Source organism: Ectothiorhodospira variabilis, assembly GCF_022227625.1.
Classification (GTDB): Bacteria; Pseudomonadota; Gammaproteobacteria; order Ectothiorhodospirales; family Ectothiorhodospiraceae; genus Ectothiorhodospira; species Ectothiorhodospira haloalkaliphila.
The window spans coordinates 169664-285006 of record NZ_JAJNAO010000001.1 but is presented as its reverse complement, the minus strand read 5'-3'; the positions used below and the strand labels follow the sequence as shown (position 1 = coordinate 285006).

Genomic DNA, 115343 nt, shown 5'->3' with positions numbered 1-115343 from the left:
CCTCCGTCCAATACTCTACCTCACTCTCGTCTTCCTGCTGTTTCTCATCTGGCAGGCCTGGCGTGTGGACTACGGTCCTCAGCCCGAGTTCTCCCCCGACCGTTCCGATGCCGCGCATCAGGAGGCAGGCGAGCGCCGTGATGACATGCCCGATGCCCCCGATTCCGAGGCCCGGGATGCCCCCATGGAGGCCGATGCCATCACTGGCATCGAGCGTCAACAGATCCGCGTGGTCACCGACACGCTGGACCTGCTGATCGATACCCGCGGCGGTGATCTGGTACGTGCCGATCTGCCCAGTTATCCGGTGAGCCTTCGGGAGCCCGACAACCCGGTGAGGCTGCTGGATGAGCGCACCCGCGACTATGTGGCCCAATCCGGTCTGATCCATGACCGTGTGCCCAATGTGGAACACGCCGGACGCGCCCCTTCACACCACGCCATCTTCCGCGCCGAGCAGACAGAGTTCCGCATGGAAGACGGGCAGGACGAACTCCGCGTGCCGCTCACCTGGGAAAGCGAAGACGGAATCCGCGTCACCAAAACCTACACCTTCCGCCGCGGCGACTTCCTGGTGGACGTCAGCCACCAGGTGGAGAACATGAGTGACCAGCCCTGGACCGGTCGGCAATACCGTCAGTTGCGCCATGGGCCCACACCCGACCGTGACTCCTGGTTCCTGTACACCTTTACCGGCGCTGCCTACTACGATGGCCGCTATGAAAAGGAACGCTTCGAGGATCTGGCCGAGGACGTTCGCGAGCGCAATATCACCGAGGGCTGGATCGCCGTCATCCAGCACTATTTCCTGAGCACCTGGGTACCCTTCGATGACGAAGTCAACTTGCTCTACACCCGGGAGGTGACCTCCGGAGGTCAGCCTCAGTACATCATCGGCCTGCGTTCCGAACCGGTGACCATCGAACCGGGCGGGCGGGGCGAACTCAATTCCCGGATCTGGATCGGGCCCAAGGCTCAGCAGCCCTTGTCCGAAATCCGGGATGGTCTGGAACTGACCGTGGACTACGGCATCTTCACGGTGCTTTCCGCCCCCTTGTTCTGGCTGCTGCGGGTCATCCATGACTTCGTGGGCAACTGGGGCTGGGCCATCATCATCCTGACCCTGCTCATCAAGTTGGTCTTCTACAAGCTCTCGGCCACCAGCTATCGTTCCATGGCCAAGATGCGTGCCGTGCAACCGAAGATGATGGCGCTCAAGGAGCGTTTCGGGGACGACAAGCAGCGCATGAACCAGGCGCTGATGGAGCTGTACAAGAAGGAGAAGATCAATCCGCTGGGAGGGTGTCTGCCCATCCTGGTGCAGATTCCCGTCTTCATTGCCCTGTACTGGGTGTTGCTGGAAAGCGTCGAGCTACGGCAGGCTCCCTGGATCCTGTGGATTCAGGACCTGTCCGTGCGCGATCCCTACTTTGTGCTGCCGCTGCTCATGGGCGCCAGCATGATCGCCCAGTACAAGCTGAACCCGGCGCCCATGGACCCGGTCCAGCAGAAGATCATGATGGCCCTGCCCATCATCTTCACGGTGTTCTTCGCCTTCTTCCCGGCGGGTCTGGTGTTGTACTGGTTGTCCAACAACCTGCTGTCCATCGCTCAGCAGTACTACATCACCCGGAACATCGAGGCGGCCATGGTCAAGCCCGGTGGCAGCCCGCCCAAGGGTTCCCGTGGCAAGCAGGATGATGATGACAGCGCGGATGATTCGGGCACTGATAGCGCCGATGCCAGCGCCACCAGCCCGGGCCAGGCGGACAGTGAAGCCGCCAGCGAGACCCGTGCCGAGTCGCCTGCAGAACCCGAGGCAAAGGCCGACGATCAAACCGACGAAGCACCGTCGCAGCCACCCAAGGCCCAGACCACGAAATCCGCCCAGAACAAGGGGGGTGCAGGCAAGGGTTCGCGCCGGAAGCGCCCACGGGGTGGTAAATCGCGTAAGTGATCCATGGTGATCGGGGCCGACGCCGATACCATTGCCGCCATCGCCACCCCACCGGGGCGCGGTGGCGTGGGTATCGTGCGCGTCTCCGGCCCCCTGGCGCGCACTGTGGCCCAGGGGTGCCTGGGGCGGGTTCCGGCCCCGCGCAGGGCCCTGCTGACGGACTTTCAGGATGCCTCGGGGCAGGCCATCGACACCGGCCTGGCCCTGTTCTTTGCCGGGCCCCATTCCTATACCGGCGAGGATGTTCTGGAGCTGCAGGGCCATGGGGGGCCCGTCATCATGGACCTGATCCTGGCCGCCTGTGTCGACCGGGGTTGCCGGTTGGCCCGGCCAGGTGAGTTCACCGAGCGTGCCTTTCTCAATGACCGCCTGGACCTGACCCAGGCCGAAGCCGTGGCTGACCTGATCGATGCCGGGTCAGCCGCTGCGGCCCGCAGCGCCCGCCGTTCCCTGGAAGGCGGGTTTTCCCGTTGCGTGGACGAATTGCTTACCGCGTTGACCGAGTTGCGGGTCTACGTGGAGGCGGCCATGGATTTCCCCGACGAGGAACTGGAACTGCTTGAGGACACAGGCATCGGCCAGCGCCTGGACGCGCTGAGCAGCCGCCTGGACACCCTCGTGGAAAGCGCCCGCCAGGGCAATCTGCTCCGTGAAGGCGTCCATCTGGTGATTGCGGGACGTCCCAATGCCGGCAAGTCCAGCCTCCTCAATCGCCTGGTGGACCGGGAAGCCGCCATTGTCACTGCCATACCCGGCACCACCCGGGATGTTCTCAAGGAGCAGGTCAGCCTGGATGGCCTGCCCCTGCACCTGGTGGACACCGCCGGTCTGCGCGAGTCTGATGACCCTGTGGAACAGGAAGGCATCCGCCGGGCCTGGGCCGAAATCGAGAAGGCCGATCTGGTGCTGCTGGTGGTGGATTCCACCCTGGGCGAGGGGGAGGCCGAGGCAGACATCCGCCGTCGCCTGCCCGAGAAACTCCGGGTGATCACCGTTCATAACAAGCTGGATTGCCTGGATGACGTCCCGGTGGACTCCAGCAATAGCCTGTATCTCTCTGCGCGCACCGGCGAGGGCATCAGCACCCTGCGGGAACTGCTCAAGCAGCAGTTGCATTACGATGGCGACCCGGAGGGCCTGTTCACCGCCCGCCGCCGCCATCTGGATGCCCTGGACCGCACCCGCCAGCATATCCTCGAAGCTCGCCAGCACTTCCATGCCACCCAGGCCCCGGAGTTGATGGCCGAAGAACTACGCCTGGCCCAGGACACCCTGGGAGAAATCACCGGCAAGGTGACCTCCGATGACCTGTTGGGGCAAATCTTTTCTTCCTTCTGTATTGGAAAATGAAGTAGCCAAACAGATCCAAATCCCTTAAAAAAAACAATATTTTTTCAAGGGTATTATTCCGAAGCTGGTAGCCAAGCTCGCCAAGAATCCAGAAATCCCCCCGATTGTTGCACCATGTGCTCGCCGTGCCGCATGGCCGGCACGGGTCAGCATTCCGGGTATCTCGCGGAGGGTGAGGCCATGACGCGCCGGGGTCCGTCGTGACCACTGTGCGCATCCAGTCGCGCTGCCCGATTCAAGCGCCCGCCTTCACCCCGGAACGCGGAACCCCCTGTGTGAATCCATTTCGTCGAAGAAATTGGTATTTTTTGCCAAAAATTGGATTTTAAAGCGTTTGACTGCTAGATTTGTCCAGTCATATCACTCACTGCACCTGAGGCACCTCAAATGCTCATCGAGATGACTGTGGCCAATTTTCGGTCATTTCACGAGGAACAAACCTTTACCCTGGCGAAGGGTAAGGGTGGTGAAATGATGGATACCAATACCTTCAGCACGGCAGCTCCCAATAACATCGGCCTATTGCGCTCAGCAGCCATTTACGGGCCGAATGCCAGCGGCAAATCAAATTTGTTCTTGGCCCTCCAAGCAATGAAGCGAGTGGTCCTGGAGTCCGCCATTAATCTGCAACGGGGGGATAAGTTGCCCGTCACACCCTTCCGGTTGACCCCCGAAGCGCGTCAGTCACCCAGTGAATTTGAAGTGACCTTTCTGGTTGACGGTGTACGCTACCAATACGGATTTACAGCCACCACTGACCGCATCCATGAGGAATGGCTGCTGGCCTATCCCAAGGGCCGATCGCAACGATGGTTTGGTCGTGCCTGGAATCCAACTGAGCAGCATTATGATTGGGACTTAGGCAGTAACCTGACAGGTGAAAAGCAGCTTTGGGTAAAATCCACTCGTGATAATTCCTTGTTTTTATCAACGGCTGTTCAGCTCAACAGTGAGCAGTTACGACCTGTTTTTGATTGGTTCCAAAAAACTTTACGCCTGGCCAATGTTGGCGCCTGGGGACCTGGATTCAGTGCATCACTGTGTGAAAGCAGCGATAAAAAAAAGATCATGGACTTTCTTCATGCTGCTGACTTGCATATTGATGACATTTTGGTAGAAACCAAACCATTTGACCTTGATGCATTGCCGGAGGATATGCCGGGATCGCTACGTGACGTCATCGCCGAGGACCTAAAAGGCAAGAAAGTCATTGATATAAAAACTGTCCATAAAGATAGTCAGGGTCATGATGTAACCTTTGACTTTAGCGATGAGTCTGAAGGTACACAAAAGTTGTTTTCATTCGCAGGGCCCTGGATTGACTCGCTTACCAACGGTTACGTACTGTTCATCGACGAACTTCACGACAACCTTCATCCTAGTCTGGTTCAGTTTCTGGTCCAGCTGTTTCACGATAACGAAACGAACAATAATAATGCTCAACTGGTTTTTACCACGCACGAGACATCTATTTTGAATCAGGACGTTTTCCGTCGTGATCAGATCTGGTTTTGCGAAAAGGATAAAAGCCAATCTACCATGCTCTACCCGTTAACCGATTTTAGTCCCCGCAAGGGACGTGAAAATCTGGAGGCGGCTTATCTTTCGGGTCGGTATGGCGCCTTGCCGTTTACTCGGTCACTGAAACAGGTTGGGTGATGGGTACGGATAATCTTTTCCATAAACGCCGGGCCAAAAGTATAAAACGGTTGCAACGACGTGCCGCAAGGCGTGATCCGTATGCCAAAGTGCTTATTGTTTGCGAAGGCGAGAAAACTGAGCCCTACTATTTTCAAGGGCTTAGAAGTCACCATGACTTGAACACTGCCAACGTAGAGGTTTGCGGCGAATGCGGTTCGGACCCAGGTGACGTGCTGCGGTATGCCAAACAACGCTATCGTGAAGAAAAAGACGCAGGCGATGCATTTGATAAGGTCTTTTGTATTTTCGATAAGGACGCTCACGCAAACTATGACGAAGCTCTAAACGCTATCGCCCAGTCACAGCCACGCGAGACCTTCATTGCGGTAAATTCAGTGCCATCCTTCGAGTACTGGTTGCTGTTACATTTTACCTACAGTACCCGACCCTATTCAGCGTTACCAGGTAACAGTGCGGGCAATCAGGTGCTCTCCGAGCTCAAAGCCTATTTGCCAAACTATGAAAAAGGAGCAGACAACATGTTTGCCCTGCTGCTTGGTCAACTGGAATTTGCCAAGAGTAACGCCGCACGCTCTTTACGCGCGGCCAAAGAGCACGGAACCGATAACCCATCTACCCGAGTGCATGAGCTAGTGGAATTTTTGCAGTCCATAAAAGATGGACCATTATAATGCCGAAAGAGGTGGCGATGATTTTGCCTGAATACACCGATTTCGAGTGGTCCTGTCTACGGCACCCCGGACATTCGAGCAACACAAGAGGTATCGCTATCTGCTGCCCTTGCAAAACCATTGCACGCTGTCCGTGCTCCAGCAATTTGATACAGCATCTTTTTTCTGAGCTTTTGTTTCCGATATCGGAAAAGAGGGGGCCATCCTGACCCTGCCCGGACCGGCCCAACCCGTCGACTCGGTGCTGCCGCCGCTGCTCAAGGCGCTGGAGCAGGGCGGCACTGCCGTGCTGCAGGCCCCGCCGGGGGCCGGCAAGACCACACGCGTGCCCCTGGCATTGCTGGGCGTGCCCTGGTGTCGGGGCCGTATTCTCATGCTCCAGCCACGCCGACTTGCTGCGCGGGGGGCTGCCGTCTTCATGGCCTCGCAACTATGCGAGCCGGTGGGGCAGACCGTGGGCTACCAGACCCGCCTGGAACGCAGGCTGGGGCCCGATACCCGCATTCAGGTGATCACCGAGGGGATCCTCACAAGGCGTCTGCAGCAGGATCCCGGCCTGGAGGGCGTGGACCTGGTGATCTTCGATGAATTTCACGAACGCAGCCTGATCTCCGATCTGGGACTGGCCCTGTGCCTGCAGGCCCGGGAGCTGCTGCGGGAGGATCTGCGTCTGCTGGTGATGTCGGCCACACTGGATGCCGAACCCGTGGCCCGCATCATGGGTGATGCGCCGGTCATCACCAGCGAAGGGCGACACCATCCGGTGGAAATCCACCACCTACCGCCCAGTCGATCACCCCGTCCGGACATGGAATCCTTGATGGTGAACACCCTGCACCGGGTGTTGCAGGAGGAAACGGGGAGTGTGCTGGCCTTTCTTCCGGGGCAGCGGGAGATCCAGCGCGTCGCCCAGGGGCTTGAGGCCCGGGATCTGCCCGCCGGGGTAAGGGTGCTGCCCCTGTATGGCCGCCTCCCGGTGGAAGCCCAGCAGCAGGCCGTGGCCCCGGCTTCGCCCGGAGAGCGCAAGGTGGTCCTCACCACCGATGTGGCCGAAACCAGCCTGACCATCGAGGGCGTTCGCGTGGTGGTGGACAGCGGATTGGCCAGAAAACCCCGCTTCGATCCCGCCTCCGGCATGACGCGCCTGGAAACCCAGCGCATCAGCCGGGCTTCTGCCACACAGCGCACCGGCAGGGCAGGGCGCCTGGAACCCGGGGTCAGCCTGCGGCTCTGGACCCAAGGCGACGAACAGGCCATGCCGGCCCAGCGCGTCCCCGAGATCCTTGAGGCGGACCTGGCGCCCCTGGCCCTGGAACTGGCTTGCTGGGGTGCTGACCCCCAGGAACTGGCCTGGCTGGATGCACCCCCCATTGGGGCGCTGGCCCAGGCCCGTTCCCTGTTGCAGGCCCTGGGTGCCCTGGATACATCCCATCGACCCACGGACCACGGCCGCCGCATGGCCACCCTGGGCGTGCATCCCCGCCTGGCCCATCTGCTGTTGTCCGGCCTGCGCCTGGGCCAGCAGACCGCGGCCTGCCAGTTGGCCGCGCTGCTGGAAGAGCCGGACCTGTTGATGGGGCTGGATGGCCCGGCCCAGGTGGATATCCATCTGCGTCTGGAGGCCCTGGAAGGCCGTGAGATCCCCGGACACCGGGTCAACAAGGGCGTACGTCACCGGGTGCGGGAGCAATCCCGGCGCCTGGCGGAGCGTTTGTCACGCACACAGGGCAAGCCGGCCTGCGATACCCAACCCCGTGAGCCCGTGGGATTGCTGCTGGCCATGGCTTATCCGGACCGCATCGGACTTCGCCGCGAGGGCGCCCAGGCCCGCTATCGGCTGAGCGGCGGCCGGGGCGCTGCCCTGCCCGCCCAGGAATCCCTGGGAGGCCAGGAGTGGATCGTGGTTCCCAGCCTGGATGCTGGACAGCGGGAGGCCCGTGTCTTCCTCGCGGCACGGCTTGCCCGGGAGGATCTGGAGCACCACCTGGCAGAGCGTTTCACACTCTGTGAACGGATCACCTGGGATGCCAAGGCTGGCGCGGTCCTGGCACAACGTGAGCGGATGCTGGGCAGCCTGCCAGTGAGCACGACGATCGTGGACCAACCCGATCCCGAAGCCATACGCGCCGCATTGCTGCAGGGGATTCGTCAGGCGGGGCTGGACAGCCTGCCCTGGACGCCTCAGGCAGCATCCCTGTGCCAGCGTGTGGACTTCCTGCATCGCACCCTGGGCGATCCCTGGCCGGATCTTTCCCGGGAGACACTGCTTGAGGAGTTGGGAGCCTGGCTGGGCCCCTGGCTGACCGGCATGAGTCGCTTGTCCCACCTGGCCCGCCTGGATCTGCATGCCATCCTGATGGCCCGTCTGGAATGGCCCTTGCCCCGGGACCTGGACCATCTGGCCCCCACCCACTGGACACTTCCGGGTGGAGCACGGGTGCGTCTGGATTATGGCCAGGGGGAGGTGCCCGTGCTGGCGGCCCGCTTGCAGCTGCTGTTCGGCCTCACCGAAACCCCGCGCCTGGCACGGGGACGGGTGCCGGTGATGGTCCATGTATTGTCACCCGCGCAGCGCCCGGTACAGATCACTCAGGATCTGGCCGGATTCTGGGAACGCACCTATCCCGAGGTGAAGAAGGATCTCAAAGGGCGCTATCCCAAACATGCCTGGCCTGAAGACCCACTCACGGCACCGCCCCGACGACGCTGAACCCGTGCATCCCACTATCCACAGAACCTGTGGATAACTGTGTGGGTAAAATGTCGGGAACTCTCGAAATCCCCCGTGTGGCCGCCCCCCTTGGCCAGTTTGATCAAAATTTGATCAAACACTATAAGTGACTGTTTTTCAGATTTTTTAATCAATCCATGGCCAGTGGATTTGTCAAGACTTGACAAGCGAACACACTCAAGTGGAGCACGAATGACTGTTGCATGCGCCTGGGGAAATCCCGAGTTTCACGCCTGGGCTAACCGGCTCGACACCCTCTCACCGCCTCGCAGAGGTGTTGACTTTCCTCTCGGCATATGGAGTAATTTCGGTCGCTGCGTCGCCCCGCAGGGGCGTGGCAAGGATCGCTTGAACACAGGGGCTTGAAGCCCAGCCAAGGAGTGGCCACATGAACCAGCCCGTCAGCGGGTGCCAGCGCACCCAACCCCGTCGATGCCCATCCGTGCCATCGTCCGGCCTCCGCACCGGGCTCCATGGGAAGATGCCCGCCCGGCAACACGCCTGGCCCTCTCGCTATCGTCCCCCCCTGTGGCCCTGGCTATGCCTGCTCATGCTGCTCACCGGCTGCAGCAGCCCGCAACTACGGGTCGATCTGCACTCCACCGCCAATCTCAATCTCAGTGACGAAGGACAGCCCCTGCCTGTGGTGGTGCGGGTCTATCAGCTCAGTGACCTGAAGGCCTTCGAGGATGCCGATTTTCGCGACCTGTGGCTGCATGACCTGCAGACCCTGGGCGATACCGCGCTCAGTCGCAAGGAGTTGATCCTGAACCCGGCCCAGCAGGCGGATCTGCAACTGCAGCGTCATCCGGAGGCGGTCTACCTGGGGGCTGTAGCCATCTTCCGTGAACCTTCGGACCCCGCCTGGCGTGACGTCACCCCCTTGCCGAAGGGTTACGTCGGCAAACGCATGGATCAGCGTCTCACCGTCAGCTTGCGCGGTAACCAGCTGACCATTCAGGAATAATCCCGAATACTGGCCAGGGAAGGGCAGGTACATGACAGCCATCCGCAAGGTGATCTGGAGCGAGGGCATTCTCCTCGGCCAGCAGCATTTTCAAGCCTGGGACCGTTACCACGAACAGGCATTGATCGAGCGGTTCCGCATCACCCATCCTCGCAGTTGGGGTCTGCATCGACTGCGTCTGGATCCGGACGCCCCCGCCATGGGCATCTGCCGCATCCTCGAGCTGGAAGCCATCTTTCCGGATGGGCGCCTGGTCACGGTAGACCCTTTCGATGATGCACCCCTGGCCTGTGAACTCCCCGATGCCGCGCGAGAGCCGGTCGTCGTTTATCTCCTATTGACCCGCGAGCGCCGAGCCCTGGGCATGACAGGATATGAAGCCGCCGGCCATCGCCGCGGCGCCTGGCAGGTGGACTATGTGGAACTGGCCGATGAGCACGACACCCAGCGTCAGCAGGAAGTGGCCCTGGGCCGACTGAACCTGATCCTGGGCACCGAAACACCCGCGGATCCCGATCTGATACGTCTTCCTGTCACCCGGCTCACCCCACGCATGGGCGGTGGATTTCAGATCGACGACGACTTTGTTCCCCCCCTGCTCAGCATCGAGGCGTCACCCGCACTGCAGCGTTTCACCGGGCAGCTTGCAGAGCGCATTCGACTCCAGTCCCGTGAACTGGCCGGGGAATGCACGGTGTGCAAACCCGCCGACCGTCATCTCGTCCATGCCATGAGTGGCTGTCTGCAGCGCTTTCTGATCCGTCTGGAACACCTGCGAGCCATGGAATCGAGCCATCCCGAAGGGCTTCACCTGGCGCTGGCAGAGACCTGCGCGGAAATCCAGTCCCTGGTACCGCAGGATGACGAAGACCGGACGCTGCCCCTCTATCGACATGAGGATCCAGCCTCGGGCCTGCAGATGCTCCAGGCACACCTTTGGGAGCTGCTGGATCGCTTCCGTGCCCTGCACACGCGCCCTCCCGTCCTGGAGCCGCTTTCCGAGGGTCGATTCCAGGCGCGTGATCTGACGCGCAGCCTTTCCTCGTCGCAACTCTTGTACATCACCGTCAGAACCGAGCGGGAGGATACGGACTGGATCAGGGATTTCCCTCGCCAGGCCAAGGTGGCCAGTGCGGATCAGCTGGATCTGCTGATCCGCACGGCCCTGCCGGGGGTATCCCTCTGTCATCTGCCGCGTCCCCCAGCGGATCTGCCCGTGCCAAGGGGACGGGAGTGTTTTCGACTGGAACCGCAGGGCGAGTCCTGGCAAGCATTGCTGGAGAGCAACAGTCTGGGCATCTTCCTGCCCGCAGGCCTGCGGCATCTGCAACTGGAACTCATGGTGGGGGACCGGGAGGCCACATGAAGAATCCCTATCTTCACTGCGCCGGTCCGCTGCTGTTGACCCTGACGGCCCTGAACGAGCCCGACCAGAATCCATCTGATGCCTCCACCTGGCGCCAAAGGGTCCTGGAAGACATGGAGCAATTCAGCCGGCGTGCCCAGGCAAGAGGCCTTCCGGGACCGGGCGTGCAGGATGCCCGCTATGCCCTGACCGTGCTGGTGGATGAACGCGCCATGGCGCTCACCGATGCCCTGGCTCAGTCCTGGGCCGAAGAACCCCTGCAGGTGACCCTGTTCGGCGAGTATCGCGGTGGTGAGGGTTTTTTCGAGCGTCTCGCCGAGCTACGCCAGCACCCCCGCGACCATGCGGACCTGCTGGAACTGTATCTGTGCTGTCTGCATCTTGGACTGGAGGGGGTCTATCGTCTTCGCGGGCCGGAACGGCTGGAGTCCCTGAAGAGTGATCTGCGCGAACAGGTGCAAAAACTGCAGGAATCGGACGATGACCCAACCACCGCCGCATCCCTGGCCGGGAAGAATACCCGATACCGGTCGCGACCTGTGCCTCTTTCCATCCGCGGCATCAGCCTCACCCTCCTGGGTCTTATCCCGGTACTCGTATTCTTCCAGGGCTGGCAATTGCACACCCTGGACCGGAACCTTAGCGTCACGCTGGACAGCCATGTTGAAGCCATCTCACGCGCCCTGCCGATCCAGTCCGTCAGGCGGGTGCTCCCATGACCCACCTTTTAGCCCGTCTTCGAAGTCCCCTCATGCGCCTGGCCGGGCCGGCAGCAGGGCTTGTGGTGGCCCTTGGACTGGTGGTCCTGTTCTGGTCGGACATTCGAGCGGGCCTGGACCGGGTGCCCCTATGGCTGCTCTGGGCGTTCCTGCTGATCTTGTGTGCCGGTTTGCTGGTGTGGTGGCGTGCGCGCATCCAACGCGACCGCACGCCGATCAACGATCCTGCAAACGGTTCCCGGGATGCTGTTGATGAAGAGTGCCGGGACCTGAATGAAGCGCACAAGGCCATCCATGCGCGTCTGGAATCCACCCCGTCAGCCCGAATCGGCCTTCGCCGCCGACAGGCCGCAGCACCGTGGTATCTGCTCATGGGGCCGAGCAACAGTGGCAAGACCCGACTCCTGAATGGCTATACCCAGGTCGCAGGTCAGGGTTCGCAGGAGACGGCTGCCCGTGCAGCGGTCGAATTCCGGCTCCTGAAAGGTGCCGTATGGGTGGAGCTTCGGGGGAAGGTCATCGAGCAGGCGGATCGTCAGGACCTGTGGCGACACCTGCTGGACCGTTTGCGCCAACACCGATCCCGCCAGCCCCTCAAGGGCCTGATCCTGACCCTGAGCCTGCCGGCGCTGCTGGAGATCGACCCGCCACAACGGGATGCACTGGTGGGCATGTTGCGCCGCCACCTGCAGGAACTGTGTGAAACCCTGGGCCAGCTCCCGCCGGTGCATCTGATGCTCACCCACATGGATCAGATACCCGGGTTCACCTGGCTGGCGCCGGTCCTGGCGGACGAAGATGATCGGGTCTGGAGTTTTGCACTGAACCCTCAGCGGGACACCCTGCCACAGCTGGATGAGGCCTTGGGCGATCTTCTGGAGGACCTGGACCGAAAGCGACTCAGGGCACTGGACCTTGGCCGCGATCCGGTCAGGGGGAGTGAAATCATCGCCTTTCCCCATCGCATGGAGCGGGCCGCCGGATGCCTGCGGGATGCACTCACACGCTTGTGTCGCCCCGAACCCGGACAGGAGATGCCCCCCATACTGACGCTGTACCTGACCGGCACCACGGGGGCCGAAAACCGGACAGCCGAGGATACGGCGAGCCTGACCCTGGAGCGCATCCAGGGCGACCCCGCAACGGCCCAACCGACCCAACGCCAGGCGTTTCGCACCATGGCACTGCAAGGGACCCTGCTCATCCTCACGGCGGCCTTGCTGGTATCGTCCTTGACCCTGCTGCATCCCGCCAAGCGCACCCAGGCGGACCTGATGGGCGCCAGTGCAAGCCTGCTGCAGGCGCTGTCCGACAACGTACAGGACCGGGAGCCCGAGATCCTTGCCAGCCTGGCGGCCATCCATGCCCATGGCCAGCGACTGGAATCGCCCCATGGGCATGCGCCATTGCCTCTGCATCCTCTTCCCTGGTGGCCCCGAAACCAGGCTGTGGCCCTGGATGACAGCGTGGCCCGGGTGATGAACGCCATGGTCCTGCCTGATGCCCTCAACCTGCTGGAGGCGCGCATCCAGGAGCGCGCGCGCCAATGGATATCCCTCGAACCGGCGCAGCGGGAACTCGAACGCCCGCTCCACTATGAGGATCTGAGGCTTTATCTGATGATCCATTTGCCCGACCGTCGGGACGAGCACATCCTCCTGGAAGGACTGACCACACTGATGAGCTCCAGCCTGCCCTCCCATGGCCCGGTCCATCAACCGGATGCCTCGACCCTGGACGCACTCTGGCGTCGCTGGTTCACCCATGGCCTGACACCCGACTCCCCCATGCAATCCGGGCTGGTAGCCAAGGTGCGCAGCCAACTTCAGACGGAGGCCTCACCCCAGGCCGCCTATGCCCGGCTGCAGTCCCGGGCAGCGCGGGACATGGGCAGCGTTGTGCTTGAGGAAATCCTGGGGCGCGATGGGGCACGACTGATTCGGGCGGAGCACACGCTGCCGCGGCTCTACACTGCCAAGGCCTGGCAACAGTTCGCGCTCCCCACCATTGATGAATTGGTGCAGCAGGCCCTGCAGGGGGATTGGGTCACCCAGGACGACACCGACACCCACGCGGGACAACCGATGGACCCGGAACAGGTGGAGGCCCTGACCCATGACCTGCGCCAACGCTATCTGGACGACTACCAGGAGGCATGGCGAGACTTCCTGGCTGGTCTGAGCGTGATGCCCTTTCGCGATCTGTCTGCCGCCGCCGAAGGCCTGGGGCGGCTCGGTGCCGAAACCGGCCCCCTGACCCGCCTGGCCAGCTGGACCCATGACAATCTCACTCTGTCTGAATCACCCATACCTCTCCATGAGGCCCTGGGGACAATTTCCAGGGGCGTTGACACATCCAGCTTCCAACATCCCGTTCTGGCAGGAGGGCAGGATAACCCGGGGCCACTGCTGGCGTTGTTATCTCCGGAGGAGGACGCCCTGGTGAGCACCGCCCTCAGCGACCACCTGGATACCCTGCGGGCCATTGCTTCACATCTGGAATCCCTGATGGCCAGTGCCGATCCTGGCCGAGAGGCCCGGGTAGCCGCCGCCGGGCTCCTCCAGGGGCGGGGTGGTCACATCCCGTTGCAGGCGGCCTGGATGTCGACCTCCTCATTGCTGGCCGATCTCCCGGTTGCGGAACGCCCGATGCTCGAGCCCTTGCTGCGATCCGCGGTGCGCGAGCCCTGGCGAACCCTGGTGTACACAGCGGTCGGGGATCTGGAACGCCAATGGCAGGGACAGGTCATGGGCCCGTGGCGGGACGGTCTGGCGGGCCGTTTCCCCTTCGATCCCCAGGGGCGGGATGCTGCACTGGTGGACGTGGTGGATTTCTTTCACCCCGAGCAGGGCCTGCTCTGGGGTTTCGTTCACGAACATTTGAGCCCCTTCCTGCAGGACACCCGGGGAACGTGGCGACCCCGGACCTGGATCGGCGTGGGACCCACGTTTTCACGGGGCTTCGTCCGGAACATGGCGCAGGCCGACGAGATCACCCGCAGCCTGTTTGCCCATGGCCAGGGAACGGCCCAATTGAGCTTTCACCTCTATCCCATGCCCAGCCCCGGTCTGAGCGAGGTGGTGTTCGAGAGCAATGGCCAGGTGTACCGTTACCGCAACGAGCCCCAGGAATGGCGGCGCTTCGCCTGGCCTGGTGATGCCGGCACACCCGGTGCCCGCGTTCGCGCCGTGGACCATCATGGCCTCGCCACTGGCGAGTACCGCCAGGAGGGCATCTGGGGTCTGTTCCGTTTGCTGCATGAGGCCCATGTAGAGGCCGATGACGGGGAGGGCCATGTTTATACCACCCGCTGGCAACTGCCCCATCAAGGCCAGGGCGACCCGCAGGAGATCCGTTTCCGGATTCGCCCCGATCGACAGCAGAATTTCCTGCGCCAGCAACTCTTCACCGGCTTTGAGCTGACCCGCTCACCCTTCCTTGGGAGTCGTGGATGAAGGCCATATCCCATCAAGCGTCTGCAGCACTGGATGACCCCGACTCCCTGATCCAGCGGGCAACTGCGCCTCTGCCCGAGGGCTCGGGCGTCGAGGATCCTCGCCATCATCCCACCCTGCTGGCCATCAAACAGGCCATGGGGCGTCTTCAGGGGACTGATTTTGACCAGGTCATACAGGATGCCAGCGGTTTCCTGGCCACTCAGGCCAAGGATCTGCGGGTGGCGGGATATCTGTGGCTGACGCTGATCACTCGCGATCAGATCGATGGACTCATCACCGGCACGGCCCTCTACCGAAAGTTGCTGGAATGCCAGGACTCCCCCATCCACCCCATCAAGCCTGCCCAGCGACGTGCTGCCCTGGACTGGCTCAACAGCGAACGCGTCAGGCTCCTGTTGAATCGACTGGGTGCCACCCCGGACACGGACGCGCTGGACCTCATCGAGGTTGACCTCGAGCACATTGAGACGTGTCTGGCCCAGGGGCCCTGGGATGATCCGGAAACGCCCCCCCGCTGGCAGGTGCTACGTCAGTGGCTTCAGGCCCGCCGAAAGGAGACGGTGACGGGCCAAGGCGCAAAGAGTGAGGCATCCGTTGCGCCGCAGGGGTTGGGCCAGAAACCCCAGCCCGAGCCATCACCACCCGCCATCGCAGCACAGGTTCCTGCGGGGATGGTGGATACCGCTGCGGAGGCCTTGCTGTCCACCGCCCGCGACCTGCACGACGCCCTGCACAGGGAAGGCCGCCCCATCGAGGCCCTGGCCTTCGCCCGTGCAGCCCGTTGGGCGCCCCTGACCCTGCCACCCCACGACCAGGGCATCACCCGCATCCCGCCACCACGCCCGGGGGGATGGGCCTGCCTGGATGACGCTCAGGCCCGTGGCGACTGGGCGGGCGTGCTCAAAAGCGGCGGCGCCCTGTTCTTCGAATCGGGGTTCCACCTGGCCCTGGATCTGCAACAGCGGCTGGCCATCGCCGCCGAACATCACCACGCCCATGATCTGGCCCTGGATATTCAATCCCAGGCCCGCGCCCTGATCCAGCGCCTGCCCGGTCTGGAAACCCTGTGCTTCGAGGATGGCCGACCCTTTGCCGATGCCACCACCCTCGCCTGGCTACGGGACGACCCTGCCATGGAATCCAGTCAGACCTTGCTGCCGACCTGCTCCTTATCGCCCGTCGATCACGATGCCCCGGCACCGGATTCCGATGCCCTCAAGGACCTGTCGGTGCCCGATGCCTGGCAGGTCCTGGAGCATTGGCCCATGGCCACCGAAAGACAGCGCCTGATGGTGGCAATTGCCCGCGCCGATCTTTGTCTACGGGCCCGGCGTCCGGATGTGGCGCTTCCGGTCCTGCAGGCTGCCCGGTCGCAACTGGAGACGATCAGGATTGTGGACTGGGAGCCGGCCATGGGCTGGACGCTGCTCACCCGTCTGCGCCAGGTGGCCATCACGCTGCACGGCCGGGGGCTGCCCCAGGAGGCGCTGATACAGGACTGTGAACAGGAGTTGGCGCGTCTGGACCCCAAGGCCGCCATGGAATCTTTCACCCTGCCCGAGGGGTGTGGTCGCAGACCACGCCCCGGGCCTGCATGACAAACCAACACCACAAGGATGAGGACCCTTGCCATGACCCGCAGTTTTCAGAATGAAGTACCCCGCGCACGTGTGAACATCGCCCTGGAGGTCAACCAGGGTGGCGGCCGCCGGAAGGTGGATCTGCCCTTCAAGATGCTGGTGATGGGTGATTTCAGCCACGGGCGTGCCCAGGGCCGCGTGGCAGAGCGCCCGCGCACGGTCGTTCACAGCGGCAATCTGCAGGCGGTGCTCAAGGACATGGCCCCGTCACTGCGCTTTACCGTGCCGGACAGGATCTCATCGCAGGGTCAGGAGATCCCGGTGGATCTGACCTTCGAGCACATGAAGGACTTTTCCCCCGAGGCAGTGGCAGCCCGGGTGCCTTCACTGGCCCGTCTGATGGCCATGCGCAATCTGCTCAAGGAACTCAAATCCAGCCTGCTGGACAACGCCGCATTGCGCCGCGAGCTGGACCGAATCGTTCGAGACGACGAACAACTCAAGACCCTGCAGGGTCAGCTCAAGCGCCTGCTACCCCCGGCCGAGGCTTCATCACAAGACACCACCGAACACTGATCAGCCACTCAAGTCCGCAAACCCATCACCCGGGAAGACTGCAAGGAGATGCAGATGACCGCCACACAGACCGTGGACACCCCAAGTCAGGCAGCACCCTACGCCCGCCTGTGCAATCTGGCCGCCGTCACCCCCCTGGAACAGGGGCTGAATCTGGACCGTTTCAGCGATGCGGGGGAACTGGCCCAGGCCCCCCAGGGAGATCGCCTCACCGCCGCCCTGGGGGTGCTGCTGGACTTTCTGGAACCCCCTGCCACTGGCGGGAGCGCTGCGCGTATCGACAAGACCCTGGTGGATGATTTCATCGCCCGCATTGATGGCCTGATCGGCGAACAACTGGACGAGATCCTGCATCATCCTGAGTTTCAGCGGCTGGAGGCCGCCTGGCGCAGCCTGCAGTTTCTCACCGAACGGGCCGATCCCCGTGCCCACGTGAAGCTGGAACTGCTGGATGTGAGCAAGGAGGATCTTCAGGAGGATTTCGAGGATGCCGCTGACACCACCCAAAGCGGGCTGTACCGTCAGATCTATGTGCAGGAATACGACACCCCCGGCGGCGAGCCGGTCAGTGCGCTGATCTCCGACTACAGCTTCGACAACACCGCTCAGGACATCGGCCTGCTGGGGGAGATTGCCCGGGTGAGCGCCGCCTGCCACTGTCCCTTCATTGGTTCGGTGGGGGCCCGGTTCTTCGGCAAGCACAAGGCCAGCGAACTGCCCCGCATCCAGGACCTGGGGGCGCACATGGACCAGGCGGCCTTCATCCGGTGGAATGCCTTCCGGGACAGTGAGGACGCCCGTTATGTGGGCCTGACCCTGCCCCGGTTCCTGCTGCGCCTGCCTTACGGCCAGGATCACCCGGTGCGCAGCTTCTGCTATCAGGAGAACACCCTGGGGCCGGAACCGGACAAGTACCTTTGGGGTCATGCGGCTTTCGCCTTTGCCGCCAACATGGCCGAGAGCTTCCGGGATCATGGCTGGGCGGTGAACATCCGCGGCCCCGAATCCGGCGGCAAGGTGCCTGGCCTCCCCCTGCACCAGTACGACCTGGGCCAGGGCCTGCAGACCCGCATGCCCACGGAGTTTCTCATCTCCGAGAGCCGGGAACTGGAGTATGCCCGCATGGGCTTCATCCCCCTGAGTTACTACAAGAACCGGGATTTCGCCTGTTTCTTCTCAGCCAATTCCACCCAACGGCCCGGCGAATATCCGTCACCGGAAGCCACGGCCAACAGCCTGGTGAACGCCCGTCTGCCCTATGTGATGCTGGTGTCCCGCATCGCCCATTACCTGAAGATCCTGCAGCGGGAGAACATCGGCGCCAGCAAGTCCCGCCAGGTGCTGGAGGATGAACTCAATCAATGGTTGCAGACCCTGGTCACCCGCATGAAGGACCCGGACCCGGCCCTGGTGGCCAGTCATCCACTACGGGACGGGCGAGTCAGCGTCGAGGAGATTCCGGAAAACCCGGGGCTGTATGCCGTGAATCTGTTCGTGATGCCTCATTTCCAGATCGAGGGGGTGGATGTGCGGCTGTCCCTGGTGGCGCAGATGCCCAAGGACGCCGGGTAAATCACCCACTCCCAGATCCCCGCCCCGGTAAAGGGGCAAGCCCTTGAAGTCCCCAACCATCCATTGCAAGGAGAGCATGACATGGCCGTACCCGCCTACCTGAGCATCCGTGACGACCAGGGCGCCCCCGTGGAGGGGCCCGTGCAGATCACCGGCCGGCGCAACTCGGTGGAGGTGCTGCAACTGGATCACCAGATCCGCATCCCCACGGATTCCGACACCGGTAGCCTGACTGGCACCCGCAAACACGAGCCCCTGCGTTTCGTGAAGACCTTCGATAAGGTCTCCCCCTATCTCTACAAGGCCTGCAGCAACGGCCAGACCCTCTCGGAGGTGGTGATCAGCTGGTTCCGCATCGATGACAGCGGCAGTGAGCGGGAATACTTCCGCCATCGCCTGGAGGACGTGAAGGTGACCTCGGTGAAACCCACGATGCACAACGTCAAGGATCTGGAAAAGGAGCGCTATCCCCACCTGGAGGAGGTCTCCCTGCGCTACGGGCGCATCACCTGGACCTATGTGGACGGCAACATCGAATTCCAGGATTCCTGGGTCGAGGGCCGTTAGGAAACAGGCGCTCCAGAGCCCCTCTTCCTCCATGGAAGAGGGGTGCGGGTGCCACCGGTTCATCAAGGAAGAGAGGCCCCATGGACATCCTTCAATATCTTTGCCCACCGGGTGAGTTCACCCATGCCCGGGACGAGGCATGTTTGCGCGAACGCATGCACCTGGATCGTGCCGCCCGGGAGTTTGCGGAAGATTTCCCGGAACCGGCCCGGCGCCTGGGCCTGGACACACCGGAGAATCCGGGCCCGGGGATGGAAACCCTCCTGCAGGGGGTCGCGCGTATTCACGCCGACATCAGCCGGCGCCTGGATGATGACCTCCCGGAGATTGCCGGGGCATTGCTGGAACAACTGTGGCCCGGCGCCATGAGTGCCTATCCCGCCTGCACCATCCTCGCCTTTCAGCCGCGACTGCGAGGCGGCATGACACAGACGGTGCCAGCCGGAGCCATGGTGGAAAGTGATCCGGTGGGCAACGAATCCACCCGTTGCCGCTTTCGCACCGTTACCGAATTGACCCTCCACCCCCTGGAACTGGTGAGTATCGAAACAGCAGATACGCCCGGCGGCACGCGGGTATCCCTGTGTTTTGAAGTCCATGACCCCCGTGGTGCCTCAATAGTGCTGCCCGAGTACCTGGATCTGTATGCCGCCGATCCGCGTGGCGGCGCAGAACTGGTCCATGCCCTGCGTCACCACACCCGGGCCCTCAGTCTGTGGGTGGAAGGGCAGGGAGAACGTCCCCTGGTCGGGGACCGGGTTGTCGACACTGCCCCCCGCCCCTGGCAGGCCCCCATGACGCCATGGGTGGACGCCTCCCACGCCGGGCTGCACTTGCTGCAGGACTACCTGCATTTTCCCGAGGCCTTTCGCTTCCTGAGGCTGTACACCGGAAGCCGTGAGCGCCTCCCCAGGGAAACCGGGAAATTCACCCTGCACCTGCAACTGGATGTGCATCTGCCCACCTGCATCCCTGTGACCACCCAGAGCCTGCGGCTGCACTGCATCCCGGCCATCAACCTGTTTGAACACACCGCCGAGCCCATCGCCAGGGAACCGGGTCGCTCCCGTTACCCGTTATTACCCGATGCCCGGGCACGGCAATCCATCCATGCCCACCGGGTGGAACAGATCATCGGGATCAATGGTACCAACGCCCAGCGTCGGTCTTACCGCCCAGCCCTGACCCTTGGCATGGCCGAGGACCAACCGCTTTACCAGGTCCTGCCACGGCCCGGGCCCAATGGCCGCTGGCAGACCTGGCTGGACCTGGATCCGGCCGAGGCCGTATTCCCGGAAACCCTGTCATGCCGCTTGTTGGCCCATAACGGGGATCTGCCCCACCGTCACCTGGGTCCCGGCACGACCGTTCACGGGGTGAAGGACATCCCGGATACTCTGAAAGTGACTCATCTCATTCGTCCGACGCCGCATTATCCGCCGTCGGATCGGGCGCGGTGGCGATGGGATCTGGTGTCCCTGGTCTGCCTGCGTCAACAGGGAATGATGTCCACCTCGGCACTGCGGCAGGTGATGCAATTGCTGGATCGCAGTGGCAGTGCGTCACAGCGGCGCCGGCTTGAGGGCCTGGGGGAGCTCACCGTCACCCCCTGCAACCGCATGGTACGCGGGGCCGTGCTCCACGGCCTGGAAGCCCGCCTGCGCGTGAATGAGGACCATTTCGCCGGCGAGGCGGATCGGGTGCTCTTTGCCTCGGTGCTGGAGCGCTTCCTGAACCACTACGCACCACTCAACAGCTTTGTCCGGCTGTACCTGGAGCATCGCCCGGATTCGGGCTTGATGCCGGTGGAATCTCGACCATCCCTTCGTGTTGCTGGTGCCGTGACCGGCCTGGGGGATCTTCCATGAGCCCCGCACGGCGGCCTGCAGGTGCTCCTGACCCACAGGTGAACAAACGCCTGCGACAGGGTGGCCTGTTGGAATGGATGCGTGTTCATCTGCATCGGGAAGAACCCGTGATGGTCTCGCCGGATCCTGGGTTGTCCTTTCCCTCGTCGCCACTGAAGACCCTCCCGGACAGCCAGGGTCGGATCAACCTGTGCGCACCCACTTCGGGTCTGTATGGCGTGGAAGGCCACATGCCCGTCGCCTGGCGCGAGGTGGCCCAGGGCGATAGCCCGGAGGCAAGGACCCTGAGGGGTTTTCTGGATATTCTCGGCCATCGACAGGCCCACCTGAACTACCGTGTGTGGCAGCGCTCACGCCCAACCCTGATCGACGGGCAGGGCAATCATCCTTTGCAAGCCTGCCTGGCAGCCCTGGGAGGCCAGGGCTTTCAGCACAGGGCAACCGTGGGCCCATTCATGGGAGGCATCAGCGGCGAGGTCAGCGCCGATGCCCTTTCGGCGCGGATCGGCCGCTGGCTCCGGCAGTGCTGTCCCGATGTTCATGCTCCCGTGCGGATCACACAGTTCCAGCCGCACTGGGTCAGCCTGTCTCCCGCCACCCACCTGGGAAGGTCACCGGGTAACCGCCTGGGCATGGACACCCATCTGGGCGAGCGGGTGCCAGACCGCAGTGGCCCCATCAATATCGTCATCGGCCCGCTTCCCATGGATCAGGTCCGTACGCTGTCACCCGGCCAGCCCTCGGGTGTGGCCCTGGCGGCCGACGTCCGCAGGGTTCTGGGCCACCGTCATGGTTTTGTGCTGACCCTCGAACACGTATCCCGGCGCTTGCCCCGGCTGGGGTGCCAGGGACCGGTGCTGGGCATGGATACCCTGCCCACATCCGGATTACCTGCCCTGGTCATCGCCCGCAGCTGGCCGGATAGCGCCTTCACGACCCGACCCCCTGGAATACATGCCCATGAACCTCATGACACGGCGGCCTCGTCTTCGGCTTGAGCTGCCCGGCCGGGGCGGCGAACACCTCACGGTGCTGGACTTCAGCAGCCAGGGCTTTGCCCTGTCACGCTCCTACCGCCTGGATGTCCGCTGCCACAGTCACTCCCCTTGGGTGGCCAGCGAAGTCCTGGGGCAGGCCGCCTGTCTGTGCCTTGACCGGGGGACCACCGCACCCCGCATCCATGGCCTGGTCACGGCGCTGGATCAGTCCCCGGGAGCGACCGGCAAGGGGGTGATCCAGCACATCCGCCTGGAATCCCCGCTGGCGCCCCTGGCCCGGACCCGCCAGAACCGGGTCTTCCCTGGCATGGGAGTGCGGGCAGTGGTGGAGGAGGTCTTGCAGGGCCATGGCTGGACACCGGCCCAATGGCGCATGGCCTGTCGGGACGATGACCCGGTGGAGGATCTGATCGTTCAGGTGGAGGAGTCCGACCTGGCCTTCATGACCCGCCTGATGGCCTTTCACGGCCTGTTTTACCGCTTTGAACAATCCCGGCAGGGGGCGACCCTGGTCATCCACGATGATGCGCGTGACCTGCCCGAGGCGCCCGTCAGGCGATTGCCGTATCACGCTCACAGCGGACAGCATGCCCCCGCGGACATCGTCTACCGGCTGGAGCCCCGGTCCCGGTTGATGCCCGCGGCGGTGGACCTCAGGGACCACTGCCCGGACCATCCCCAGGTCGTGCTGCATGCCCGGCAGGCGTGCAAACAGCCCTCGCATGGCATTGAGGAACACTGGGGGGCCGGTTTTGGCACCCCGGGCCAGGGTGAGCAGCTGGCCCGGATGCGAGCCGAGGCCCTGGATACGCAGGGATTCAGCTTCTCGGCCTGGACGGGGCATCGGGGCCTGACCCCGGGGCAACGGATCACCCTGACCGGCCATCCTCATCCCGATTTCAATCAGACCTATACCATCACGGCCCTGCAAATTCGCGGGGAGCAGGCTTCCAGTCTGCCCGAGGGCGCACCCACCCCAGGCCCGGCGTTCAGCACACGGATTGAACTCATCCCATCCACTCAATCCTATCGCCCGCCGCTGAAGCCTCACCGCAGCAGCGCCCGTTTTGTGGCCCGCATCGACGGGCCCGAGGGCGAGTCCGTCCATCTGGATGCCCAGGGACGTTACCGGATCCGGTTTGATTTCGACTCCCGTGAGCATCCACCCGGTCAGGCCAGCCATCCTGTGCGCATGCTCACACCCTATGCGGGTGATGACTTCGGCTTTCACTTTCCCCTGCATGCGGGCACGGAGGTGCTGGTGGCCTTCGAGAACAACGATCCGCACCGCCCCATCATCCTGGGCGCCCTGCCCAATACCGACCACCCCAGTCCCGTGACCGCTCACAACCGCCACCAGAACCTGTTGCGAACCCACGGGGGCAACGAACTGCTCATGGACGATCAGCCCCACGGTCCCCGTGTCAGGCTCAGTACGCGGGACCATGGGTTGCGTCTGCTCATGGATGCCACGCCGGAAGACCCCCACCTGGCCCTGCACGCGGATGATGGCCGCATGCTCTGGCAGGCGGGACAGGCGTTGTCCATTCAGACGGGTGGGGATCAGATTCTGGAGGTAGGCGGGGATCAGCGTGTCAACGTTCAGGGGGCTTCATCCCTGGAGACCCGAGAGGGTTCCTTGCAGTTGTCCTCCGGGGAGGATCTGAGGATTCAGGCAGGAGGTGATGTGCATCTTGAGGCAGCACAGGGGGATCTGGAGCAGCGCAGCCAGGGAGCCATGGATCTGAAGGCGGGACGTGGCATGCGCCTGGAGGTCCGGCAGGGGGATCTGGAGTGCCATGTGGCGAGCGGTCGACTGGCGATGTGGGCCGGCGGGAGAGTCACCCTGCAGAGTCAGTCCGGAGAAATCCATATTGGTCATGCCAATGCCGGGATTCGCCTTACTCCCCGGGGTGAGTTGGTCATCCAGGGGCGGGAGGTCCGTATTGAAGCTGAAACCATCAGGGTGCAGGGGGACGGGATCACCCACAACGGAGGCTGAGGCGATGAATTTTTTTTGTGGCGCCCTTTATTACAAGTTTTTTAATTAACTACCAATAATAATAATAAGGGGGCTGGTCAAAGCGGGAAAACTATGTAAAAAACATTATAAATCATGGCTTTGTATTCATTGAAACCTGTGCAGTACCGTTGGGGCAATTCAAGGATAGGGTGTGCGTGGAATGTGGATAACTCGACGACCCTGATTCATCCACCGCGAGCTCAGGCTTTATCCACAGCTTTGTCCCCGGCCATCCGGACAGAGGGAGGGTGTATGAGTGGCGGTTTTCGTCTACCCTCGGGGAGTGAGTTCACCAAGGCGTTCATGACGCCTTCCCAACACCCCTAAGGAGTCAGGACACATGGCAGAACAGAAAAACCCCTTCGACATGTCGGAGATGATGAAGCTGTTTGATCCGAACCGTTACATGGAACAGATGAATCAGATGCTGAAGCAGTATCAGATGCCGCAGATGGACACGAAGGCACTGATGGAGGCTCAGCGCAAGAACGTGGAGGCCATGGTGGCCGCCAATCGCACCCTCTTCGAGAGCACCGAGGCGCTCATGAAGCGTCAGTCGGAACTGGTGAAGGAAGCCATGGAGGAGGTCAACAAGAACACCGAGAAGCTGTCCAGGTCGGAGGCCGGTGATCTGCCCAGTCACCAGGTGGAACTGATCGGTGCCATGTACGAGCGCATGAGTGCGAACATGCGGGAGATCAGCGAGAGCATGCGCGCCGCCCAGGAGTCTTCCATGCAGAAACTGGATGAGCGCTTCCGGGAGAGCCTGAAGGAGCTCAAGGAGATCTCGGAGAAGAGCAAGTCCTAGTCCGGTCTGATCCCGACAGTCGCACCCTGCTACTGACGAGGTGCGGCTGTCGGCAAGGCATGGATGCCTTGCGGTGCGGTTGTCCGCCCTTGCTACAGTTCCCGGAAAAACTCCACGACCAGCAGGATGCACAGAAGCCACAGCAGCCCGCGCAGCCAGCCCCGGTAGGTGTCCGCGTTCACCCGTTCACGGATCCACATGCCGGCTTGCAGGCCGATCAGGGCGGTGATGGCCAGGGGCAGGGAGAGCCAAAGCAGTTCCAGGCCCAGCAGGCCCAGGGCGGCGAAGGTGAGCGCCTGGGTGCTCTTGCCCAGCAGGAAGCACAGGTTGATGGCCTGCACCAGCACCAGCGGCGCGATCCGCAGTTCCAGGAAATAGATCATCAGCGCCGGGCCGCCCACGTTCACCGTGCCACCCAGTATGCCGCCCACGAAGCCCGCCCCGGCACCGCTGGGTCCCGGGTATCGTCGCATCCAGCTCCAGTTCACCCGTTTGAGCTGGTCGGACACCAGATACAGCACCACCGTGGCGGCCAGCAATAGTCGGAAGGGGTTGGGATCCATGGCTACCAGGATGAGGGTGCCAACGCCCGAGCCCACCAGCATCCATACGGCCACCGGCCAGTAACGGGCCACACTCTCCCGCCAACCGCCGCCGCGCAGCAGGCTCCAGAGATTGACGGCAATATTCGGGGCCAGGGTGAGCAGGATGGCCGTCATCACGTCGGTGAAGAGGGCCAGCACCGGTGTGGCCACCATGGGGAATCCCAGGCCGAAGGCACCGTGCACCAGCCCCGCCACCAGTGTGACGATCAGGGCGATGAGGATCTCTTCCATGCCAAAGCTCATGGCATCATCGGCTCAGCCGTTTTGCTCAAGCGCTTCGGCCACCTCTGATGCTTCCCTGAACTCCTCGGGAATCAGCGTGCGCAGCAGTTCAGGGTCGTGCGGCAGGAAGCGGTTGCGGGCCACCCGGGTGAGCAGCAGCGCCCAGTGGTCCGAAGCCTTGAAGAGACCTCTGAAGAGGGGGCGGGCCTCTTCCAGATAGCCCGCATTGACCATGGCCACCCCGCGCCAGAAAACCAGTTCCGCTTCTTCTGGGGCCAGCTCCTCGGCGCGCATGAAGGCCTTGATGGCCTGATCATATTCACCATGCCGGAGGTGATGCCCGCCCCGGGTGTTGTGGTCATAGGCCTCCCAGAGGGTGACCAGACGTCGTAACTCCTTGACCGGGCTGGTGTGGTCCTCCACCCGCAGGTCCAGCAGCGTATCCTCCGCCGGATCACCGGTGGCCTTGGCGTTCACCACGATCATGGCCGCCGAGCGTCGACCGCGCAGGTCGCCACCGTTGTTCTGTGCCGCCTCCAGGGCTGCCAGCATGCGGTGATGCAACTCCCCGGAAGCCGCTTCGAAGGCGCTGCCCATGGCATCCCAGGTGTCCTTCCTGAGCAGCATGTTGCCCAGACACACATAGCCATCGCCCAGACTGTGGCCCGCCTGGTCAATGCAGAGCTGGCCCGTGTGAGCGGCGGCATTGCCCTCGGTGTCCACCATGGCCGCTTGCCGAAAGTCCATGTGATGATCCCGGGCCAGCAGCCGGCGCAGGGCGTCTCCGGCACTGGAGCCCTCCCGCATCAGACGCAGGCCTTCGCTGCCGTAGATCAATCGTGCAAATGACTGGATGGTGCCGACCCCCACGCCAGCCCTGGCGAAAGGGGCCACGCTGCCCACTGCGAAATGATGGGACTGCACCGCCACCCCCATCCGTCCTGAATCAGGGTCCCGGGCGACGATGGAGTAGGTGGCCACCGGTGGGCCCGGGGGCGGCGTATGGCAGGCGTGTGGCATGGTCGATCCCTGGTGTGGGAGATTCCCTGGAGGTCTCAGCGCAGCAGTCCCAAATTGAAGTGGCTGCTGATAAAGCGCTGAAACTTGGCCACATCCTCGAAGGCGATGCGCAGCTTGCCCTGTTCCATCTGGCTGAGTTCATCGAGCATCACCGTATTGCCGGGAGTCTTACCCTTTTCGATGTCCCGCACCTGGCCGCGCAGGCGCATGAGCACCAGAAAGTCGAAACTCTCTTCGAGATCGCCAGCCTGATCCTTGGCCAGCACCCCTTTGCGCACCAGCATCTGCAGCCGCTGGTGGGTACCACCATCCAGGGCGCCGGCCTCCAGGGCCAGGGCCTTGATACCGTCCGTGAGGGCGAAGATACCGCCCTTCTTGAGGTCCACCTGCCCGCGTCCCGCGCCCTGAGCACCCGTCTTGATCTTGCCGCGCCAGCCCAACGGCGGCTGGAAACGCAGCATGTTCTCAGCCATCCGCATGAGGAATAGCTTGTTCTCGGCCAGTCGCTTGTAGATATGCTGCTTGAGCTGCTTCTCCAGGGACTGATCCCCGTGCAGGGTGCGGATGTCAGTGAACATGCTGGCGTTGGGGATGTTCTCCGGGCTGGGCGTGATGAGCCAGCGGTCCAGCTCCTTGAGCCATTCGGAGCGGCTGCGCCGCCAGGCCTTGTTCTTGGCCATGATGCCGCCGGGGCACGGGGGCACGCCGATGCTGATGAGATGATCGATGAGGGTGTTGGAGAAGGCCTCGATCTCGCGGATCTCGTCCTCGTCCAGGTCATCGGCGTAGAGGATGGCATTGTCCTGGTCGGTGGAGAGGGTTTGTTCGCAGCGTCCCTCGCTCCCCATCACCACGAAAGCGTAGCCGCGGGCCAGGTTGGGAAACTGCTCCTTTTTGACCAGGGTCACCAGGCGCAGCAGGATCTGATCGTTCAGGTTGGCAATCAGTTTGACCATGTCGCGCACCGGTGTGGTGGTGCCGCTCAGGTGCACGACCAGGTCCTGGATGCGGGTGTGCAGGGCGCTGAGATCCTCAATACTGCGCGCCCGTTCGATATCCCTGACCAGTTGATGTGGGGAATGGCTTTGCATGCGCAGAATATCCGTGTCGGTGATGATGCCGTTGAGTGCCCCCTCCGAGTCCACCACCACCAGCCGGTGGATACCCTGGTTGGACATGCGATAGAGCGCTTCATACAGCACATCATGTTCGCCAATCGTGGTCAGCGGGCTATTCATCACGTCCTGAACCAGGAACGATCCGGGTGCCTTGTCCGAGGGCACCACCTTGTTGCGCAGGTCCCGGTCGGTGACGATGCCGATGGGGGCGCCCCCCTCATCGCAGACCACCACGCTGGATATATTCTTATCCCTCATGGTTTTTACCACATCAACGAGGTTTTCGCCTGGCTGGCAGGTCACCACCTGTCGCTGGCAGATTTGATGTACGGGACGGAAATAGGGGACCTCATCATGCATGAGCGCGTCGGATCCTTTTGCAGCTGGCATTGGCAGTGGGTTATTCATTGTGAGCAGGCACACGTTGTACCATGAATCCTCGGACAAGGCCGAAGGTGGTGCATGCGCGACGTCAACGAACTGCTGCAGCGTTATATTCGTACCCAGTCACGGGAGATTGATCCCGACCGGGGAAGGGCTGCGAAAACGCCACCCCTGGTGGCTGTCTCCCGGGATTACGGCGCGGGCGGTGAGCAGGTGGCCCGCCTGCTGGCCGAGCGGTTACAGGTGGAGTTTTTTGACGAGGAACTGCTGGATCGTGTGGCCAAGCACGCCGAGCAGGACCGCAATCTGCTTCGGGAACTGGACGAGAAGGTTTCTGCCTGGAAGAGTACCTGGGTGTATTCCGTGCTCTCCGGCGATGCCTATTTCCTCACCACCTACCGGCGGGCACTGGTGGATGTCCTGTTGGCCATCAGCCCCAAGGGCGGGGTCATCGTGGGCCGGGGCGCGCATATCTTCCTGCGGGATCGGGGGGCCTTTCGGGTTCGCATTGCCGGCTCCCCCAGGCATTGTGCCGTGCGCGTGGCCCTGGATGAGGATCTGCCGGAGGCCGAGGCCCGGGAGAAGGTGGAAACCATCAATCATCAGCGCGAACAGTTTCTCTGGAACATGGTGCAGCGGCGCACCAACGACTTCCACCAATTCGATCTGGTGATCAACACTGACAAGCTTCATGACTGGGATAAGGTGGTCAATTTGATTCTCAATGCCATGGCAGACGCCGGCATCCAGGTGCCGACCCAGCCCACCAGTGGCAGTGGTGCGACCAAGGGCAAGGGCAGGAGACGTGTGTGACCGTTAAAGAGCAATCCGTACCGTTGACGGCGACCATGGATCTGGAGATTGTCAGTGCTGAGGCAGCCTTGTTCAGTGGCTCCGTGCACAAGGTCTGCCTGACGGGCACCGGCGGCGAATTGGGGATTTTCCCCGGCCACTCTGCACTGCTCACGCCCATTGTCCCGGGCGTGGTGCGTTACCTGCCCGAGGGGAAGACCGAGGAGGATCTGCTGTACATCTCCGGTGGCATGCTGGAGATCCAGCCCCATCGGGTGATCGTGCTGGCGGATACTGCCCTGCGCAGCGACGAGATCGACGAGAAGGCGGCCCTGGAGGCCAAGCGTGACGCCGAGGAGATCATGCGCGAGAGCGTGCTGTTCACCGACCGGGATGCCGCCCATGCGGAATTCCTGCGCGCCGTGGCGCAGCTCAAGGTCCTGGATGGAGTGCGGCGGAAGAAGAAGAAAAACGGACGATCAGCACAGGGCACGGAGTGACCTGCTCAGGCTCTTGTCCTCAAAAGCGGTCGCTGAGCTCTGCCCGGTAAAACCACTCATTGCCCGGCAGGGCGTTGGGGTTGGGGAAGACGATGAAACCGTCACAGGGGGCCACCACGGGCTCGCCGGTATGCCGGTGACCGATCTCGTCACCCGCCTGGACCGGGTCAAAGCTTCCCCAGGCTCGCGTGAAACGGTCTTCTGGGTGATCCCGGTCGATCACTTCCACCAGTTGCAGGACTTCCACATCCTGACGGGGCGTGGGGGCGGGGAGATCCAGCAACTGCAGGTGTGCCAGGGTGTTGATGATGGCCTGATAGGCCACCTCAGGTGCGTTCGGGTCGTCGTGCTGTCCGCACTCCAGCGTCACCGCATAGCCCCCATGGGCCCGCATGAATTCGGTGGTGCCGATGCCATAACCGGGGTCGGTGCTCAGCATCTGAGCCCGCAGGCTGGCGTTGGGGTTGCGCAGGCGCCGCGCCACGCCCCGGGCGTAGGTGTCCAGCCAGCCCTCCACCATGCGGCGCACCCCCAGGCAGCGGGCCAGGGCCTGTTCCGCTTCGGCCTGCTGAAAATACTCCAGCTCGGAGTCATTGTTACGCGGGCCCAGCATCACGAAGGGCTCGCCGCCGGTATGGAAGGAGTGCAGGTCCAGCAGCACGTCATGGGCCTGGAGCAACGGCCCCAGGCGGTTGGCGATGCGGTCCTCGAAGTCTTCCGGGGTATCCGTGAGGCGAAAGTTGCGGTTCAGATTGCGTTCGCCGTTGCGCTGTTCCAGTTGCCAGGCCAGGGGGTTGGTGATGGGCACGAAGGTCAGTGTGCCCCGGGCCAGTTCCCTCTTCCCCGCGTCCAGTTCCTGCATCATCCGGTGGATGGCCTGGGTACCACAGGTCTCATTGCCGTGCACGGCCCCGAGGACGATGAGACGAGGGCCGGTCTCCAGACCGTGATAGGTAATGGATTTCAGGGCAGAGGGTTGTTTCATGGCTCGGGCCTCGGAGGCGGGGTGGGATCAATCGGCGATGCCGGGCATGGCCAGCATGTCCAGCGGGGCCAGATCCACGTCCGACTGTTCCAGCAGTGCCGTGATCTGCCCTCGCTGAGTGGACTGGCGATGCAGCAGGTTGAGCAGGCACTCCCCCAGCACCAGCGTGCACTCCCGGGGTTCATGATCCAGGGTAAAGGTGATCTTCTTGTCCAGGTTGGGGTAGGCCAGGCTTTGAACGAAGTTCATGATCTCGCTGTCCGTGCGCATGCGCTCGGCGCGCAGCAGACCGTATTCGGTATAAAGCACCTGATCCGGAGAGCGGTAAACATAGGGCTTGTCCAGCATCCGCCCCAGCCAGATGCGATCCTGAAGCAGCATCTGGTTGAAGATGCCGTGAATCGATCCCTGTGTACCAAACCATTCTGTCTTGCGCACTTCGTCCTGCAGGCCGTCGCAGTGCTCCAGCAGTTGGGCGTGGGCCCAGCGGCTGTAGCGGGCCTGAAGTCGCAGGGAATAGAGGACGTCCATCAGGGCTTTCCGATCAGTCGTCTTCGCATGAGTGGCCGAGCATGGCCAGGCCCTCGGCCAGGTAGTCGGCCCCCATGGGCGTGGCCAGCAGGTAGTCAGCGGTGCGCGGCGTCCAGTTGGACTTGGCCTCTTCCAGCGCCAGATCCCACTCGTCCTCGCTGTAGTCGCCGCGCCCCAGCCACATCAAGGCCACCATGTTGGCCTGAAGCTCGGGCTCCAGTTCCTCCACGGTGTTCTTGAGTTCCAGGTAAACCACGTTGTCGGCGTGTTCTTCCAGGGCCTCTTCAATCCAGTCGTCGGCCTGGTGATCCGGTTCCTCGGGCATCATCACGTCTTCCTGGGCGTGAAACTCCCTGGCGTGACTGATGAACCAGCACACCAGGTTCGGGCTGATCTGCAACATGGGTTTTCCCCTGATGACGTGTTAACCCGGGATGATAACGGATCATGTCGGCTCCCGCATGGGGGCCCATTCCATGGAGCCCGCGCGCGGGTCAGATCTCCCGCACCAGCACCCAGGGGGCGACCACCACCGCCTCGAATCGGGGTTTGCGTGCCTCCCAGTCCTTGGCGTGATCCACATCGGCGCGGGCCAGAAGGCCCTGGGTGAGCAGATCCTGCACGCGAAGTTTGTCGTCCTGCACCAGGTGAATGGCAGCATCCAGCAGGGGGAGCTCTTCGGCCACATGCAGCACCACGCCGCGGGCAAAGTGCGGCTGCAGTTCCGGCCAGGTGATCGGGCCCTTCTCGGGCTCCAGCAACTGGCGAATCTCCTGTGGGGTCCTCGCCTGGACGGTTTGGGGTTGCGTTGGCTGGCTCACGGGGCCTCCACGAAGTCACGGATGGTCTTCTCGTCCTTGGCCCCCATCATCACTTTTTCGATCCGGCCCTCCTGAACACGCATCAGGGTGGGGGTGCCCATGACCTTGAAGCGGCGTGCCACATCCGGTCGCTTGCTCACATCCACCTCGATGATGTCGAAGCGCTCATCCATCAACGGCTTGAGGATCGGCCAGACCTGTTTGCACATGCCGCAGCGGGGGCTGTGAAAGTAGAAGATCAGCCGCGGCTGCGCCTTCTGGGCCTCGCTGAGCAGGTCGGTCATGTCCGGGGCCACCCGCCCCTGCATGCCCTTGGAGCGGTACAGAAAGGCGAATTGTCCCAGCAGGAACAAGGCGATGAGGCTGACGATGATCCAGGCGGTGGAGTCCATGGAGTGGGTCCTGATTCGGGCGTTGAGGGCCAGCGGGTTCAGCCGGCATTCAGCACGACGGGCGCAGAGTGTAGATGCACGGGCCCGCAGTTAGGCTGATGACCGGTCTTGCGGGGATATGGTGCCACAGACCATCCTTCAGAGGAGAGCCGGGGGGTGGTTGATGCGCCTTTCGTCCGCGGACTGGTAAACTCATGGCCATGATCCACTGCATCCCACATTCGCTGCCCGGCAAGGTCATCCCGTTGCTCGGGATGTTGTGCCTTTGCCTGTGCCTGGCGGCCTGGGGTGCGGTCCATGCCGGCACCGGGGTGACCTACCCGGGCGCCGGTGCCGGCCACGCCCTGCAGGTGGCCCAGAATGGCCCCGTCACCCTGGACGAGGCGGTGGCCCAGGTACAGGAGCAGACCGGGGGGCGGGTGCTGTCCGCCGAGACACAGGAGCATGAGGGTCGACAGGTGCATCGCATCCGGGTGCTCATCGAGGATCAGCGGGTGCGACATATCCTGGTGGATGCGGCCACGGGGGAATGGCTCTAGCCCATGCGCGTGGTGGTCATCGAGGATGAACCCTCCCTGCTGGCCCAGCTGCGCCAGCGCCTCGAGGACGAGGGCTGGATGGTGGATACCAGTAGCGATGGCCGCGATGGGCTCTACCGCTTGATGGAATACCCCGCCGATGTGGCGGTGGTGGATCTGGGGCTGCCGGAATTGCCGGGACTGGAAGTGATTCGCCGTGCCCGGGCCCAGGGACGCCGGCTGCCCATCCTCATTCTCACCGCCCGCGGTCAGTGGCAGGAGAAGGTGCAGGGGCTTGAGGCAGGCGCCGATGACTATCTGGTGAAACCCTTTCACATGGAGGAGCTGGTGGCCCGCCTCAAGGCCCTGGCGCGTCGCGCCGTGGGCAGTACCGACGACTGCCTCAGCCTGGGTCCGCTGGTGCTGGATACCCAGGCCCAGAAGGTCTCCATGGAGGGGGATGCCGTGGCCCTCACCACCTTCGAATACCGCCTGCTGGAACACCTGGCCCGACACCCCGGGCAGGTGCTGTCCAAGCAGGCGCTCACCGACTATCTCTATCCCCATGACGAGGATCGGGACAGCAATGTGCTGGAGGTGCTGATCGGGCGCCTGCGGCGCAAGCTGGACCCACAAGGTCGTCATGCGCCCATCGAGACCCTGCGTGGCCGGGGCTACCGCCTGACGCTGCGCCCCGACGGGGACCCATGAACTCCCTCACGCTGCGCGTGGGCCTGATCGCCGCCCTGGTGGTGGCCATCTTCGCCGGACTCACAGCCCTGGCCCTGGAGCGGGCCTTTCGTGACAGCGCCACCCATGCCCTGGAGGAGCGCCTGCAGGCTCAGTTGTTCATGCTCATGGGCACCGTGGAGGTGGATGCCGGGGGCGCCGTGAGCATGCCGGAGCGGTTGCCGGATGCGCGTCTCACCCTACCGGATTCGGGGCTCCAGGCCCATGTCACCGATGCCCGCGGGCGCATCCTCTGGCGTTCCCCCTCAGCGCTGGGCCTGCCCATGGGTGTCGGTATGGAAGATCGATTCCTGGCCCGTATGACCGTGGACTGGGAGACACCCGGCGGACTGGTGCCGTTGACCTTCACCGTGATGGAGGATCGATCGGGGCTGGAAGCGCAGTTGAGCGAGTACCGGCGGAGTCTGTGGGGCTGGCTCGCCGTCCTGGCAGTGCTGTTGCTGGCGGCCCAGTCCCTGGCCCTGTATCTGGGACTGATGCCGTTGCGTCGGGTGGCCCGGGAACTGCGGGCCATGGAGCAGGGCGATCAGGGTCAGATCACCGGCCACTACCCGGCAGAACTCAAGCCCCTCACCGATAACCTCAATACCCTCATACAGCAGGAGCGCGCTCAGCTGGCCCGTTACCGGGACGGGCTGGCCGATCTGGCACATAGCCTCAAGACCCCGCTGGCGGTGTTACGCGGCAGCCTGGAGCAACGGTCCGATACCGACAGCCGGCAGGCACTGGAACAACTGGAGCGAATGGATCGCATCGTGGCCTACCAGTTACAGCGGGCAGCCACCTCGGGGCGCAGCGCCCTGGCCGCACCGCTGGATGTGGCCCCGGTGATGCAGCGCCTGGCGGACACCCTGAACAAGGTCTATCGGGACAAGGGGGTGGCGTTTTCCATGCAGGTGCAGCCAGGCAGCCATTTTCGGGGCAATGAAGGGGATTTGATGGAGGTGCTGGGCAACCTCCTGGATAACGCCTGGAAGTTCTCTCGCCATCGGGTGAGGGCCTGGGCGGAGCACCGGGGGCGGGTGCTCGAGATCCGTGTGGAGGATGATGGCCCGGGCATCCCCGCCGACCGTGTGCCAGCCATTCTGGCGCGTGGGGGTCGGCTGGATGAGGAGGTGCCCGGGCAGGGCATCGGCCTTGCGGTGGTCAGCGAGATCGTGACGGCCTATGGGGGGGATCTGCGGGTTGAGGACTCGGAGTTGGGTGGGGCGGCGCTGGTGATTTGTCTCCCGGGTTGACGGGTCAGGCCCTGCCCACGTTGAGATCGGTGGGGGAGTGGAAGTAGTCACTTTCCCGAGCGTATTGTTCCAGGTCCTTGAGCAGTTGGGCCAGGCGTTCCTCGGCGGTGCTGATGGCGGCGCATTCCTCGCAGAGCGGGTCACCGCAGGGCTGGCGGGTATACAGCCAGTAGTGGACCGCGCCGGCCAGCATGCCGTCGGCGATCTCCCACAGGTCGGCCTGGGGGTCCTTTTCAGTGAGGGTATTGGCCAGTTCCACTGTCTGGCTGGCGGCGCTGTCGAACAGGGTAGGGGCTTCTTTCATGGCGGTGTCCTGTTCCATGTGGGTGGGCAGCCCATGATAACACGCCCTTTTCAACACACCGTGCGGGCCAGGGGAATGTAGAGCTCCCGGGGATCGAGTCCCCCATGCACGCCCACCATGTCGTGGGGCTTCTGTCCCGGGATGCGGTCGTGGATGATCCAGCCAGGGTGCATGATGAGCGCAAAGTCACCGATGCGGGCCTCCAGTTCCGGGTGGGGCACTCCCGGGCCGAACCAGCCTTGTTCCAGTAAATCGCGGCTTGGCAGCACGGTGCAGGCATGACCCAGCTCCGCTTCAACGCGCTGCTGGAACACCTCGTGATAGCCATGGCGCACATAGGCCCAGGCCACGCGGGGCTCGCCACACAGAGGCAGGGCCAGGCAACGGCTGATCTCGGGGTAGGCGCTCAAATCCAGGCGCTGCAGGACGTCCACCATGCCATGATCGGCGGTGACCACCAGCAGGGTATCGGTGCCTGCCAGGCGTCGTGCCAGGCGCGCCAGTGCCTCATCCACGCGGGCCAGCTGGTCCCGCGTCTGGCGTGAGTCCGGTCCATGATGATGGCCCAGCGTGTCCAGTTCCGACCAGTAGGCGTAGACATAGCGGGTCCCGGCACGCCCGCGGATGGCAGTATCCACCCGATTGACCATGTCCTCCAGGCGCTTGAAGGGCAGCAGGCTGGCCTTGCCCAGGTGAAGCTTGTTGTAGGGGGTACGGGCGATCTTTTCCGGGGCCGCCATGGCTGACGGGCCCGGGATGCGATCAAAGAGGGCTCGATGACCCAGCACTCCCCTGAGGTCCAGGTTCAACCTGTCATAGCCGACTCCGCCATGGCGGGGAGTGCCCGGCAGCACAGCCAGTACGGAGCCCAGCTCCCGAAAATGCACATACCAGCCACTCAGCCCATGCTGGGCTGGCGCGTCGCCGGTGAGCACGGTGGTGACACCGGTGGCCGTGGTGGTGGGGAACACGGAGTGAATGGCCCCCCGGCGATGGGTGTTCAGAAAGGGTGCCGGCTGACTCTTGAGGAACTCATCGCCCAGGCCGTCCACCACCACCAGGACCACATGCCGGTGGCCAGATATCTCATCGGGGGGCAGGAGTCGAAGCGGGGGGAGCGACGGGGAGGGCGTACCGCCCAGCCCCGTGATGAGGGACGACATCAGGTTGGCCAGGCTGCCGCCCTGATAATCGGGTGGGTCGGGGAGGGGGTGTCGGGAAGGTTCTGACATTTCCCAATGCTAACTCTCATGCATCACGGTGGCGAGTCACCCCCGATGATGAAAGATGCGCTCCAGGCCCCTCTCTCTTGCGGGGAGAGGGGCTGGGGCCGGGCTTCAGCCATCCAGCTTCGGGTAGTCCACGTAGCCCTCGGGGCCGCCCGAATAGAACGTATCCTTGTCCGCCTCGGCCAGCGGCGCGTTGCGCCGGAACCGCTCGGGCAGGTCCGGGTTGGCAATGAACGGTGTGCCGTAGACGGCCGCATCCGCGCGCCCCGACTGAATGAGCGCTTCCCCGCTCTCCCGGGTGAGGCCGCCGCCCACCAGATAGGCATCGCCACGGAAACGGGGCTTGAGCAGGCCGTGGTAGTCCACATCGGTGCCGAACAGGGCCACGTGCAGGTAGGCCAGCCGGTAATCTCCCAGTTGATCCACCAGGTAGCCATAGGTCTCCTGGGGGTTGTCGTCATGGATGTCGTTAAAGCCCATCTCCGGGGCGATCTTGATGCCGATGTAATCGCCGCTGCGCACGGAGGTCATGGCCTCCAGCAACTCCAGGATGAAGCGGGCCCGGTTTTCGACGCTGCCACCGTAGTCATCGGTACGCTGATTGGTGCTTGAGCACAGGAACTGTTCCGGCAGATAACCGGAGGCCGCATGCAACTCCACACCATCGAAGCCCGCCTGGAAGGCCATGGCGGTGGCAATGCGATAGTCCTCGATGATTTCCTCGATCTCGTCCACTTCAAGCGCCCGGGGCGTGACGTGCGGCTTGAGGCCCTCGGCGGTGTAGGATTGCCCCTCGGGGCGCACCGCCGAGGCGGATACCGGCGTGGCCCCTCCGGGCAGGAACGAAGGGTCGGAAATGCGCCCGGCATGCATCAACTGCAGCACGATGGAGCCGCCAGCGGCGTGGACCGCCTCGGTCACCTTGCCCCAGGCGTCCACCTGTTCCTCGGTGTAGATGCCGGGGGTGCGGATGTAGCCCTTGCCCATGGGGCAGGGCCAGGTGCCCTCACTGATGATCAGCCCCGCCCCGGCGCGCTGGGCGTAGTACTGGGCCATCAACTCCGTGGGCATGCCATCATCATCGGCCCGGGAGCGGGTCATGGGGGCCATGACGATGCGGTTCTTCAGATCCAGGGCGCCAGCATACAGTCGGGAAAACAGATCGATGTCTTTCTTGGGCATGATGCCTTCCTGCCAGGATGGGGTTGATCACTAAGGGATGAAAGCCAGGCCGGAAGTCTAGCAGGATTCGGCGGGGTGGCATGCACCCCGAGGGGCTTGGCTGGAAGCCCTGGCGCCCGTGTGCCTGGGAGGGGGGAAGGGTCTATCATGGGGGTTCACCCATCCACGCAAGGGATTACCATGGCAGGCACTCTCATCCTGGGTACCGGGCTGGCCGGTTACAACGTGGCGCGGGAATTGCGCAAGCACGACACATCCACTCCGCTCACCCTGATCACGCAGGATGACGGCGAATACTACACCAAGCCCATGCTTTCCAATGCCCTGACCCAGGGCAAGACCGCCGAGTCCCTGGTGCAGCAGTCGGCGCAGGACATGGCGCGGGAACTGGACGCGGATATCCGGGCACGCACCACGGTGGCGTCCCTGGACACCCGGGCACGCAAACTGTGCCTGGAATCGGGTGAATCACTGGAGTTTGACAGCCTGGTGCTGGCTGTGGGGGCCAGCCCCATCGAATTCTCCTACGAGGGTGACGGCGCAGGGGACATCATGACCGTGAATTCCCTGGCGGATTACGCCCGTTTCCGGAGGACCCTGGAGGGTGTCGACCGGGTGGCCCTCATTGGTCCGGGATTGATCGGCTGTGAGTTTGCCAACGATATCTCCGGCAGCGGGCGCCAGGTGGAGGTGATCGGGCCGGATGCCTATCCCCTGGGTCGGCTGGTGCCCGAAGCGGCGGGCCGCGCCCTGCAGCGGGGTCTGGAGCAATCGGGCATCACCTTTCACCTGGAGACGGTGGTGACGCGGGTCGATCGTGAGGGTGATGGTTATTGCCTGCACCTGAAGAACGGCGACAGGATTCGGGCGGGAGCCGTGCTCTCTGCCATCGGGCTGCGCCCGCGCACGGCCCTGGCCGAGGCGGCGGGACTGGAGGTGAACCGCGGGATCGTGGTGGATCGTCACCTGACCACCTCCGCGGAGGGGATTCATGCCCTGGGCGATTGTGCCGAGGTGGAGGGGCAGGTTCTGCCCTATGTGATGCCCATCATGCAGGCTGCCCCCGCCCTGGGTCGCACCCTGGCGGGGGAGCCCACGGCGGTGTCCTATCCGGCGATGCCGGTTCGGGTGAAAACACCGAGTCATCCGGTGGTGGTTTCACCGGTCTCGCCGGATGCCCAGGGACAATGGTCCGTGGAAGAGGTCGGGGAGGGGGTCAAGGCCCTGTTCCATGACGAGCGGGGCCAATTGCTGGGATTTGCACTCACCGGTCGGGAAGCCACTCGCGAGCATCAGGCGCTTGCCCGGCAGTTGCCCGCGATTCTGTAAAATATCCACCACACGATCTTTCAGGTATGGGTTTCATGGGTGTGTATGCCAATCGACTGGCCCGGTTGTGGCGCCAGTTCTCTGTGGTGGGCCTGCTGGTGGGCACGCTGTTCTTTGCCTTCTCGCTCACCCCCAGTCTGGTACCCCGTCCCTTTCTGGTTCAGGGGCTGATCTCCGGTTTGTCCTTCACCGCCGGTTATGCGGTGGGCTTCTTTGGCCGGTGGTTGTGGTCCTACGTGGAACTGCCCGTGCCCGGGCCGCGGGTGGACTGGGTCATCAAGATCCTGGCCACGGTGATCTGCTCGGTGGTGGCGGTGACTTTTCTATGGCAGGCGGGGGAGTGGCAGAACGCCCTGCGGGCGCTCATGGAGATGGAAGAGGCCGGCGGCGTGCAGCCGGTGAGTGTGGGCCTGATGACCCTGGTGGTGTTCGTGATCCTGCTCACCCTGGCCCGCCTGTTCAAGCACACCTTCCGCTTCCTGGCGCTGTGGCTGGGGCGCTACATCCCTCAGCATGTTTCCAATGTGGTGGGTGTCCTGGTGGCTGCCGCCCTGTTCTGGTCGGTCATTGATGGCGTGATCTTCTCTCTGGCCCTGCGCGCTGCCGACAACTCCTACCAACAGGTGGATGCCCTGATCGAGGATGAACTGATCCGGCCCACGGATCCCCTCAAGGCGGGCAGCGCGGATTCCTACGTGGACTGGCGCGATCTGGGGCGTCAGGGTCGCAATTTCGTTTCATCCGGGCCCGGAGCCTCGGACCTGAGGGCGTTCTTTGGCGAAAACACCATGGAGCCCATCCGTATCTACGTGGGGCTCAACGCTGCGGAAACGAAAGAGGAACGGGCCGATCTGGCCTTGAGGGAACTCAAGCGGGTCAACGCCTTCGAGCGTTCCGTCCTTCTACTGGTGACACCCACGGGCACCGGCTGGGTGGACCCCGCTGCGCTGAACCCGCTGGAGTATCTGCACCGGGGGGACATCGCCACGGTCACCGCCCAGTATTCCTATCTGCCCAGCGCCCTGTCATTGATGGTGGAGGGCGAGTATGGCGCCGAAATGGCCCGGGCCCTGTTCGAGAAGGTGTATGGGCACTGGTCAAGCCTGCCCGCAGACGAACGCCCGCGGCTCTACCTTCATGGTCTGAGCCTGGGAGCGCTCAATTCGGATCGTTCCTTCGATATTTACGATGTGATCCAGGATCCTTTCCATGGCGCCCTGTGGAGTGGCCCCCCATTTCGCAGCGAGACCTGGCGCAAGGCCACACGGGAGCGTGACCCGGGCACGCCGGCCTGGCTGCCCAGCTTTCGCAATGGGGACGTGGTGCGATTCATGAACCAGCATCAGGGGCTGGATCGCTACGAGGGCGAGTGGGGGGCATTCCGCATCGCCTACCTGCAGCATGCCAGTGACCCCATCACCTTCTTCGATCCGGAGAGCTTCTACCGGGAACCCGAATGGATACGGGAACCCCGCGGACCGGACGTGTCGCCGGATCTGCGCTGGTATCCCATCGTCACCATGCTGCAACTGGCAGCGGACATGGCAGCCGGGTCAACGCCAGCTGGCTTTGGTCACACCTTCGCGGCAAGTGACTACATTGATGCCTGGCGGGTGCTGACCGAACCCGAGGGTTGGAGCGAATCGGATATCGAGCGTCTCCGGGCCCTGTTCAGCGACTAAAAATCGACCCTGGCAGGTCGCCCCGTTGACGTGGCTCAAGCTTTTGGGAGTCTTGCGGGAGAGTTGGGCTTGTCGGTGTATCGGTGCCTTGACATCCCCCTGTGTCCTCGTAGACTTACACCCCAACGCCAGCCCGGTGGCGCAGCCTAAACGGGTTTGGTGAGACAAAGTTTGAGTAGTTGTGGCGAGTGCAATGACCCGGATCTCGCACGAGATCCGGAAAAACCAAGAGGACTAATGAAATGAGCGAATACAAACCGAGCAAGCCGAGCAACCCCAGAGACGACTGGAAGCTGTGGCTGGTGGTGAACCCCGGCACTTGGCTGATCCCCCTGCTGATCACCTTCCTTGCTACGGCGCTGATTGTGCATTCCTTCGTGTTTACCCACGAAGCCTACAATCCGCTGACTTATGATGTGTCTGCGGAAGTTGCTGCTGAAGAAGCTGCTGAGTAAGCGATTACACCGCTCACTCAAGCCATCGACCTAATCAGAGGATCATCATCATGTATGACAACAGCATCTCCGGTCTGACCGAAGAACAGGCCAAGGAATTCCACGAGCAGTTCAAGACCACCTTCACCGTGTTCATGGTGCTGGCTGCTGCTGCTCACTTCCTGGTGTTCCTGTGGAGACCTTGGTTCTAAGGTCTGAATCGCTGTTTCGATGAAGCAGCGGTGCGGGTAGAGGAGTGACTGATTCGCCCATCAATGATCGACTGTGACTTTTGCAGAGGCCAGTTGATCGGCGGCGAATCAGGCTCCTCTACCGTTCCCAGAGGACTTGAAGCCGAGTTTGACTAAATTGCTCGGGTATTGCAACCCCTCTCGGCGAAAAATGACCAACACGCCTCCCCGGCGTGAGTTCTGACCCCCGCCCCCCCTTAAGTATTTACGCAGAATGTACCCGGTGCCCTACTGGCCTGAGTGGAGTCCGACCTGATTGCGTCCGGATGCCTTGGCCTTGTAGAGGGCTTCATCGGCGAGGTTGATGAGTGCCCCAGGGTCTCCCTCATGGAGTTTCGGCCGCGCCGAGGCCACGCCCAGACTCACAGTGAGATGGGTGTGAGTGCTTGAGGCGGCATGTGGAATACCAAGCGCCAGAATGGCTGCCCGAATCCTCTGGGCCACGGTCAACACACCCTCCCTGTTGGTTCCGGGCAGAACACACACAAATTCCTCTCCGCCGTAGCGGGCCACCAGATCCGTGGTGCGCGGCAGGGTATCGCTCAGCGCACGGGCCACCGCCTGCAGGGCATCATCGCCCGCCACATGGCCATAGTGATCGTTGAAGGGCTTGAAGTGATCGATATCCAGCAGGATGAGCCCGATGCAACCGCCCGTGCGACCGGCATGGTTCCACTCCTGCATGAGTACGTCATCGAACTGGCGTCGGTTGGCGATGCCGGTGAGACCGTCGATGCGGGACAAGCGTGCCAGCGTGTCCCGCTGGCGCTTGAGTTCGATATGGTTGCGTACACGTGCCTCGACAATGGCGGGGAGAAAAGGCTTGGTGATGTAGTCCACGGCGCCCAGTTCCAGGCCTTTGCGTTCTTCCTCCTGCTGATCCTTGGCCGTGACAAAGATGACCGGGATGTCCTGGGTGGCTTCCAGCGCGTTCAGGCGCCGACAGACCTCATAACCATCCATGCCCTGCATCTTGATATCCAGCAGAATCAGGCCGGGTCGAAGCGACTCCGCCCGCCTCAGTGCCTGCTCGCCATCGATGGCGACGCTGACCTGATAACGCCGGTCGAGGATGTTATGCAGCAGTTGAAGGTTGATGCGGCTGTCATCCACCACCAGAACCCTGGGTCTTTCATCCAGGCCTGGTTCGTTATTCTGGTTGTCACCCGCCACCTGATCGAGCAAGGGTGCCAGGGCCCGTGAGGCCTGCTCGAATTCAAAGTCCTCCAGAAGCTCGGCCAGCTGTTTCAGCACGGCGGACCCCTCAAGCAACGCCGCATCCTGCAATTGCGCCAAAAGGTCCGATGCCTCCGGGCTGCAGGCCGCCAGCTGCGTGGCCAGGGTGCGCAGACGTTCCACGAGGGATCGCCCCGGGGCTTCTGGGTCACGTGGGGTGTGCTTCAAGCCCTGTTCATCAACGGCCCTGGGAAGCCACTGCGACAACACCTGGTGCATCTGTGCCGGATCGATGGGCTTGGCAATGAAATCATTCATGCCGCTGGCCAGGCACCGTTCCCGGTCCTCGGCCATGCTATGGGCGGTCATGGCGATGATGGGCAGATTATCCAGGGCCTTTTGACTACGGATCCAGCGGGTGGTCTCGTAACCATCCAGCACCGGCATCTGTATGTCCATCAGTATCAGGTCGAAAACCGATTGCGACAGTTGTTTCAGTGCCTGTTCGCCATTGTCTGCCAGGCTCACCGTCAGGCCCATGCGCGTCAACAGCGCCTGAGCCACTTCCTGGTTGAGCAGGGTGTCTTCCACCACCAACACCCGACCGACAAGGCGCTCCCGGACACGGGGGGGCTGGGTTGAACGGGCTGCGGGACAAGCGGCCTTGGGAAGTGTCAGCTCGAACCAGAATTCACTGCCCTTGCCCTGCTGGCTTTGTAGCTGGATCTGCCCGCCCATGAGCCGGGTCAGGTGCTGGGATATGGACAGTCCCAGGCCGGTACCGCCAAAGCGGCGGGTGGTGGAGGCATCGGCCTGGGAGAACGGCTTGAACAGCCGCGCCTGCTGATCCAGCGGTACCCCGATCCCCGAATCATGGACTCCGAAGCGCAGGCGGACGGAGTCCTGGTCATCCTCCAGCAGGTCCACGCAGAGGCGTACGTACCCCTCGGGAGTGAACTTGATCGCGTTGGCCACCAGGTTGGACAGGATCTGGCCCAGGCGCAGAGGGTCACCGATAAGCAGGCGAGGCACGTTCGCCGGGCACACGACCGAGAGTTGCAGGCCCTGGTTCTCGGCCTGTGCGGAAAAGCCGGAGACCACGTTGTCCAGCACCGTGGACAGATCAAACCGGGTTCTCTCCAGTTCCACCCGATTGGCTTCTACCTTGGATAAGTCCAGGATGTCATTGAGCAGGCCCAGCAGATTGTCGGCAGACTTTTGCAACTTGCTCAGGTAATCCCTTTGTTGTTCGGAGAGGCCCGTCTGGGCAAGCAGGTGACCCATGCCCGTGATGGCATTCATGGGGGTGCGGATCTCGTGGCTCATGTTGGCCAGGAAACGACTCTTGGCCAGGGTGGCCGCCTCCGCAGCCTCCTTGGCCTCACGAAGGGTGCGATCTGCCTCTCGGCGGGCGAAGGCACCGGCGAAGATCTGCGCGATCGTCTTGAGCAGACCAATCTCGTTCTCGCTCCAGGTGTAGGAGCGATCCACGATATCCAGGCCGCAGAACCCGGTCAGGATCTCATCGTTGAACAGGGGCAGGGCCAGCAGGGAGCGGATGTCCTGAGACTGCAGGATTTCCCGTTCTCCGGCGGCCTCGTCAGGGATGACGGACACATCCGGCAGATGCAGACAGCGGGCCTGACGCAGTCCGGCAATGAACCAGGGTGATTCCGAGGCCGGGAAGTGGGCCATGTGCCGGATCTGAGGCGTCACGCCTTCGGCACACCACTCGTGTGTGTTAATCAGTACCGCGCCTTCCTCCTTGAACTGGAACACGTAGGCACGACTGGCCTGGAAAAACCGGCCCATGCTGGCCAGGGCCTCATCCACGGCCTCATCCACACCGTCGTGTGTGGCGCTGACGAATCGGGCAGAGATATCCGAGACCATCGCCTCGAATTGCAACTGCCGTCTCAGGTTGGCCTCGGCCTGCTTGCGATCATCGATCCGGTTCCAGGCCGCATGGAGCAGATTCTCACCGTCGTGCTGAATCCAGGTGAGCAATACTTCCATCCAGGTGTCACGACCCGCACGGGTCCGATGCACCCATTCGAAACGGTGTGAGCCACGCGCCATGGCGGTGGCATTCATCTCGAGGGCCTTTTCCAGGGATTGACGTCCGTCCGGCTGGGTGGGAGGGGAAAACAGGCCGGGACTCAGGTTCAGCAAATCCGAGCGGTCGTCGTAGCCCAGCATCTGCACGGCCGCCTGATTGCAATCCACGATCAGGTCATTGGCGATCAGCAGCATGCCATTGGCGCTGTGCTCGAACAGGGCTGGAATGAGTGCCTGATGGAGTTTCACTGAATCCTTGCACCTTTTTCTTTTTTCAGCTGCGGAGTCACCGCAGCGTTCATGTACGAGACTAGTCTCACGGTATCAGTTGCGTTTGATCAAGACGACACAGGGTGCAAGGGGCGGGATCAGTGGCAGGCCGGGCGTCGGATGATTGCCCCTGGCGGTTGGACTCGCTAAGCTTGTTGCCCCGCTTTCGCCCACTGCGGCGCCGTCCGCATACGACTCCATGCCCCATACCTACGACTATATCAAGGATGGCCAGGCCATCTACGCCAAGTCCTTTGCCACCATCCGTTCCGAGGCACGCCTCGATCGGTTCAATACCGAGGAGGCCCGGGTGGTGGTGCGTGTCATCCATGCCTGCGGGATGGTGGACGTGGCTGAGGAGGTGATCTTCTCGTCCCGCGCCGCCCACGCCGGGCGCGAGGCCCTGCTGGCAGGCAAGCCCATTCTGTGTGACAGCCAGATGGTGGCGCATGGGATTACCCGTGCGCGGCTGCCGGCGGATAATCCGATCCTGTGCACCCTGAACGATCCCAAGGTGCCCGAGCTGGCCAGGCAGATTGGCAACACGCGTTCTGCCGCCGCCCTGGATCTTTGGGGTGAGCACATGGACGGGGCCGTGGTGGCCATCGGCAATGCCCCGACGGCGCTGTTTCACTTGCTGGAGCTGATCGACGCGGGTGCGCCGCGCCCGGCCCTGGTGATCGGTATGGCAGTGGGGTTTGTGGGGGCGGCAGAGTCCAAGGACGCCCTGGCGGCCTATCCGGGGCTGGAGTCTGTGATCGTGCGGGGCCGTCTGGGGGGCAGCGCCATGGCCGTGGCTGCGGTGAATGCCCTGGCCAGTGAGAAGGAATGATGCCGACCGGCACCCTGTACGGCATCGGTCTGGGCCCCGGTGACCCGGAGCTGATCACTCTCAAGGCCCTGCGTCTGCTTCAGGCGTCACCGGTGGTGGCGGCCTTCTCCAAGGCCGGGCGCACCGGGAATGCCTGGACCATTGCCGCCCCCCATCTGCGGGAAGATCAGGCCCGTCTGCGCCTGGAGTATCCCTTCACCCTGGAAGTATCGGTGACCGATCCCCGTTATCACCGGGAGATGGGGGTGTTTTACGAGGCGTGCGCGGCGCGATTGGCGGAGCACCTGGAGGCGGGCCGGGATGTGGCGGTAATCTGCGAGGGGGATCCTTTCTTCTATGGCTCGTACATGTACCTCCATGATCGTCTGGTGGAGCGTTTCCCGGTGCAGGTGGTCCCGGGCATCACGGGCATGAGTGCCTGCTGGACGCAGGCCAATACGCCGATCACTCATGGGGATGATGTGCTGACGGTGTTGCCGGGTACGCTCCCTGAAGACACTCTGGTGGAGCGTCTGGCCCATACGGATGCCGCCGTGTTCATGAAGGTGGGCCGTAATCTGCCGCGGGTTCGTTCGGCTCTGGCTCGTGCGGGGATGCTGGAGCGGGCCTTGCTGGTGGAGCGGGGTTCCATGGAGGGGGAGCGGGTGCAGCGGCTGGCGGAGCGCGCCGAGGATGAGCCGGCGCCTTATTTCACCATTGTGCTGGTTCCCGGCAGACAGGGGGTACGATGAGCGGTTGTGTGGATATCATTGGTCTGGGGCCAGGTGCCGAGGATCTGCGCTGTCCTCGGGCTGCCCGGGCTCTGGAGCAGGCCACGGATCTGGTGGGTTATGTGCCTTATGTGGAGCGCGTGGCCGCGGATATGGGGCAGCGGGTCCATGGTTCGGATAATCGCGAGGAGATCATGCGGGCGCGTCTGGCGCTGGAGCTGGCGGAGCAGGGTCGTCGGGTGGCGGTGGTGTCTTCCGGCGATGGTGGTGTCTTCGGTATGGCGGCGGCGGTGTTCGAGGCCATGGATCATGGGGAGCCGCAGTGGCGGGATCTGGATGTGCAGGTGTACCCGGGGGTTTCTGCGGTGCTGGCGGCGGCGGCGCGTCTGGGTGCGCCGTTCGGGAATGATTTTTGTGTGATTTCTCTCTCGGATAATCTGAAGCCGTGGGGGGTGATTCTGAACCGTGTGGAGGCGGCGGCTCAGGTGGGGTTTGCGATGGCCTTTTACAATCCGATTTCGAAGTCCCGACCCTGGCAGTTGGGGGAGGCGCTGGATCGGTTGCGGGTGCATTTGCCGGGGTCGGTGCCGGTGATGTTTGCCCGCGCGGTGAGTCGTCCGGAGGAGCATGTGGCGTTCACCACTTTGGGTGATGCTCGCCCGGAGCAGGCGGATATGCGCACCCTGGTGATCGTGGGCAATGCGGAGACGCGGCTGATCGAGCGTGCCGGGCGTGATCCCTGGGTGTATACGCCGCGGAGTGTGGGTGGGGGCTGACTTGGTCCTCTGCCTGGTTTTTGCTTCGGTGGTGGTTCCCCTCATCGGGGCCGCATTCCTTGCGGCGGGACGCCGTGAATACATCCCTGTAGGCTTGGCCACCGCATCCCTGCGGTGAACACCCGCCTCCAGGAACCCGCCCCCGCTGAGGGGAGTTGGCTGTTGTGGCTTGGTTCGGGGTGCCTGGGTTTTGCTTTGGTGCTGGTTCCCCTCATCGGGGCCGTGTTCCTTGCGGCGGGACGCCGTGAATACATCCCTGTAGGCTTGGCCACCGCATCCCTGCGGTGAACACCCGCCTCCAGGAACCCGCCCCCGCTGAGGGGATTCGGCTATTGTGGCTTCGTTCGGGGTGCCTGGTCTTCCTGCGTGATGCTTTCCGGAAGTCCGTGGGGTCGTTCTTCGCGGCCGGGGGCCGCTCCCACGAGGGTTCCACCTTTGGCTGCAAGCCTCCTGTTCCTGTGGGAGCATGTTTGTGGGAGCGGGCCTTGCCCGCGATTGAGGCGCCCGTGCCTTAGCGCCCTGCGCTGAACTGATGCAGCAATGCCAGTGCTGCCTGCGGAGTCGCTGTCTCGTGGTTGGCCCTGGGCACGGCGGGGCGCTCCACCATGATCACTTCCACGCCACATTGGCGGGCGGCCTGCAGTTTGGCCTGGGTGGCTTCCCCGCCGGAGTTCTTGGTGACCAGGGTGTCGATGTGGTGTTCTCTCAGCAGTGTCAACTCATCTTCCAGCTGGAAGGGGCCGCGTTGGGTGAGGCACAGGCAGTGGGGCGGGCGGGTTTCGGGGAGTTCGACGCTGCGGGTGATGTAGTGGTGTTGGGGGGCCTGGCAGAAGGCGGCCAGTTCCAGTTGGCCGATGGTGAGCAGTACCCGTTTGGGGGTGTCGCCCAGGGCCTGGGCGGCGGCGGCCATGTGGGGCACGCTGCGCCAGTGATCTTCGGGCTCGGGAGTCCATGCAGGGCGGCGCAGGGCCAGGAGTTTGCAACCGGCTTGATCCGCTGCGGCGGCTGCGTTGGCGGAGATCCGGGCTGCGAAGGGGTGGGTGGCGTCGATAATGATGTGGGTGCCTTCGGCGCGAATCCATTCCACCAGGCCGGGTACGCCTCCGAAGCCGCCGGTGCGACAGCGCAGGTCGGGCAGGCGGGGGTTGCTCGTGCGGCCTGCGACGGAGTAGACCGGGTCGTAGCGCGCGTCGTCTTCCAGGGCCCTGGCCAGTTCCATGGCTTCGCCGGTGCCACCGAGAATGAGGAGTTTGAGGGGGTGTCGGGTGTCTTCAGGCATGGGAGGGGGAGGTTTCAGGGGACGGCCGATGATGGCTCATCACCTTACTGGACATGGCCTTGGTGTTCCATGATCAGTGGGGTTGGGGTGAGGGTGGGAGGGGCCGGCAGGGATCCCAATTTATGGCACACTTGCAGGAATCACTTCCCCCACTGCATCGCACATGACGGATTCCCCTCTGACCCAACCTTTCTCATCCCGCCCATGGCTGCACTTGATCGGCCTGGGAGAGGAGGGCATTGATGGTTTGACCCCTGCCGCCCAGGTCCTGGTGCGTTCCGCCGAGCTTGTGGTGGGTGGCCAGCGCCATCTGGAGTTGGCTTCTTCGTTGATTCAGGGCCGGGCGCTGCCCTGGGCATCGCCCCTGTCGGATACGCTGCCTGAGCTCATGGCCCATCGAGGGCGCCCGGTGGTGGTGCTGGCCTCGGGAGATCCCTTTTTCTTTGGTGTGGGCAGCACCTTGCGTCCGCATCTGGAGCCGGGCGAGTGGCGGTGTCTGCCGCATCCTTCCAGTGTGGCGCTGGCAGCGTCCCGGCTGGGTTGGTCGCAGCAGGACTGTGCGGTGATCTCCCTGACGGGGCGGCCCCTGGAGAGCCTGCGTCCGGCTTTGCAGCCGGGCGGCCAGGTGTTCGTGCTCAGTGCCGATGCAAACACGCCAGCCCAGGTGGCTCGGGCGCTGGTGGATTGGGGCTTCGGAGAAAGCATCGTGACCGTGCTGGAGGCCCTGGGCGGTCCTCGAGAGCGCCGGCGATCGTCGGTGGCCCATTGCTTCGATCTGGATGACGTCAATCCGTTGAACCTTCTGGCCATTCAGGTGGTGGCGGGGCCGGAGGCCCGGGTGTTGCCGCGGTCACCGGGTTTGCCCGATGACTGGTTTGAGCACGATGGTCAGATCACCAAGCGTGAGGTGCGGGCCGTGACCCTGTCCAGCCTGCGGCCCAGGGTGGGTGAGATGCTCTGGGATGTGGGGTGTGGCTCGGGGTCGGTGTCCATTGAATGGCTTTTGGCGCATCCTTCCACCCGGGCCATTGCGCTGGAGAGTCATGAGGATCGTGCGGCCCGTGCTGCCCGCAATGCGGCATCGCTGGGGGTGCCTCGCCTGGAGTTGAAGGTGGGGCGGGCTCCGGCCGTGCTGGAGGGTTTGCCGCCGCCGGATGCCGTCTTTCTGGGTGGAGGGGCGCGGGACCCGGAGGTGATCGAGCGTTGCTGGGAGGCATTGCGGCCTGGTGGACGCTTGGTGGCCAATGTGGTGGTGCTGGAGACGGAGCAGGTGATTCAGACTGCCTGGCAGCGCCTGGGCGGCAGTCTCACCCGGCTCTCTGTGGAGCGTCTGGACAAGGTGGGTGGGCTGCATGCCTTCCGGCCGGCCATGTCGGTGGTGCAATGGGTGGTGGACAAGCCGGTTTCGCGTGCCGCCCCCGGCCGCGAAGAGTATGCCTCGTCACCTTGATCCGGGTGTCTTTGTGGGAGCGGGCCTCGCCCGCGAAAGGTGTGCCCGGAGTGTGTGTCGCTGTTGGCTCCCCTCGGCGAGGCCGCGTTCCCCGCGGCGGGACGCCGTGAATACGGCCCTGTAGGCTTGATCGCCGCCTCCTTGCGGCGAACACCCGCCTCCAGGAACCCGGCCCCGATGAGGGGATTCGGCTGTTGTGGCGCTGATCTTGTATTGTGTGCTGTTCGGCCGACTGTTTTTCGTTCTTTCCGGACTTTCACAGGATTAACACATGACTGTTCATTTCATCGGCGCCGGGCCCGGTGCCGCCGACCTGATCACCTTGCGTGCGGCGCGTTTGCTGGGCGAGTGCCCGGTGTGTCTGTATGCGGGGTCCATCGTCCCCCGGGAGGTGCTGGAGCATTGTCCGGCGGGGGCGCGTCTGGTGGATACCGCGCCGCTGGATCTGGATGCCATCGAGGCGGAGTATGTACGTGCCTTCGAGACGGGGGAGGATGTGGCGCGGCTGCATTCCGGTGATCTCTCGGTGTATAGCGCCGTGGCGGAGCAGATGCGGCGTCTCGAGCGTCTGGGCATTCCGTACACCCTCACCCCCGGTGTGCCGGCCTTTGGTGCGGCGGCTGCCGTGCTGGGTCGGGAGTTGACGGTGCCGGAGGTGAGCCAGAGCCTGGTGATCACCCGGGTGTCGGGGCGGGCCTCGAAGATGCCGCCGGATGAGACCCTGGAGAACTTTGCCCGCACCAAGGCCACGCTGGCGATTCATCTGGCGATTCATCGTCTGGAGGAGGTGGTGGAGCGCCTGGAACCGTTTTATGGGGCGGACTGTCCGGCAGCGGTGGTGGCGCGCGCCACCTGGCCGGACCAGGTGGTGGTGCGTGGCACCCTGGGGGATCTGGTGGAGATGATGCGGGCCTCGCCGGTGGAGCGCACGGGGTTGATCCTGGTGGGGCATGCCCTGGGGAGTCGGGATTTTCGGGAGAGCGCCCTTTATGATCCGGGCTATCGACGCCGCTATCGGTCCGGGGGTGGGGCGTAGGCTGGCGGGAGAGGGGTTGGGGTGAGGGCCTACGGGGCCGAGGTGGCCTCGCCCACCAGATGACCGGAGCGGTCAAACACCAGGATCTCCAACTGGCTCTGCTGGGGGTCGATCAGATGTAGCGCAAAATGCAGCGCTGCCCGGGCTACGGCGTCGCCGATGGGAACGTCGGCGGCCCGGGCATGGTCGAACGCTTCAGCCACGGTGTTGGACTGACGGATTCTTTCCTGACAGGTTTCGTCCGCCCCTGCAGTGGCCGCCAGATTTGCCAATTGCCCCAGATCCGCCTGGCCACGTCGGGAGTGTACATCCATGAAACCCTGGGACAGCTTCGTGATCTTGGCCATGCCGCCGGCCACCGTGATGCGTGGTACGGGATGAGTGCGCAGGTATTTGAGCATGCCGCCGATGAAGTCCCCCATGTCGATGAGTGCCTCTTCGGGCAGTTCGTGATGGGCCTGCACGGCCTTCTCGGAGGTGCGCCCGGTGGAACCAGCCACGTGGGGCAGCCCAGCGGCCCGGGCCACGTCGATGCCCCGCTGGATGGAATGGATCCAGGCCGAACAGGAGAAGGGGATCACCACGCCCGTGGTACCCAGGATGGACAGCCCGCCGACGATGCCGAGGCGGGGATTGAGGGTCTCGATGGCAATTTCTGCCCCCCGCGGGACAGATATTTCCACTTCAACGTCGCCGGGCACGTTAAACTGTGCGGCTACCTCGCCCACGGCCTGCTGAATCATGGCCCGGGGCGATGGATTGATGGCGGGTTCGCCCGCCGGGATGGGCAGGCCCGCACGGGTGACCATGCCCACCCCTTCGCCAGCGGCAAATGTGACGCCGCTTCCCGGTGCGCCCAGGCGTACCTTGGCCCGGATCAGGGCGCCATGGGTGACATCCGGGTCATCCCCGGCGTCCTTGATGATGCCCGCCATGGCGGTGCCATCCCCCTGTTCCTGCACTGCCAGGGAGAATGCCGGGGTGCGGTTCTTGGGCAGGGTCACCTGGACGGGGTCCGGGAAATGGCCGCTCACCAGGGCCGTGAAGGCCGCCTTGGTGGCCGCGGTGGCACAGGCCCCCGTGGTCCAGCCGCGTCGGAGGGCTGTACCCTGTTCAGGGGGCGTAGGGGTCTGCTCGGACATAGCACGGAGTATACTGATCGATGAATTCACTGTCCCGGACAAGCCATCCCGTCATGGGTACGGCGCTGGATACACTGGACGCCCTGATCCCGGGGCTGCCGCGCATGCGCCCGGGCGAGGTGTGGATCGTGGGTGCCGGGCCGGGCGACCCGGGGCTGCTGACCCTGCATGCGCTCTCGGCCCTGTTGCAGGCGGATGTGCTGGTGCACGATGCCCTGATCGACCCCAGAACCCTGGCCATGGTGCGCCCCGACGCGGTACGCATCTTTGCCGGCAAGCGTGGCGGCAAACCCTCCACTCATCAGGACGACATCACGGCCACCCTGGTGGATCAGGCTGGGCGCGGTTTTCGCGTGGTGCGCCTCAAGGGAGGCGACCCCTTCATGTTCGGTCGGGGTGGGGAGGAAGTGGCTGCGCTGCTGGAGGAGGGGATTCCCAATCGCGTGATTCCCGGCCTCACTTCGGGTCTGGCGGGATTGAGTGCGGTGGGCATTCCGGCCACCTGCAGGGGTGTGAATCAGGCGGTGTTCCTGGCCACTGGCCATGGGGCCGGGCGCAAGCCCACGCCGGAGGGCATTGACTGGTCCCTGGTGGCCCGCCTGGGGCAGCCCGTGGTGCTGTACATGGCCATCAAGAACCTGCCCCATATCCTTCAGGGTCTCACCGATGGGGGCATGGTGGCGGACACGCCGGCGGCCGTGGTGACCTCGGCCACCACGCCCCAGGAACGGGTGGTGATCGCCACGCGGGCGACCCTGCTGGAGACCATCACCCGGGAGCGCCTGGAAGCGCCGGCCATCATTGTGCTGGGGGAGATTGTCCAATGCCGCACCACCCTCAACCGGGTGGTGACCCACACGGCTCAGGAGATGTCAGGCAGCTGAGCGTTTCACTGGTTGGCCGTTTCCGGCCATGTATTCCAGGTCCGTTTGTCCCGGGAGCACCCTGTCATGAGCAATGTTCGTCAAAGGTTGGCCTCCATGCGCAGGCATCTGGATGCCCTGCAGTCCACCGCCGGCGAGGCGGATGCCAATGTACGGGATCTGATTGCGCAGTTGAGCGACGAGTTGGCTGGCCTTGAGCAGGCGCTGGACCCGCGTCAGTCCGAGTCCTCGCCGGGCCATGCGGTCACCCGGGAGCCGGATGGCGATGCGGAGAAGTGTCCCTGCTGCACTCTGCGTTCCCTGTATGCGGTGCCGGGAGAGGTGCGGGACAGTCAGGATCGTGACGGCAGCCAGGAGGCCCTGTTCCACTGCTGGAGCTGTGGCTACGATACCTGGCGTCCTGTCTGAGGCCCGAGGCCATGGTGAAGTATCGGATTGATAAGGTTTTGTTCTGATGGCACGCTGGCGCCCACCGCAACCCCGTTCATCCCCCCATATCACCGCCGAGGGTCACGCGGCCCTTGAGGCGGAGTTGCAGGGTCTTTGGACGCGCCGCGCCGATGTGACCCGCCACCTGTCCGCCGCAGCGGCCGAGGGCGATCGTTCGGAGAACGCCGAATATATCTACCGCAAGAAGGAATTGCGGGAGATCGACCGGCGCATCCGCTACCTGCAGAAGCGAATACCGTCCCTGCAGGTGGTACGTGATCCCCCGACGGATCAGGCCCGTGTCTTTTTCGGCGCCTGGGTCACCCTGGCCGATACCTCGGGTCGGGAGGTGGTCTACCGTATCGTCGGTGCCGATGAGTTTGACCCGGAGCGGGGCTGGATCAGCCTGGATTCTCCCGTGGCCCGGGCCTTGCTGGGTAAACACCTGGATGACGAGGTGGAGGTGGAAACGCCAGGCGGGGTCGTCCGCTACGAGGTGGTGGACGTGGCTTACCGGGATGCCGAGGCTTCCCCTGATTCATGAGGTGCATGCCATGCGTTTTTGCTGGTCCAATCTGTTGCTCATCGTCGTGGTCGTGATTCTGGGGACGGCCAGCATGCTGTCCAGTTGCGGTCAGCGCGGCGATCTGTACCTGCCCGATGATGAAGATCAACGGGCCGACCCCTAGGCCCTTCAGTTCTCCATCAAACAACCCACCGGGCCACCGGCCCGCCTCCGAACCGGATATCGACGGATGGATCATTTCAATTATCAGGATGGCGTTCTCTGTGCCGAGGACGTGAGCCTTGAATCCCTTGCCCAGGCCCACGGCACGCCATTGTACGTGTATTCCCGCGCGACCCTGGAGCGGCACTGGAAGGCCTTTGACGATGCCCTGGGGAATCATCCCCATCTGGTGTGCTATGCAGTGAAGGCCAATTCCAGCCTGGCAGTGCTGAACGTGCTGGCACGTCTTGGGGCGGGCTTCGATATCGTCTCCGGTGGCGAGCTGGAGCGGGTGCTGCGGGCCGGGGGCGACCCCGGGCGCGTGGTGTTCTCGGGCGTCGGCAAGCAGGTGGGGGAGATGCGCCGGGCGCTGGAGGTGGGTATCCGCTGCTTCAATGTGGAATCGGTGGCGGAACTGGAGCGCCTGAACCGGGAGGCGGGGGCGCTGGGCATGATCGCGCCGGTCTCCATCCGCGTGAATCCCGATGTGGACGCCGGTACTCACCCCTATATTTCCACCGGCCTGAAGGAGAACAAGTTCGGTGTGGATGTGGAGGATGCCCTGGATCTCTACCGCCAGGCGGCCGCTCTGCCCCACCTGAAGGTCGCGGGACTGGATTGTCACATCGGTTCCCAACTCACATCCCTGGAGCCGTTCGTGGATGCCCTGCGCCGGGTGATCCTGCTCACCCGGGCCCTGCAGGCAGAGGGTATTCAACTGGAGCACCTGGACCTGGGTGGCGGCCTGGGCATCCGTTACCAGAACGAGACGCCGCCCTCGCCGCGCGACTATGCTCAGGCGATGCTGGCCGAGCTCAAGGACACCGGCTACGAAATCCTGCTGGAGCCCGGTCGGGCCATTGCCGGCAATGCGGGGGTGCTGGTCACCCGCGTGGAGTACCTCAAACCCACCCGCCACAAGGATTTTGCCATCGTCGACGCGGCCATGAACGATCTCATCCGCCCGGCCCTGTACGACGCCTGGATGGATATCCTGCCGGTGCGCCCCCGCAGCGGTGAAAGCCGTGAATATGATGTGGTGGGTCCTGTGTGCGAGACCGGCGATTTCCTGGGCAAGGGACGCTCGCTGGTGCTGGAGCAGGGCGATCTGCTGGCGGTACGGTCCGCCGGCGCCTACGGTTATGTGATGAGTTCCAACTACAATACCCGTGCCCGGGCCGCCGAGGTGATGGTGGAGGGTGAAAAGGCCCATGTGATCACCCGGCGCGAGACCCTGGAGGACCTGCTGGCGCGGGAAACGGTATTGCCCGAGTAGCATGAGACAATAGACAACCCACCATGACGCATAAGGAGTCCCCATGGCACGCGAGATCATCGCCACCCCCAAGGCCCCTCAGGCCATCGGCCCCTATTCACAGGCGGTGAAGACGGGCAGCACCGTGTACCTGTCGGGCCAGATCCCGCTCATTCCCGAAACCATGGAACTGGTGGATGGGCCCATCGAGGATCAGGTGCGCCGCGTCTTCGATAATCTGTCGGCGGTGGCCGAGGCCGCTGGAGGGGATCTCAACGACATCGCCAAGCTCAATATCTTTCTCACCGACCTGGGGAATTTCGCCACCGTCAACGAGATCATGAGCCAGTACTTTGCCGAGCCCTATCCGGCCCGCGCCGCCATCGGCGTGGCCAGCCTGCCCAAGGGCGCGCAGGTGGAGATGGATGCCATCATGGTACTGGAGTAGGCCTGACTCCCCCACGCAACGGATGCACCCATGACTGAACCCATCACCGCCCTCAAGGGCGTGGGTCCGAAGATGGCGGCCCGGCTGGAGCGCCTGGGCATCGCCACCGTCACCGACCTGCTGTTTCATCTGCCGGCCCGCTACCAGGATCGCACCCGCCTCGTGGCCATCGGCAGCCTGCGGCCCGGGGACGAGGGGGTGGTGGAAGGGGAGGTGGATCACACCGAGGTAGTGGCCCGTTCCCGGCGCATGCTGCTGGTGCATCTGAGTGATGGTACTGGTGGGATCACCCTGAGGTTCTTCCATTTCTCCGGCGCTCAGCAGCAGGCCATGGCCCGGGGCTCCCGCCTACGCTGTTTCGGTGAGGCTCGCATGGGCAAGGCGGGCATGGAGCTGGTGCATCCCGAGTACCGCATCCTGCGTGAGGGGGAGGCGGCGGTGGAAGAGTCCCTCACGCCCATCTATCCCACCACCGAGGGGCTGCACCAGATGAGCCTGCGCCGGCTCACCGACGAGGCCCTGGCTCGTCTGGACCGGATCCCCGAGTGGCTACCCGCGCATATCCTGGATTCGTCGGGGTTGCCGGATCTGGTCACGGCCCTGCGCACCGTGCACCGCCCGCCGCCCGATGCCCCCGTGTCCAGCCTGCTGGAGGGCCGCCATCCGGCCCAGCGTCGACTGGCCTTCGAGGAACTGGTGGCCCACCACCTGAGCCTGGGCCGAGTGAGGGCGCGGACCACGGATCAGCCGGCACCGCCGGTGCAGGTGCCCGGTGAACTCGTGCGCCGGTTGCTGGATAACCTCCCGTTCCCGCTGACCGGGGCCCAGCAGCGGGTGATTCAGGAACTGGTCACCGACATGGCCCGGCCCCATCCCATGCTGCGTCTGGTGCAGGGGGACGTGGGGGCAGGCAAGACCCTGGTGGCCGTGGCCGCCTGTCTGCATGCGGTGGAGGCGGGTTATCAGGCGGCGGTGATGGCGCCCACGGAGATCCTGGCCGAGCAGCACCACCGCAACTTCAAGGCCCTGCTGGAGCCTCTGGGTATTGAAGTGGCCTGGTTCTCCGGCAAGCAGGGAGTCCGATCCCGCCGTGAGGCCAGTGAGGCCCTGGCCTCCGGGCAGGCCCAGGTGGCGGTGGGCACCCATGCCTTGTTCCAGGGGGATGTGACCTTCCATGACCTGGCCCTGGTGGTGGTGGATGAGCAGCATCGCTTCGGGGTGCATCAGCGCATGGCCCTTAGGGAGAAGGGTGCCCGGGACGGGCGTCTGCCCCATCAGTTGATCATGACCGCCACCCCCATCCCCCGCACCCTGGCCATGACCGCCTACGCGGACCTGGACTATTCAGTCATCGATGAACTTCCGCCGGGGCGCACGCCCATCAAGACCGTGGCCCTGAGCGATGACCGGCGCGATGAAGTGGTGCAGCGCATTCACCACGCCATTGGCGAGGGGCGCCAGGCCTACTGGGTGTGTACCCTGGTGGAGGAATCCGATGTGCTGCAGGCCCAGGCAGCGGAGGATACCCATGCCCAGCTGGAGGAGGCCCTGGAGGGTATCCGCGTGGGGCTGGTGCACGGGCGCATGAAACCCCGGGACAAGGAGGCGGTGATGGCCCGCTTCAAGGCCGGGGAGGTGCAGTTGCTGGTGGCCACCACGGTGATCGAGGTGGGCGTGGATGTGCCCAATGCGTCACTGATGATCATCGAGAATGCCGAGCGCCTGGGACTGGCTCAGCTGCATCAGTTGCGCGGGCGTGTGGGGCGGGGCGAGGCAGCCAGTGCCTGCGTGCTCATGTATCACCCGCCGCTGTCCCAGACGGCCCACCGTCGTCTGGAGGCGTTGCGCAACAGCACCGACGGCTTCGAGATTGCCCGCATCGACCTGGACCTGCGCGGCCCCGGCGAGGTGCTGGGCACGCGTCAGACCGGGATGATGCAGTTTCGTATCGCCGATGTGGTAAGGGATCAGGACCTGCTGGAAGACGTGAAGGTCGCCGCCGGGCGCCTGGCCGCCAAACACCCGGACCACGTGGACCCTCTGATCGACCGCTGGCTGAGCGGATCGCAGGAATATGGCCGGGTAGGCTGAGCGCCACGAGACCCGTTGGCCTCGCGGCACCGAAGGCTCAGAAGCGGTAGGCCACGCCCAGGCTCAGGACCGGGTAGTACTTGAAGTCGTCCAGGTCGTCCTGGAGTTCTTCCTGCTCTCGACGCAGGTCCTCATCGAACTGATCCTGCAAGGTGGGGTCGTTGACCTGTCCCCTCAGGTTTCCCCTCAGGCTCACATCCGGTGATCCGGTAAACATCACACCCGCGTCAAACGCAAAGGACCAACGCCCACCCTGGACCGCATTGCCATAGCCAATTCCCAGGTAGGGTGCAAAGCTGCGCCAGTCGATGGTGGCATCCAGCGAGGCGTCATAGTCGTTGTCACCGATGTCGAGAGTACCGTCGGCCTTCCCGGTCAGCTCATTGCCGTTGTAATACGCCCCGGCAGTCAGGCGGAACCCGCCTCGGAAGGGATGCCAGTCGGCCAGCAGCGCGGCACTGCGCAGCTTGAGATCGGCGTCGTAGTCCACATCGGTCTCTTCCACGTCGGTACTGTAGGTGAAGCCATACAGTCCGCCGCGCAGATTGACGTTCTCCCGCAGGCCGTATGTGCCCTCCACGCCCAGGCCGGTGGTGCCCACCTTGGCCCCCAGGGCGAAAGAGTCCGCCTGTGCCGCCCCCCCGGCGGTCAGCAGACCCACGGACATCAGGACGGCGATGAGTTTGATTGACTTCCTGTTCATGCTGTATTCCCCCGAATACAAGGATTCAAAGATCAAATTGAACAAAACCCTGCTGCCAGTGGACCAATTGGCACAACGACCCCTGGTAAGCCCTCTCAGTGTAAGGTCCGGATGACGCCGGGGCGCCCCGTTCGTCGGTGAGATGGACGCGCCTCTCGGCCCGGGCAAGCTGAACAGGTGGCGCGCAAATCACGCCATGCTCACTCAATCATTGAAAAGGAGACGCTAAATGCAACTGAACCTCAACGAACTACTCTTCGGCGGTCAGACGCCGGGCGCCGTGGCGACGGATGCCGGCATGACCGTGCTGCGCGTGGCCGCCGGACTGATGATGGCCTTCGGGCACGGGTTCGACAAATTGCCTCCGTCTGCAGGATTCGTGGGCATGGTGGAAGGGCTGGGGTTTCACTCGCCCGAGTTGTTTGCCTGGATGGCCGGGCTGGCCGAGGGGATTGGCGGGTTGCTCCTGGCGGCCGGTTTGCTGACGCGCGCCTCGGCGGCCGCCATCCTGGGCGCCATGCTGGTGGCAGCCTTCGTGGCCCATGGGGGTGACCCGCTGTTTGCCACCGGTGGCCCGAGCAAGGAGCTGGCCCTGCTGTACGCCGCCGTGATGGTGCCCTTCCTGTTCGCCGGCTCCGGTCGCTATGGGGTGGACGCCATGTTCCGCCGTCAGGAAGTCTGATCGGCAGGGATCCGACACCGGGCGGCCCCGTACGAGTATGACGTCCGGGGCCGCCCGTTCCTCTCACCACCTTTCCCCGCAGCTGTCATACTTTCATCATACTGTCATCTTGCTCGGTCTTAATGTTGCCCCTGATATCCATCGATCCGGAGCCCCATGAAACAACCCCTGGCAGCCCAACCCGCCTCCCGCGCTGTCCGTCACCTGGCCAGGACCTATCTGGACCAGGCCCAGGCGGCCTGCGACCGGCTGGATGACCCCGCAGACACCGAAGCATTGCACGATTTTCGAGTGGCGCTGCGGCGCCTGCGTAGCCTGCTCAAGGCCCACAAGGGCTATGCAAAACAGTGGTTGTCCAAAAAACTTCGCCAGCGCGCCAAGGACCTGGCATCCAGTACCGGGCTGGCAAGGGATACCGAGGTTCAGCTGGCCTGGCTCATGACGCAGCAGGAGCGCATCAAGTCCCATCAACGACCGGGTTTCCTGTGGATGAAGGAGCGCCTGCAGGATCGCCTTGGTGACGAATACGCGGATATCCGGCAGGCAACACCGTCTGCCTTCAAGCGTTTCCGCAAGCGCATGAACGAGCGCCTGGATCTGGACAAGGACGATGACGCACCGCCGTTCGGTCGGGTCACGGCTCTGCGCCTGACGGAGGCCGCCGAGGATTTCCGTGCTCATCTGGACCAGGTGAAGATGGGAGCCGCCCAGGAGGAGGTGCATCAGGCGCGCATTGCCGGCAAGCGTCTGCGCTATTTGCTGGAACCCGTGGCCAAGGAACTGGAGGGCGGCAAGGACCTCATCAAGGAACTCAAGGAGATGCAGGACCTCATGGGCGAGATCCACGATATCCAGGTGTTCGCGGAGGAACTGGCCCAGGCCTCCGAGGAGGCTGGAGCCGAGCGAATGCGGCGGATGGTGGAACTCTCTCTGGCGCGCGGTCAGGACGATCCGGATCTGCAGGCAGCCCGGCGCACCGACGAACGGGCGGGCCTGATGAGCCTGGCCCGGCAGCTTCATGACCGCCAGGAACACCTCATGTCACGGTTGACCGCCAAACTGGAGGATGGCGAGGCAGAGCGCTTTCTGGCGCATCTGGCGCAGGCAGCAGAGCAGCTTGACGTGCTGGCTTACCCCGAGGGCTGATTCCGGCCGCTGGGACCTGACGGCAGGTAGCCCACCACGTTTCGCCTGCAATTTTTGCCCACTCACTTCAACCGAATCCATCAATCCGTAATAATCCGCACCCGGTCTATGCTATCTTCCGAATCGGGCTTGGCCGGCGGGGACATGGCAGTCTGTCCGGATGGCCCACGTTTCAAACCATCCAGAAGAACGGGAGACCCGAACGGTCCCCAGACTCCCAGGAGGAGTTTTGCCATGCTGAAAAGTTGTATGCGTTGGGCGGGAGTGGCCGCCCTGAGCTGTGCGATGGTCCTGGGCGGCGTCGCGTCCGCGGACGACCGCTCCGATTGGCCGCGTTCAGCCAAGCTGGGCACGGCCTCTCAGGGCGGAACCTACTTCATCTACGGTGCCGGCTGGGCAGGTCTGGTTGACGAAGCAACCGGCGTCAACATGTCCGCCGAGGTCACCGGTGGCCCCGCCCAGAACATGGTGCTGGTACACCAGGGCGAACTGCATTTCGGAATGACCACCATGGGACCGGCCTTTGAAGGTTGGCACGGCCAGCTGCAGGTGGCCAGGGGCCTTGAGACGCGTAATGTGCGTGCCATGTTCCCCATGTATCAGACTCCTCTGCAGGTGGTGGCCTTGCAGCGTTCGGGTATCGAGAGCATCTCTGACCTGGACGGCAAGCGTGTGGGTGTAGGCCCCCGTGGAGGCACCGCCAGCATGTTCTGGCCACGTTTCTTTGAGGATCTGGGCCTGAACGTGCGTGTGCGCTTTGGCGGTGCCGCCGACCAGGTGGGTCAGGTGCAGGACGGCATCCTGGATGCCTTTGCCTTTGCCGCTGGCGTGCCCATCTCCGCCTTCAGTCAGATCGAGGCCCAGCAGCCGGTGAACATCTTCTCCCTCAACGAGGAAGAGATCGCCCAGATGGTGGAAAACCATCCGGTGAGCCGCATCGTCATCCCCGGTGGCACCTACCGCACCGTGGAGGAAGATCAGCCTACCGTGGCCCTGTGGAACTTCGCCATTGCCAGCAAGGACATGCCGGAGAGCTTCGTCTACGAGATCATGAAGACCGTGTTGGACAACAACGACCGCATGATGAGCATTCATCGCTCCGCGGCTGAAACCTTGCCCGAGAACATGGAACACAACACCTTCATGTGGTTCCATCCCGGTGCAGTGCGTTACTACCAGGAAAGGGGCATCGAGGTGCCCGAGGATCTGATTCCGCCCGAGTACGAGGGCTGATCAGCCATCAGGATGGCATGCAAGGGCTCGGGCCGCGTGACGCGGCCCGAGCCTTTTGCCGCTGAATCTTACTGACGCCCCGATTGCGTGCCATCCGCGCCCGGCGTGTCATGTCAATCTAACAGTATGCTCAGAAGAACTCTCCCATGACGAGCTCCGAAAAATCGGGCCCCGCTGAAGACAAAGACATTGCTGCCGCCGCGGCTGCTGCCGCCGAGGAAGGGACCTCGTCACAGCGCAATCTCACCCGCTGGCAATACTGGCTGCTGTTTGCGCTGGGTCTGACCTATACCAGTTTCCACCTGTTGGTCCTCAACGTCTTCCCCATGGAGACCTGGACCTTCCGTATTCTTCACGTGGCCGGTGCCCTGGTGATCGGCTTCGCCATTGTGGCCGCTTGCGTGCCGCCCTCCGAACAATCCCCCGGTCGACGATGGCTACTGGAATTGCTGCCCATGGTGATCACCGTGGGCGCGGCGCTCTACGCCGTGGGTGCCGTCATCGCCGCCTATCTCATGCGCCATGTGTGGGGTTATGACTCATGGTCCATGCCGGACTGGCTCTTCCAGAGTTTCGGTTGGACCCTGCTGGCCACCACCGTGTTGGGTATCCTGTTTGCCTGGGTCTTCAAGCCCCGCTCGGATCGCATCGGCTGGTATGACTGGTCATTGATGGCCGCCAGTGTCTCGGTAGGCGCCTATCTGGTCTTCCATCTGGAAGACCTGCAGTTCCGGGCCGGCGTGATGCCCACGCAGCCCGACTTCTGGGTCTCGGTGGCGGGTATCCTGCTGATTCTTGAACTCACCCGGCGCGTGGCCGGCATGGCCCTGGTGGTGATCGCCGCGGTCTTCATCCTCTATGGTTTCATCGGTCCCTGGCTACCCGGAGTGCTGGAGCATGGCGGTTACAATGCCGATCGCTTCTTCACCTACCTGTACACCGACAACGGCATCCTGGGCCCCACCACGGCGGTGTCGTCCACCTACATCATCCTGTTCATCGCCTTTGCCGCCTTCCTGCAGGCCTCCAAGGTGGGTGATTACTTCGTGAACTTCGCCTTTGCCGCCGCCGGGCGGGCCCGGGGCGGTCCGGCCAAGGTGGCCATCTTCGCCAGCGGCCTGATGGGCATGATCAACGGCACCTCCGCCGGTAACGTGGTGGCCACCGGTTCCCTCACCATTCCGCTGATGAAGCGCGTGGGCTACAACCCGCGCAGTTCCGGCGCCATCGAGGCGGCCGCCTCCACCGGCGGGCAGATCATGCCGCCGGTGATGGGGGCGGGCGCCTTCATCATGGCGGAGATCACCGGCATCCCCTACACCGAGCTCATCATCGCCGCCTTGATCCCGGCGGTGCTGTATTTTGCCTCCGTATACTTCATGGTGGATCTGGAAGCCGCCAAGACAGGGATGAAGGGCCTGCCCTCGAAAGAACTGCCCAAGGTCGGCAAGCTGCTGCGTCAGCTCTACCTGTTCGCGCCCATCATCATCCTGATCGGTGCCCTGTTCATGGGCTATTCCGTGATCCGTGCCGGGACCGTGGCCCTGATGAGTGCCGTGGTGGTGAGCTGGCTCACACCCTTCCGGCTGGGCATCATCGGCTCTGCCAAGGCCCTGGAACTGGCGGCGCGCATGGCCATCCAGCTGATCGCTGTCTGCGCCTGCGCCGGCATCATCGTGGGGGTGATCGGCCTCACGGGCGTGGGGCTGCGCTTCTCCACCATGCTGCTGGCCGTGGCCGACAACAGCCAGCTGCTGGCCCTGTTCTTCGCCATGGGCATTTCCGTGATTCTGGGCATGGGCATGCCCACCACGGCGGCCTATGCGGTGGCGGCCTCGGTGGTGGCACCCGGCCTGATCCAGATGGGGGTGGAGCCGCTGGTGGCCCACTTCTTCGTCTTTTACTACGCGGTGATCTCGGCCATCACCCCGCCGGTGGCCCTGGCGGCCTATGCGGGTGCAGCCATCGCCGGCTCGGAGCCCATGCGTACCTCGGTGACGGCCTTCAAGATCGGTCTGGCGGCCTTCATCGTGCCGTTCATCTTCTTCTATCACCCGGCCCTGCTCATGGAGGGTGAATGGTGGAAGATCACCCAGAGCTTCCTGACCGCCCTGCTGGGCGTGTTCATGCTGGCGGCCGCGGCCCAGGGCTGGTTCTTCGGTCTGGCCAGCAGCGTGGTCCGGGGGCTGCTGTTCATCGGTGCCCTGATGGCCATCTCCGGCGATCTGCTCAGTGACGCCGTGGGTCTTGGCATGGGCGTGGTGCTGTTGCTCTGGCAGTTGAAGGTGTCCGGGGGCAAACCCAAGCCTCCCGTGGCCGAGGCCTCATGACGGCCTGATCCCCGGGACAGCCCCCTCTCCCGTCGTTGGGGGAGAGCGGGGTCCCGGCAGTCGTGATCGGTAAGCTGCCTGCGCGATAAGGAGGAGGCAAAGTGGGAGACAAAGCCTACCTGGTGGCGGTGACCGGGCAGTTGGTGGAAGGGGTCGACCCGGCCACCGCCCAGGCCAACCTGGCCCGCCTGTTCCGCATCCCCGAGGCGCGGGCGGCGGCAATGCTCTCGGGCAAGCCCGTGGTCATCAAGAAGGGTGTGGACGAGGCCACGGCCCGTCGCTATCAGGCCTCCCTCAGGGAGGCCGGCGTTCTGGCCCGGCTGATGGCCTGTGCCCCGGAGTCGGGTGACTCGCCCGTTGCCGGCGCCGAACCGGAGTCGACGCCCCCCGCGTCCAGTGGTGACCCGAGTGAGTCACCCAACTCACCGGTTGCACAGGCGGAGCCTGCCGGGCCCGACTGGACCCTGGCCCCCGTGGGCACCGATCTGAGCGACCGCGAGGCCCCCCCACCCCTTGAGGTGGACCTCTCGGAACTGACCCTGGCCGAACCCGGTGTCACCCTGGGCACCCCCCGGGATCATCCACCCCTGAAGGTGGATACCAGTGACCTCACCCTGGCACAGCCCCCCGATGAAGAAGACAGGGCATCCACGGAGGAGCCGGACAACCCCCGTCCATAACCCCAGCACCCGTGGGAGCGGGCCCTACCCGCGAAGCCCATGCCAGGAAAGACTCCCCAGTTGATCCTGGCCTGTTTCGCCGGCAGGCCGGCTCCCCATCACCAAACTTTCCCGGCCCGGCGCTTTCCAATGGAGGCAAGCCCACCATCCACACCGGGAGGTAGCCCCACCATGTTCTCTTTCATGCGCAAGACCGCCATGCCCCGTCCCGATCAGGCCCTGCCCGGCCGCGACAAACCCATGCCCGTGAGCGAGCACCACGTGGTGCTCAACACCCCCATGAAACCCCCGTATCCCGAAGGCATGGAGACCGCCCTGTTTGGCATGGGCTGTTTCTGGGGTGCCGAGCGGGCCTTCTGGCAGTTGCCCGGGGTGCATGTGACCGCCGTGGGCTATGCGGGCGGCTATACGCCCCATCCCACCTACAAGGAAGTGTGCAGCGGGATGACCGGCCACAACGAGGTGGTGCACGTGGTGTTCAATCCGCAAAGCGTCAGTTATCAGGACCTGCTCAAGGTCTTCTGGCAGTCCCATGACCCCACGCAGGGCATGCGCCAGGGCAACGACGTGGGCACCCAGTATCGTTCGGGGATCTACACCCATGATGACGACCAGGCCCGACAGGCTGCCGAGTCGCGGGATGTGTATCAGCAGGCCCTGACCGCCAGCGGACGGGGCGCCATTACCACCGAGATCGTGCCGGCACCCACCTTCTATTTTGCCGAAGACGATCATCAACAGTATCTGGCCAAGGTGCCGGGAGGTTATTGCGGTCTGGGGGGCACGGGCATCCCCTGGCCTCAGGCCTCCTGACCCGTCTCGGCACTCAGGATGACGGCACCGCGCTCGTCGACCATGGGGCGGTCGAGCACTGCGGTGGCGGCCACTCGGGGCCAGGCACCCGAGCGGGCGATGGCTCCGGTATCCCGCATCCAGATGCCAGCCAGGGCCAGTTGCAGCAGCCACTGTATGGCCCCGGCATGACCGGTGGCGGCGCCGCTATCCAGGGAGGGGGGCGTGATGGGTTCCGGGGGCAGGGGATCCTCGTCGGGCTCCGGTGGCAGTGACACGCCTTCCGGGATGTCGGCACGCAACGGCCATAGATGCACCTGGCAGCTCCACCATTCCCGATCCCCTTCGGCCCCGTTCCCTGGCGGCAGCAGGATACCATCCAGGCTGGATGCCTCCAGGCCTGCTTGCGTCAGGGCGCTGCTCAGCGCCTGGGCCAGGGCGGAATGCGACCCCGTGGAGTCGGGTCTGGCTGCTGGGGCGGGGCAACTGTCCCAACCCAGAATCCGCACGCCATCGCCTCCATCCCGCAACGGAAGGAAGGCCGCCGCCTCGCCCGGGACGATGCCATCCTCGCCGTCCCAGGCCAGCGGCATTTGCTGATCCACCAGGGCCAGCAGGGTGTCCGGGTCCAGCAGGCTATCCGCGCCGCCCAGAAACAGGGCCCGATCCGGATGATGGGACAATGCCTCCTCTGCATGGTCCAGGAGCGTGACGGCCGACTCATGCAGGCAGACAGGCTGCAACCGGGCCTCTGGATGGCGCAGTCCCTCCTTGCCCATCCAGGCCCAAAGCACTCGCGGGTGCAACCGTGAGTGTTCAAGCAGGGTGGGGCGATACGGCCACAGGACCAGGGCCTGGGCGGGCAGGGGCTGTTGACCCAGTGCACCCCTGAGCAGCGCCTGCACCCTGCCGAGAGTGTCTTGCTGACCGCCCATCGCCGGCACACCGCGCAGCACCTGATGGCGGCCGCCTGGGGAGGCCAGTGCGGCCGGATGGGTGAGGCGTTGCTCCATGCACAAGGGTGTGGAGGCTGCCGCCCAGAGCGCCATGGGATCGCTGCCGGTCGCGGTGCACAGGCGAATGTGGTCCGGGTTGAACGCCAGCGTCATGAACGCCCCTCCTGGACTTCGCTGTTGTCGCGCATGACGACTTGAGTGACACCCATGCACCCACGTGGACGAAGGGTCGGAGGCGGCCGGGCAATCCGGGCGGTGCGGTCAATGAGTTCATGCATGCACCGCCTCCTGAGGGGATATCGCCTGCAGCACCTGGACGTGCGCGGCCAGTTGGCGTCGCCGCTGGTGCTGCCAGTGTTCCCGTGGCGCCGCTGGAGGCGCCTCCAGGGCCAGGGCAAGCCGCAACTGCAGCCCATCGGCCTCACGCCCCGCCGTGGCCATCACGTGGCGGGCCAGGCTCACCGGTGTTTGTGGTGCCCCCTGCCAGAGACGCTGGGAAGCGTGAAGACGAGGGCGCGTCTTTCGCCACCAGGACTGGGCCATCATCTGAGGGTTGGGCCCAGCGCCGGTGTGCAGTGGTCGGGGTCCACGCGGCCCCCGTGGCAGGCGCAGCCCGGACACTGCTTCCAGCGCAGCACGAATGTCACTCAGGTGACGGGGCTGGGAGAGGCCCGCGATCAGGGCATCCACCGCTGCCGGCGTGCCGTTCAGCGCCAGCCCCCAAGCCGCACCCGCATGCCGGGGGAGGGCGTCGACGAGGGTGTCCAGGGCCTCGGGCAGGCCCAGCACGCCCATGAGTCGCAGTACGGCATCGCTGCCTTCCATGTCCTGCAAGTGCTCCAGGCCTTCCCGGGCGGAGATCCGGCCACGGGCACAGGCGCCGCGTACCCACCAATAACGCGCTGCGGTGCCGGCATGACATCCCGGCGGGTCCGGATCGATGGCCGGAGCGTGGGGGTGATCGGCCATCCAGCGCAGCCGCGCCAGCACGGTGTCCGGGTCTTCGGTGGGCGAGGGTTCTGGCAGATCCGCCGGCACCGTGTCCTGGCAGCGGGCGATTTCCCAGCAAAGCGGACGCAGTGCCGGCACCGATCCCAGGGTTCTGAGCCATGGGCCCAGCGGTTCGGGAGGCAGGTGAATCAGCAGCCAGCGCCAGGGGTGTTGTCCGTCCTCGATCAAGGCGCTGACCACGTCCTCCACCGTGGGCCGCTGCTGACTCACCCAGGCGGCGGCACAGCGCAGGAAGTGTGCACAGGCCGAGGCGTCTTCTGGCAGCACGGCCCCGGCGTTGCGGCCCAGTAACAGCCATTGCGTGAGCAGTCGTCGCTCCAGGCGCTCCAGGCTGGCGGCATCGTCCAGTGGCAGCGCCTGGCGCCGGCCGTGTTGATCCCACAGGGCTCGGGCCAGGTCTTCATGTTGTTTCCAGAGAGGCCATTCCATGGCGACGCTCCCGGGTCAGTTGAAGTGGATGCGGGCGGCCAGAAAGTGCATCAGCCGCGCCATGATGCCGTGCAGTTCCCGGCCGCGCATCTCCATGCGGCCTTCGGGTTCCAGGGTCATGGAGGATTCACCGCAACGCAGGTACAGACCGCGCTCTGCCCTCAGATGTACATGCCCGTCCCGCTCGGTCACTGCCTGGGAGGGGGGCGCTTCGCCATGTCGGCGAAGTCGGTCCAGGATCACCGGGCCCGTGGCGGGCTGCAGCAGGACCAGCACACGGTCGCCGGGGCGCAGGGCGGGGGTTGATTGGGCATGGCCCATGGGGGGCAGGGTGGTGCCATCGCAATCCACCCAAAGGGCTTCGCCGGCCTGAGCCTGGAGCACGCGCGCCAGCGTGACACGGCCTGTCCCGGGGGCTGGATGATGGGTGGGGTTCAGCGGCACGATGTCCTTGGCCTGCATGGATGCACTCTCCCTGTGAGCGGGGCGAGGCCCCTGGTGGTGATTGGGCGATTTCCCTCGCCCGCTGATGGAATCCTACTGGGATCGGGCCCTGACCGACAAGTCCCTGCTGGAGTCCACCAGTCCCTGGAACAGCCGCCGATGGCGCGCCTTTTGTGGCAGATACTCCGGATGCCACTGCACCCCAAGGATGAGCGGGGCGTTCCGACTCTCTATGGCTTGGACCACGCCGCTGGCCTCCCGGGCCGCCACCACCAGGTCCTGGCCCAGCTCCGCCACGGCCTGGTTATGCAGGGCGTTGACAGGCAGAGGGTTCGTGCCGGTCAGGGCGGCGATACGTGAGCCTTCGGTGAGAGTGACCACCTTGCGCGGCAGGATGCTGCGCACCTGGGGGTGTTCCCGGTAAAAGCCCTCCAGATTCTGGTGCAGGGTGCCGCCACACACCACGTTCAGCAACTGCATGCCCCGGCAGATGCCCAGGATGGGCAGCCCGCGGTCCAGGGCCTCGCGGATCAGGGCCTGTTCGAGACGATCCCGGTCAGCGTCGCCGCCATGCAGTTTGGTGTACAGCACCCGGCGCAGCAGCCACAGCAGGGGGTAGAGCACGAACCCGAGAATGCGCTGTCGCCAGCCGGTCTCGGTGGCATCGATCTCCCGGATCAGGCTCAGCTGGTCCTGGCCGTAGAGGCCAGGATCCACATCCGCGCCCCCACCCACCACCAGCCCGTCCAGTTCCTGCAAGCTGCGGGGCCGCCCAGGCGTGATGTGAACGGCCTTGCCGCCGGCCCACCAGATGGCCCACCAGGTCATGATCCAGGCAGCCACGCCGCCCCGGTCCGGCCCCGTGACGCCGATGCGGGGTCTTGCCATGGTTCAGTTCCTTAGCCAGTCGGTGACTTTTTCCACCCAGCGCTGACCCTTGCTGGCCAGGGTTTCGGGTTCTGCAGTCAGGTATTCACGGGCCATGGCACCCAGGCGTTGAGGGTCCGAAGCCAGGCGTTCCACCGCCACCCAGGCATTCCAGGGCACGCTCAGATCCCAGTCCGGTTCGTCGATGCGACAGTCCGGCAGGCGATAGTGGAAGGTGGGCCGAGGCCGAATCAGATGATGTTCCACGGGCGCCGCATCGATTTGTTCCTGCGATAGATGAGCGAACAGCGGCAGCATGTCCAGTGGCCGATTACGGGTGGGGTTGTGGGCGAGATAATCATTGATCAGGCCCGACAGGTCCGGGCGATACCCCGAGTCCAGGATCAGGCGGGGGTAGTCCTCGGGGAATGGGTCCACGAAGGGCGTGAGGCGCCGGGACAGATCCGCCTGGGAATGGCTGAGCAGCCAGTCATACAGGAGCATGAAGGCCTGAAGATGGTGCAGGATGTAATCGGCATCCAGGCGTGCCAGTTCCAGGTTGATCTGCAGGCCGAAGGCGTAAAACAGGGAGCCATGGGTCCCCTTGGCCCCCTCCTGTTGCAGGCGCTGGCGCAGCCTGTCCAGTTCCGGCAGGGCATCGTGGGGGATGGGCGGCGCCACCACCTCATGGGGCACCACCAGTCCGGCCACCTGGGACAGGGCGCTCTCCAGGGCATGGGGCTCCGTGTCCCGGTCGATCTCGACGCCCATGTTCTCCAGGTAATCCAGATATTCCCGGCGCTTGAGCAGGTCGCTGTCCAGTTCCAGGCCAAAATCGCCGAACCGTGTACCGGTTACGTGGTGTTCGAAGGGAGACTCCTGCTGATGCACACCCCCAAAGAGATCCACGATGGAGCCGGCGATGACATCCAGCGAGATATCCGCCATTTCCATCTCGATGCCCACCCGGCGCAACTCGCCGTGCGGGTTCTGACTGTGAGGCAGGTTTTTGAATTCCGTCATGTGTCGGCCCGGTATTGGTTACGCCCGTTCTTCTTGGCCTGATAAAGGGCCGTGTCAGCGGCTTCTTTAAGGTCTTCTGCCGAAGCCTTGGGGTGCTGCGTGGAATGGGTGGCACCGCCTGCGCTGATGGTGATATGGGGCGCCACATCCGAGTAGTCATGAGCGATGCCAAGGGAGTTTATCGCCTCGATCATTCCCTTGGCCACATGCCGGGCGCCTTGCGCGTCGGTCTCCGGCAGTAACACCACGAACTCTTCGCCCCCATAACGGGCCACCAGATCCATGGCACGTACGGGTACGCGCTCCAGGGCTTGCGCCACCCGTCTGAGGCAGTCATCCCCGGCCCCATGGCCGTAATGGTCGTTATAGGGCTTGAACTGATCAATGTCGATCATGAGCAGGGAAAGGCATTGATCATTTCGGCTCAACCGGGACCATTCTTCGGCCAGTTTCTGGTCGAAGTAACGCCGGTTATGTATTTCAGTCAGGCCGTCCTGCAGGGATATCTTCTCCAGCAAGTCTGTCTTGAGCTTGAGGTTCACCTGGTTGCGTACCCGTGCGCGCACGACGGCCGGGCTGAAAGGCTTGGAGATATAGTCGGCGGCACCCAGGTTCAGGCCTTCTTCCTCGTCCTTCTCGTGGTCCAGGGCCGTTACAAAAATCACCGGGATGGCCCGGGTGGCCTCGTTGTCCTTGAGCCGGCGGCAGATCTCGTAGCCGTCCATGTCCGGCATGACGATATCCATCAGGATCAGGTCCGGACCCTGCTCGGCCTGGGCCAGTTCCAGTGCCTTTTCGCCCCGCGTGGCGGTCAGGATCCGGTAATCCTCCTTGAGCAGAGAGGCCAATGCATGGATGTTTGTCGGTTGATCGTCAACGATCAGTACCGTCGCTCTTGTGTGGGGCACATCAGACCTCAGGAAAGTTTGACGCCGGCCTGCCTTGCCAGCTGTTTGAGCAGCGCGGCCGCTCCATCATGATCGAATTGATCCACCCGTTTTGCCAGCTCCTGGGCGGAGTGTGCATCCAACTGCCGGCCCAGGTAGGACGTGATCTGATCCAGCTCCTGCTGGTCCACCAGTTCCCCCGAGGCAAGGCATTGCAGGATGTGCCCCATCGCTTCTACCGGGGGCTGTGGGTTTGTGCCCGTAATGCCTTCGGAGCCTTGCGTTTCCGGGAGGGTGGCCAGTTGAGTCAAAACGGTGTCCAGGGCCTCCAGGAAGGCACTTCGGTCGTCGTCGGGAATGGCTTTCCCCCGCTTCAATGCGGTATCCAGGCGATCGGCCCTGTGGGCCAGGTCAAGGGCACCGATGGTGCCCGCCAGACCCTTGAGGGTGTGGATCATCCGTCCCGTGCGTGGATTCTCGGGCTGCTCCAGGCACCCGCGTAGATCGTCGAACTCCGCTTCCATCTGCGCTGCAAAGCGTTGCAGGGTGCGCAGGTACAGGTCTTTGTCGCCGTCGAAACGCTTGAGCCCCACCGCCAGGTCGAAGGCCTTCAGTGTATCAGGCAGCTCCGCGTCCGGGGTGTCTGCGTCCTGGAGTTCGACGCAGATGCCGCTGCTTTGCAGCCACTTCTCCAGGGTGTGCAGCAGCGCCTCACTGTCGATGGGCTTGGCCAGGTGGTCGTTCATGCCGGCGGCCCGCGCCCGCTCGCGATCATCCTCCATCACGGCCGCCGACAGGGCAATGATGGGCAGGTCGGGAAATCGTTCACGGATATGACGGGTGGCCTCGAAGCCGTCCATGACGGGCATCTGAAGATCCATCAGCACCAGGTCGATGGGGTATTGTGCCGCCTGATCCACCGCCTCGCGACCATCATTGGCCAGGATGACCCGTACCTGTGTCCTCCTGAGCATCTCCCGGGCCACTTCCTGGTTCAGGGCGTTGTCCTCCACCAGCAGGATGGTCCGACCCTGGAAACATGGGCATTGTGCCAGGTCCATACCAGATGCCTCGGTCTTTTGTTCCGCCACCGCCTCGTTCATGGCCGCCACCAGGGACCGCGGTGTGACAGGTTTGCTCAAAAAGGCGCTGAAGCGATCCGAATGGGGCACCAGATCTTCCTGGTTGTAGGCGCTGATGATCAGTGCGGGGATGGTCGTCTGCTGCAAATCCCCCTGCTGGCGCAGCGTGTGCAACCGATCCAGGGCCTGTAACCCATCCATCTCGCCGGGCATCTTCCAGTCCATGAGGATGATCTCGAAGGGCATGCCGGCCCGCTCCGCCGCCTGGACGGCGTCGATGGCCGCCTCACCGCTGTCGGCTTCCTCCGTCCGGAAACCGTAGCTTTGCAGCATGTTTTTGAGCACGATCCGCGCGGTGGCATGGTCGTCCACCACCAGGACACGGGCACCGGGCCTCATGGATTCATGCGTCGATGCCGGGCCTTGGTCCGATGACAACGGCAGGTTGAGCTCGAAATGGAAGCGGCTGCCTGCCCCCGGGGTGGAATCCAGTTGCAGCACACCTCCCATCCTTTCCAGGAGTTTGCGACTGATCACCAGACCGAGCCCGGTGCCGCCATATTTTCGGGTGGTGGATGTGTCGGCCTGTGAGAAGGCCTGGAACAGCCGGGTCTGCTGGTCCGGATTGATGCCGATACCCGTGTCGCGCACCTCGAAATGCAGGCGCGCGCCCTGCGCGTCACGGCCCAGCCGACGAATGGACAACACCACCTGACCCTGATCGGTGAATTTGATGGCATTGCTGAGCAGGTTGGTGAGCACCTGCCCCAGGCGCAGGGCATCGCCTTCGACGCTGATCGAACCCTGGGTATCCAGCTCGAACACCAGTTCAATGCCCTTCGCGTCGGCTGCCGAGGCAAACAGGGTGCGCATTTGATCGAGCAGATCATCGATGCGGAAGCTATGGTCCTCCAGTTCCAGTCTACCGGCTTCGATCTTGGAATAATCCAGGATGTCGTTGATGATGCCCAGCAGCATGCGGGATGAGTCGCGGATCTTGCCCAGGTAATCCCGCTGTTTGGCGTTGAGTGATGTGCTCAGCAGCAGATCACTCAGGCCGATCACGGCGTTCATGGGCGTGCGGATTTCATGGCTCATGTTGGCCAGGAACTGGCTCTTGGCAAGATTGGCCCGTTCGGCTGTTTCCTGTGCCTGCTTGATCTCGGTGAGGTCGTTGTAGACGGCCACCACTTCGCCGGAAGAGAGCCTGAACAGCGTGTTTTCGCGCCAGCCCTTGAGGTGCCCATCGTCATACTGGGAGAGGGGCAGGAATTCGCCCTGCCCGGTACGAGCCACCCGGCGCAAGGCATCCATCAGCCCCATCTCATGGACGGCGGGAAAGCACTCCGTCACTCGCCGACCGATGACGTCCTCGCGCCGCATATGGTCCATTCGCTCAGCGGCGGTGTTGTAGTCGAGGAAGACGAAGTCCTGACCGTCATCCACGGGCCGATAGACCGCCACCCCGCTGCCGGTCTTCTCGAAGATGCCCTGAAAACGCTCCTTCTCCGCCTCCAGGGCCTGCTTGGCACGGGTGGACTCGGTGACGTCCAGGTCGCTGCCCCGGTATCCAAGAAAATTCCCATCCGGGTCGGTCACAGGAAAGGCGTGCGTGGACATCCAGAGGATATTCCCCTGCTTGTGGGCAATGGGATTGATATGTCCCTGAAAGGTCTCGCGGCGGGCAAACCCCTGAAACACCTCGCTCTTGAATCGTTCCCGGCCGTTTTCCGGATGCAGTTCGAAGAAGTACTTCTTGCCCACCAGCTCATCGGGTGAATAGCCCCACACGGCCTCGGCCACCGGACTCACGAAGGTGTAGCAACCCCCGGTATCCACCTCCCAGGTGACATTGCGGCTCTGGGTGGCCAGTTGCTGAAGTCGCTCTTCGCGATCCTGGATCTCCTGTTGCGCTCTCTTCTGGGCCGAGATGTCCTGGATGATGGACCAGATCACCTCCCGTCCCTCCGGTGTCTTGATCTTGAAACCATGGAGCAGCACCGGATAGCGGCTGCCATCCTTGTGGATATATTCCTTCTCGAAGGGCCCGTAGCTCCCGTTTTGGTTCATGGAGTCCAGCATGCGCTGTTCCGCCGGCATGTATTCCGGCGGTGTCAATTGCCAGTAGCTAAGTTGCCGGAATTCCTCGGGCGTGTAGCCGGCCGGCTCATTGATGGCCCGGTTGAACTGGATGAACTCTCCTGTGTGGAAGTCGTTCATGGCAATACCCACCGGTGAGAGCTCGAACAGGGCACGGAACCTGGCCTCTTCGGACTCCAGTTTCCGTTCAGCGAGGATGCGCTCCGTGATGTCCTCGTTGACCCCCACCACGCGGGTGGCCTTGCCCTGGTCATCACGGATGGCCCGGGCGATGCCGCGCAAGGTGCGGACCTGGCCATCGCTGGGGCGCTGGATCTGGAGCAGCACATCGAAGGGGGTGTCGTCGCGTACCAGGGCCTCGAAGGCGGCTTGCACCGGGGGCAGGGACTCGGGCAGGAGCGTTTGCGCCCAGTCCGCGAATCGACCACCAAAGTCGTGCTGATGCACACCATAAAGGGCGTGCATCAGATCGTCCCATATCAGCCGGTCGTTCTGGATGTCGTAGTCCCAGATGCCCAGTTGGGCCGCCTCGGTGGCCAGTTTCAGGCGATGCTCGCTGTCACGCACCCGCTGTTCAGTCTGCTTTTGCCGGGTGATGTCCCGGAAGACCCCTAGCAGGCAGTCCTGCCGACCCAGCTTCAGCACACTCACGGTCACATGGACGTCAATGAGGCCGCCATCCTTGCAACGGTGTCGCGTCTCGAAATCATCATGGCCATGAGCCATGACCTTCTGGATATGACGGGCCACTTCCTCGGGTGTTTCCAGGGCCTCGTAGTCCGGTATGCGCAACTGCGCGAATTCCTCGGCGGTGTAACCCAGTTGCTCATGGGCCCGAGTGTTGAACTGCAGGGTGCGGCCGTCACTCGCGTCGATCAGCAGCGTTGCATCGGGGTAAAGTTCGAACAGGGTGCGAAACCGTTGCTCTTGCGCCTCCAGGGCGTCGCGAGTCTCCAGCGCCTCGGTCTGATCAATGAGATAGCCGCGCACGGACAGCACCTGTCCATCGGCATCGTACTCCGGGAAGGTGTAGTCAATGAAACGCCGGTATTCACCGTCCTGTCGCCTGAGGCGATATTGGGTCTCGATGGACGTGGCATGCCGAGCCAGGTGGGATTCGATCTCTTTGTTGATGCGGTCCAGGTCGTCGGGGTGGAGCAGTTCCGTAAAACCCAGTCGGCTGCCGATGAAGGCCTCCCGTTCATACCCCAGGATGTCGATCACGTTGGGCGAGATGTACTCGAACGGCCAGCCGGGCTTGGCCGACCAAAGACAGGCCATCACCGGCCCCCGGGAGAAGAGATCCAGTTCCTGCTCCAGTTGATGGGCCTTGCGGGTTTCGGCACTGACATCCTGCAGGAATAGCAGAAAGCCATGCCCCTGGGTCATCGGCTTGGCCTTGAGTTCCACCACCACCGGGTTTCCCTCCCGCCTGATCATCACCTCCCGCCCCTCGAAGGGCCGCCCCTGCAGCATCGCTTCGAACACCCGACAGCGCTCGGCAGGGATCCAGTCGTGCATGCGGTCGCAGTGCAGCCAGCGGGAGTCCCCATGCCCCTGCTGCGCGCAGCGAAAGAATTCGAGCGCCCGCTGGCCCACCAGTGCATCGGCGGGATAACCCAGCAGTTCGGTGGTGGCCTGGTTGACCCGGGTGATGATGCCATCCCGTTCGATGACCATGAGGCCGGCGGGTATCTCGTCGGTCAGGCTGGACAGCGCCTGGTTGGTCTCACGCAGTTCCCGATTGAGTGCGTCCAACTGCTGCTGATGGTCCTTGAGAAGGTTGAACCAACGGTTGTAATACAGGCCGACCAGATCCTTGTGCCCCATCAGGCCCGTGAATCGGCCGCTGTCATCCACCACCACCACACGCTTGATGCGATGCTGGCGGCAGAAGCGCAATGCCTCGGCGACGGTGGTGTGCTTGCTCAGTGTGCGCAGCGGGGTGGTCATGTACGGCTGGATGGGCTGATCCAGGTCGGCGTCGCCATCGATCAGGTGTATCACGTCCCGTTGGGTGAGGATGCCCACGGGAATGCCCTCGTGGATCACGATGGCGGCGCTGAAGTGCCCCTCGTCCATGCGTTCCATCACAGCCCGTATGGAGTGATCTTCCTCCACGGTGAGCGGCTGCAGGGCGTGGATCAACTGCCCGATGCTCTGGCTCTCGGCCAGTACCTCCGGGTCCAGGCTGGCGGCCAGGTCGCTGTAGCTGACAATCCCCTGGAGCGTGCCCTCCTGATCTACCAGGCAGATGTGCTCCGCCTCATTGCGGATGGCGTTCAGTCCCTCCAGGACGGTCTCATCCGGATCCAGGATGGCCGGCTCGGGCAGTTGCAGGTCGCCCAGTGGGGTGGACAGTGGCATCCCACGGATCTGCAGCTTCAGCAGCAGGCTGGAGAGCAGCAGGCGGTAGTCAGAGCCCAGGGTGACCACCACATTGCGGATATTGTGCTGCCGCATGCTGTGCACCGCATCCACCAGTGTGGCGGTCATCGGCAGGGTGATCACCCCGGCGGTGGCGATGCTGCGAAGTTTGGGGAAGAACATCCTTACCTCGTCATGGTTCGTGGGCAGCCATGACCGATAGTACCAAGACGGGGCCTGGCCGTGATGCCCTCGACGACCTGAGTCGCGTCCGTTCGTACGGCCTTTTGCCTGAATGTATTCAAGGGTGCCCGAGGGCGGTATCGTTAACCCACGATGAACGCGAGTTCCTCCTGAAGGAGTATTCCATGGACCCCCCCGGCAAGGATCACGATACCCGTCAGCGCAAATCGCCATTTGGGATGATCCATGCCAGGAATCGCCATCTCCTGCGTCGTCTGGGTCTGCGTCCCCGGCTTTTCACGGCGTTTCTGCTGGTGGCACTGGTCCCCCTGGGGCTGCTGTTCGTGCTCCAGTACCATCACACACGCAGCCTCAACCTGGCCTTTACCGAGGTCAGCCTGGAACGGGTGGCCCAGGTTCAGCAGCGTCGGCTGAATGTGGAACTCGGTCGCATGTTGGATCATATGGACCTGGTGGCCAGTCGCACGCAGATGCGCCTGAGCCTGCGCGCCTACACGCGCACCGGCGACGACATGCACCGGCAACTCATCGAGCGCATCCTGCAGGACGCCATCGACCCCATCACCATACTTGACGGTGCCTGGATTCGTGATGCACGGGGTCAATGGGTGGCAGGGGTGCGCCAACATGGAGGACTGGATCAGCCGGATATTCAGCCGCCGTTGCAGGAGGGCTCGCGGGGTCGCCTGGACGTCCATTGGCCCGATGGCGATACCCCCATGATCTGGGTCAGCGGTCCTCTGGAACTGGATGATGAGAATATTGGCAGCGTGCATCTGCTGATGCGTTTCGACGAGCTGAAGGCCGTGCTGGAAGACTTCCCCCATGAGGGCCTGGGTGGAAAAACCCTGCTGCTGGTGGAGGAACACGAGCTTGAATACAGACCCGTCGGCGCCACGATGCGCACGGACCTTTTCCTCTGCGAACAACGCCGCGAATTCCCGCTCGCTTCCGGTAGTGGACCGGTCAGGGTCTGTGATTACCTGATGGTGGTCCTGCCGCTGGATCATGTTCCGGGCGAGGTGCTGGTCTATGCCTCCCTCGATGTATTGACGGCGGCGCTCAGGGAACAGACGCGTTTCATGCTTTGGTCGGTGCTGTTCATGCTGCTGCTTTGTGTGCTCATGGCCCTTGCCTTCACCCGCATGATCTCAAGGCCGGTGACGGTACTGGCCCGGGCCACACGGGCCCTGCGAGAGCACCGGGGCGATGCACTGGTCAGAGAGCCCTTCTGGGGTGAGTTCACCGAATTGACCCGCTCCTTCAACCAAGCGGCGGGTATCATCACCCGCCGCACCCATGATCTGAATCGGGAACTGGCGGCCCGGCGTCACGCACAGCGCCAGCTCACCGAGCTTGCCAACACGGACGCCCTCACCGGATTGGTGAATCGCCGCCGGTTCATGGAAATCCTCGAATCCCGGATGCAGGACAGTCTTGAGCTGGGTGGCAGACTGACGCTGCTCTACCTGGATCTGGATGGATTCAAGCCCATCAACGATCAGCTGGGGCATGATGCTGGCGACATCGTTCTGCAGGTGGTGGCCGAGCGTTTACGCCATCTGGTGCGTGGCAAGGATACTGCTGCCCGCCTGGGAGGGGACGAATTTGCCCTGCTGCTCGTGGATGACAATGGCGACAGGCACCCGGACCCCCGCCGCCTGGCCAGGCGCGCCGAGGAACAGTTGTCGCTTCCCATCGAGGCCAAGGGCCGCCTGGTACGGGTCGGCTGCAGCGTCGGTGTCGCCATCGCCGCCCCCGAAGACAAGCCCCAGGATGTGCTCAATCGCGCCGATGCCGCCATGTATCGGATCAAGCAGGCCCGGCGCAAGGGGTGCTGAGGGGGGCGAGGGAATCAGCCTGTTTCTCAGGAAGCTTGCTCTTTCCACAAGGACTCCCGGCGGGCCTGCATAGCCCGGCGTTCGCCAGCTTGGGGAGTTGCAGGTGCCCAGAGGGGATGCCGGCAAGGGTTGGATGGCGCCTCCGGCCAGCCGTCGATGCGGGAAACCACGGATGACCTGCTCCACCCCAATCCGATATTGGTGCACCGATTCCGGTTTGATCCCTTTTGAATCAGATGTTTGCTAAATCGCGACCAGAAGACGTCACTACCCTTGTCCCAAATGCCGCGCTGGCCAGTTGCATGTGGTTGCTGAAATCCCGAAGGCTGTATCTCCCTTCCCTTTCCTGGAGCGACGATGCTAAGTCACTGAAACATCGCTGACGATAAGCCGCTTTGAAGATGGCCTTGGCATAGGTCGGGCTCGACGGCGGCTGGGACATTGAAACCAAGCATGAAATCGGGCTATGTTGAGCTCGAACCGACTGTAAGGGATGCCATCCGAAATGGATGAAATTGTCTGGAAGGAGCCGATGAAGGCCTGTCGCGCTGATCACAGGACTGCAAATACCCTCCTTGGCCCGCTGCGGCCAATACAATTCCCACCATAGAGTATGTGCACACACGGCTTCGTCCAACAGACTTTTATCGGCCATGCTGCGCACGGCAGATAAACGCTTACATGTTAGCAAGATGCCAATAGGCATACATTCTGCTAGGCTCGTTTCATGAGGCAAATTAACTGGAATGCTGATAAGAACCAGCAGTTGATGAGCGAGCGCGGCGTGTCCTTTGAGGATGTTCTGTTTGCTCTTCAGTCTGGTGGTTTACTTGATGACGGACCTCACCCCAACCGGGGCAAATATCCGAATCAGCGCCTTTTTGTGGTTCGGATCGACGATTACGCCTGGCTGGTGCCATACGTTGAGAATGATCGAGAGATCTTTCTAAAAACGGTCATCCCCAGTCGAAAGGCCACCAAGACATTTTTAGGAGGGTAGCATGCCCAAGCCCAAATTAGATCCCGAGGAGCAAGAGCTTCTGGAGGCATACGAGTCCGGAGAGTTCGAGTCAGATCTGGATGCTGATCGTCGGGAGTACTTGTCGAAGGCAGCGGAAGAAGCATTCAAGAAAGACAAGCGGATCAATATACGGATCTCCAGTCGCGACTTGGAAGCACTTCAACGTCGGGCTCTGGAAGAGGGGCTTCCTTACCAGTCTCTGGTATCAAGTGTTCTGCACAAGTATGTTTCCGGCGGGCTCATGGACATTTCTGCTAACAAGTCAGGCCAGCGGACACGCTAACGCGCGCCGCTGCCTTCGGCGTTACGGGCGAGCACGGTCACGCCAGTAGCCAGGTTTTCGAGGATGATGAGCAAAAGCCACAATGATCCGGTCATCCCTACGGTCAAGCACCGACGCAGAGAGGCTGAGCCAGTTGCGGGTCAGGGATGACCCCGGTCTGAGTGCCGAGGGATCGGGGCAAGTGCCGGTGGCGCTTGGAGCTCATGGCCGTCGGGATGGCGCCACGTTCTCTTCCCAGCCGGGCATACACCCTTTACGATTTCGTCGATGACACTCTCCTTTACCAAAATGCAAGGCTTGGGCAACGACTTCGTGGTGATCGACGGGGTGCGCCAGGCGATTGAACTCACGCCGGAGCAGGTGCGGTTTCTGGCCCATCGTCGGCTGGGCGTGGGCTGTGATCAGGTGCTTCTGGTGGAGCCGCCCGCCGATCCTGCCAGGGCGGCCTTTCGTTACCGGATCTTCAACGCCGATGGGGGCGAGGTGGAGCAATGCGGCAACGGCGCCCGCTGCTTCGCGGTGTTCGTGCGGGATGAGGGTCTGACAGAACAGACCCTCATCCCGGTGGAGACGGCTGGGGGGTTGATCCACCTTCAGGTGGAGGACAATGGCCAGGTCACGGTGAACATGGGCCGGCCCCGGTTCGAGCCAGCCGAGATACCGTTTGAGGCGCCTGAGGTGGCGCCGGCCTACCCACTGGAAGTTGGGGGAGGCACCGTGGAGATCGGTGCGGTCTCCATGGGTAACCCCCATGCCGTGCTGCGGGTGGAGGATGTCCTGAAGGCCCCGGTGGAATCCCTCGGGCCCATCATCGAGTCCCATCCACGCTTTCCCAGGCGCGTGAACGCGGGGTTCATGGAGGTGTTGGCACGTGATCATGTTCGCCTGCGTGTCTTCGAGCGTGGGGCAGGGGAGACCCAGGCCTGCGGCACCGGTGCCTGCGCCGCCGTGGCGTCCGGTCGGACGCGCGGCTGGCTGGACGAGCGGGTGGCGGTGGATCTGCCTGGCGGGCGGCTTGTGATACAGTGGCAGGGCTGCGAAGACGCTCCGGTCTTCATGACCGGCCCCGCGACATCGGTCTTTACGGGTAACATCAAGCTATGAGCACACAAGGCAAGGGCGCGCTGGCCGAAGAGGCCTTGTCCGAGGAGGCGGTGGAGTCCTATCTGCGCGCGCATCCCGATTTCTTCGAACGTCATCTATCCCTGCTGGAGGTGTTGCGCCTGCCTCATCCCAGCGGTGCGGCCGTCTCCCTCATTGAACGCCAGATGGCCGTGATGCGGGACAAGAACCGTGTCCTGGAGCGCAAGCTCATGGATCTGGTGCACACTGCCCGCGAGAACGAGCGTCTCAGCCAGCGCATGCACCAGTTGGCCCTGGGGGTGATGGAGGCGGAGAGCCTGGATGCCGTGCTGGCCATCACCCAGGAGCAGTTGCGTAACGAATTCCGCGCCGACGTGGTGGTGGTGCGTCTCTGCGGCGACCCGGCCCAGGGCATGCACTTCATGGCGGAGGACGACCCGGCCATGCAGAGCCTGGCCCATCTGTTCGAGCATCGCCGCCCGGTGTGCGGGCGCCTGTCGGACACTCAGCTCCAGGCCCTGTTCTCCACGGAAGATGCTCCCGGTGTGGCCTCGGCCGTGGCCGTGCCGCTGCTGAACGGCACCCAGCCCCTGGGCTTCGTGGCCCTGGGTAGCCAGGAAGCCTCGCGGTTCCATCCGGGGATGGGTACCCTGTTCCTGGGTTACCTGGGCGAGATCATCTCCCACGCCGTTGGGGGCCGTCTGGGGCAGGCATGAAGATACCCCTGGATCCCTGGATCGATGCCTACCTGGGGCATCTGGACCGGGAACGGGGCTGCTCGCCGCATACCCTCAGCAATTACCGCCGGGATCTTCTGGTCCTGCAGGGGCATGTGGCGTTGTCAGCGTCGGCGGATCGCCGTGACTGGGCGACGGTCACCGTCCACGACATCCGCGCATTGGTATCGGCACTTCACCGGGCTGGCAAGGCCGGCCGAAGCCTGCAGCGGCTGCTCTCCTCGGTGCGTGGATTCTTCAATTATCTCATCCGTGAGGGCGTGCTAAGCGCCAATCCCGCCCAGGGCATCCGTGCACCGCGCACAGCCCGCAAGCTGCCCGAGGTGCTGGATGCCGAGCAGGTGGCGCGCCTGGTGGAGGTGCCTGGGGATGACCTGTTGCTGGTGCGGGACCGAGCCCTGCTGGAGCTGTTCTATTCCTCTGGTCTGCGCCTGGCCGAACTCACCGACCTGAACTGCACCGACCTGGATGTGGCGGATGCCATGGTGCGGGTGACCGGCAAGGGCCGCAAGACGCGCACCCTGCCGGTGGGCCGCAAGGCCCTGGCCGCCCTGGAGGCCTGGTTGAAGCACCGCGGCGAGTGGGCGGCACCGGACGAGTCGGCCCTGTTCGTGAGCCGTCGCGGAGGGCGTCTCACGCCCCGCTCGGTGCAAAAGCGCATGGCCGGTCACGCCCTCACCCAGGGACTGGAGCGCCGCGTCCATCCGCATCTGCTACGCCACTCCTTTGCCAGCCATCTGCTGGAGTCCTCCCAGGATCTGCGCGCCGTGCAGGAACTGCTGGGCCACGCAGACATCGGCACCACGCAGATCTACACCCATCTGGATTATCAGCATCTGGCGCGGGTCTATGACGCGGCGCACCCCCGGGCGCGGCGCAAGGACAAGGGCTGATCCTGTTCCTGGTGGGAGCGGGCCTTGCCCGCGAAGGCAGTGGGCACAGGGCCTGGTCCGGGCGCTGCTGGCGCAGCGCATCGCTGGCAGGCCAGCTCCCACGGGGGCTGGCCTGAGGTCAGGTGGCCGCTGTTTACGGGAGCAGTCCTTTGTAGGAGGGCCCTTTGGGGGACTCTGTGGGGAGAGCTTTCCCTGTGGGAGCGGGCCTTGCCCGCGAAGGCGGCGGGCACGGGGCCTGGTCCGGGCGCTGCTGGCGCAGCGCATCGCTGGCAGGCCAGCTCCCACGGGGGCGATGCGGTTGAATATGGGCCTTGGAAAAGAACGCCGAACTGTCCGGCCCTTGGGGCGTCCGGGTTCCTGTCAGCGGGACGCCGTGAATACATCCCTGTAGGCTCTGCAGCCGCTTCCTGCGGCTGAAGCCCGCTTACAGGAACCCGGACACCCCGAGGGCCACTCCGATCCCAGGTTTGGGTGGCAAACTTGAGGCGTTTTGCCATTCGCGGCAGGGGGTCTCTTCCAGCGGGGCCGTTGCCCATCCCTCATGGCAGATCTTTCCGTTACAATGCCCCTTTTGAATGACGGCACATCGGAGTTTGTCCTTGGAACAGTTTCGCGGCACCACCATCGTCAGCGTCCGTCGCAATGGCCGGGTCGCCCTGGGCGGCGACGGACAGGTTTCCCTGGGGAACACCATCATGAAGGGCAACGCCCGCAAGGTGCGGCGCCTGCATCATGACAAGGTGCTGGCCGGTTTCGCTGGCGGCACCGCCGACGCCTTCACCCTGTTCGAGCGCTTCGAGGGCAAGCTGGAAAAATACAGCGGCAACCTGGTGCGCGCCGCCGTGGAACTGGCCAAGGACTGGCGCACCGAGCGCAGCCTGCGCCGCCTGGAGGCCCTGCTGGCGGTGGCCGATCAGGAGGCCTCGCTGATCATCTCCGGCAACGGTGATGTGATCGAGCCCGAGGAAGGCCTGATCGCCATTGGCTCGGGCGGCCCGTTCGCCCAGGCGGCGGCCCGTGCCCTGATGGAAAACACGGAACTGGAGGCCCGGGAGATCACCGAAAAGGCCTTGAACATCGCCGCCGATATCTGCATCTATACCAACCGCAACCTGAGCATGGAAGAACTGTGATGCTCGGTTGCGTTGCGGTCAAACCCCAGTCCCCATGCCTTGTGAAGGGATGTCCCCATGTCTGAGATGACACCCAGAGAAATCGTTCAGGAGCTGGACCGCTTCATCATCGGTCAGGATCCTGCCAAACGCTCGGTGGCCATCGCCCTGCGCAATCGCTGGCGCCGTCAGCAACTGCCGCCGGAGCTGGCCCGGGAGGTCACCCCCAAGAACATCCTCATGATCGGCCCCACCGGGGTGGGCAAGACGGAGATTGCCCGGCGCCTGGCGCGTCTGGCCAATGCCCCGTTCATCAAGGTGGAGGCCACCAAGTTCACGGAAGTGGGCTATGTGGGTCGGGATGTGGAATCCATCATCCGCGATCTGGTGGAGGCCGCAGTGAAGATGGTGCGCGAGCAGGAAATGGAAAAGATGCGCCCCCGCGCCGAAGAGGCCGCCGAGGAACGCATTCTGGACGCCCTGCTGCCGCCACCGCGCAGCAGCGGCACGGGCTTCATGGCAGAAGAACCCCAGCCCACCCGCCAGGATAACGAGACCCGGCAGAAATTCCGCAAGCGCCTGCGGGAGGGCAAGCTGGACGACAAGGAGATCGACATCCAGGTGCAGGCCATTCCCTCCGGCGTGGAAATCATGTCCCCACCGGGCATGGAGGACATGGCCAGCCAACTCCAGGGTCTTTTCCAGAACCTGGGTGGCCAGCGTACCCGCAACCGCAAGCTCAAGATCAAGGAAGCCTTCAAGCTCATCACCGATGAGGAAGCCGCGCGCCTGCTCAATGATGAGGACATCAAGCTGCGCGCCGTCTCCCATGTGGAGCAGAACGGCATCGTCTTCCTGGACGAGATCGACAAGGTGGTGCGCAAGGGGGAGTACAGTGGCGGCGACGTCTCCCGCGAGGGTGTGCAGCGCGATCTGCTGCCCCTGGTGGAAGGCTGTACCGTGACCACCAAGGTGGGCTCGGTGCACACCGACCACATCCTGTTCATTGCCTCCGGCGCCTTTCATCTTTCCAAGCCCTCGGACCTGATTCCCGAGTTGCAGGGACGGCTGCCCATCCGGGTGGAACTGGAGGCACTGACTGCTGCGGACTTCGTGCGCATCCTCACCGAACCCAAGGCCTCCCTCACCGAGCAATACGCTGCCCTGATGGCCACCGAAGGGGTGACCGTGGAGTTCACCGAGGATGGTGTGCACCGTCTGGCGGAGATCGCCTTCCAGGTGAACGAGCGCACCGAGAACATTGGTGCGCGGCGACTGCATACCGTGATGGAGCGGGTGGTGGAGGTCATCTCTTACGAGGCCCCCGACTGCTCCAGCCCCATCCGCATCGACGCCGAATACGTGAACCAGCGTCTGGATGATCTGGTTCAGGACGAGGATCTGAGCCGTTACATCCTCTAGGGTTCGTCACCGGTCCGGGGGTGAGTTCCCTCGGCGAGGGAGTACCAACACGATGACCACCAAAAACCGCCCCACCGACATCCGGCTGCACCAGCAGTCGCGTGTTCTGGAATTGGTCTACACGGATGGCGAGACGCATCGGCTTGGCTGCGAGTTCCTGCGGGTACATTCGCCCTCGGCAGAGGTCACCGGCCATGGGCCGGGCCAGGAGGTGCTGCAGGTGGGCAAGGAAGACGTGAACATCACCGGCATCGAGCCGGTGGGCCATTACGGCATCAAGCTGGTGTTCTCCGATGGACACGACACCGGCATCTTCGACTGGAACTATCTTTACCACCTGGGCGTCAACCAGACCCAGTTGTGGGACAAGTACCTGGAACGACTGGCGGCCGCAGGCCACCAGCGCAAGGGTTGATAACGGGAGCAGGCATGTCCGACGACAACACCACTGATTTCGGCTACGAACGTGTGCCGACCACGGAAAAGGCCAAACGGGTAGGGCAGGTGTTCCACTCCGTGGCTCAGCGCTACGATGTGATGAACGACCTGATGTCCATGGGCATCCATCGCGTATGGAAGCGCTTCACCATCGAGGTGGCCGCGGCGCGGCCGGGCTGGAAGATCCTCGACCTGGCCGGGGGTACCGGGGACCTGGCCGCCAAGTTCTCGCGCATCGTCGGGCCCAAGGGGCATGTGGTGCTCTGCGACATCAACGCCTCCATGCTGGAATGCGGCCGCGCCCGCCTGGTGGATGAAGGCCTGGTGGAGAACCTCAACTACGTGCAGGGCAATGCCGAATGCCTGCCGTATCCGGATGATTATTTCGACCTGATCACCATCGCCTTCGGCCTGCGCAACGTGACCGACAAGAACAAGGCCCTGTCGTCCATGCTGCGGGTGCTCAAGCCCGGCGGCAAGCTGCTGGTGCTGGAGTTCTCCCAGCCCACGTCCAAGGGCTTCAGTCAGATCTATGATCTGTACAGCTTCAAGGCGCTGCCGATGATGGGCAAACTGGTGGCCAACGATGCCGACAGCTATCGCTACCTGGCGGAGAGCATCCGCATGCATCCGGACCAGGAAACCCTCAAGCAGATGATGGAAACAGCGGGTTTCGAGCGCTGCGACTACCACAACCTCACCGGGGGCGTGGTGGCGCTGCACAAGGGCTACAAGCTGTAGACACAATCGGGTTACCCGGTGGTTTGACCGAAACCCCCGGGAGTCTGTCCAACCCCTCACGGTCAAAGCCTCACTCGCCTGGGAGAGATGCCATGAGCTCAGCACTGACGCCAGTCACCGCCTTGCTGGAAGCGGCCATCAATCAGTACCTCTCCATGGACCCCGGCAGCCAGCGACGGCTGGCGGCCCTGAAGGGGGGAGTGGTGGCGCTGCATGTGACCGGTGTGGACGTGACCCTGTACTTCATTCCCGGCGAGGAAGACCTGCAGGTTTCCGGGCAGTTCGATGGAGACCCGGACGCACACATCGCCGGCACCCCCCTGGCCCTGGCCGGCCTGTTGGCCAGTGAACCCACAGCCCGCATGCCCGACTCCGTCACCCTCGTGGGGGACGTGGAACTGGCGCGTCATTTCAATGACCTGTTGCGCCGGGTGGACCTGGACTGGGAGGAACTGCTGTCGCGCTTCACCGGTGATCTTTTTGCCCATCGGGTCGGTGAAACGTTTCGGGAATTCGAGTCCTGGCTCAAGCGGGCACGCGAATCCTTCCGCGGCGATGTGGCCGAATACCTTCAGGAAGAAACCCAGACCCTGCCCGCTCGGTCGCAGGTGGAGTCCTTCATGGATGAAGTGGATGGTCTGCGCAGTGACGCCGACCGCCTGGAGGCGCGCATCCAGCGCCTCGAACAAGCCCGGGACCGGGCAAGATCATGAGAATCTAAATGCTGCAGCACCTGCATCCTGCCCAGCTGCTTCGGCTGCTGACCATCAACCGCGTCCTCATCCGCCATGGCCTGGACGAGGTGGTACTGGCCATCCGCCTGTTCCGGCCCGTGCGCTTCCTGCTCTACCTGGCGCCCTGGAACTGGTTCCGTGACGTGCCCTATGGGCGCGGCGAGCGCATCCGTCGTGCCCTTGAGGACCTGGGACCCATCTTCATCAAGTTCGGACAGATGGTCTCCACCCGGCGTGACCTGTTGCCGGACGACATCGCCAGCGAACTCTCCCGCCTGCAGGACCGTGTGCCTCCCTTCCCCAACGAAGAGGCGCGGGCAATCATTGAGAAATCCCTGGGCCAACCGGTCGAGACCCTGTTCGCCTCCTTCGAGGCCACCCCCATGGCCTCCGCCTCCATCGCCCAGGTGCATGGAGCGGTGCTTCACGACGGCCGCCGGGTGGTGGTCAAGGTGCTGCGCCCGAATATCGAGAAGGCCATTCGCCGCGACGTGGAACTCATGTACGTGATCGCCGAACTGGCGGAGCGCTACTGGCCCGAGGGACGCCGCCTGCGCCCGGTGGAAGTGGTGCGCGAGTACGAACAGACCATCATCGACGAACTGGACCTGTTGCGGGAGGCCGCCAACGCCTCCCAGCTGCGGCGCAACTTCGAAGGCTCGGGCATCCTTTACACCCCGGAAGTCCACTGGGACTACTGCCGCCGCAACGTCATGGTGATGGAACGCATCCAGGGCGTGCCCGTGTCCGACGTGGCCACCCTCAAGGCCCGTGGCGTGGACCTGAAACTGCTGGCCGAGCGGGGTGTGGAAGTCTTCTTCACCCAGGTGTTCCGGCACAACTTCTTCCATGCCGACATGCACCCGGGCAACGTCTTCATCGACGCCACCGACCCCGCCGACCCCAGCTACCTGGCCGTGGACTTCGGCATCATCGGCACCCTCTCCCCCGCCGACCAGCGCTACCTGGCGGAAAACTTCTACGCCTTCTTCAACCGCGACTATGCCCGGGTGGCGGAACTACACGTGGAATCCGGCTGGGTCCCCCGGGACGTGCGGGTGGCCGACCTGGAGGGCGCCATCCGCACCGTCTGCGAACCCATCTTCGAAAAACCCCTGAAGGACATCTCCTTTGGCAATGTGCTGGTGCGCCTCTTCCAGACGGCACGACGCTTCAACATGGAAGTGCAGCCCCAGCTGGTGCTGCTGGAAAAGACCCTGCTCAACATCGAAGGCATGGGCCGCGACCTCTACCCGGAACTGGACCTCTGGCAGACCGCCCGCCCCTTCATCCAGCGCTGGATGGACGAGCAGGTGGGCGTGCGCGCTCTGGTCAAGGGCATGCGCCGCAACCTGCCCTTCATCCTGGAAAAGACCCCGGACCTGCCGGGCCTGATCCACGAAGCCCTGCGCCAGCAGGGCAGCGCCGACGAGCGCCACGCCCTCCAGCAGGCCCAGTTATACCAATTGCAGAGAGAGATCCGTGCCTCAAATCGGCGCACGGTCTATGCCGTGATGGGCAGCGCCCTGGCCCTGGGCGCCGTGCTGCTCACTTCCCAGTCCCCGGAGATGCCGGAACTGCTCACCGTACCCTGGCCCGCCTGGGTCCTGGGCACCCTGGGACTGGCCTTCCTGCTGGGCGCCGTCTGGAAACGCAGCGAACTGGAAGTTCAATGATCATCAGGGCCTGACCCCCGCAACCACTACCGCAGCGTCCGGAGGGGAGTATCCCTGTGGGAGGGTGTGCGCCGCATGGATGCGGCGCACAAGCCTCCATGGACGTATTCACGGCGACCCGCCTGCAGGCATCCCTCCCTCCGCTGGCGGTCCAGGGGCACCCGCGTGGACCACCCCTAGGCATCCGAATGGCCCGAGCAACTACCCCCGCTTCCCCTTCGGCGGAATATGCAGAGGATGCCCCAGCGTCGCCAGCGCCGCCTCATGCACCGCCTCCGAAAGCGTGGGATGCGCAAACACCGTACGCGCCAGATCCTCACTGCAGGCACCGAACTCCAGCGCAATCACACACTCCGCGATCAACTCCGACGCCCGCGAACTGATGATATGCGCCCCCAGGATGCGATCCGTCTCCGCGTGGGCCAGCAGCTTGACGAACCCCGTCGTATCCTCCATGGCCCGGGCCCGGCCCGACGCCACGAAGGGAAACACCCCCGTGGCATATGGCACACCCTGCTTCTTCAGATCCTGCTCATTGCGGCCCACCCAGGCGATCTCCGGCAACGTGTAGATCACATTGGGAATGGTGTCGTAATTCACCGAGCTGCCCATGCCCGCAATGCGCTCCGCCACCATGATTCCCTCCTCGGAACCCTTGTGGGCCAGCATCGGGCCACGGACTGCATCACCAATGGCATACACCCCCGGCATCGTCGTCTCGCAATGCTCGTTCACGTGGATGGTGCCGCGCTCGTCCATGGCCAGTTCCACCGGCCCGCTGACCAGGCCATCGGTCGCCGGCCGCCGCCCCACACAGACCACCAGACGATCGAAACGCTCCTCGTGCTGGCCATTCTCATCCTCGTAGACCACGGACACCTGCCCCTTGTCCTTGTCCACCTTGGTGGCGGTCACGCGGGCCGAGAGCCGGATGTCCAGACCCTGCTTGCTCATGATCTTCAGGGACTCATTGGCCACCTGCTCGTCGCAGAACGACAGGAATCGATCCTGGGCCTCCAGCATCACCACCTCGGACCCCAGACGCCGCCACACACTGCCCAGCTCCAGACCGATGACGCCAGCGCCGATCACGCCCAGGCGCTTGGGCACCTCCTCGAAGCGCAGGGCACCGGTGGAACTGACGATGTACTCCCGATCAAACGGGCCGCAGCCCAGTTCCACAGGGAACGAACCCGGGGCCAGGATCACATTCTTGGCCTGCAGCGTCTGCTCCTTGCCGTCATGTCCGGTGAACTTCACCTGGCGCTCCGCCTGAAGCTGCCCGTGGCCCTTGAACCACTCCACCTGATTGGCCTTGAAGAGCCCCTGGATACCCTGGGTCAGATTGTTCACCAGACGGTCCTTGCGGGCCATCATCCCGGCCAGATCCAGTTCCACTTCGCCACAGCGCACACCGTGGGTCCCCAGGTGCTTCTGCGTGTGTTCGTACAGCTCCGAGGACTCCAGGAGCGCCTTGGAGGGGATGCACCCCACGTTGAGGCAGGTACCGCCCAGACGCTCCTTGCCCTCCGGGTCCTGCCAACGGTCGATACAGGCCGTCTTCAGGCCCAGTTGAGCGCAGCGAATGGCGCCCACATAGCCCGCCGGACCGCCGCCGATGACCACTACGTCATATTCCTGCTCTGCCATGATTCTGGCTCCCGATCATTCTCATCGATGTCTGATTTCGCCCGCTCTTGAGCCGGCGCATGGTTTCAGGCTGCGGGCCGATCACACCTCCAGCAGCAGGCGGGCCGGATCCTCCAGCATGTCCTTGATGGTGACCAGGAACTGCACGGCCTCGCGTCCATCCACCAGGCGATGGTCGTAGGACAGGGCCAGGTACATCATGGGCCGGATCACCACCTGACCATTCTCGGCCATGGGGCGCTCCTGGATGCGGTGCATGCCCAGGATGGCGCTCTGCGGTGGATTGATGATGGGGGTGGAGAGCAGCGAGCCGAACACGCCACCATTGGAGATGGTGAAGGTACCGCCGGTGAGGTCCTCCATGCTCAGATTGCCCGACTCGGCCTTCTTGCCGTATTCATTGATGCTGCGCTCCACATCCGACATGGTCAGGCTGTCCGTGTCCCTGAGGATGGGCACCACCAGGCCCCGGGGGGCCGAGACGGCGATGCCGATATCGAAATAACCGTGGTAGACGATGTCCTTGCCATCGATGGAGGCATTCACCTCCGGGAAGCGCTTGAGGGCCTCGGTGGCGGCCTTGACGAAAAAGGACATGAAGCCGAGGCGCACGCCGTGACGCTTCTCGAAGCGATCCTTGTACTGGGCCCGCAGGTCCATGACCGGCTTCATGTTCACCTCGTTGAAGGTGGTGAGCATGGCCGCCGTTTGCTGTGCTTCCACCAGCCGTTCCGCCACCCGGGCCCGAAGACGTGTCATGGGGACACGCTTCTCCGTGCGACCGCCGGCGGTGCTGGTACTGGCCGTGGGCGGCGTGGAGGCTTTCTGCTCCGACGATGCACCGCCGGGTTCAGTCCGGGTGTTCTCGGTTTCGGGTTCGGCCTTGTGTTGGGGCGCCCTGGTGGATTCGGCCTCCGCCTCATCCAGGTGCTTGACCACGTCTTCCTTGAGGATGCGCCCACCCTTGCCGCTGCCCTGGATCTCCCCCGGGTCCAGATCGTGTTCGTTGATCAGCTTGCGTACCGCCGGGCTCAGGGCCGGATCGTCCTGGGCCTGCTTTTGTGATGAATGGCTCTCGCCCTCAGCCGTCTTGCCCGACTTGCTGTCCTTCTCGGCCTGCTTGCCCTTGCCGCTGTCCTTCTTGCCGGACTTCTTCTTTCCCGATTCCTTGTCACTCGATTCCTTGCCTTCGCTGGCCTCCACATGTCCGATCACCTGCCCGGCGGTGACCACCGATCCCTCATCCTCGATGATGTCTCCCATCACCCCGTCTTGCGGCGCGGGGACTTCGAGGACCACCTTGTCGGTCTCGATGTCCACCAGGATCTCGTCCCTCTGCACGGCGTCACCGGGGCGCTTGTGCCAGGAGACGATGGTGGCGTCGGACACGGATTCGGGAAGTTGCGGGATCTTAACCTCTGTACTCATATCATCTTGTCCTTATTGGTTTCGGCAACAGGGTCATGGGCGGTGGCTTTGCCGACAGTGTCAATGAATGCGTCCGCTGGCGCGATGGGGTCATCGCCGCCTACGACTGGCGCAGGGCGCGTTCGATCAGGGCTTCCTGCTGCTTCACGTGCACATCCAGGTGTCCCACGGCGGGCGCCGCGCTGGCGGGCCGGGTCACGTGCTGCAGATAACGGTCGGGGCCGAGCAGGGTACGCATGTGATGCTGGCTGGAATACCAGGCGCCCTGATTGAGCGGTTCTTCCTGCACCCAGTAGAACTCACTGGCATTGGGGAAGGCCTCCAGGGCACGGGACAGGTCTTCCTCCGGGAACGGATAGAGCTGCTCGATGCGTAGCACGGCGATATTATGCTTCTCCTCCTTGCGGCGGCGTTCGAGCAGGTCGTAATAGACCTTGCCGGAGCACATGACCACCCGGGTCACGCCCTTCGGATCCAGATCATCGATCTCGCCGATCACATTGTGGAAACGACCCTCGGTGAGATCTTCCAGGCTGCTGACCGCCAGCTTGTGGCGCAGCAGGCTCTTGGGCGTCATCACCACCAGGGGCTTGCGGTACGGGCGCACCATCTGGCGGCGCAGCAGGTGGAAGATCTGCGAGGGGGTGGTGGGCACGCATACCTGCATGTTGTTCTGTGCGCACAGCTGCATGTAGCGCTCCAGGCGCGCCGATGAGTGTTCGGGACCCTGCCCCTCATAGCCATGGGGCAGCAGCATCACCAGGCCGCACAGGCGGCCCCATTTCTGTTCGCCGGAACTGATGAACTGGTCGATGACCACCTGGGCACCATTGGCGAAATCCCCGAATTGTGCCTCCCACAGGGTGAGGGTGTTGGGGGTGGCGGTGGCATAGCCGTATTCGAAGGCCAGTACGGCCTCCTCGGAGAGTAGCGAGTCGATGACCAGGAAATCCGCCTGGCGATCGGAGAGATGCCGCAACGGGATCCAGCGGTCTCCGTCCTTCTGGTTGAACAGCACAGCGTGTCGGTGGAAGAACGTGCCCCGGCCACTGTCCTGGCCGGTGAGCCTGACCGGATAGCCATCCGCCAGCAGTGCCGCATAGGCGCTGGTCTCGGCGAAGCCCCAGTCCATAGGCAGGGAGCCGGCGGCCATCTTGCGTCGATCGTCCATGAGCTTGGCGACCCGCGGGTGGAGCTCGAACCCCTCGGGGATGTCACAGATGCGCTTCCACAGGTCCCGCAGCGTATCCAGGCCCACGCGGGTCTGAGCGCTCTGGCGCCAATCCTGATCCAGGAATGGCTTCCAGTCCACGGCGGACTTGTCATAGCCCTGGTCGCTGCCCTCCAGCACGTAGGGCATGATGCCCTCGCCGGTGTCCAGGCGGGTGCGCAGCGATGCCTCCATGGAGCGGGCCTCGTCATCGTCGATCACCCCTGCCTTTTCCAGGCGCTGGGCATAGCGGGCCCGGGTGGTGGGGCTCTCCTTGATGCGCCGGTACATGGCTGGTTGGGTCACTGCGGGCTCGTCGGCCTCGTTGTGCCCCTGTCGCCGGTAGCAGATCAGGTCGATGACCACGTCCTTCTTGAAGGTCATGCGGTAGTCCAGGGCGATCTGGGCGGCAAACATCACCATTTCCGGGTCGTCGCCGTTCACATGCAGGATGGGCGCGTTCACCATCTTGGCCACGTCGGTGCAATAGGGGGTGGAACGGGCGTCCCTGAGGGTGCTGGTGGTGAATCCGATCTGGTTGTTGATCACCACGTGCAGCGTGCCCTTGGTGGCAAAGCCGCGGGTCTGGGACATGTTCAGGGTTTCCATCACCACACCCTGGCCGGCAAAGGCCGCGTCACCATGGATCACCAGGGGCAGTACCTGGTCCCCGTCCTTGTCGCCGCTCCGGTTCTGGCGTGCCCGCACCGAGCCTTCCACCACGGGGCCGACGATTTCCAGGTGGGACGGGTTGAAGGCCAGGGCCAGGTGCATGGGCCCGCCGGGGGTTTCCAGATTCGAAGAGAAACCCATGTGGTATTTGACGTCGCCGGTGCCCGGGTGGCGACGTCCGGTGCCCTCGAATTCCTGGAAGAGTTCCGCCGGGGATTTGCCCAGGATGTTCACCAGCACGTTGAGGCGGCCGCGGTGGGCCAGGCCCATGACGGTTTCCTTCACGCCTCGCTCGCCAGCCCGGTGGATGACCTCGTCCAGCAGCGGGATCAGGCTTTCTCCGCCCTCGAGCGAGAAGCGCTTTTGACCCACGTAGCGACTGTGCAGGTAGCGCTCCAGGCCTTCGGCGGCAGTCAGGCGGTCCAGGATGTAGCGCCGGCGTTCGTCGCTGAAATGGGGCTCCCCGCGCACCGACTCCAGTTTCTGCTGCAGCCAGCGCTTTTCACCCGTGTCGGTGATATGCATGTATTCGGCGCCCATGGTCTTGCAGTAGGTGCCCTTGAGGATGCGCGTGATTTCCCTCAGCTGTGCCTCGTCGGGGCCCACCAGCGAACCGGTGTTGAACACCGTGCCCAGATCCTGCTCGGACAGGTCATGGTGTTCCAGGGTGAGTTCGGGAAGTGACGCCGGTTCGGACAGACCCAGGGGGTCCAGATCGGCCTGCAGGTGCCCCAGGAAACGGAAGGCGTTGATGTACTGCAGCACCCGCACCTGTTTGCGCTCGTGTTCCAGACTGCCCATGGGCAGGCCACGTCCCGGACCCGCCTCGGCCAGCTCGCGAAACTCTTCCCGCACCTGGCTGTGCAGCACGGAGGTGTCGTCCCTTCCGCCGTGGGTGATGTCGTCGAAGTGCTGTCGCCAGATCTCCGGTACCTGGTCCGGGTCCTGCTGGTAGGCCTCGAAGAGTTGTTCCAGATAGGCGGCATTGCCCGCGTCCAGGAAGGAGGAGTCCCAATGGGACTGCATGTCGCGGGCTTGGCTGGGCTTGGTCATGGGCGTGTCTGTCTTTGGGCGCTGTGGGAGTGTGGGATGCCTGTCTTGCGTTTTGCTCAGGATCAAGTCTCGACCCTAAACGCCAAACTGGCAAGTGGTGCGTTCCGGGAGGTCGGGGTTTTGGTAAGATTCGACCATGGATGTTTCCCCTTTGTTTGATTCCCTGAACGAGGCCCAGCGCCAGGCGGTGGGCAGCCCCTCTGGTCCGATTCTGGTGCTGGCGGGCGCCGGCAGTGGCAAGACCCGCGTGCTGGTGCATCGCATCGCCTGGTTGATTCAGGCGGAGGGCCTGTCTCCCCACAGCATTCTGGCGGTCACGTTCACCAACAAGGCGGCCAGCGAGATGCGTGGGCGGCTGGAGGGTCTGCTGGGCATGCCGCCCCGGGGGCTTTGGGTGGGCACCTTCCACGGCCTGTCTCACCGACTGCTGCGGGCCCATTGGCGCGAAGCCAGGCTGCCGGAGAACTTCCAGATCCTGGATTCGGACGATCAGTACCGCTTGGTGAAGCGCGTGCTCAAGGCCCTGGAGCTGGACGAGGCCCATTGGCCACCGCGCAAGATGCAGTGGTTCGTCAATGGTCGCAAGGATGAGGGGGTGCGCCCGGCGCACATGCAGGATACCGGCGACCCGGTGAACCGGCAGATGATCCGCTTCTACACGGCCTATGAGCAGGCCTGTCAGCGTGCCGGTGTGGTGGATTTTGCCGAGCTCATGCTGCGCAGCCTGGAGTTGCTGCGCGACACCCCGACGCTGCTGGAGCATTACCGCAGTCGCTTCCGTCACCTGCTGGTGGATGAGTTCCAGGATACCAACGACATCCAGTATGCCTGGCTGCGTCTGCTGGCCGGGGACAAGACGCCGGTATTCGCCGTGGGTGATGATGACCAATCCATCTACGGCTGGCGTGGTGCCCGCATCGAGCACATCCAGAAGTTCACGCGGGACTTCCCCGGCGCCCTGACGGTGCGTCTGGAGCAGAATTACCGCTCCACCGCCACCATCCTGGGGGCGGCCAACACCCTGATCCGTCAGAACGGCTCGCGCCTGGGCAAGGAGTTGTGGACGGATGGGTTGCAGGGGGAGCCGATCACGCTCTACGGTGCCTTCAATGAATACGATGAGGCCCGGTTCGTGGCTGATCAGCTCCGCGGCTGGCGGGAGGGGGGCGGAGCCTGTCGTGACGTGGCCATTCTCTATCGCTCCAACGCCCAGTCGCGGGTGCTGGAGGAAACCCTGATCCAGGCGGGCATCCCCTACCGGGTTTACGGGGGCCTGCGCTTCTTCGAGCGGGCCGAGATCAAGGATGCCTTGTGCTATATGCGCCTGGTGGCGTCGCGTGACGATGACACGGCCCTGGAACGGGTGATCAATCAACCCACGCGGGGCCTGGGGGAGCGCACCGTGGCGTTGATCCGTGAACAGGCCCGGGCGCAGGGCGTGTCGCTGTGGGATGCCGCTGGCAGGCTGCTGGAGCAGGGCGCCCTGGCGGCCCGGGCCGGTAATGCGCTGCGGGGGTTCAGGGTGCTGTTGGATGATATGGCCACTGCCTGTGCCAATCTGGATCTGCATGAGCAGGTGGAGCATGTGATCGCGCATTCGGGTCTCAAGGATCATTACGAGGCGGAGAAGGGGGAGAAGGCTCAGGCGCGGGTGGATAACCTGGAGGAGCTGGTGAGTGCTGCCCGCGGTTTTGTCCATGATCCGGAGCGGCATGAGGACATGAGTCCGCTGACGGCGTTCTTGTCCCATGCGGCCCTGGAGGCGGGCGAGGGTGAGGCGGACGCCTGGGAGGATTGTGTGCAGTTGATGACGCTGCATTCGGCCAAGGGTCTGGAGTTTCCTCTGGTGTTTCTGGTGGGCATGGAGGAGGGGTTGTTTCCGCACCGGATGTCGCTGGAGGAGCCGGGTCGGCTGGAGGAGGAGCGGCGTCTGGCCTATGTGGGGATCACGCGGGCCTGCCGTCGGCTGGTGCTGACGTATGCGGAGAGTCGGCGTCTGCATGGTCGGGAGAGTTATAACGCGCCTTCGCGGTTCATTGCGGAGTTGCCGGAGGATCTGCTGGAGGATGTGCGCCCGCGGGCGACGCTGCGGCGACCGGTGGCGGAGCCGGTGCGGACCAGGCGGGTCAAGGAACCGCCGGCGGAGGGCTTGACCCTGGGGGCGCGGGTGCGGCACAAGAAGTTCGGTGAGGGGGTGATCCTGGATTGTGAGGGTCAGGGTTCTTCGGCGCGGGTGCAGGTGCGGTTTGATGGTGAGGGCGTCAAGTGGTTGGTGGTGGGGTATGCCAAGCTGGAGCCTGTAGGGTGAGGTTGGGGTGTTCATCGGGCATCAAGGTGCTGCGCCGGCCGCTGGTGGGCGGTATCCCTGGCCGCGGGACGCCGTGAATACATCCGTGTAGGCTCGACCGCCGCATCCATGCGGCGAACGCCCGCTCTCAGGGATGCCCCCCTGCCGAGACCTGCATTTCGGTGGTTTTGGCTTCAGAGGTTTGATCGAGAAGACATCCAGTGAGGTCTTTCATGCGGCGAAGGGAGTTTCTGGGTAAGGCGGGTGGTCTGGCGGCCCTGGCTTCGGCGGGGGCATTGGCCGGCTGTGGTTCGCCGGAGGGCAACGCCAGTGACGGGATGCGGGATACGGGTCTCAGGTTCCACTGGCGCATGGTGACCGCCTGGCCTCATGGTTCGCCGGGATTGGGGGCGGGGGCGGATTTTCTGGCCCGGGCCATCAATGAGCTTTCCGGGGGGCGGATTTCGGTACGGGTGTTCGGGGCGGATGATCTGGTGCCTGCGCTGGAGGTTTTTGAAGCGGTGGCCCGCGGTTCGGCGGAGATCGGTCATGGGGCAGCCCATTATTGGGGTGATGTGGGTCCCGCGGCGCAGTTGTTCACGTCGGTACCGTTTGGCATGAATGCTCAGGAGACACATGCCTGGCTTTACAAGGGCGGTGGGCTGGAGTTGTGGCGGGATCTGTATCGGCATTTCGATGTGATTCCGTTTCCTTGCGGTAATACAGGTGCCCAGATGGGCGGCTGGTTCAGGCGCGAGATCAACGAGCCTGCGGATCTGGAAGGGTTGTCGATTCGCATGTCCGGGCTGGGTGGGGAGGTGATGCGCCGGTCCGGGGCCCGGGTGCTGTCCCTGGCTGGTGATGACATTCTCGATGCCATCCGGGCGGGACGGGTTGATGCGGCCGAGTGGGTGGGGCCCTATGGGGACAAGGAGCTGGGGTTGCACCGCTGGGGATGGCATTACCATTATCCGGGCTGGCAGCAGCCCAGTGCGCTGGTGGAGGCGCTGATCAACCGTGATGCCTATGAGGCCTTGCCCGTCACGTTGCGACAGGCGGTGACCCATGCCTGCCGGTTGGCAAGTGACCATATGCTGATGGAGTTCACGGCTCGCAATCAGCAGGCACTGGATTCGCTCATCCAGGATTATGGCGTGCCGTTAAAACGTTTCCCGGAGCCGGTGCTGGCGTCGCTGCGACGGTTGACCGATGAGGTGCTGGAGGAGATGGCCGAGGAGGACAGCACAGCCCGGCGGGTGATCCGCTCCTATCAGGACTTCCAGTCGCGGATGGTGCGCTGGCGTGAGTTCACCGACCTGGATCCCATGTCAGGCTGAAGGCGGCGTGCAGTCTCCTAAAATCTGAAAATCACCCAGGACGGGATGAGGATCTTGGGGTCCAGTTCGTGCATCCGGGTTTCCAGGCGACCGTCGCCGTCCATGTCCACCAGATAGTAGGCCGGGGCGTTTTCCGGTTGCACGCGGATCATGTACAGCTCGCCCTGGAGGCGGAATTCCTCAATGCGTTCCCCTTCGCGCTCGATGATGGTGACTTGCGGCTCCATCAACTCCCGGGTGACCTGGGCCGAGTCGTCCAGCAGGGGCGGGGGTGGTGGCGCGGCCTGATCCTGGGCCGACACGGGGGTGGCCAGGCAGGCGGTGAGCATCAGGGGGATGAGTGCGCGGCGTGTGGTCATAGGTCCATGAGCCTCTCGCGTTCTTCGCTGGTGGGTTCCAGGCCGCCGTATTCGTAAAAGTTGAAGATGGCGTCGACGACGGATTTGGAATCATCCACCACGGTGTAAAGGTCCAGGTCTTCCGGGCTGATGGTGCCATCCGTGACCAGGGTGTTCTCGAACCACTCCAGCAGTCCCTTCCAGAACGCCGAGCCCACCAGGATGATGGGGATGCGGCGAGTCTTGTTGGTTTGTACCAGGGTGAGGATCTCCGCCAGTTCGTCCAGGGTGCCGAAGCCGCCTGGCAGGACCACATAGGCCGAGGCGTATTTGACGAACATCACCTTGCGGGAGAAGAAGTGGCGGAAGTACAGGGAGACGTCCTGGTAGGCGTTGGCGGTCTGCTCATGGGGCAGATTGATGTTCAGCCCGATACTGGGAGATTTCCCACCAAACGCCCCCTTGTTGGCCGCCTCCATGATGCCGGGGCCGCCACCGCTGACCACGGCAAAACCTGCATCGGACAGTTCCCGGGCGATCTTTTCGGCCAGCTGGTATGTAGGGCTCTCGGGCGGGATGCGGGCGGAGCCGAAGATGCTCACCGAAGGCTTGATTCGGGCCAGACGCTCGAAGCCCTCTACGAACTCGCCCATGATCTGGAATATCTTCCAGCTCTCCCGGGTGAGCATGGTGTCATCCATGGGTTGCAGGCCTGGATGGGAGGCTCGCTGGTCACGCTTCATGATGTGCTCGATGTTTCGTTGTTTCACCGAAGCATATCGCGTTCCCCCTCGCTGGCAAACCGCATTGTTTGGTCATTTTTTCGCATCGGGCCACAATGGAGCTCTCCGGCGGCAACGGCGCCATCGACCCCGTACCCAAAGCAAGAGATCAATCCGTGACTGACAGCAAGCCCCTGGTCCTGGTGGACGGTTCATCCTATCTGTACCGCGCCTTTCACGCCCTGCCACCCCTGTCCAATTCCCGGGGCGAGCCCACAGGGGCCGTGCTGGGTGTGGCCAACATGCTGCGGCGGCTGATGAGCGACTACGCGCCCGATCACATGGTCGTGGTGTTCGATGCCAAGGGGCGCACCTTCCGGGATGACCTTTATGAACAGTACAAGGCCAACCGTCCACCCATGCCCGATGAACTGGCGGCGCAGGTGGATCCGCTGCACGAACTGGTGCGGGCCATGGGCATTCCTATCCTGGTGGTGCCGGGGGTGGAGGCGGACGATGTGATCGGCACCCTGGCGCGACAGGCCCGCCGGGACGGCATGGAGGTGGTGATCTCCACCGGCGACAAGGACCTGGCGCAATTGGTGGAGCCGGGTGTCACCCTGGTGAACACCATGACGGGAACCACCCTGGATGAGGCCGGCGTGAAGGAGCGCTTTGGCGTGCCGCCATCGCTGATCGTGGACTACCTGAGCCTGGTGGGGGACACCTCGGACAATGTGCCCGGCGTGGACAAGGTGGGCCCCAAGACGGCGGTGAAATGGCTGGATGCCCACGGGGACCTGGACGCCATCATGGCCCATGCCGACGAGATCAAGGGCAAGGTGGGCGAGAACCTGCGCGCCAGCCTGGACAGCCTGCCCCTGTCCCGGGAGCTGGTCACGGTGCGCTGTGACCTGGAACTGGACCTGACCCCCACGGGTCTGGAACTGCAGCCAGTGGAGTCCGAGGCCCTGCGCGGTCTGCTGGAGCGCTTCGAATTTCGCAGCTGGCTCAAGGAGCTGGGTGGCGAGGGCCGGGCAGGGGAGTCGCAGCCGGAACAGGCGGGTGGCGGAAGCGATCCCGTGGAGTACGAGATCCTGCTGGAACAGGAGCAGCTGGATCGGTGGCTGGAAAGGCTGCAAACGGCAGACTTGTTCGCCTTCGATACCGAGACCACCAGCCTGGACTACATGCAGGCGCGGGTGGTGGGGGTATCCTTTTCGATTCGCCCCGGTGAGGCGGCCTATCTGCCCCTGGCCCATGATTACGCCGATGCCCCACAGCAACTGCCCCGGGAGGAGACCCTGGCCCGGCTGAAACCCCTGCTGGAGGCCCCGGACCGGCCCAAGCTGGGGCATCACCTCAAGTACGATCGCAACGTGCTGCTCAACCACGGCATCGAGCTGCGCGGCATCGCCCACGACACCATGCTGTCGTCCTACGTGCTCAACAGCACCGCCAGCCGCCATGACATGGATACCCTGGCCGAGCGTCACCTGGGAATCCGCACCACCCATTACGAGGAGGTCGCCGGCAAGGGAGCCAAGCAGATTGCCTTCTCCCAGGTCCGCCTGGATGAGGCGGCCCCCTATGCTGCCGAGGATGCCGACGTCACCCTGCGCCTGCATGAGTACCTCTGGGGGCGGCTTCAGGGAGAGGCGGGGCAGCGTCGTATCTACGAGGAACTGGAAATCCCCCTGGTGCCCGTGCTCTCGCGTATGGAGCGGGCCGGGGTGCGGGTGGACGCGGACCTGCTCTTCACACAGAGCCATGAACTGTCGGACCGCATGGGAGAGATCGAGCGCGAGGCCCATGAGGTGGCCGGCGGCAGTTTCAACCTGGGCTCGCCCAAGCAGATCCAGGAGATCCTGTTCGAGCGCCAGAAACTGCCCGTGGTGCGCAAGACACCCAAGGGGCAGCCCTCCACTGCGGAGGACGTGCTGGAACAGCTGGCGGCGGACTACCCGCTGCCCCGATTGATCCTGGAGTATCGCGGGCTGTCCAAGCTCAAATCCACCTATACCGACAAGCTGCCCGGGCGCATCGATGCTGACACGGGGCGGGTGCATACGTCCTATCATCAGGCGGTGACCAGCACCGGGCGCCTGTCCTCCTCCGAGCCCAACCTGCAGAATATCCCCGTGCGCACGCCTGAGGGGCGCCGCATTCGCCAGGCCTTCGTGGCGCCCCAGGGGCGGGTGATCATGGCCGCCGACTACTCGCAGATTGAATTGCGCATCATGGCCCATCTTTCCGGTGACAAGGGGCTGGTGGAGGCCTTCAGTCAGGGCATGGATATCCATCAGGCCACCGCTGCCGAGGTCTGGGGTCTGGAGCCGGACCAGGTCACCCATGAGCAGAGGCGGGCTGCCAAGGCCATCAACTTCGGCCTGATCTACGGCATGTCGGCCTTCGGGCTGGCCCGGCAGCTGGGCATCGAGCGGGGGGCCGCCCAGGAGTATGTGGATCGCTACTTTGCCCGCTATCCGGGTGTGAAGGCCTACATGGACGATACCCGTGAGCGGGCCAGGGAGCAGGGCTATGTGGAGACGGTGTTCGGTCGCCGCCTTTATCTGCCGGATATCAAGGCCCGCAATGCCCAGGTGCGCAATCAGGCAGAACGCCTGGCCATCAATGCCCCCATGCAGGGCACGGCGGCAGACATCATCAAACGGGCCATGCTGGCGGTGGATGACTGGATCCAGTCATCCGGGCGGCCACTCACCATGATCATGCAGGTGCATGACGAACTGGTGTTCGAGGTGGAAGAGGGGGCCGTGGAGGCGGTGCGCGAGGAACTCAGCCGGCTCATGTGCCAGGCGGCGGAGCTTGAAGTGCCGCTGGTGGTGGACGTGGGTGTGGGTGCCAATTGGGACGCGGCACACTGATGAACCCCCCCTCCAATGAGATGTATTTCACGTTTTGAAACATTGATTTCCAGCGGGCACGCAGGACCAGAACTTTCCCTCGAAGGCCCTGTCTGTCAGGTTAGGCGCTCCGGATGGGGCGCTTCCCGCTTAACCCCCTGAGCGGGATGCTCTGACTCCCCCAAGTCGAGCCCAAGCCTGGCCCCGCGTCGTTAAAGCGCCGCGGGGCTTTTTTTGAGCTTTACCTGACAAAAAGAGTGAACCATTGTCCCGGTGGGTAGTCACAAGGGGTAAGCGCTGCAGCCCGGCGCTTCCCGCTTACCTCCCTGAGCGGGATGGCTCGCACTCCCCCAAGTCGAGCCAACCTCTGCCCCGGACCGGCCAACCCCCAATGGCCCCCGGGGCTTTTTTTTGCCTGCGTTTCAGCCTTCGGGTTCCGGCGTGTCGGGCGCCTGTGCCTCTGGCCCTCGGGAGGCGAATAGCCAGTGATCCAGCACTGAATGGGCATCATCCACGCCCTGCTTCTTGAGCGATGAAAAGGGTTGTACCGTGGCATCCACATCCTCGGCACCCAGGGCGGAGGCCACCTGACGCACCGTATCCAGTGCCGGTCCACGCTTGAGCTTGTCGGCCTTGGTGAGCAGGACATGCAGGGGCAGGTGTCGCCGATGGGCCCAGCCGACCATTTGCCAGTCGTGTTCCGTGAGGGGGTGGCGGATATCCATCACCAGGATCAGTCCGCGCAGGCATTCGCGGCCCGCCAGGTATTGCTCCATCAAATGTCCCCAACGACGGCGCACCGCCTCAGGCACCTTGGCGTAACCGTATCCGGGCAAGTCCACCAGGCGGTGGTCCTCGTCCAGGGCGAAGAAGTTGATGAGCTGAGTCCTGCCAGGCGTCTTGCTGGTACGCGCCAATGCCCTTTGCTGGCACAATGTGTTGATGGCGCTGGACTTGCCAGAGTTGGAGCGGCCGGCGAAGGCGACTTCGCGCCCTGTTTCCGGTGGCAAGCCCTTGAGGCTGGCGGCACTGGTCAGGAACTCGGCCCGGGAGTAAACCGGGTTCATTTAATGTCTAACTCGCGTAGCGATGATTGAGTACCACCCCTGCCTGCTTTTGCGGCGGGGGGGTGAGTGTGGTATACATTGCGGCTATTTTGAGGTTGCGCCGGTCGCGTCCGGGTGCCACAGGTTACCAAAGAAAAGCGCACACTGTTTCAGGTTCAGGAGTCAACCCACAATGAAAAAATTCGTCGTAATTGCCGCCGCCACCCTGGGAATGAGTCTGTCGGCGTCGCTGCATGCCGATACCGAGCGGGGCGACCCGGAGCGCGGACAGGCGATCTCCACCCCCTGCATCGCTTGCCACCAGGCCGACGGCAACAGCGTGAACCCCGCCTGGCCGAAGATTGCCGGCAAGGACAAGGCCTATCTCTTCAAGCAGCTCATGGACTACAAGGCGGGTGACCGCAGCCACGCACTGATGAACCCCCAGGTGGCTCAGCTCGACGAGCAGGACATGCGCGATCTGGCAGCATTTTACTCCACCCAGGAAGCCTCTCCGGGCCGCACCAGTGCCGATGACGAGACGCTTGCCTTGGGTAAGCAGATCTATTTTGGCGGTAACATCAGTGAGGGCGTGGCTGCCTGTGTGGCCTGTCACGGCCCCGGTGGCAAGGGCAACCCTGCTGCGGTATTCCCCAAGGTGGCTGCCCAGCATGGCGCCTACAGCCTGGATCAGCTCAATCAGTTCAGCAAGGGCCAGCGCCACAATGACCCGGGCCGGATGATGCGCATTGTGGCCTCGCGCATGTCCGAGGAGGAAATGAAGGCCGTTTCCGAGTACATGGCGACCCTGGATCCCAAGTGATACTTGTCTGGTAGGTCCTGAAAAGGGGTGACGTAAGTCACCCCTTTTTTGATGGTCAGTCCCTTGTGTCTGAGCACGCTGTATTACCCGGATCTTTTCCCGGTTTTCGTGGTCAGAGAGCCCATTCCACCACCAGAACGGGCCCCACCGGTATCCCAACGGGTTTCTTCACGGCATGAATCGTTCCTCCCAGGACTCTGCATCCCCACGACATCCCTCCCGCCTCTCCATTCTGGTGAGTTTTTTGGGGTCCATGAACCTGGCCATCACCCTTCTGGTGATCCTGGCGGTGGCCTCGGTGGTGGGCACGGTGCTGGAGCAGAATCAGCCCTTCCAGAATTACCTGATGAACTTCGGGCCGTTCTGGCACGAGCTGTTCCGCACCCTCAACCTCTATAACGTCTACGCCGCGGGCTGGTTCTTGTTTGTGCTGGCCTTTCTCGTGGTCTCCACGGCCGTCTGCATCTACCGCACCACGCCGACCATGCTGCGTGACATGCGCAATTTCCGCCTGAACGTGCGGGAAAAGTCCCTGCGCAGTTTTGCCCACAACGTGCAGAGCGAAACACACCCTGAACCCCCCGCGCAGGTGCTGGAGCGTGCCGGCAACGTGCTGGGGGCACGCGGCTACCGGGTGCGTCAGGTGGAGCAGGCCGATGGCACTCGCCTGCTGTCGGCCATGCGGGGCAGCGGTAACCGCCTGGGCTATTTCTTCACCCATGGCGCCATCGTCATCATCTGCGTGGGCGGCCTGATCGATGGCCGGGTGCCCCTCATGCTGGCGGAGATGACCGGCAATCTGGTGCTGGAGACGCGGGAGATCCCCGCCTCCCAGGTGCCCGAGCAGAGCCGCCTCGGGCCTTCCAACCCCTCTTTCCGGGGCAGTGTGGAGATCCCCGAGGGGCACAGCGCCACCGTGGCCTTCATCACCATCCGCGACGGTTACGTGGTGCAGGATCTGCCCTTTCGCATCGAGGTGAAGGATTTTCGCGTGGAACGGCACGAGACCGGCCAGGAGCGCGCCTTTGAATCCGACCTGGTCATTCACGATGACGAACTGGACGAGCCCCTGGCCCGCACCATCAGCGTCAACGAACCGCTGATTCATCGTGGCTATGCCATCTACCAGGCCAGTTTCCGGGACGGTGGCTCCTTCCTGAATCTGAACCTGCATCACCTGGCGCGGGGGGCCCGGGATCCGCTGCCGCTGGACACGCGGGTGTATGGCAACCATGTTCAGGAACTGACCGACGGCAGCCGCTACACCTTCGAGTTCACCGATCTGCAGACCCACAACATCGGTACCGTGGTGGATGCGGACGGCAATGCCGAACGCCGTGACATGGGCCCGAGCCTGGACTACACCATCCGTGACCCCAGCGGCTCGGGCATGTTCTTCCGGGCCATGAAAAACCCCATGGAGCGGGATGGCACGCGTTTCGTGCTCACCGGGGTGCGGCACAGCACCGCCGAGCCGTTCCAGTATCTCTACATGCCCAAGGACCCGGGTGGGGATGGCGTGGATCGCTTCATGCGCATGGTCTCCTTCCTGAACGATGATCAGCAGGTGGCGGATGTGGTGGCCGATGTGGCCACATCCGCCGCCCGCCAGTTCCAGGGCACCCAGGGCGAGGTGCCCCTGGAGGTGGTGGAGACCATCATGATCCGCCTGATGGATCTGTTCGTGCAGGGCGGTTACGACGCCATCGTCGCCGATATTGAACAGCGTGCACCCCAGCCGCAGTGGGAATCACTCATGGACCTCTTCGGTCGGGTGGTGAACATGACCCTGCGGGAGGTGTACATGCGCGTGTTGGCGGAAGAAGGCATCGAATCCATGACCGGCGTGGAAGCGGCTTACCTGGATGACGCCCTGGTGGCCCTGGATGCACTGCCGCACTTCGGTTCGGACTTCTTGATCACCTTCAACGACTTCGAGCATGTCCAGGCCTCGGGCCTGATGATCACCAAGGCGCCCGGGCAGAACGTGGTCTACTTTGGCAGTCTGATGCTCATTGTGGGCGTCTTCCTCATGCTGTACATGAGTCATCGGCGCTGCTGGCTGATGATCCGGCCCGCCGGGCAGGGCAGCCAGCTGGTATTTGCTGGCACCAGCAACCGGAATATGCTGGAATTCGACGAGGAATTTGACACACTCAGTCGTCATGTGCTGGGGCAGGAGAGCCCCGGCGATACCACCGGTCACGCCCGGGAAAGCTCGGAGAACGATCCCCGGTGATCCCCATCAACCTGATTCGATCCAGCACGACGGGAGGTAATAATCATGTCCGTCCCGCATGACGCCATCGGGGCCGAATACCCCGGCTTCTTCAAACGCCTGTCCGTCACCGATTGGTTGTGGGCGGCTCTGGTCACGGTATCCACCGTGTTTGTTCTGGCCGTGTTCGGCCAGTACATGGACATCTACCAGGTGATCACGCTGATTGTTCACGCGATCCTCGGGGTCTGGTTGGGCTGGTACTGGAAGCCCTTCCGGGCCTATGCCGTGGCCGTGGGGCTGCTCAGTGTGCTCGGCGTGCTCAGTTACGGCGATTCCCTGGCGCGGGCCGAGACCAACTTCTTCCTCAAATACCTGGTGTCCGGGCAGTCTGCGGTGATGTGGATGTGCGCCCTGCTGTTCATGTCCACGGCCGCCTACATCGCCTACCTCTTCCGCCGCGATGCCTCGGGCACGGCGGGCGTGATGCCCGCCATGGTCACGGCTGCGGGTACTGGACTGCTCGGAGGCATGCTGCTCTGGCTGGGGCAGGCCGGCATCGTCCCGGGGCTGGAATGGGTGAGTCCGCTGGCCTTTCTGGTGGCCGTGGGCGCGTTGACCGGGCCGCTGAGTCGCACCGAGTTCAGTGCCCAGGTGGGCGGCGCACTGGCCTGGGTGGCAGCCACTTTCGGCCTTGTCGGGTTGTTCGTGCGCTGGCGTGAAACATACCTTCACGACCCGGCCTGGGGCTACATCCCGGTAAGCAACCTCTGGGAGGTCTTCGTCCTCTTCTGCGTGGTGACGGTGCTGATGTACCTCTACTACGAGCGCCGCAGCCGGAATCGGGGCATGGGGGGGTTCGTGCTGCTGCTGGTCAGTGGTGCCGTGGCCTTCCTGCTCTTTTACACCCTGGACCGTCAGGCCCACGAGGTGCAGCCGCTGGTGCCGGCCCTGAACAGTTGGTGGATGAAGGTGCATGTGCCAGCCAACTTCATCGGCTACGGTGGCTTTGCCATTGCCGCCATGCTGGGGGTGGCCTATCTGATGCGGGCCCGCGGCGAGCGTCTTCGCCCCGACGGTCTGCTGGCCAGACGCCTGCCCGGGCGCCAGGTCCTGGACGATGTCATGTACAAGTCCATCGCCATCGGTTTTGCCTTCTTCACCATTGCCACGGTGTTGGGTGCCATGTGGGCCGCCGAGGCCTGGGGTGGCTACTGGTCATGGGATCCCAAGGAGGTCTGGGCCCTGATCGTCTGGCTCAATTACGCTGCCTGGCTGCACATGCGCTTCACCAAGGGCTGGCGCGGCGTGCCCATGGCCTGGTGGGCCATCGTTGGCCTGTTGCTGACCACCTTTGCCTTTGTGGGGGTGAACATGTTCCTGGGTGGCCTGCACTCTTACGGAGCCCTCTGATCCATGGCACCCGTGCTTGCCGAGCGATACCTTGAACGGCTGGGGCTGGATTCTCAGGACCCGTCCGGGATCACCCTGGACGGACCCCTGGCCTCCAGCCTGTCCATGGGGCCGAGCACGCCGCCGGTTCAGGGACAGCGCCTGCGCATCCTCAGCTACAACGTCCAGGTGGGCATCGCCTCGGGCCGCTTTCACCATTACCTGACCAACAGCTGGAAGCATGTGCTGCCCTACGGCGGGCGCATGGGCAATCTGGACAGCATTGCACGGTTCATTGCCGGCTTTGATCTGGTGGGTCTGCAGGAACTGGATGCCGGTAGCCTGCGCAGCAACTTCGTCAATCTGGCCGAATACCTGTCCCGCCAAAGCCAGTTGCCCTACTGGTACAGCCAGACCAACCGCAATCTGGGCAAGATCGCCAAGCACAGCCTGGGGTTGTTGTCGCGCTACCAGCCCCACTCGGTGATGGAGCATCGTCTGCCCAGCCGTATCCCGGGCCGGGGGGCGCTGGAGGCCCATTTCGGGGCCGAGAGCGGCGAGGATTCCCTGGTGATCATGCTGGTGCACCTGTCCCTGGGGCGCAAGACCCGCATGCGTCAGTTGCAGTACATCGGTGAAGTCCTGCGTGATCACGAGCACGTGGTGGTGATGGGGGATCTCAACACCCCGACCCATTCGGCGGAAGTACGCAAGCTGGTGCGCAACACCCGCCTGCAGGAACCCCTGGACAGTGCCAAGACCTACCCGAGCTGGCGCCCCATGCACGCCTTCGACCACATCCTGGTCACGCCGGGTCTCGGTCTTGAACAGGTGCATGTCTACAACCTCAACTATTCAGACCATCTGCCGGTGGGCGTGGAGCTGGTCATTCCGGATTCCGTGAAACTGGCCCAGTTTCATGCGGAGGGCCAGGCCGGCGGACACGTGAGAAGAGGCGCTGTGGGTGAACACTGATGAGGCACGCCTCAAGTGCCTGGAGACGATTCGGCAGCTGGAACAGGAACTGGATGATCGGGCAGCCTTGGAGGCCAGCCTGAGGCGCCTGCTGAACCGTTTGTGCATGGCCGCCGAGGGCGGGCATCCGCATCTGGACCCGATCCTCAGCCGTCTGCAACTGGATGTGCAGGCAGAAGGAATGCTCACCTCGGCGCAATTGGAGGTCTACCTGAACGAGTTGTCCGGTCTGTTGCATGATCGCGCTCGGGGGAGGGCTTCCGCAGCCCCGTTGGACGGTTCTGGCGATGCGGCAGAGATTCGCTCCCTGGGGCTGCAACTGCTGGTGGAACTGGCCTCGTTGCCCCGGCTGCAGGATGCCATGGATCGTCTGCGCCAGGAATTGAGGGTGAGCGAGCGTGTGCCCCCCTGGTCGGAGTGGGTCTCCCGTGTGGCCAAGGCGGTGCATCAGTGCCTGAGTGACCTTCATCATCAGCGGGAGGAGATGGAAGACTTTCTCCAGGATATCACCCGGGAACTGGCCAGCTTCGATGGTTACCTGGCGGGCCAGGGCGACCACCTGCGTGACTCGCAACACAACCGCGAGGCGTTCCAGGGCAATGTGGAGCGGGAGATGTCCCGTCTGGATAGCGGATTATCGGACAGGACTCTGGATCTCGCCCATCTCAAGGAACTGGTGCGCGGGCGTATTCGGGCCATTGGCCAGCATATGGAGACCTATCGGGAGCAGGAGGGCCTGCGGGACCAGGAGGTCCGCATCGAAACCGAACGCTTGCGCCAGCGGGTGGCAGACCTGGAAAAGCACTCAGCGCAGTTGCGTGAGGCCTTCCTTTGGCAGCAGCGCCGTGCCCATCAGGACAGCCTGTCCGGCCTGCCCAACCGTGAGGCCTTTGATGAACGCATCCTTGATGAACTGAGTCGCTGGGCCCGCCTCGGCACTCCCCTGAGCCTGGTGGTATGGGACATTGATCATTTCAAGCAGGTGAACGATACCTATGGTCACAGTGCAGGCGATCGGGTGATCACCACCGTTGCCCAGCGCTTGAGAGAGCGATGTCGGCGCACCGACATGGTGGCCCGCTACGGAGGCGAGGAGTTCGTCATGATCCTGGTGGGCACGCCCGCCGCCGAGGCATTGTCTTTCTGCGACTCCCTGCGCCAGGAACTGGCCGATCTGGGTTTTCATTTCGACGGCGAACCGGTGGCCATTACCCTGTCCGCCGGTGTGACCGAGGCCCGGGTGGGAGACACCCCGATGACCTTGTTCGACCGCGCCGACAAGGCGCTCTATCAGGCCAAGCACCAGGGACGCAACCGCTGCGTGCAGGGTTGACTGGCCTGGCCGGCGACTTGCCAAGCCCTTTTGGCGCTGGGTAACCTCGAAGACTTCCACACCATCGCAGGAGGCCGACGTGACAGCCAATCCCGAGCCCGTGATCTTCGGGGAAGTGCTCTTCGACTGCTTTGAGGACCGTTCCGTGCTGGGAGGCGCACCCTTCAATGTAGCCTGGAACCTCAAGGGGCTGGGGCGCGAGCCGCTATTCATTGGCGCCGTGGGCGAGGATGAACTGGGTGCGCAGGTGCAGCAGGCCCTGTCGGCCTGGGGAATGCGCCCCGAGGGCCTTCAGGTGGACCCGGACCACCCCACGGGGCAGGTGCAGGTCAGGTTGAGCGGTGGCGAGCCCCAATACGAGATTCTGGCCGATCAGGCCTACGATCATGTGGACGTGACGCGTGCCCTGGAGGGGCTCCCCCGCGGCGGCATCCTCTATCACGGCAGTCTGGCGCTGCGCGAGCTGGCGTCGCGCCATGGCCTGGAAACCCTGCGGGATCACATGGGTGCCCGGGTGTTCATGGACGTGAATCTGCGCGCACCCTGGTGGGAGCGTGAAGTGGTGCATGATCTGATGCGCCGAGCCACCTGGGTGAAGCTGAATCAGGATGAATTGTCGGCATTGGCCCCCGAGCCCGCGGACGATCCGGAAGTACAGGCGCGCCTCACCCTGGCCTGCTTCGACCTGGAGGCCATCATCGTCACCCGCGCTTCTGAAGGGGCCATGGTACTCACGCGGGATGGTGCCGTGCACGCCATGCACGCGCCGAAGGTTGAGGGGCTCAAGGACACCGTGGGGGCAGGGGATGCCTTCAGTGCGGTCACTTTGCTGGGGTTGCTGGAGGGGTGGCCGTGGGATGTGATCCTGCATCGTGCTGCCGGGTTTGCAGCCAGGGTGTGCACCCTGCATGGGGCTACCACGGAGGACGCGGGGTTCTATGCGTTGGCTCACGACGCCTGGAACTCTCCCTCCGGGGAGAAGGCCCGGGGATGAGGGGGAGGGATCGCACCCGACCCTACCAGTCCGCTGCGCCCCTCACCCCAACCCCTCTCCCCAGAGGGGAGAGGGGCTTATGACCTCAGGGATGCCACCCCAGGGCCTCGGCCCGCTTGCGCGCTACCCGGGGAATGTCCTGGGCCACGAAGTGACTGTGCAGCACCTGCACACCGATCATGTGGTTGATCACGGCATCCAGCTGCACCTGGGTTGAGGCGGTGGTGTCCGGTGCATCATGCAGGTCGAACAGGGCCTGCACACCCGCCGGGTCCAGCAGGCCCGCCTCTTTCACCGCATCATCGGACAGATACTGATCCGCCAGCGCACGCATGGCTGCCCACTTCTTGGGATCGGTATGGGCCGGTGGTGCCATGAAGGCGAACTTCTCGCGCTCGTACAGCACCTTCGGAAGCAGTCCCTTCATGGACTCGCGCAGCACGTATTTTTCCGTGCGCCCCTTGATACGCATGGATGGGGGCAGTTGGGTGGCGAACTCCGCCAGATGATGATCCAGGAACGGCGGACGGGCCTCCATGGAATTGGCCATGTCCACGCGGTCGCCCCCCCAGGTGAGGATCTGGCCTTCCAGCATGGTCTTGATCCATACGTACTGGGCCTTGTCCAGCGGGTGGCGACCTTCGATCATGTCCCTGTCCAGCGCCTCGGCAATGGCTCGGCCTGGCTCATAGCCTTTCACCTGCTCGCGCAGGTGCGGGGCCATCAGGCCCGGGGCGTGTTCGGCGCTGGCCAGCCAGGGCTGCAGGCAGGAGGGCGTGAAGCCCACCAGGGCGTCCAGAGCCGGATCGTGGAGTTCGTTCTCCGCCAGCATGGCCCCCTGGAAAAGCTGGTTGCTCTCCGACAGCAGTTGTTGCCAGCTGGCACGCTCGGCGGCAGACAGGGTGTCCAGGCCATGCAGGAACATGTCCCGGCGGAAGGAGGGGTAACCCCCGAACAGCTCATCGGAGCCCTCGCCGGTGACCACCACCCGGTAGCCGGCCTTGTTCACGTGGCGGCTCATGAGCAGCTTGGCCACGCCCAGGGTGTTGTAGATGGTGCGCTCGGCGTGCCACAGGGTCTCCACCAGGTTGTCGTAGAGATGATCCGCGTTCAGGGTCATCACGTCCTGGTCGGCACCCACGCTTTCGGCCATCTCCGTGGCGATGGCCGTCTCGTCGTAGTCAGCATTGTCGAAGCCGATGGTGAAGGCCTTCACCGGGGATTGCTGATGGGCCGCCGAAAGGCCCAGGGTGATGCACGAGTCGATGCCGCCGGACAGGTAGCAGGCCACGGGCACGTCGGCTTCCAGGCGCAACTGCACCGCTTCCATGAGCCTGTCGCGCACGCCCTCGATGTAGTAGGACTCGTCCTTTTCATCACCCCGCTCGGACATCAGGGGGAAGTCCATGTCCCAGTAGCGGTCGTCGCGGATCTCGAATTTGCCATGGCGCCGCTCGATGGTGACCACATGGCCGGGCTTCACCTGGTTGATGCCCTCGAAGGCGGTCTGACCGGGCACCATGGTCTGCATCAGCTGGTGATAAAGACCCTTGGCCTCGAAGCGGCGTGGCACTTCGGGGTGGGCAAATAGCACCTTGAGTTCCGAGCCGAACACCAGGGTGCCATTGATCTGGGTCCAGTACAGGGGCTTCACGCCAAAGCGGTCGCGAATGAGCATCAGCCGGTCATGCTGGCGGTCGTACAGAGCCATGCCGAATTCACCCCGCAAATGCGGCAGCATGTCCTCCAGGCCCAGGTCCTGGTACAGATGCAACACCATCTCCGAGTCACTCTTGGTGCGGAACTTCGCACCTCGGGAGGTGAGGTCGGTGCGGATGCGCTTGTAATCGTACAACTCACCGTTCACCGCCAGCATCAGGTTGTTGTCCGGGGACATGAACGGCTGACGGCCACGGTTCTCATCCAGGTCGATGATGGTCAGACGGGCATGGGAGAAGCCCACGCCGCGGTCGTCCTGCACCTTGTAGCCGAAGCCGTCGGGGCCACGGTGGTACTGGATGGCCGCCATGGCCACCAGGGTTTCGGGATCCACCGGTTGATGGGGATCGGCGTGCATGACGCCGGCGATGCCGCACATAGGAAACTCCTCGTCAATGAATTCGTATCAGCGGGTGCCCGGGATCGAACGGACAGCCAGCAGGTTCAGGTATCCATCACTTCGCTCACACGGCGCACCATGCAGGTCAGCAGGGCCATGCGCACGAACACGGCGCCCCTGGCCTGGGCGAAGTACCAGTTGTGGCGGGTGGGGTCCAGATCCGTGTCCAGCTCCTTGCCCCGGGCAAGGGGGTGCAGGATGATGGAGTCTTTCTTCAGGGGGGAGGCGGTGGAGAGCTTCAGTTCTGCGCCCATCTGCTCGAAGCTGTCACCCACCCAGGCAATGGCGTTGATGTACACCACGTCCAGGTCGGGAAGCTCCGGTTCCAGCCGCTTGGACACACGCACGGACAGCCCTGCCTCGCTCAGTTCCTCCGCCTGACCCTCATCGAAGGGGGTATCCTGGTCCGTGAAGATCACCACTTCCTCAATGGCAGTGGGGAAGCGCGCCAGCAGGAGCAGCAGACTGCGCACGGTGCGCATGCGATTGGGTACGCCGATGATGCCCACGCGGATACGCTTGTCACGGGGCAGGTCCGGGTCCAGCAACTCGGGGCGCCACTTGAAGATGGTATACACGTCCGCCATCGCCTGGGTGGGGTGCTCGTCAATGCCGTTGCCGGCATTGACGATGGGGATGCGCAGGGCATCCAGCATGTCGTAGACGGAGCGGTCCTCGTTGTTGCGCAGGACGATCACATCCCCGTAGTTGTTGAACATCTCGGCGATGTCCTGAATGGACTCTCCCTTGGCCATGCCCGTGCTCTTGGGATCGGTGATGGACATGATGTCCCCCCCCAGGCGGTGCCAGGCACTCTCGAAGGAGAGGCGTGTCCTGGTGCTGGGTTCGTAGAAGGCACTGATCAGGATCTTGCCTTGCAGCGGCAGGTGCATGAGCGCCGGTGTGCTCTCGTACTGGGCCGACAGGCGGAACAGCTGGGTGAGGGTGTCCCGGTCAAACTGCCGCGAGGACACCACGTGCCGACTGGCCAGGGCCAGCAGCGGGCCGGGATCTTCGGGGATGCTCTCTGCCAGGGCGCGGGGCCGCTCGATGCCGGCGGTACCGTCCTTGGGGCGAAGCGGCTTTTGAAGCTGCGAGTCGACTACCATGACTAATGCCTCTTTGGCTGGGAAAGACAACGGTTCAATCGGCGATCTCTTCCACCTTGGAGATCTCCGCCAGGGCCTGGTCAGTGCTCATCACCCGGGCGTAGCGATCCTTCATGGTGAGTATCGTGGCCCGCTGCAGTTCGGGGGTCACCGTGGCGCTGGCGTCTTCGATCAGGGTGACATAAAAACCCAGGTCACAGGCATCCCGGATGGCCGTGGAGACACATTCGTTGCTGTAGACACCCACCACGAACAGGGCCGTCACATTGAGGTTGCGCAGCACATACTCCAGATTGGTGGCAGTGAACACGCCACTGGCCGTCTTGTTGATGATGATCTCGTCACCCTGAGGCGCCACGATCTCAAGGAAATCCGCCTCCTTGGACCCCGGGGCCGCATGCAGGCCCAGGCGCTTGTGACCCGGACCCCGATCCCGGCCATCCTGGGTGAGGGACTGGATGCGGGTGTGGATCACTTCCAGGCCCAGGGAGCGAAAGCCATCCTGCAGACGGCGCACATTGGGCAGAACCGTGTTCTCCAGGCGATCGAAGTAGTAGTCCTGGGATTCGGGGGGCAGACCGGAGCGTTCCGCGTCGGCAAACACCCCCCAGCCCCGGGCGGCATCCAGATATTGCAGGTCAATGCAGAGCATCGCCGCATGGTGGGTGCCCAGGGCCCGGGTCAGGGCCCGGTTGGTGATGAGGGTCTCCCGATACTGCTCGCGCAGCGGGTCGACGCTGTCGTAGGTGGTGCTGGTTGCCGTGTCTTGGGTCTTGTCGTTGCTCACTTGAGTTCCCCTCCGCTCTCGGTGGCCAGCGACAGGATGGCCTGCAGCATCAGGTTGGCCCCGCGTTCGATGTCTTCCCAGTTGGTCCACTCTGCCGCCGAATGGCTGCGCCCCTCCAGGCTGGGCACGAAGATCATGCCGGTGCGGGTGAGCGAGGCCATGATCTGGGCATCATGGGCGGCGCCGCTGGGCAGGCGAAGGTCCTTCAGGTCCAGTGCGCGGGCCTTGTCCTCCAGCAGTTGCACCAGCGCCGGGTCGCAGCGTTGCGGAGGCAATTCCGAGAGCACTTCGAACTCGAACATCAGCGAACGTCGCCGGGCCATGGTCGACAGCGTGCGGCGGA

96 protein-coding genes and 1 pseudogene (2 of these 97 running past the window's edge) are annotated in these 115343 nt (G+C 63.6%); 65 read left to right on the top strand and 32 right to left on the bottom strand.

The annotated features are described in order from the left end of the window. From yidC to LPW30_RS01195, 17 genes and pseudogenes are all read left to right on the top strand, one after another. A pseudogene (gene yidC / locus LPW30_RS01275) lies at window positions 1–1642 on the top strand (membrane protein insertase YidC) (its annotated part extends 8 nt beyond the left edge of the window); the annotation flags it as partial. 318 nt (window positions 1643–1960) lie between these two features. Further along, window positions 1961–3307, top strand: coding sequence for a tRNA uridine-5-carboxymethylaminomethyl(34) synthesis GTPase MnmE (gene mnmE, locus LPW30_RS01270; protein WP_239679877.1), 1347 nt, complete (start codon window positions 1961–1963; stop codon window positions 3305–3307). Window positions 3308–3694: 387 nt separating this feature from the next. Then, window positions 3695–4966, top strand: a complete 1272-nt coding sequence (locus LPW30_RS01265; protein ID WP_239679876.1) for an AAA family ATPase — start codon at window positions 3695–3697, stop codon at window positions 4964–4966. Next, complete coding sequence (locus LPW30_RS01260) at window positions 4966–5640, top strand: RloB family protein (RefSeq protein WP_084307033.1); 675 nt, start codon at window positions 4966–4968, stop codon at window positions 5638–5640. Before LPW30_RS01265 ends, LPW30_RS01260 begins: the two co-directional genes overlap by 1 nt. 241 nt (window positions 5641–5881) lie before the next feature. Continuing rightward, a complete protein-coding gene (gene hrpB / locus LPW30_RS01255) occupies window positions 5882–8350 on the top strand; it encodes an ATP-dependent helicase HrpB (protein ID WP_239679875.1) in 2469 nt (822 codons plus the stop codon). 502 nt (window positions 8351–8852) lie between these two features. Further along, on the top strand, window positions 8853–9338 hold the full coding sequence (gene tssJ, locus LPW30_RS01250) for a type VI secretion system lipoprotein TssJ (RefSeq protein WP_238624044.1): 486 nt from the start codon (window positions 8853–8855) through the stop codon (window positions 9336–9338). A gap of 31 nt (window positions 9339–9369) precedes the next feature. Then, complete coding sequence (gene tssK / locus LPW30_RS01245) at window positions 9370–10704, top strand: type VI secretion system baseplate subunit TssK (RefSeq protein ID WP_239679874.1); 1335 nt, start codon at window positions 9370–9372, stop codon at window positions 10702–10704. Further along, window positions 10701–11423: a type IVB secretion system protein IcmH/DotU gene (gene icmH, locus LPW30_RS01240; protein WP_239679873.1), complete on the top strand. Its 723-nt coding sequence runs from the start codon at window positions 10701–10703 to the stop codon at window positions 11421–11423. The genes tssK and icmH overlap by 4 nt, the downstream gene beginning before the upstream one ends. Further along, window positions 11420–14878 carry a type VI secretion system membrane subunit TssM gene (tssM, locus tag LPW30_RS01235; protein ID WP_239679872.1) on the top strand — a complete coding sequence of 1153 codons (3459 nt, stop codon included), beginning with the start codon at window positions 11420–11422 and terminating at the stop codon, window positions 14876–14878. The genes icmH and tssM overlap by 4 nt, the downstream gene beginning before the upstream one ends. Further along, a complete protein-coding gene (locus LPW30_RS01230; RefSeq protein ID WP_239679871.1) occupies window positions 14875–16479 on the top strand; it encodes a TssA family type VI secretion system protein in 1605 nt (534 codons plus the stop codon). Before tssM ends, LPW30_RS01230 begins: the two co-directional genes overlap by 4 nt. Window positions 16480–16512: 33 nt before the next feature. Next, entirely contained in the window at window positions 16513–17037 is a 525-nt protein-coding gene (tssB, locus tag LPW30_RS01225) for a type VI secretion system contractile sheath small subunit (RefSeq protein ID WP_238624039.1), read from the top strand. A gap of 54 nt (window positions 17038–17091) precedes the next feature. After that, on the top strand, window positions 17092–18609 hold the full coding sequence (tssC, locus tag LPW30_RS01220; RefSeq protein WP_026623838.1) for a type VI secretion system contractile sheath large subunit: 1518 nt from the start codon (window positions 17092–17094) through the stop codon (window positions 18607–18609). An 81-nt stretch (window positions 18610–18690) separates the two neighbouring features. Beyond that, window positions 18691–19176: an Hcp family type VI secretion system effector gene (locus LPW30_RS01215; protein WP_025280298.1), complete on the top strand. Its 486-nt coding sequence runs from the start codon at window positions 18691–18693 to the stop codon at window positions 19174–19176. A gap of 80 nt (window positions 19177–19256) precedes the next feature. Beyond that, window positions 19257–21044: a type VI secretion system baseplate subunit TssF gene (gene tssF, locus LPW30_RS01210; protein ID WP_239679870.1), complete on the top strand. Its 1788-nt coding sequence runs from the start codon at window positions 19257–19259 to the stop codon at window positions 21042–21044. 38 nt (window positions 21045–21082) lie between these two features. After that, window positions 21083–22042: a type VI secretion system baseplate subunit TssG gene (locus LPW30_RS01205; RefSeq protein WP_239679869.1), complete on the top strand. Its 960-nt coding sequence runs from the start codon at window positions 21083–21085 to the stop codon at window positions 22040–22042. After that, entirely contained in the window at window positions 22005–24044 is a 2040-nt protein-coding gene (locus tag LPW30_RS01200) for a type VI secretion system Vgr family protein (protein ID WP_239679868.1), read from the top strand. The genes LPW30_RS01205 and LPW30_RS01200 overlap by 38 nt, the downstream gene beginning before the upstream one ends. A gap of 361 nt (window positions 24045–24405) precedes the next feature. After that, window positions 24406–24873 (top strand): phasin family protein, encoded by a 468-nt coding sequence (locus LPW30_RS01195; RefSeq protein WP_025280302.1) that lies wholly within the window; start codon window positions 24406–24408, stop codon window positions 24871–24873. 92 nt (window positions 24874–24965) lie between these two features. Here the strand turns inward: LPW30_RS01195 and LPW30_RS01190 are convergent, their stop codons facing one another. The 3 genes from LPW30_RS01190 to LPW30_RS01180 are packed head-to-tail and all read right to left on the bottom strand — an operon-like array spanning window position 24966 to window position 28198. After that, window positions 24966–25709, bottom strand: coding sequence for a sulfite exporter TauE/SafE family protein (locus LPW30_RS01190; RefSeq protein ID WP_239679867.1), 744 nt, complete (start codon window positions 25707–25709; stop codon window positions 24966–24968). 24 nt (window positions 25710–25733) lie between these two features. After that, window positions 25734–26720 carry a DUF1028 domain-containing protein gene (locus LPW30_RS01185; RefSeq protein WP_238624034.1) on the bottom strand — a complete coding sequence of 329 codons (987 nt, stop codon included), beginning with the start codon at window positions 26718–26720 and terminating at the stop codon, window positions 25734–25736. 35 nt (window positions 26721–26755) lie between these two features. Continuing rightward, window positions 26756–28198, bottom strand: a complete 1443-nt coding sequence (locus tag LPW30_RS01180; protein WP_239679866.1) for a putative nucleotidyltransferase substrate binding domain-containing protein — start codon at window positions 28196–28198, stop codon at window positions 26756–26758. A gap of 102 nt (window positions 28199–28300) precedes the next feature. On the opposite strand from LPW30_RS01180, the gene LPW30_RS01175 reads away from it, so the two are divergent. Both LPW30_RS01175 and LPW30_RS01170 read left to right on the top strand, forming a co-directional pair. Next, window positions 28301–29035 carry a cytidylate kinase-like family protein gene (locus LPW30_RS01175; RefSeq protein WP_025280306.1) on the top strand — a complete coding sequence of 245 codons (735 nt, stop codon included), beginning with the start codon at window positions 28301–28303 and terminating at the stop codon, window positions 29033–29035. Continuing rightward, entirely contained in the window at window positions 29032–29514 is a 483-nt protein-coding gene (locus tag LPW30_RS01170) for a F0F1 ATP synthase subunit epsilon (RefSeq protein ID WP_238624032.1), read from the top strand. Before LPW30_RS01175 ends, LPW30_RS01170 begins: the two co-directional genes overlap by 4 nt. Before the next feature lie 19 nt (window positions 29515–29533). Here the strand turns inward: LPW30_RS01170 and LPW30_RS01165 are convergent, their stop codons facing one another. The 5 genes from LPW30_RS01165 to LPW30_RS01145 form a co-directional block, all read right to left on the bottom strand. After that, on the bottom strand, window positions 29534–30499 hold the full coding sequence (locus LPW30_RS01165; RefSeq protein WP_239679865.1) for a M14 family metallopeptidase: 966 nt from the start codon (window positions 30497–30499) through the stop codon (window positions 29534–29536). A 27-nt stretch (window positions 30500–30526) separates the two neighbouring features. Next, complete coding sequence (locus tag LPW30_RS01160) at window positions 30527–31030, bottom strand: DinB family protein (protein ID WP_025280309.1); 504 nt, start codon at window positions 31028–31030, stop codon at window positions 30527–30529. A gap of 13 nt (window positions 31031–31043) precedes the next feature. Continuing rightward, window positions 31044–31433 (bottom strand): DUF3775 domain-containing protein, encoded by a 390-nt coding sequence (locus LPW30_RS01155; RefSeq protein ID WP_025280310.1) that lies wholly within the window; start codon window positions 31431–31433, stop codon window positions 31044–31046. A gap of 91 nt (window positions 31434–31524) precedes the next feature. Beyond that, window positions 31525–31851, bottom strand: coding sequence for a DUF2288 domain-containing protein (locus LPW30_RS01150; protein WP_084307043.1), 327 nt, complete (start codon window positions 31849–31851; stop codon window positions 31525–31527). Beyond that, a complete protein-coding gene (locus LPW30_RS01145) occupies window positions 31848–32243 on the bottom strand; it encodes a thioredoxin family protein (protein WP_025280312.1) in 396 nt (131 codons plus the stop codon). Before LPW30_RS01145 ends, LPW30_RS01150 begins: the two co-directional genes overlap by 4 nt. A gap of 200 nt (window positions 32244–32443) precedes the next feature. Between LPW30_RS01145 and LPW30_RS01140 the strand changes: the two genes are divergently transcribed. Genes LPW30_RS01140 through LPW30_RS01130 form a run of 3 tightly spaced genes read left to right on the top strand, consistent with a single transcriptional unit; the run spans window position 32444 to window position 34749 of the window. Beyond that, entirely contained in the window at window positions 32444–32782 is a 339-nt protein-coding gene (locus LPW30_RS01140; protein WP_239679864.1) for a PepSY domain-containing protein, read from the top strand. Between the two features lie 3 nt (window positions 32783–32785). After that, a complete protein-coding gene (locus LPW30_RS01135) occupies window positions 32786–33472 on the top strand; it encodes a response regulator transcription factor (RefSeq protein WP_025280315.1) in 687 nt (228 codons plus the stop codon). Next, the gene (locus tag LPW30_RS01130) at window positions 33469–34749 is read left to right on the top strand and encodes an ATP-binding protein (protein WP_239679863.1); all 1281 of its coding nucleotides are present in this window, start codon (window positions 33469–33471) and stop codon (window positions 34747–34749) included. Before LPW30_RS01135 ends, LPW30_RS01130 begins: the two co-directional genes overlap by 4 nt. Window positions 34750–34753: 4 nt before the next feature. Here the strand turns inward: LPW30_RS01130 and LPW30_RS01125 are convergent, their stop codons facing one another. The 3 genes from LPW30_RS01125 to LPW30_RS01115 form a co-directional block, all read right to left on the bottom strand. Next, window positions 34754–35053, bottom strand: coding sequence for a hypothetical protein (locus LPW30_RS01125; RefSeq protein ID WP_025280317.1), 300 nt, complete (start codon window positions 35051–35053; stop codon window positions 34754–34756). Between the two features lie 50 nt (window positions 35054–35103). Further along, window positions 35104–36285: an alkaline phosphatase family protein gene (locus LPW30_RS01120; RefSeq protein ID WP_239679862.1), complete on the bottom strand. Its 1182-nt coding sequence runs from the start codon at window positions 36283–36285 to the stop codon at window positions 35104–35106. Window positions 36286–36390: 105 nt separating this feature from the next. Then, a complete protein-coding gene (locus LPW30_RS01115) occupies window positions 36391–37464 on the bottom strand; it encodes an alkene reductase (RefSeq protein ID WP_025280319.1) in 1074 nt (357 codons plus the stop codon). A gap of 180 nt (window positions 37465–37644) precedes the next feature. Here LPW30_RS01115 and LPW30_RS01110 point away from each other — a divergent pair, with 180 nt between their 5' ends. The 4 genes from LPW30_RS01110 (at window position 37645) to pufB (ending at window position 41121) form a co-directional block, all read left to right on the top strand. Continuing rightward, the gene (locus LPW30_RS01110; protein ID WP_239679861.1) at window positions 37645–38793 is read left to right on the top strand and encodes an FAD-dependent oxidoreductase; all 1149 of its coding nucleotides are present in this window, start codon (window positions 37645–37647) and stop codon (window positions 38791–38793) included. A 35-nt stretch (window positions 38794–38828) separates the two neighbouring features. Beyond that, entirely contained in the window at window positions 38829–40475 is a 1647-nt protein-coding gene (locus tag LPW30_RS01105) for an alpha/beta hydrolase (RefSeq protein WP_239679860.1), read from the top strand. A gap of 242 nt (window positions 40476–40717) precedes the next feature. Next, the gene (gene pufA / locus LPW30_RS01100; protein WP_239679859.1) at window positions 40718–40930 is read left to right on the top strand and encodes a light-harvesting antenna LH1, alpha subunit; all 213 of its coding nucleotides are present in this window, start codon (window positions 40718–40720) and stop codon (window positions 40928–40930) included. Between the two features lie 50 nt (window positions 40931–40980). Continuing rightward, a complete protein-coding gene (pufB, locus tag LPW30_RS01095; RefSeq protein WP_239679858.1) occupies window positions 40981–41121 on the top strand; it encodes a light-harvesting antenna LH1, beta subunit in 141 nt (46 codons plus the stop codon). A 267-nt stretch (window positions 41122–41388) separates the two neighbouring features. Here pufB and LPW30_RS16100 read toward each other — a convergent pair whose 3' ends face one another. Continuing rightward, entirely contained in the window at window positions 41389–44643 is a 3255-nt protein-coding gene (locus LPW30_RS16100; RefSeq protein WP_338018804.1) for a response regulator, read from the bottom strand. 220 nt (window positions 44644–44863) lie between these two features. Here LPW30_RS16100 and LPW30_RS01080 point away from each other — a divergent pair, with 220 nt between their 5' ends. From LPW30_RS01080 to cobJ, 3 genes are read left to right on the top strand one after another with little or no spacing between them, the layout of a single operon-like run. Then, the gene (locus LPW30_RS01080) at window positions 44864–45496 is read left to right on the top strand and encodes a precorrin-8X methylmutase (protein ID WP_239679857.1); all 633 of its coding nucleotides are present in this window, start codon (window positions 44864–44866) and stop codon (window positions 45494–45496) included. Next, a complete protein-coding gene (locus LPW30_RS01075) occupies window positions 45493–46227 on the top strand; it encodes a precorrin-2 C(20)-methyltransferase (RefSeq protein ID WP_338018803.1) in 735 nt (244 codons plus the stop codon). The genes LPW30_RS01080 and LPW30_RS01075 overlap by 4 nt, the downstream gene beginning before the upstream one ends. Continuing rightward, window positions 46224–46982 (top strand): precorrin-3B C(17)-methyltransferase, encoded by a 759-nt coding sequence (cobJ, locus tag LPW30_RS01070; protein ID WP_239679856.1) that lies wholly within the window; start codon window positions 46224–46226, stop codon window positions 46980–46982. Before LPW30_RS01075 ends, cobJ begins: the two co-directional genes overlap by 4 nt. 511 nt (window positions 46983–47493) lie before the next feature. Here the strand turns inward: cobJ and LPW30_RS01065 are convergent. Next, a complete protein-coding gene (locus LPW30_RS01065; RefSeq protein WP_239679855.1) occupies window positions 47494–48261 on the bottom strand; it encodes a cobalt-precorrin-6A reductase in 768 nt (255 codons plus the stop codon). Between the two features lie 163 nt (window positions 48262–48424). Between LPW30_RS01065 and cbiE the strand changes: the two genes are divergently transcribed. Continuing rightward, window positions 48425–49711 (top strand): precorrin-6y C5,15-methyltransferase (decarboxylating) subunit CbiE, encoded by a 1287-nt coding sequence (gene cbiE / locus LPW30_RS01060; protein ID WP_274521597.1) that lies wholly within the window; start codon window positions 48425–48427, stop codon window positions 49709–49711. A gap of 271 nt (window positions 49712–49982) precedes the next feature. After that, complete coding sequence (gene cobM, locus LPW30_RS01055) at window positions 49983–50747, top strand: precorrin-4 C(11)-methyltransferase (RefSeq protein WP_238624024.1); 765 nt, start codon at window positions 49983–49985, stop codon at window positions 50745–50747. A 29-nt stretch (window positions 50748–50776) separates the two neighbouring features. Here cobM and LPW30_RS01050 read toward each other — a convergent pair whose 3' ends face one another. Then, window positions 50777–51889: a cobalt-precorrin-5B (C(1))-methyltransferase gene (locus tag LPW30_RS01050; protein ID WP_239679853.1), complete on the bottom strand. Its 1113-nt coding sequence runs from the start codon at window positions 51887–51889 to the stop codon at window positions 50777–50779. 20 nt (window positions 51890–51909) lie between these two features. Here LPW30_RS01050 and cobA point away from each other — a divergent pair, with 20 nt between their 5' ends. The 7 genes from cobA to recG all read left to right on the top strand — a co-directional run bounded on the left by cobA (window position 51910) and on the right by recG (window position 57723). Next, entirely contained in the window at window positions 51910–52773 is an 864-nt protein-coding gene (gene cobA, locus LPW30_RS01045) for a uroporphyrinogen-III C-methyltransferase (RefSeq protein ID WP_029762149.1), read from the top strand. Window positions 52774–52839: 66 nt separating this feature from the next. Further along, window positions 52840–53181, top strand: coding sequence for a hypothetical protein (locus tag LPW30_RS01040; protein WP_128571822.1), 342 nt, complete (start codon window positions 52840–52842; stop codon window positions 53179–53181). 46 nt (window positions 53182–53227) lie between these two features. Then, window positions 53228–53746, top strand: a complete 519-nt coding sequence (gene greB / locus LPW30_RS01035; protein WP_025280202.1) for a transcription elongation factor GreB — start codon at window positions 53228–53230, stop codon at window positions 53744–53746. A 10-nt stretch (window positions 53747–53756) separates the two neighbouring features. Further along, window positions 53757–53891 (top strand): LPS translocon maturation chaperone LptM, encoded by a 135-nt coding sequence (gene lptM / locus LPW30_RS01030; RefSeq protein WP_084307047.1) that lies wholly within the window; start codon window positions 53757–53759, stop codon window positions 53889–53891. 66 nt (window positions 53892–53957) lie between these two features. Beyond that, window positions 53958–55205, top strand: a complete 1248-nt coding sequence (lysA, locus tag LPW30_RS01025; RefSeq protein ID WP_238624021.1) for a diaminopimelate decarboxylase — start codon at window positions 53958–53960, stop codon at window positions 55203–55205. Between the two features lie 43 nt (window positions 55206–55248). Then, window positions 55249–55632, top strand: a complete 384-nt coding sequence (locus tag LPW30_RS01020; RefSeq protein WP_239679852.1) for a RidA family protein — start codon at window positions 55249–55251, stop codon at window positions 55630–55632. Window positions 55633–55662: 30 nt separating this feature from the next. Next, on the top strand, window positions 55663–57723 hold the full coding sequence (gene recG, locus LPW30_RS01015) for an ATP-dependent DNA helicase RecG (protein ID WP_239679851.1): 2061 nt from the start codon (window positions 55663–55665) through the stop codon (window positions 57721–57723). A 37-nt stretch (window positions 57724–57760) separates the two neighbouring features. Here recG and LPW30_RS01010 read toward each other — a convergent pair whose 3' ends face one another. Continuing rightward, the gene (locus LPW30_RS01010; protein WP_239679850.1) at window positions 57761–58426 is read right to left on the bottom strand and encodes a hypothetical protein; all 666 of its coding nucleotides are present in this window, start codon (window positions 58424–58426) and stop codon (window positions 57761–57763) included. Window positions 58427–58655: 229 nt separating this feature from the next. Between LPW30_RS01010 and LPW30_RS01005 the strand changes: the two genes are divergently transcribed. The 6 genes from LPW30_RS01005 (at window position 58656) to msrA (ending at window position 65310) form a co-directional block, all read left to right on the top strand. Then, a complete protein-coding gene (locus LPW30_RS01005; protein ID WP_238624018.1) occupies window positions 58656–59108 on the top strand; it encodes a DoxX family protein in 453 nt (150 codons plus the stop codon). A 156-nt stretch (window positions 59109–59264) separates the two neighbouring features. Continuing rightward, complete coding sequence (locus tag LPW30_RS01000; protein WP_025280208.1) at window positions 59265–60254, top strand: CHAD domain-containing protein; 990 nt, start codon at window positions 59265–59267, stop codon at window positions 60252–60254. 234 nt (window positions 60255–60488) lie between these two features. Then, window positions 60489–61487 (top strand): TAXI family TRAP transporter solute-binding subunit, encoded by a 999-nt coding sequence (locus tag LPW30_RS00995; RefSeq protein WP_025280209.1) that lies wholly within the window; start codon window positions 60489–60491, stop codon window positions 61485–61487. 146 nt (window positions 61488–61633) lie between these two features. Further along, window positions 61634–63817: a TRAP transporter permease gene (locus LPW30_RS00990; RefSeq protein WP_239679849.1), complete on the top strand. Its 2184-nt coding sequence runs from the start codon at window positions 61634–61636 to the stop codon at window positions 63815–63817. A 101-nt stretch (window positions 63818–63918) separates the two neighbouring features. Continuing rightward, window positions 63919–64497, top strand: coding sequence for a hypothetical protein (locus LPW30_RS00985; protein ID WP_025280211.1), 579 nt, complete (start codon window positions 63919–63921; stop codon window positions 64495–64497). Between the two features lie 171 nt (window positions 64498–64668). Then, the gene (gene msrA, locus LPW30_RS00980) at window positions 64669–65310 is read left to right on the top strand and encodes a peptide-methionine (S)-S-oxide reductase MsrA (RefSeq protein WP_239679848.1); all 642 of its coding nucleotides are present in this window, start codon (window positions 64669–64671) and stop codon (window positions 65308–65310) included. On the opposite strand, the gene LPW30_RS00975 is transcribed toward msrA, so the two are convergent. From LPW30_RS00975 to LPW30_RS00945, 7 genes are all read right to left on the bottom strand, one after another. After that, entirely contained in the window at window positions 65298–66398 is a 1101-nt protein-coding gene (locus tag LPW30_RS00975; protein ID WP_239679847.1) for a hypothetical protein, read from the bottom strand. The genes msrA and LPW30_RS00975 overlap by 13 nt on opposite strands. Window positions 66399–66515: 117 nt before the next feature. Continuing rightward, window positions 66516–67685 carry a hypothetical protein gene (locus LPW30_RS00970; RefSeq protein ID WP_239679846.1) on the bottom strand — a complete coding sequence of 390 codons (1170 nt, stop codon included), beginning with the start codon at window positions 67683–67685 and terminating at the stop codon, window positions 66516–66518. A gap of 15 nt (window positions 67686–67700) precedes the next feature. Further along, window positions 67701–68147, bottom strand: a complete 447-nt coding sequence (locus LPW30_RS00965) for a hypothetical protein (protein ID WP_025280215.1) — start codon at window positions 68145–68147, stop codon at window positions 67701–67703. Window positions 68148–68222: 75 nt separating this feature from the next. Beyond that, a complete protein-coding gene (locus tag LPW30_RS00960) occupies window positions 68223–69017 on the bottom strand; it encodes a gamma-glutamyl-gamma-aminobutyrate hydrolase family protein (protein ID WP_238624012.1) in 795 nt (264 codons plus the stop codon). 3 nt (window positions 69018–69020) lie between these two features. Further along, on the bottom strand, window positions 69021–70019 hold the full coding sequence (locus LPW30_RS00955) for an amidoligase family protein (protein WP_238624011.1): 999 nt from the start codon (window positions 70017–70019) through the stop codon (window positions 69021–69023). After that, window positions 70016–70927 (bottom strand): diguanylate cyclase domain-containing protein, encoded by a 912-nt coding sequence (locus LPW30_RS00950; RefSeq protein ID WP_238624010.1) that lies wholly within the window; start codon window positions 70925–70927, stop codon window positions 70016–70018. The genes LPW30_RS00955 and LPW30_RS00950 overlap by 4 nt, the downstream gene beginning before the upstream one ends. Window positions 70928–70935: 8 nt before the next feature. Then, the gene (locus LPW30_RS00945) at window positions 70936–76638 is read right to left on the bottom strand and encodes a PAS domain S-box protein (protein ID WP_239679845.1); all 5703 of its coding nucleotides are present in this window, start codon (window positions 76636–76638) and stop codon (window positions 70936–70938) included. A 185-nt stretch (window positions 76639–76823) separates the two neighbouring features. Between LPW30_RS00945 and LPW30_RS00940 the strand changes: the two genes are divergently transcribed. The 12 genes from LPW30_RS00940 (at window position 76824) to ubiB (ending at window position 88640) form a co-directional block, all read left to right on the top strand. Continuing rightward, window positions 76824–78500 (top strand): sensor domain-containing diguanylate cyclase, encoded by a 1677-nt coding sequence (locus tag LPW30_RS00940; protein WP_239679844.1) that lies wholly within the window; start codon window positions 76824–76826, stop codon window positions 78498–78500. Window positions 78501–79227: 727 nt separating this feature from the next. Then, window positions 79228–79500, top strand: coding sequence for a DUF4258 domain-containing protein (locus LPW30_RS00935; protein WP_025280221.1), 273 nt, complete (start codon window positions 79228–79230; stop codon window positions 79498–79500). 1 nt (window position 79501) lies between these two features. Next, window positions 79502–79804 (top strand): CopG family antitoxin, encoded by a 303-nt coding sequence (locus tag LPW30_RS00930; RefSeq protein ID WP_025280222.1) that lies wholly within the window; start codon window positions 79502–79504, stop codon window positions 79802–79804. Window positions 79805–80071: 267 nt separating this feature from the next. Beyond that, window positions 80072–80908, top strand: a complete 837-nt coding sequence (gene dapF, locus LPW30_RS00925; RefSeq protein ID WP_239679843.1) for a diaminopimelate epimerase — start codon at window positions 80072–80074, stop codon at window positions 80906–80908. Beyond that, a complete protein-coding gene (locus LPW30_RS00920) occupies window positions 80905–81603 on the top strand; it encodes a DUF484 family protein (RefSeq protein ID WP_025280224.1) in 699 nt (232 codons plus the stop codon). The genes dapF and LPW30_RS00920 overlap by 4 nt, the downstream gene beginning before the upstream one ends. Continuing rightward, on the top strand, window positions 81600–82517 hold the full coding sequence (gene xerC, locus LPW30_RS00915) for a tyrosine recombinase XerC (protein ID WP_239679842.1): 918 nt from the start codon (window positions 81600–81602) through the stop codon (window positions 82515–82517). The genes LPW30_RS00920 and xerC overlap by 4 nt, the downstream gene beginning before the upstream one ends. A gap of 599 nt (window positions 82518–83116) precedes the next feature. Next, complete coding sequence (hslV, locus tag LPW30_RS00910) at window positions 83117–83650, top strand: ATP-dependent protease subunit HslV (RefSeq protein ID WP_025280226.1); 534 nt, start codon at window positions 83117–83119, stop codon at window positions 83648–83650. A gap of 57 nt (window positions 83651–83707) precedes the next feature. Beyond that, entirely contained in the window at window positions 83708–85051 is a 1344-nt protein-coding gene (gene hslU, locus LPW30_RS00905) for an ATP-dependent protease ATPase subunit HslU (RefSeq protein WP_239679841.1), read from the top strand. Window positions 85052–85103: 52 nt separating this feature from the next. Beyond that, complete coding sequence (locus LPW30_RS00900) at window positions 85104–85466, top strand: gamma-butyrobetaine hydroxylase family protein (protein WP_239679840.1); 363 nt, start codon at window positions 85104–85106, stop codon at window positions 85464–85466. Window positions 85467–85480: 14 nt separating this feature from the next. Next, window positions 85481–86230 carry a bifunctional demethylmenaquinone methyltransferase/2-methoxy-6-polyprenyl-1,4-benzoquinol methylase UbiE gene (gene ubiE / locus LPW30_RS00895; protein ID WP_239679839.1) on the top strand — a complete coding sequence of 250 codons (750 nt, stop codon included), beginning with the start codon at window positions 85481–85483 and terminating at the stop codon, window positions 86228–86230. A 92-nt stretch (window positions 86231–86322) separates the two neighbouring features. Continuing rightward, the gene (locus LPW30_RS00890; protein WP_239679838.1) at window positions 86323–86943 is read left to right on the top strand and encodes a ubiquinone biosynthesis accessory factor UbiJ; all 621 of its coding nucleotides are present in this window, start codon (window positions 86323–86325) and stop codon (window positions 86941–86943) included. Window positions 86944–86951: 8 nt separating this feature from the next. Then, window positions 86952–88640: a ubiquinone biosynthesis regulatory protein kinase UbiB gene (gene ubiB, locus LPW30_RS00885; protein WP_239679837.1), complete on the top strand. Its 1689-nt coding sequence runs from the start codon at window positions 86952–86954 to the stop codon at window positions 88638–88640. 201 nt (window positions 88641–88841) lie between these two features. Here the strand turns inward: ubiB and lpdA are convergent, their stop codons facing one another. From lpdA to LPW30_RS00870, 3 genes are all read right to left on the bottom strand, one after another. Next, on the bottom strand, window positions 88842–90290 hold the full coding sequence (gene lpdA / locus LPW30_RS00880; protein ID WP_025280232.1) for a dihydrolipoyl dehydrogenase: 1449 nt from the start codon (window positions 90288–90290) through the stop codon (window positions 88842–88844). Window positions 90291–90371: 81 nt separating this feature from the next. Further along, entirely contained in the window at window positions 90372–91718 is a 1347-nt protein-coding gene (gene odhB / locus LPW30_RS00875; RefSeq protein WP_239679836.1) for a 2-oxoglutarate dehydrogenase complex dihydrolipoyllysine-residue succinyltransferase, read from the bottom strand. Window positions 91719–91818: 100 nt separating this feature from the next. Continuing rightward, complete coding sequence (locus tag LPW30_RS00870; protein WP_239680002.1) at window positions 91819–94626, bottom strand: 2-oxoglutarate dehydrogenase E1 component; 2808 nt, start codon at window positions 94624–94626, stop codon at window positions 91819–91821. Between the two features lie 163 nt (window positions 94627–94789). On the opposite strand from LPW30_RS00870, the gene uvrD reads away from it, so the two are divergent. Continuing rightward, a complete protein-coding gene (gene uvrD / locus LPW30_RS00865) occupies window positions 94790–96961 on the top strand; it encodes a DNA helicase II (protein WP_239679835.1) in 2172 nt (723 codons plus the stop codon). A gap of 212 nt (window positions 96962–97173) precedes the next feature. Next, entirely contained in the window at window positions 97174–98277 is a 1104-nt protein-coding gene (locus LPW30_RS00860) for a TRAP transporter substrate-binding protein (RefSeq protein ID WP_239679834.1), read from the top strand. A 17-nt stretch (window positions 98278–98294) separates the two neighbouring features. On the opposite strand, the gene LPW30_RS00855 is transcribed toward LPW30_RS00860, so the two are convergent. Then, on the bottom strand, window positions 98295–98636 hold the full coding sequence (locus LPW30_RS00855; protein WP_025280237.1) for a DUF2782 domain-containing protein: 342 nt from the start codon (window positions 98634–98636) through the stop codon (window positions 98295–98297). Beyond that, complete coding sequence (locus LPW30_RS00850; protein ID WP_239680001.1) at window positions 98633–99358, bottom strand: LOG family protein; 726 nt, start codon at window positions 99356–99358, stop codon at window positions 98633–98635. The genes LPW30_RS00855 and LPW30_RS00850 overlap by 4 nt, the downstream gene beginning before the upstream one ends. A gap of 95 nt (window positions 99359–99453) precedes the next feature. Here LPW30_RS00850 and polA point away from each other — a divergent pair, with 95 nt between their 5' ends. Continuing rightward, window positions 99454–102225, top strand: coding sequence for a DNA polymerase I (gene polA, locus LPW30_RS00845; protein WP_274521596.1), 2772 nt, complete (start codon window positions 99454–99456; stop codon window positions 102223–102225). Between the two features lie 401 nt (window positions 102226–102626). Here polA and yihA read toward each other — a convergent pair whose 3' ends face one another. Further along, complete coding sequence (gene yihA / locus LPW30_RS00840; protein ID WP_025280240.1) at window positions 102627–103271, bottom strand: ribosome biogenesis GTP-binding protein YihA/YsxC; 645 nt, start codon at window positions 103269–103271, stop codon at window positions 102627–102629. 172 nt (window positions 103272–103443) lie between these two features. On the opposite strand from yihA, the gene LPW30_RS00835 reads away from it, so the two are divergent. The 6 genes from LPW30_RS00835 to LPW30_RS00810 all read left to right on the top strand — a co-directional run bounded on the left by LPW30_RS00835 (window position 103444) and on the right by LPW30_RS00810 (window position 110985). After that, complete coding sequence (locus LPW30_RS00835; RefSeq protein WP_025280241.1) at window positions 103444–104073, top strand: c-type cytochrome; 630 nt, start codon at window positions 103444–103446, stop codon at window positions 104071–104073. Window positions 104074–104248: 175 nt separating this feature from the next. Beyond that, the gene (locus LPW30_RS00830; protein WP_239679832.1) at window positions 104249–106312 is read left to right on the top strand and encodes a cytochrome c biogenesis protein ResB; all 2064 of its coding nucleotides are present in this window, start codon (window positions 104249–104251) and stop codon (window positions 106310–106312) included. A gap of 45 nt (window positions 106313–106357) precedes the next feature. Further along, window positions 106358–107704, top strand: coding sequence for a c-type cytochrome biogenesis protein CcsB (ccsB, locus tag LPW30_RS00825; protein ID WP_025280243.1), 1347 nt, complete (start codon window positions 106358–106360; stop codon window positions 107702–107704). Window positions 107705–107809: 105 nt separating this feature from the next. Next, the gene (locus tag LPW30_RS00820; RefSeq protein WP_128571983.1) at window positions 107810–108658 is read left to right on the top strand and encodes an endonuclease/exonuclease/phosphatase family protein; all 849 of its coding nucleotides are present in this window, start codon (window positions 107810–107812) and stop codon (window positions 108656–108658) included. Further along, window positions 108648–109991 (top strand): GGDEF domain-containing protein, encoded by a 1344-nt coding sequence (locus LPW30_RS16095; protein ID WP_025280245.1) that lies wholly within the window; start codon window positions 108648–108650, stop codon window positions 109989–109991. Before LPW30_RS00820 ends, LPW30_RS16095 begins: the two co-directional genes overlap by 11 nt. A gap of 79 nt (window positions 109992–110070) precedes the next feature. After that, a complete protein-coding gene (locus tag LPW30_RS00810; RefSeq protein WP_239679831.1) occupies window positions 110071–110985 on the top strand; it encodes a carbohydrate kinase family protein in 915 nt (304 codons plus the stop codon). An 85-nt stretch (window positions 110986–111070) separates the two neighbouring features. Here LPW30_RS00810 and asnB read toward each other — a convergent pair whose 3' ends face one another. The 4 genes from asnB to LPW30_RS00790 form a co-directional block, all read right to left on the bottom strand. Continuing rightward, window positions 111071–113083, bottom strand: coding sequence for an asparagine synthase (glutamine-hydrolyzing) (asnB, locus tag LPW30_RS00805; protein WP_026623846.1), 2013 nt, complete (start codon window positions 113081–113083; stop codon window positions 111071–111073). Window positions 113084–113148: 65 nt separating this feature from the next. Then, a complete protein-coding gene (locus LPW30_RS00800) occupies window positions 113149–114213 on the bottom strand; it encodes an aspartate/ornithine carbamoyltransferase family protein (RefSeq protein WP_026623847.1) in 1065 nt (354 codons plus the stop codon). 34 nt (window positions 114214–114247) lie between these two features. Then, entirely contained in the window at window positions 114248–115000 is a 753-nt protein-coding gene (locus tag LPW30_RS00795; RefSeq protein ID WP_025280247.1) for a cysteine hydrolase family protein, read from the bottom strand. Continuing rightward, window positions 114997–115343, bottom strand: partial view of a Zn-dependent hydrolase gene (locus LPW30_RS00790; protein ID WP_238623999.1) — the end only. 910 nt of this gene lie beyond the right edge of the window; only the last 347 of its 1257 coding nucleotides appear in the window; the start codon falls outside the window, past its right edge; its stop codon occupies window positions 114997–114999. Before LPW30_RS00790 ends, LPW30_RS00795 begins: the two co-directional genes overlap by 4 nt.

Excerpts from the sequence above, each read along its gene's own strand:
- tssJ (WP_238624044.1), top strand. The coding sequence starts at position 8,853 with ATGCCCGCCCGGCAACACGCCTGGCCCTCTCGCTATCGTCCCCCCCTG.
- yihA (WP_025280240.1), bottom strand. The coding sequence starts at position 103,271 with ATGAACCCGGTTTACTCCCGGGCCGAGTTCCTGACCAGTGCCGCCAGC.
- LPW30_RS01215 (WP_025280298.1), top strand. The coding sequence starts at position 18,691 with ATGGCCGTACCCGCCTACCTGAGCATCCGTGACGACCAGGGCGCCCCC.
- LPW30_RS01005 (WP_238624018.1), top strand. The coding sequence starts at position 58,656 with ATGCAACTGAACCTCAACGAACTACTCTTCGGCGGTCAGACGCCGGGC.
- uvrD (WP_239679835.1), top strand. The coding sequence starts at position 94,790 with ATGGATGTTTCCCCTTTGTTTGATTCCCTGAACGAGGCCCAGCGCCAG.
- LPW30_RS00975 (WP_239679847.1), bottom strand. The coding sequence starts at position 66,398 with ATGACGCTGGCGTTCAACCCGGACCACATTCGCCTGTGCACCGCGACC.
- LPW30_RS01165 (WP_239679865.1), bottom strand. The coding sequence starts at position 30,499 with ATGAAACAACCCTCTGCCCTGAAATCCATTACCTATCACGGTCTGGAG.
- LPW30_RS01130 (WP_239679863.1), top strand. The coding sequence starts at position 33,469 with ATGAACTCCCTCACGCTGCGCGTGGGCCTGATCGCCGCCCTGGTGGTG.
- LPW30_RS00900 (WP_239679840.1), top strand. The coding sequence starts at position 85,104 with ATGACCACCAAAAACCGCCCCACCGACATCCGGCTGCACCAGCAGTCG.
- LPW30_RS00855 (WP_025280237.1), bottom strand. The coding sequence starts at position 98,636 with ATGACCACACGCCGCGCACTCATCCCCCTGATGCTCACCGCCTGCCTG.
- LPW30_RS01190 (WP_239679867.1), bottom strand. The coding sequence starts at position 25,709 with ATGGAAGAGATCCTCATCGCCCTGATCGTCACACTGGTGGCGGGGCTG.
- pufA (WP_239679859.1), top strand. The coding sequence starts at position 40,718 with ATGAGCGAATACAAACCGAGCAAGCCGAGCAACCCCAGAGACGACTGG.
- ubiB (WP_239679837.1), top strand. The coding sequence starts at position 86,952 with ATGCTGCAGCACCTGCATCCTGCCCAGCTGCTTCGGCTGCTGACCATC.
- LPW30_RS01110 (WP_239679861.1), top strand. The coding sequence starts at position 37,645 with ATGGCAGGCACTCTCATCCTGGGTACCGGGCTGGCCGGTTACAACGTG.
- msrA (WP_239679848.1), top strand. The coding sequence starts at position 64,669 with ATGTTCTCTTTCATGCGCAAGACCGCCATGCCCCGTCCCGATCAGGCC.
- LPW30_RS00890 (WP_239679838.1), top strand. The coding sequence starts at position 86,323 with ATGAGCTCAGCACTGACGCCAGTCACCGCCTTGCTGGAAGCGGCCATC.
- pufB (WP_239679858.1), top strand. The coding sequence starts at position 40,981 with ATGTATGACAACAGCATCTCCGGTCTGACCGAAGAACAGGCCAAGGAA.
- LPW30_RS00965 (WP_025280215.1), bottom strand. The coding sequence starts at position 68,147 with ATGCAGGCCAAGGACATCGTGCCGCTGAACCCCACCCATCATCCAGCC.
- LPW30_RS00955 (WP_238624011.1), bottom strand. The coding sequence starts at position 70,019 with ATGACGGAATTCAAAAACCTGCCTCACAGTCAGAACCCGCACGGCGAG.
- LPW30_RS01260 (WP_084307033.1), top strand. The coding sequence starts at position 4,966 with ATGGGTACGGATAATCTTTTCCATAAACGCCGGGCCAAAAGTATAAAA.
- LPW30_RS00870 (WP_239680002.1), bottom strand. The coding sequence starts at position 94,626 with ATGCAGTCCCATTGGGACTCCTCCTTCCTGGACGCGGGCAATGCCGCC.
- LPW30_RS00960 (WP_238624012.1), bottom strand. The coding sequence starts at position 69,017 with ATGGCAAGACCCCGCATCGGCGTCACGGGGCCGGACCGGGGCGGCGTG.
- LPW30_RS00990 (WP_239679849.1), top strand. The coding sequence starts at position 61,634 with ATGACGAGCTCCGAAAAATCGGGCCCCGCTGAAGACAAAGACATTGCT.
- LPW30_RS00940 (WP_239679844.1), top strand. The coding sequence starts at position 76,824 with ATGGACCCCCCCGGCAAGGATCACGATACCCGTCAGCGCAAATCGCCA.
- LPW30_RS01120 (WP_239679862.1), bottom strand. The coding sequence starts at position 36,285 with ATGTCAGAACCTTCCCGACACCCCCTCCCCGACCCACCCGATTATCAG.
- icmH (WP_239679873.1), top strand. The coding sequence starts at position 10,701 with ATGAAGAATCCCTATCTTCACTGCGCCGGTCCGCTGCTGTTGACCCTG.
- ubiE (WP_239679839.1), top strand. The coding sequence starts at position 85,481 with ATGTCCGACGACAACACCACTGATTTCGGCTACGAACGTGTGCCGACC.
- LPW30_RS01180 (WP_239679866.1), bottom strand. The coding sequence starts at position 28,198 with ATGCATGATGAGGTCCCCTATTTCCGTCCCGTACATCAAATCTGCCAG.
- greB (WP_025280202.1), top strand. The coding sequence starts at position 53,228 with ATGGCACGCTGGCGCCCACCGCAACCCCGTTCATCCCCCCATATCACC.
- polA (WP_274521596.1), top strand. The coding sequence starts at position 99,454 with ATGGAGCTCTCCGGCGGCAACGGCGCCATCGACCCCGTACCCAAAGCA.
- LPW30_RS00835 (WP_025280241.1), top strand. The coding sequence starts at position 103,444 with ATGAAAAAATTCGTCGTAATTGCCGCCGCCACCCTGGGAATGAGTCTG.
- LPW30_RS01080 (WP_239679857.1), top strand. The coding sequence starts at position 44,864 with ATGCCCCATACCTACGACTATATCAAGGATGGCCAGGCCATCTACGCC.
- LPW30_RS01175 (WP_025280306.1), top strand. The coding sequence starts at position 28,301 with ATGCGCGACGTCAACGAACTGCTGCAGCGTTATATTCGTACCCAGTCA.
- xerC (WP_239679842.1), top strand. The coding sequence starts at position 81,600 with ATGAAGATACCCCTGGATCCCTGGATCGATGCCTACCTGGGGCATCTG.
- ccsB (WP_025280243.1), top strand. The coding sequence starts at position 106,358 with ATGTCCGTCCCGCATGACGCCATCGGGGCCGAATACCCCGGCTTCTTC.
- LPW30_RS01020 (WP_239679852.1), top strand. The coding sequence starts at position 55,249 with ATGGCACGCGAGATCATCGCCACCCCCAAGGCCCCTCAGGCCATCGGC.
- tssC (WP_026623838.1), top strand. The coding sequence starts at position 17,092 with ATGACCGCCACACAGACCGTGGACACCCCAAGTCAGGCAGCACCCTAC.
- LPW30_RS00830 (WP_239679832.1), top strand. The coding sequence starts at position 104,249 with ATGAATCGTTCCTCCCAGGACTCTGCATCCCCACGACATCCCTCCCGC.
- mnmE (WP_239679877.1), top strand. The coding sequence starts at position 1,961 with ATGGTGATCGGGGCCGACGCCGATACCATTGCCGCCATCGCCACCCCA.
- cobJ (WP_239679856.1), top strand. The coding sequence starts at position 46,224 with ATGAGCGGTTGTGTGGATATCATTGGTCTGGGGCCAGGTGCCGAGGAT.
- cobA (WP_029762149.1), top strand. The coding sequence starts at position 51,910 with ATGAATTCACTGTCCCGGACAAGCCATCCCGTCATGGGTACGGCGCTG.
- LPW30_RS01145 (WP_025280312.1), bottom strand. The coding sequence starts at position 32,243 with ATGGACTCCACCGCCTGGATCATCGTCAGCCTCATCGCCTTGTTCCTG.
- LPW30_RS01160 (WP_025280309.1), bottom strand. The coding sequence starts at position 31,030 with ATGGACGTCCTCTATTCCCTGCGACTTCAGGCCCGCTACAGCCGCTGG.
- LPW30_RS01135 (WP_025280315.1), top strand. The coding sequence starts at position 32,786 with ATGCGCGTGGTGGTCATCGAGGATGAACCCTCCCTGCTGGCCCAGCTG.
- tssK (WP_239679874.1), top strand. The coding sequence starts at position 9,370 with ATGACAGCCATCCGCAAGGTGATCTGGAGCGAGGGCATTCTCCTCGGC.
- odhB (WP_239679836.1), bottom strand. The coding sequence starts at position 91,718 with ATGAGTACAGAGGTTAAGATCCCGCAACTTCCCGAATCCGTGTCCGAC.
- LPW30_RS00970 (WP_239679846.1), bottom strand. The coding sequence starts at position 67,685 with ATGGAATGGCCTCTCTGGAAACAACATGAAGACCTGGCCCGAGCCCTG.
- LPW30_RS00935 (WP_025280221.1), top strand. The coding sequence starts at position 79,228 with ATGAGGCAAATTAACTGGAATGCTGATAAGAACCAGCAGTTGATGAGC.
- asnB (WP_026623846.1), bottom strand. The coding sequence starts at position 113,083 with ATGTGCGGCATCGCCGGCGTCATGCACGCCGATCCCCATCAACCGGTG.
- LPW30_RS01065 (WP_239679855.1), bottom strand. The coding sequence starts at position 48,261 with ATGCCTGAAGACACCCGACACCCCCTCAAACTCCTCATTCTCGGTGGC.
- LPW30_RS01265 (WP_239679876.1), top strand. The coding sequence starts at position 3,695 with ATGCTCATCGAGATGACTGTGGCCAATTTTCGGTCATTTCACGAGGAA.
- cbiE (WP_274521597.1), top strand. The coding sequence starts at position 48,425 with ATGACGGATTCCCCTCTGACCCAACCTTTCTCATCCCGCCCATGGCTG.
- tssB (WP_238624039.1), top strand. The coding sequence starts at position 16,513 with ATGACCCGCAGTTTTCAGAATGAAGTACCCCGCGCACGTGTGAACATC.
- LPW30_RS01195 (WP_025280302.1), top strand. The coding sequence starts at position 24,406 with ATGGCAGAACAGAAAAACCCCTTCGACATGTCGGAGATGATGAAGCTG.
- LPW30_RS00860 (WP_239679834.1), top strand. The coding sequence starts at position 97,174 with ATGCGGCGAAGGGAGTTTCTGGGTAAGGCGGGTGGTCTGGCGGCCCTG.
- LPW30_RS01075 (WP_338018803.1), top strand. The coding sequence starts at position 45,493 with ATGATGCCGACCGGCACCCTGTACGGCATCGGTCTGGGCCCCGGTGAC.
- LPW30_RS01040 (WP_128571822.1), top strand. The coding sequence starts at position 52,840 with ATGAGCAATGTTCGTCAAAGGTTGGCCTCCATGCGCAGGCATCTGGAT.
- LPW30_RS01230 (WP_239679871.1), top strand. The coding sequence starts at position 14,875 with ATGAAGGCCATATCCCATCAAGCGTCTGCAGCACTGGATGACCCCGAC.
- hslU (WP_239679841.1), top strand. The coding sequence starts at position 83,708 with ATGTCTGAGATGACACCCAGAGAAATCGTTCAGGAGCTGGACCGCTTC.
- LPW30_RS01115 (WP_025280319.1), bottom strand. The coding sequence starts at position 37,464 with ATGCCCAAGAAAGACATCGATCTGTTTTCCCGACTGTATGCTGGCGCC.
- recG (WP_239679851.1), top strand. The coding sequence starts at position 55,663 with ATGACTGAACCCATCACCGCCCTCAAGGGCGTGGGTCCGAAGATGGCG.
- LPW30_RS01185 (WP_238624034.1), bottom strand. The coding sequence starts at position 26,720 with ATGCCACACGCCTGCCATACGCCGCCCCCGGGCCCACCGGTGGCCACC.
- LPW30_RS01105 (WP_239679860.1), top strand. The coding sequence starts at position 38,829 with ATGGGTGTGTATGCCAATCGACTGGCCCGGTTGTGGCGCCAGTTCTCT.
- LPW30_RS00995 (WP_025280209.1), top strand. The coding sequence starts at position 60,489 with ATGCTGAAAAGTTGTATGCGTTGGGCGGGAGTGGCCGCCCTGAGCTGT.
- lpdA (WP_025280232.1), bottom strand. The coding sequence starts at position 90,290 with ATGGCAGAGCAGGAATATGACGTAGTGGTCATCGGCGGCGGTCCGGCG.
- LPW30_RS00850 (WP_239680001.1), bottom strand. The coding sequence starts at position 99,358 with ATGAAGCGTGACCAGCGAGCCTCCCATCCAGGCCTGCAACCCATGGAT.
- tssM (WP_239679872.1), top strand. The coding sequence starts at position 11,420 with ATGACCCACCTTTTAGCCCGTCTTCGAAGTCCCCTCATGCGCCTGGCC.
- LPW30_RS01200 (WP_239679868.1), top strand. The coding sequence starts at position 22,005 with ATGAACCTCATGACACGGCGGCCTCGTCTTCGGCTTGAGCTGCCCGGC.
- LPW30_RS00800 (WP_026623847.1), bottom strand. The coding sequence starts at position 114,213 with ATGGTAGTCGACTCGCAGCTTCAAAAGCCGCTTCGCCCCAAGGACGGT.
- LPW30_RS00820 (WP_128571983.1), top strand. The coding sequence starts at position 107,810 with ATGGGGCCGAGCACGCCGCCGGTTCAGGGACAGCGCCTGCGCATCCTC.
- tssF (WP_239679870.1), top strand. The coding sequence starts at position 19,257 with ATGGACATCCTTCAATATCTTTGCCCACCGGGTGAGTTCACCCATGCC.
- LPW30_RS01050 (WP_239679853.1), bottom strand. The coding sequence starts at position 51,889 with ATGTCCGAGCAGACCCCTACGCCCCCTGAACAGGGTACAGCCCTCCGA.
- LPW30_RS01000 (WP_025280208.1), top strand. The coding sequence starts at position 59,265 with ATGAAACAACCCCTGGCAGCCCAACCCGCCTCCCGCGCTGTCCGTCAC.
- LPW30_RS01155 (WP_025280310.1), bottom strand. The coding sequence starts at position 31,433 with ATGTTGCAGATCAGCCCGAACCTGGTGTGCTGGTTCATCAGTCACGCC.
- LPW30_RS00920 (WP_025280224.1), top strand. The coding sequence starts at position 80,905 with ATGAGCACACAAGGCAAGGGCGCGCTGGCCGAAGAGGCCTTGTCCGAG.
- LPW30_RS01140 (WP_239679864.1), top strand. The coding sequence starts at position 32,444 with ATGATCCACTGCATCCCACATTCGCTGCCCGGCAAGGTCATCCCGTTG.
- LPW30_RS01125 (WP_025280317.1), bottom strand. The coding sequence starts at position 35,053 with ATGAAAGAAGCCCCTACCCTGTTCGACAGCGCCGCCAGCCAGACAGTG.
- lptM (WP_084307047.1), top strand. The coding sequence starts at position 53,757 with ATGCGTTTTTGCTGGTCCAATCTGTTGCTCATCGTCGTGGTCGTGATT.
- lysA (WP_238624021.1), top strand. The coding sequence starts at position 53,958 with ATGGATCATTTCAATTATCAGGATGGCGTTCTCTGTGCCGAGGACGTG.
- LPW30_RS01010 (WP_239679850.1), bottom strand. The coding sequence starts at position 58,426 with ATGAACAGGAAGTCAATCAAACTCATCGCCGTCCTGATGTCCGTGGGT.
- LPW30_RS00930 (WP_025280222.1), top strand. The coding sequence starts at position 79,502 with ATGCCCAAGCCCAAATTAGATCCCGAGGAGCAAGAGCTTCTGGAGGCA.
- cobM (WP_238624024.1), top strand. The coding sequence starts at position 49,983 with ATGACTGTTCATTTCATCGGCGCCGGGCCCGGTGCCGCCGACCTGATC.
- LPW30_RS00945 (WP_239679845.1), bottom strand. The coding sequence starts at position 76,638 with ATGTTCTTCCCCAAACTTCGCAGCATCGCCACCGCCGGGGTGATCACC.
- dapF (WP_239679843.1), top strand. The coding sequence starts at position 80,072 with ATGACACTCTCCTTTACCAAAATGCAAGGCTTGGGCAACGACTTCGTG.